This window comes from Mycoplasma sp. 4013 (assembly GCF_054353875.1).
In genome coordinates this window covers 57,672-173,014 of record NZ_JBTHHK010000001.1, presented here as the reverse complement: position 1 = coordinate 173,014, position 115,343 = coordinate 57,672, and the positions used below count along the sequence as shown (strand labels likewise).

General features: G+C 27.0%; 97 protein-coding genes and 1 other RNA gene (2 of these 98 cut by a window edge). 60 read left to right on the top strand and 38 right to left on the bottom strand.

Annotation, left to right across the window (positions count from 1 at the left end):
- The 7 genes from ACXYRO_RS00705 to ACXYRO_RS00675 form a co-directional block, all read right to left on the bottom strand.
- Positions 1-113: the 5' portion of an aromatic motif membrane protein gene (locus ACXYRO_RS00705; protein WP_458614014.1), read on the bottom strand. The gene continues 1,306 nt to the left of window position 1, outside the view; the window shows 113 of its 1,419 coding nt (coding positions 1-113); the start codon lies at positions 111-113; the stop codon falls past the left edge of the window.
- Positions 97-1,092 carry an aromatic motif membrane protein gene (locus ACXYRO_RS00700; protein ID WP_458597707.1) on the bottom strand — a complete coding sequence of 332 codons (996 nt, stop codon included), beginning with the start codon at positions 1,090-1,092 and terminating at the stop codon, positions 97-99. Before ACXYRO_RS00700 ends, ACXYRO_RS00705 begins: the two co-directional genes overlap by 17 nt.
- Complete coding sequence (locus ACXYRO_RS00695) at positions 1,082-2,215, bottom strand: aromatic motif membrane protein (protein WP_458607518.1); 1,134 nt, start codon at positions 2,213-2,215, stop codon at positions 1,082-1,084. The genes ACXYRO_RS00700 and ACXYRO_RS00695 overlap by 11 nt, the downstream gene beginning before the upstream one ends.
- On the bottom strand, positions 2,193-2,903 hold the full coding sequence (locus ACXYRO_RS00690; RefSeq protein WP_458597711.1) for an ABC transporter ATP-binding protein: 711 nt from the start codon (positions 2,901-2,903) through the stop codon (positions 2,193-2,195). The genes ACXYRO_RS00695 and ACXYRO_RS00690 overlap by 23 nt, the downstream gene beginning before the upstream one ends.
- Complete coding sequence (locus ACXYRO_RS00685) at positions 2,903-4,618, bottom strand: ABC-2 transporter permease (protein WP_458614013.1); 1,716 nt, start codon at positions 4,616-4,618, stop codon at positions 2,903-2,905. The genes ACXYRO_RS00690 and ACXYRO_RS00685 overlap by 1 nt, the downstream gene beginning before the upstream one ends.
- Before the next feature lie 290 nt (positions 4,619-4,908).
- Positions 4,909-5,775, bottom strand: a complete 867-nt coding sequence (locus ACXYRO_RS00680) for a hypothetical protein (RefSeq protein WP_458614012.1) — start codon at positions 5,773-5,775, stop codon at positions 4,909-4,911.
- The gene (locus ACXYRO_RS00675) at positions 5,759-6,709 is read right to left on the bottom strand and encodes an RluA family pseudouridine synthase (RefSeq protein ID WP_458614011.1); all 951 of its coding nucleotides are present in this window, start codon (positions 6,707-6,709) and stop codon (positions 5,759-5,761) included. Before ACXYRO_RS00675 ends, ACXYRO_RS00680 begins: the two co-directional genes overlap by 17 nt.
- 63 nt (positions 6,710-6,772) lie before the next feature.
- Here ACXYRO_RS00675 and ffh point away from each other — a divergent pair, with 63 nt between their 5' ends.
- Positions 6,773-8,125 (top strand): signal recognition particle protein, encoded by a 1,353-nt coding sequence (ffh, locus tag ACXYRO_RS00670; protein ID WP_458597719.1) that lies wholly within the window; start codon positions 6,773-6,775, stop codon positions 8,123-8,125.
- A gap of 81 nt (positions 8,126-8,206) precedes the next feature.
- Positions 8,207-8,788, top strand: a complete 582-nt coding sequence (locus tag ACXYRO_RS00665; protein ID WP_458597721.1) for a hypothetical protein — start codon at positions 8,207-8,209, stop codon at positions 8,786-8,788.
- Here the strand turns inward: ACXYRO_RS00665 and ACXYRO_RS00660 are convergent.
- Positions 8,785-9,834 (bottom strand): hypothetical protein, encoded by a 1,050-nt coding sequence (locus ACXYRO_RS00660; RefSeq protein ID WP_458614010.1) that lies wholly within the window; start codon positions 9,832-9,834, stop codon positions 8,785-8,787. The two genes, ACXYRO_RS00665 and ACXYRO_RS00660, sit on opposite strands and share 4 nt — an antisense overlap.
- Positions 9,835-9,995: 161 nt before the next feature.
- Here ACXYRO_RS00660 and ACXYRO_RS00655 point away from each other — a divergent pair, with 161 nt between their 5' ends.
- The 7 genes from ACXYRO_RS00655 to ACXYRO_RS00625 all read left to right on the top strand — a co-directional run bounded on the left by ACXYRO_RS00655 (position 9,996) and on the right by ACXYRO_RS00625 (position 21,431).
- Positions 9,996-11,573 (top strand): ATP-binding cassette domain-containing protein, encoded by a 1,578-nt coding sequence (locus ACXYRO_RS00655; protein ID WP_458614009.1) that lies wholly within the window; start codon positions 9,996-9,998, stop codon positions 11,571-11,573.
- Entirely contained in the window at positions 11,557-12,528 is a 972-nt protein-coding gene (locus ACXYRO_RS00650) for an ABC transporter transmembrane domain-containing protein (protein ID WP_458607510.1), read from the top strand. Before ACXYRO_RS00655 ends, ACXYRO_RS00650 begins: the two co-directional genes overlap by 17 nt.
- A gap of 37 nt (positions 12,529-12,565) precedes the next feature.
- Entirely contained in the window at positions 12,566-13,423 is an 858-nt protein-coding gene (gene whiA / locus ACXYRO_RS00645) for a DNA-binding protein WhiA (protein ID WP_458614008.1), read from the top strand.
- A gap of 299 nt (positions 13,424-13,722) precedes the next feature.
- Entirely contained in the window at positions 13,723-14,349 is a 627-nt protein-coding gene (infC, locus tag ACXYRO_RS00640; protein WP_458614022.1) for a translation initiation factor IF-3, read from the top strand.
- Positions 14,330-14,518 (top strand): 50S ribosomal protein L35, encoded by a 189-nt coding sequence (gene rpmI, locus ACXYRO_RS00635; RefSeq protein ID WP_435129700.1) that lies wholly within the window; start codon positions 14,330-14,332, stop codon positions 14,516-14,518. Before infC ends, rpmI begins: the two co-directional genes overlap by 20 nt.
- Positions 14,519-14,561: 43 nt before the next feature.
- Entirely contained in the window at positions 14,562-14,912 is a 351-nt protein-coding gene (gene rplT / locus ACXYRO_RS00630; protein WP_458607508.1) for a 50S ribosomal protein L20, read from the top strand.
- Between the two features lie 288 nt (positions 14,913-15,200).
- On the top strand, positions 15,201-21,431 hold the full coding sequence (locus tag ACXYRO_RS00625) for a glycoside hydrolase family 20 zincin-like fold domain-containing protein (RefSeq protein WP_458614007.1): 6,231 nt from the start codon (positions 15,201-15,203) through the stop codon (positions 21,429-21,431).
- Positions 21,432-21,550: 119 nt separating this feature from the next.
- Here the strand turns inward: ACXYRO_RS00625 and ACXYRO_RS00620 are convergent, their stop codons facing one another.
- The 5 genes from ACXYRO_RS00620 to ACXYRO_RS00600 form a co-directional block, all read right to left on the bottom strand.
- Entirely contained in the window at positions 21,551-22,498 is a 948-nt protein-coding gene (locus tag ACXYRO_RS00620; protein WP_458597735.1) for an ABC transporter permease, read from the bottom strand.
- A complete protein-coding gene (locus ACXYRO_RS00615; RefSeq protein ID WP_458614006.1) occupies positions 22,498-24,096 on the bottom strand; it encodes an ABC transporter permease in 1,599 nt (532 codons plus the stop codon). The genes ACXYRO_RS00620 and ACXYRO_RS00615 overlap by 1 nt, the downstream gene beginning before the upstream one ends.
- Complete coding sequence (locus ACXYRO_RS00610) at positions 24,089-26,326, bottom strand: ATP-binding cassette domain-containing protein (RefSeq protein ID WP_458614005.1); 2,238 nt, start codon at positions 26,324-26,326, stop codon at positions 24,089-24,091. The genes ACXYRO_RS00615 and ACXYRO_RS00610 overlap by 8 nt, the downstream gene beginning before the upstream one ends.
- Before the next feature lie 64 nt (positions 26,327-26,390).
- Complete coding sequence (locus tag ACXYRO_RS00605; protein ID WP_458614004.1) at positions 26,391-27,671, bottom strand: BMP family ABC transporter substrate-binding protein; 1,281 nt, start codon at positions 27,669-27,671, stop codon at positions 26,391-26,393.
- 155 nt (positions 27,672-27,826) lie between these two features.
- The gene (locus ACXYRO_RS00600; RefSeq protein ID WP_458614003.1) at positions 27,827-28,378 is read right to left on the bottom strand and encodes an inorganic diphosphatase; all 552 of its coding nucleotides are present in this window, start codon (positions 28,376-28,378) and stop codon (positions 27,827-27,829) included.
- Between the two features lie 119 nt (positions 28,379-28,497).
- On the opposite strand from ACXYRO_RS00600, the gene ACXYRO_RS00595 reads away from it, so the two are divergent.
- The 12 genes from ACXYRO_RS00595 (at position 28,498) to gpmI (ending at position 44,822) form a co-directional block, all read left to right on the top strand.
- Positions 28,498-29,742: a hypothetical protein gene (locus tag ACXYRO_RS00595; protein WP_458614002.1), complete on the top strand. Its 1,245-nt coding sequence runs from the start codon at positions 28,498-28,500 to the stop codon at positions 29,740-29,742.
- A gap of 1 nt (position 29,743) precedes the next feature.
- A complete protein-coding gene (locus tag ACXYRO_RS00590; protein WP_458614001.1) occupies positions 29,744-30,892 on the top strand; it encodes a DNA cytosine methyltransferase in 1,149 nt (382 codons plus the stop codon).
- A gap of 394 nt (positions 30,893-31,286) precedes the next feature.
- Positions 31,287-31,631: an HNH endonuclease domain-containing protein gene (locus ACXYRO_RS00585; protein ID WP_458614000.1), complete on the top strand. Its 345-nt coding sequence runs from the start codon at positions 31,287-31,289 to the stop codon at positions 31,629-31,631.
- A gap of 9 nt (positions 31,632-31,640) precedes the next feature.
- Positions 31,641-33,071: a nicotinamide mononucleotide transporter family protein gene (locus tag ACXYRO_RS00580; RefSeq protein WP_458614021.1), complete on the top strand. Its 1,431-nt coding sequence runs from the start codon at positions 31,641-31,643 to the stop codon at positions 33,069-33,071.
- A gap of 161 nt (positions 33,072-33,232) precedes the next feature.
- Positions 33,233-33,409, top strand: coding sequence for a hypothetical protein (locus tag ACXYRO_RS00575; RefSeq protein WP_458613999.1), 177 nt, complete (start codon positions 33,233-33,235; stop codon positions 33,407-33,409).
- Positions 33,410-33,690: 281 nt separating this feature from the next.
- The gene (locus ACXYRO_RS00570; RefSeq protein ID WP_458597751.1) at positions 33,691-34,092 is read left to right on the top strand and encodes a hypothetical protein; all 402 of its coding nucleotides are present in this window, start codon (positions 33,691-33,693) and stop codon (positions 34,090-34,092) included.
- Positions 34,082-35,428, top strand: coding sequence for a site-specific DNA-methyltransferase (locus ACXYRO_RS00565; protein WP_458614020.1), 1,347 nt, complete (start codon positions 34,082-34,084; stop codon positions 35,426-35,428). The genes ACXYRO_RS00570 and ACXYRO_RS00565 overlap by 11 nt, the downstream gene beginning before the upstream one ends.
- Before the next feature lies 1 nt (position 35,429).
- On the top strand, positions 35,430-37,886 hold the full coding sequence (locus tag ACXYRO_RS00560; RefSeq protein ID WP_458613998.1) for a DEAD/DEAH box helicase family protein: 2,457 nt from the start codon (positions 35,430-35,432) through the stop codon (positions 37,884-37,886).
- Complete coding sequence (locus tag ACXYRO_RS00555) at positions 37,873-39,489, top strand: site-specific DNA-methyltransferase (RefSeq protein WP_458613997.1); 1,617 nt, start codon at positions 37,873-37,875, stop codon at positions 39,487-39,489. The genes ACXYRO_RS00560 and ACXYRO_RS00555 overlap by 14 nt, the downstream gene beginning before the upstream one ends.
- Positions 39,490-39,595: 106 nt before the next feature.
- Positions 39,596-40,993, top strand: a complete 1,398-nt coding sequence (locus ACXYRO_RS00550; RefSeq protein ID WP_458613996.1) for a DUF2130 domain-containing protein — start codon at positions 39,596-39,598, stop codon at positions 40,991-40,993.
- Between the two features lies 1 nt (position 40,994).
- Positions 40,995-43,277 (top strand): UU173 family protein, encoded by a 2,283-nt coding sequence (locus ACXYRO_RS00545; protein ID WP_458613995.1) that lies wholly within the window; start codon positions 40,995-40,997, stop codon positions 43,275-43,277.
- 39 nt (positions 43,278-43,316) lie between these two features.
- Positions 43,317-44,822, top strand: a complete 1,506-nt coding sequence (gene gpmI, locus ACXYRO_RS00540) for a 2,3-bisphosphoglycerate-independent phosphoglycerate mutase (RefSeq protein WP_458613994.1) — start codon at positions 43,317-43,319, stop codon at positions 44,820-44,822.
- Between the two features lie 46 nt (positions 44,823-44,868).
- Here the strand turns inward: gpmI and gyrB are convergent, their stop codons facing one another.
- The 5 genes from gyrB to ACXYRO_RS00515 all read right to left on the bottom strand — a co-directional run bounded on the left by gyrB (position 44,869) and on the right by ACXYRO_RS00515 (position 50,517).
- Positions 44,869-46,821, bottom strand: a complete 1,953-nt coding sequence (gyrB, locus tag ACXYRO_RS00535) for a DNA topoisomerase (ATP-hydrolyzing) subunit B (protein WP_458613993.1) — start codon at positions 46,819-46,821, stop codon at positions 44,869-44,871.
- A 78-nt stretch (positions 46,822-46,899) separates the two neighbouring features.
- Entirely contained in the window at positions 46,900-47,499 is a 600-nt protein-coding gene (locus tag ACXYRO_RS00530; protein ID WP_458613992.1) for a thermonuclease family protein, read from the bottom strand.
- A gap of 123 nt (positions 47,500-47,622) precedes the next feature.
- The gene (locus tag ACXYRO_RS00525; RefSeq protein WP_458613991.1) at positions 47,623-48,450 is read right to left on the bottom strand and encodes a deoxyribonuclease IV; all 828 of its coding nucleotides are present in this window, start codon (positions 48,448-48,450) and stop codon (positions 47,623-47,625) included.
- A complete protein-coding gene (locus tag ACXYRO_RS00520; RefSeq protein WP_458613990.1) occupies positions 48,443-49,546 on the bottom strand; it encodes a potassium channel family protein in 1,104 nt (367 codons plus the stop codon). The genes ACXYRO_RS00525 and ACXYRO_RS00520 overlap by 8 nt, the downstream gene beginning before the upstream one ends.
- A complete protein-coding gene (locus ACXYRO_RS00515) occupies positions 49,546-50,517 on the bottom strand; it encodes a LacI family DNA-binding transcriptional regulator (RefSeq protein WP_458598008.1) in 972 nt (323 codons plus the stop codon). The genes ACXYRO_RS00520 and ACXYRO_RS00515 overlap by 1 nt, the downstream gene beginning before the upstream one ends.
- A gap of 178 nt (positions 50,518-50,695) precedes the next feature.
- Between ACXYRO_RS00515 and ACXYRO_RS00510 the strand changes: the two genes are divergently transcribed.
- The 8 genes from ACXYRO_RS00510 (at position 50,696) to ACXYRO_RS00475 (ending at position 56,576) form a co-directional block, all read left to right on the top strand.
- Positions 50,696-51,496, top strand: coding sequence for an energy-coupling factor transporter ATPase (locus ACXYRO_RS00510; protein ID WP_458613989.1), 801 nt, complete (start codon positions 50,696-50,698; stop codon positions 51,494-51,496).
- Positions 51,487-52,398 (top strand): energy-coupling factor transporter ATPase, encoded by a 912-nt coding sequence (locus tag ACXYRO_RS00505; protein WP_458613988.1) that lies wholly within the window; start codon positions 51,487-51,489, stop codon positions 52,396-52,398. Before ACXYRO_RS00510 ends, ACXYRO_RS00505 begins: the two co-directional genes overlap by 10 nt.
- On the top strand, positions 52,398-53,423 hold the full coding sequence (locus ACXYRO_RS00500; RefSeq protein WP_435129613.1) for an energy-coupling factor transporter transmembrane component T family protein: 1,026 nt from the start codon (positions 52,398-52,400) through the stop codon (positions 53,421-53,423). Before ACXYRO_RS00505 ends, ACXYRO_RS00500 begins: the two co-directional genes overlap by 1 nt.
- Positions 53,424-53,567: 144 nt before the next feature.
- Positions 53,568-53,804, top strand: a complete 237-nt coding sequence (gene rpsP, locus ACXYRO_RS00495) for a 30S ribosomal protein S16 (RefSeq protein WP_458613987.1) — start codon at positions 53,568-53,570, stop codon at positions 53,802-53,804.
- 1 nt (position 53,805) lies between these two features.
- Positions 53,806-54,489, top strand: a complete 684-nt coding sequence (gene trmD, locus ACXYRO_RS00490; RefSeq protein WP_458613986.1) for a tRNA (guanosine(37)-N1)-methyltransferase TrmD — start codon at positions 53,806-53,808, stop codon at positions 54,487-54,489.
- Positions 54,479-54,829: a 50S ribosomal protein L19 gene (rplS, locus tag ACXYRO_RS00485; protein WP_458598016.1), complete on the top strand. Its 351-nt coding sequence runs from the start codon at positions 54,479-54,481 to the stop codon at positions 54,827-54,829. Before trmD ends, rplS begins: the two co-directional genes overlap by 11 nt.
- 81 nt (positions 54,830-54,910) lie before the next feature.
- The gene (locus ACXYRO_RS00480; RefSeq protein WP_458613985.1) at positions 54,911-55,723 is read left to right on the top strand and encodes a DUF5378 family protein; all 813 of its coding nucleotides are present in this window, start codon (positions 54,911-54,913) and stop codon (positions 55,721-55,723) included.
- A 61-nt stretch (positions 55,724-55,784) separates the two neighbouring features.
- On the top strand, positions 55,785-56,576 hold the full coding sequence (locus tag ACXYRO_RS00475; RefSeq protein WP_458598019.1) for an alpha/beta fold hydrolase: 792 nt from the start codon (positions 55,785-55,787) through the stop codon (positions 56,574-56,576).
- 38 nt (positions 56,577-56,614) lie between these two features.
- Here ACXYRO_RS00475 and ACXYRO_RS00470 read toward each other — a convergent pair whose 3' ends face one another.
- On the bottom strand, positions 56,615-57,094 hold the full coding sequence (locus ACXYRO_RS00470; protein WP_458598021.1) for an NUDIX hydrolase: 480 nt from the start codon (positions 57,092-57,094) through the stop codon (positions 56,615-56,617).
- A gap of 7 nt (positions 57,095-57,101) precedes the next feature.
- An RNA gene (gene ffs, locus ACXYRO_RS00465) (signal recognition particle sRNA small type) lies at positions 57,102-57,198 on the bottom strand.
- 70 nt (positions 57,199-57,268) lie between these two features.
- Here ffs and ACXYRO_RS00460 point away from each other — a divergent pair.
- Positions 57,269-57,829: a hypothetical protein gene (locus ACXYRO_RS00460; RefSeq protein ID WP_458598023.1), complete on the top strand. Its 561-nt coding sequence runs from the start codon at positions 57,269-57,271 to the stop codon at positions 57,827-57,829.
- A 42-nt stretch (positions 57,830-57,871) separates the two neighbouring features.
- On the opposite strand, the gene ACXYRO_RS00455 is transcribed toward ACXYRO_RS00460, so the two are convergent.
- Both ACXYRO_RS00455 and ACXYRO_RS00450 read right to left on the bottom strand, forming a co-directional pair.
- Positions 57,872-58,636 (bottom strand): hypothetical protein, encoded by a 765-nt coding sequence (locus ACXYRO_RS00455; RefSeq protein WP_458613984.1) that lies wholly within the window; start codon positions 58,634-58,636, stop codon positions 57,872-57,874.
- A 1-nt stretch (position 58,637) separates the two neighbouring features.
- Positions 58,638-59,861: a S8 family serine peptidase gene (locus ACXYRO_RS00450; protein WP_458613983.1), complete on the bottom strand. Its 1,224-nt coding sequence runs from the start codon at positions 59,859-59,861 to the stop codon at positions 58,638-58,640.
- 449 nt (positions 59,862-60,310) lie between these two features.
- On the opposite strand from ACXYRO_RS00450, the gene eno reads away from it, so the two are divergent.
- Complete coding sequence (gene eno, locus ACXYRO_RS00445; RefSeq protein ID WP_458613982.1) at positions 60,311-61,672, top strand: phosphopyruvate hydratase; 1,362 nt, start codon at positions 60,311-60,313, stop codon at positions 61,670-61,672.
- A 119-nt stretch (positions 61,673-61,791) separates the two neighbouring features.
- Positions 61,792-62,280 (top strand): hypothetical protein, encoded by a 489-nt coding sequence (locus ACXYRO_RS00440; RefSeq protein WP_458613981.1) that lies wholly within the window; start codon positions 61,792-61,794, stop codon positions 62,278-62,280.
- A gap of 247 nt (positions 62,281-62,527) precedes the next feature.
- Here the strand turns inward: ACXYRO_RS00440 and ACXYRO_RS00435 are convergent, their stop codons facing one another.
- Together ACXYRO_RS00435 and ACXYRO_RS00430 are read right to left on the bottom strand one after the other, a co-directional pair.
- Positions 62,528-62,962 carry a hypothetical protein gene (locus ACXYRO_RS00435; protein WP_458613980.1) on the bottom strand — a complete coding sequence of 145 codons (435 nt, stop codon included), beginning with the start codon at positions 62,960-62,962 and terminating at the stop codon, positions 62,528-62,530.
- The gene (locus ACXYRO_RS00430; protein WP_458613979.1) at positions 62,938-63,615 is read right to left on the bottom strand and encodes a Fic family protein; all 678 of its coding nucleotides are present in this window, start codon (positions 63,613-63,615) and stop codon (positions 62,938-62,940) included. Before ACXYRO_RS00430 ends, ACXYRO_RS00435 begins: the two co-directional genes overlap by 25 nt.
- A 141-nt stretch (positions 63,616-63,756) precedes the next feature.
- Here ACXYRO_RS00430 and ACXYRO_RS00425 point away from each other — a divergent pair, with 141 nt between their 5' ends.
- Positions 63,757-64,170 carry a hypothetical protein gene (locus ACXYRO_RS00425; RefSeq protein WP_458613978.1) on the top strand — a complete coding sequence of 138 codons (414 nt, stop codon included), beginning with the start codon at positions 63,757-63,759 and terminating at the stop codon, positions 64,168-64,170.
- 103 nt (positions 64,171-64,273) lie between these two features.
- Here ACXYRO_RS00425 and ACXYRO_RS00420 read toward each other — a convergent pair whose 3' ends face one another.
- On the bottom strand, positions 64,274-65,008 hold the full coding sequence (locus ACXYRO_RS00420; RefSeq protein ID WP_458597766.1) for an MAG0110 family membrane protein: 735 nt from the start codon (positions 65,006-65,008) through the stop codon (positions 64,274-64,276).
- A gap of 7 nt (positions 65,009-65,015) precedes the next feature.
- Complete coding sequence (locus ACXYRO_RS00415; RefSeq protein WP_458613977.1) at positions 65,016-65,549, bottom strand: hypothetical protein; 534 nt, start codon at positions 65,547-65,549, stop codon at positions 65,016-65,018.
- A 44-nt stretch (positions 65,550-65,593) separates the two neighbouring features.
- Between ACXYRO_RS00415 and ACXYRO_RS00410 the strand changes: the two genes are divergently transcribed.
- Positions 65,594-66,199 (top strand): ribonuclease HII, encoded by a 606-nt coding sequence (locus ACXYRO_RS00410; protein ID WP_458613976.1) that lies wholly within the window; start codon positions 65,594-65,596, stop codon positions 66,197-66,199.
- On the opposite strand, the gene ftsH is transcribed toward ACXYRO_RS00410, so the two are convergent.
- The 4 genes from ftsH to ACXYRO_RS00390 are packed head-to-tail and all read right to left on the bottom strand — an operon-like array spanning position 66,196 to position 72,041.
- Positions 66,196-68,184, bottom strand: coding sequence for an ATP-dependent zinc metalloprotease FtsH (gene ftsH / locus ACXYRO_RS00405; RefSeq protein WP_458613975.1), 1,989 nt, complete (start codon positions 68,182-68,184; stop codon positions 66,196-66,198). The genes ACXYRO_RS00410 and ftsH overlap by 4 nt on opposite strands.
- A gap of 36 nt (positions 68,185-68,220) precedes the next feature.
- A complete protein-coding gene (gene tilS, locus ACXYRO_RS00400) occupies positions 68,221-69,075 on the bottom strand; it encodes a tRNA lysidine(34) synthetase TilS (protein WP_458613974.1) in 855 nt (284 codons plus the stop codon).
- A gap of 7 nt (positions 69,076-69,082) precedes the next feature.
- Positions 69,083-69,643 (bottom strand): aminoacyl-tRNA hydrolase, encoded by a 561-nt coding sequence (gene pth, locus ACXYRO_RS00395; protein WP_458597775.1) that lies wholly within the window; start codon positions 69,641-69,643, stop codon positions 69,083-69,085.
- A gap of 1 nt (position 69,644) precedes the next feature.
- Positions 69,645-72,041, bottom strand: a complete 2,397-nt coding sequence (locus tag ACXYRO_RS00390) for an ATP-dependent DNA helicase (protein ID WP_458613973.1) — start codon at positions 72,039-72,041, stop codon at positions 69,645-69,647.
- 251 nt (positions 72,042-72,292) lie between these two features.
- On the opposite strand from ACXYRO_RS00390, the gene ACXYRO_RS00385 reads away from it, so the two are divergent.
- From ACXYRO_RS00385 to ACXYRO_RS00335, 11 genes are all read left to right on the top strand, one after another.
- Positions 72,293-73,708 carry a helix-turn-helix domain-containing protein gene (locus ACXYRO_RS00385; protein ID WP_458597779.1) on the top strand — a complete coding sequence of 472 codons (1,416 nt, stop codon included), beginning with the start codon at positions 72,293-72,295 and terminating at the stop codon, positions 73,706-73,708.
- A gap of 135 nt (positions 73,709-73,843) precedes the next feature.
- Positions 73,844-74,962: a DNA polymerase III subunit beta gene (locus tag ACXYRO_RS00380; RefSeq protein WP_458597781.1), complete on the top strand. Its 1,119-nt coding sequence runs from the start codon at positions 73,844-73,846 to the stop codon at positions 74,960-74,962.
- Between the two features lies 1 nt (position 74,963).
- Positions 74,964-75,185: an RNA-binding S4 domain-containing protein gene (locus tag ACXYRO_RS00375; protein WP_458597783.1), complete on the top strand. Its 222-nt coding sequence runs from the start codon at positions 74,964-74,966 to the stop codon at positions 75,183-75,185.
- A 154-nt stretch (positions 75,186-75,339) separates the two neighbouring features.
- The gene (glpO, locus tag ACXYRO_RS00370; protein ID WP_458613972.1) at positions 75,340-76,488 is read left to right on the top strand and encodes a type 2 glycerol-3-phosphate oxidase; all 1,149 of its coding nucleotides are present in this window, start codon (positions 75,340-75,342) and stop codon (positions 76,486-76,488) included.
- Between the two features lie 9 nt (positions 76,489-76,497).
- Positions 76,498-77,889 (top strand): MFS transporter, encoded by a 1,392-nt coding sequence (locus ACXYRO_RS00365; protein ID WP_458613971.1) that lies wholly within the window; start codon positions 76,498-76,500, stop codon positions 77,887-77,889.
- Positions 77,882-78,610 carry a glycerophosphodiester phosphodiesterase family protein gene (locus ACXYRO_RS00360; protein ID WP_458607534.1) on the top strand — a complete coding sequence of 243 codons (729 nt, stop codon included), beginning with the start codon at positions 77,882-77,884 and terminating at the stop codon, positions 78,608-78,610. The genes ACXYRO_RS00365 and ACXYRO_RS00360 overlap by 8 nt, the downstream gene beginning before the upstream one ends.
- Before the next feature lie 10 nt (positions 78,611-78,620).
- On the top strand, positions 78,621-80,138 hold the full coding sequence (gene glpK, locus ACXYRO_RS00355; RefSeq protein WP_458613970.1) for a glycerol kinase GlpK: 1,518 nt from the start codon (positions 78,621-78,623) through the stop codon (positions 80,136-80,138).
- 7 nt (positions 80,139-80,145) lie between these two features.
- Positions 80,146-80,904: an MIP/aquaporin family protein gene (locus ACXYRO_RS00350; protein WP_458613969.1), complete on the top strand. Its 759-nt coding sequence runs from the start codon at positions 80,146-80,148 to the stop codon at positions 80,902-80,904.
- Positions 80,905-80,913: 9 nt separating this feature from the next.
- A complete protein-coding gene (gene dhaK / locus ACXYRO_RS00345) occupies positions 80,914-81,897 on the top strand; it encodes a dihydroxyacetone kinase subunit DhaK (protein WP_458597797.1) in 984 nt (327 codons plus the stop codon).
- The gene (gene dhaL, locus ACXYRO_RS00340) at positions 81,888-82,499 is read left to right on the top strand and encodes a dihydroxyacetone kinase subunit DhaL (protein WP_458613968.1); all 612 of its coding nucleotides are present in this window, start codon (positions 81,888-81,890) and stop codon (positions 82,497-82,499) included. Before dhaK ends, dhaL begins: the two co-directional genes overlap by 10 nt.
- The gene (locus ACXYRO_RS00335) at positions 82,499-82,879 is read left to right on the top strand and encodes a PTS-dependent dihydroxyacetone kinase phosphotransferase subunit DhaM (RefSeq protein ID WP_458613967.1); all 381 of its coding nucleotides are present in this window, start codon (positions 82,499-82,501) and stop codon (positions 82,877-82,879) included. The genes dhaL and ACXYRO_RS00335 overlap by 1 nt, the downstream gene beginning before the upstream one ends.
- A gap of 26 nt (positions 82,880-82,905) precedes the next feature.
- Here ACXYRO_RS00335 and ACXYRO_RS00330 read toward each other — a convergent pair whose 3' ends face one another.
- Positions 82,906-88,674 (bottom strand): coiled-coil domain-containing protein, encoded by a 5,769-nt coding sequence (locus ACXYRO_RS00330; protein WP_458613966.1) that lies wholly within the window; start codon positions 88,672-88,674, stop codon positions 82,906-82,908.
- A 203-nt stretch (positions 88,675-88,877) separates the two neighbouring features.
- Here ACXYRO_RS00330 and upp point away from each other — a divergent pair, with 203 nt between their 5' ends.
- The 8 genes from upp (at position 88,878) to der (ending at position 98,871) form a co-directional block, all read left to right on the top strand.
- Positions 88,878-89,504, top strand: a complete 627-nt coding sequence (upp, locus tag ACXYRO_RS00325) for a uracil phosphoribosyltransferase (protein ID WP_458613965.1) — start codon at positions 88,878-88,880, stop codon at positions 89,502-89,504.
- Between the two features lie 7 nt (positions 89,505-89,511).
- Positions 89,512-91,827, top strand: a complete 2,316-nt coding sequence (locus ACXYRO_RS00320) for a class I tRNA ligase family protein (protein ID WP_458613964.1) — start codon at positions 89,512-89,514, stop codon at positions 91,825-91,827.
- Between the two features lie 8 nt (positions 91,828-91,835).
- The gene (gene lon, locus ACXYRO_RS00315) at positions 91,836-94,526 is read left to right on the top strand and encodes an endopeptidase La (protein ID WP_458613963.1); all 2,691 of its coding nucleotides are present in this window, start codon (positions 91,836-91,838) and stop codon (positions 94,524-94,526) included.
- Positions 94,526-96,016, top strand: coding sequence for an APC family permease (locus tag ACXYRO_RS00310; protein ID WP_458613962.1), 1,491 nt, complete (start codon positions 94,526-94,528; stop codon positions 96,014-96,016). Before lon ends, ACXYRO_RS00310 begins: the two co-directional genes overlap by 1 nt.
- Positions 95,986-96,426, top strand: a complete 441-nt coding sequence (msrB, locus tag ACXYRO_RS00305) for a peptide-methionine (R)-S-oxide reductase MsrB (protein WP_458613961.1) — start codon at positions 95,986-95,988, stop codon at positions 96,424-96,426. Before ACXYRO_RS00310 ends, msrB begins: the two co-directional genes overlap by 31 nt.
- A 64-nt stretch (positions 96,427-96,490) precedes the next feature.
- Complete coding sequence (locus ACXYRO_RS00300) at positions 96,491-96,913, top strand: hypothetical protein (RefSeq protein ID WP_435129568.1); 423 nt, start codon at positions 96,491-96,493, stop codon at positions 96,911-96,913.
- Complete coding sequence (gene cmk, locus ACXYRO_RS00295; protein WP_458597815.1) at positions 96,903-97,571, top strand: (d)CMP kinase; 669 nt, start codon at positions 96,903-96,905, stop codon at positions 97,569-97,571. Before ACXYRO_RS00300 ends, cmk begins: the two co-directional genes overlap by 11 nt.
- A complete protein-coding gene (der, locus tag ACXYRO_RS00290; RefSeq protein WP_458597817.1) occupies positions 97,564-98,871 on the top strand; it encodes a ribosome biogenesis GTPase Der in 1,308 nt (435 codons plus the stop codon). The genes cmk and der overlap by 8 nt, the downstream gene beginning before the upstream one ends.
- Positions 98,872-99,117: 246 nt before the next feature.
- Here der and ACXYRO_RS00285 read toward each other — a convergent pair whose 3' ends face one another.
- The 6 genes from ACXYRO_RS00285 to ACXYRO_RS00260 form a co-directional block, all read right to left on the bottom strand.
- Entirely contained in the window at positions 99,118-100,983 is a 1,866-nt protein-coding gene (locus tag ACXYRO_RS00285) for a GmrSD restriction endonuclease domain-containing protein (protein WP_458597819.1), read from the bottom strand.
- Between the two features lie 88 nt (positions 100,984-101,071).
- Positions 101,072-101,623 (bottom strand): ribosome recycling factor, encoded by a 552-nt coding sequence (frr, locus tag ACXYRO_RS00280; RefSeq protein WP_458607544.1) that lies wholly within the window; start codon positions 101,621-101,623, stop codon positions 101,072-101,074.
- Complete coding sequence (pyrH, locus tag ACXYRO_RS00275) at positions 101,623-102,342, bottom strand: UMP kinase (protein WP_458597822.1); 720 nt, start codon at positions 102,340-102,342, stop codon at positions 101,623-101,625. The genes frr and pyrH overlap by 1 nt, the downstream gene beginning before the upstream one ends.
- 211 nt (positions 102,343-102,553) lie before the next feature.
- On the bottom strand, positions 102,554-102,757 hold the full coding sequence (locus ACXYRO_RS00270) for a hypothetical protein (RefSeq protein ID WP_458613960.1): 204 nt from the start codon (positions 102,755-102,757) through the stop codon (positions 102,554-102,556).
- Position 102,758: 1 nt separating this feature from the next.
- Positions 102,759-103,310, bottom strand: coding sequence for a hypothetical protein (locus tag ACXYRO_RS00265; RefSeq protein WP_458613959.1), 552 nt, complete (start codon positions 103,308-103,310; stop codon positions 102,759-102,761).
- Positions 103,311-103,488: 178 nt separating this feature from the next.
- A complete protein-coding gene (locus ACXYRO_RS00260; protein WP_458613958.1) occupies positions 103,489-105,573 on the bottom strand; it encodes a hypothetical protein in 2,085 nt (694 codons plus the stop codon).
- Between the two features lie 179 nt (positions 105,574-105,752).
- On the opposite strand from ACXYRO_RS00260, the gene ACXYRO_RS00255 reads away from it, so the two are divergent.
- From ACXYRO_RS00255 to asnS, 4 genes are all read left to right on the top strand, one after another.
- On the top strand, positions 105,753-107,168 hold the full coding sequence (locus ACXYRO_RS00255; RefSeq protein WP_458613957.1) for a hypothetical protein: 1,416 nt from the start codon (positions 105,753-105,755) through the stop codon (positions 107,166-107,168).
- A gap of 346 nt (positions 107,169-107,514) precedes the next feature.
- On the top strand, positions 107,515-107,910 hold the full coding sequence (locus ACXYRO_RS00250; RefSeq protein WP_458613956.1) for a hypothetical protein: 396 nt from the start codon (positions 107,515-107,517) through the stop codon (positions 107,908-107,910).
- A gap of 27 nt (positions 107,911-107,937) precedes the next feature.
- Entirely contained in the window at positions 107,938-108,669 is a 732-nt protein-coding gene (locus ACXYRO_RS00245) for a hypothetical protein (protein ID WP_458613955.1), read from the top strand.
- A 102-nt stretch (positions 108,670-108,771) separates the two neighbouring features.
- Positions 108,772-110,124 (top strand): asparagine--tRNA ligase, encoded by a 1,353-nt coding sequence (gene asnS / locus ACXYRO_RS00240; RefSeq protein WP_458613954.1) that lies wholly within the window; start codon positions 108,772-108,774, stop codon positions 110,122-110,124.
- A 26-nt stretch (positions 110,125-110,150) separates the two neighbouring features.
- Here asnS and ACXYRO_RS00235 read toward each other — a convergent pair whose 3' ends face one another.
- The gene (locus tag ACXYRO_RS00235) at positions 110,151-111,884 is read right to left on the bottom strand and encodes a GIY-YIG nuclease family protein (RefSeq protein ID WP_458613953.1); all 1,734 of its coding nucleotides are present in this window, start codon (positions 111,882-111,884) and stop codon (positions 110,151-110,153) included.
- Between the two features lie 241 nt (positions 111,885-112,125).
- On the opposite strand from ACXYRO_RS00235, the gene ACXYRO_RS00230 reads away from it, so the two are divergent.
- The 3 genes from ACXYRO_RS00230 to dnaG all read left to right on the top strand — a co-directional run.
- A complete protein-coding gene (locus ACXYRO_RS00230; RefSeq protein ID WP_458613952.1) occupies positions 112,126-113,607 on the top strand; it encodes an MAG3090 family protein in 1,482 nt (493 codons plus the stop codon).
- Between the two features lie 100 nt (positions 113,608-113,707).
- A complete protein-coding gene (locus ACXYRO_RS00225) occupies positions 113,708-115,075 on the top strand; it encodes a glycine--tRNA ligase (RefSeq protein ID WP_458613951.1) in 1,368 nt (455 codons plus the stop codon).
- Positions 115,076-115,086: 11 nt separating this feature from the next.
- Positions 115,087-115,343: the 5' portion of a DNA primase gene (gene dnaG / locus ACXYRO_RS00220; RefSeq protein ID WP_458613950.1), read on the top strand. Its footprint extends 1,663 nt past the window's final position; 257 of the gene's 1,920 nt are visible here — the first part of the coding sequence; it begins with the start codon at positions 115,087-115,089; the stop codon falls past the right edge of the window.

Sequence of the window (115,343 nt, the reverse complement as noted above, 5' to 3'; positions counted from 1 at the left end):
TTATTTACTAAGAAACTAACTTCATTTTGCTGTGGCTTAGAACAAGAAATAGCAGCAAGCACTGGCATAATAAATAATCCTAAACTTATAGTTTTTCTAACTCATTTTTTCATTCTTTCAAACTCCAAACATAAATGCAGGTTCACCATATTTTTGTTTTTTCACCATTACATCTTCAAATTCTGGATATGCATTAGGATATTGATGTATAAATAATGTGTGAACAACTGATGAAACTAACGGAAGTGAAATGGTATTTGCTTTTGAACTACCAAAATATCAATTCATTGCTTTCATAGATAATTTAGGATTTTCAGTATCTAGATTTTCTATTAAAATTCTGAAAACCATCTTTCCTTTACTAATATAATAGATAACACTATTTCGAAATTCTACGCTTTCAATTCCTTGAATCTTATTATCTAAATAATTGTCATAAAATCTAAATGGTGGATATGAAATTTTTGAATCAATTGATTTTTTGTATTCTGAACTTGCTGTTTTCCCATTTTGCAGTCCATCATAGACATATTCGATAAATTCAAAATCGAATTTGTTTATATTTGTGAAAAAATAATATCAATTTTGGGAGAATATTTCATTTTGTTTTATCGCAAAATCTCTAAAATGAACTCTTATATCAGATAATTGTTTTATTTTATTTACGAGTTGTGATTCTTTTTCAATTATTTGTTTACTGTTTATTTTAGGTGTGAATTTTAGTTCCTTTAAATCTGTTTCGATATCATCTATTTCATCTTCTATATTACTTAACTGTTCTTTATATTTTTGTAATAATTTATTATATTCCTGTGACATAGTCAAAAAAGTCTTTTCAATTTCATCTTTACTTTGCTTTTGGTTATTTATAAATTCAAGTTTTTTAACCTCTGAACCTTTAAACAGATCATTTAAAATATCATTAATAATAGCATCTGTTTTCTTTTGTTTAATGTCATAAGGATTTGAACTTATATCTTCTTCGTTTGATATCAAAGCACTTAGTTTTTCGCCTTGTGAATAATTGGTGCAAGAAACAGATATCAAAGGAACTAAAAATAATGAATTTAAAAATATTTTTTTAACTTTCATCACTGTCTCCCAGACTAAAACGAGAAATATAATTATATTTGTGGTTTAGATTGTATTCATAAATGCTTCGATGTAGCATTTCTGAATAATTTTCTCTTTCGAATAATTTTGCAAAATTTTGGTCTGTAAATTTTGCAAAAACTTCTTTTTTTATTTGTGCATCTGTTTTATTTTCATCTTCATCTATTATCTTTTTTTGGTAATTAAATAAACTATCAAGTGATTTTTTATATGCATCTTTTCAACTTTGGATAAATACATCATAAACTTCATTGAATGTCCCTAAAACTCTTGTGGTTAATATTTCAGGTAATATAAAAATATGCTTTTGCGGTTGGTTATTGACTTGTTTTTTATATACAAAAACAGTCATAATTGAGCCATCGGTAAGTTCTATAAATAATATTTTTGTATCTATATATTTATTTAACTCAGATGCTGCTTCTTTGTATTCATCTGGTATCAAATTAATGAATCTTTGTTCATAAATTTTCTTAATTTTGAATTTATTTATTTTATACAAAAGCGAATCAGTATTTTTTACTTCATCATCTTTGTTTTTAATCATTAACTTTTCAAACAACAAATCCTTTATATTTGTTGTTTGATTATTTAAATAATCACGATCATCTTTGAAATTTTCACCATATGGGTTATAAATAAAAGTGAATTTATTAATATTATTTAAATACCAAAACCAATTTTCATTTAACAATTTTGTTAAAACATTTATACCTTTTTTAGCATATTTACCAGTCAATTCACTTCGATCTTTCGAATTTACATAAATAAATAAAGGTGCATATGTTAAAGCAGATGATATATCTGATAAATAACCATTGTTTATTGAATTTTGTTCATTATAAAATTCGTTTTTAACTTGCTCGCTTGTGCTTTCATCAAAATAGTAACTATTAGCAATTGTTAATAAATCATCATTTTGATGAACTTGCTTTACTAAATAATTTCTGTAATCCACTTTACTTTCTTGTTTATTTGTATACGAGTTTATAAATTCGCTTTTGTTAGAGTTTATACTAACAAAAGCAGATACAAGTGATATCGCTGCTACACCCAAAACACTTGCTGATGTTATTAGACTAATTTTTAATCACTTTTTCATAAAAAACCTCTTCTAAATTATTTTCATTTGATCCAGAATACAAAATTTTGCCTTGATGAATCAGTGTAAATGAATCTACATATTTTTTAATTTCACTCAATATATGCGAACTTATAAAAATAGTTGTTCCGTTTTGGTGCAATTCTTTTAGTATTTTGAATAATTGATATCGTGCTGTTGGGTCTAAATTAGCAGCAGGTTCATCTAAAATTAATAATTCTGGATCATTCAGTAATGCTTGAATTAATAGAACTTTTTTCTTTTGACCTGATGAAAAATAAAAAGGTTTTTTGTTTTTTAGATCTAAAATACCGAAGTTTTCTAGCATCTGATCGATTTTTTGTAACAATTTTTCTTTTTCAGTTGCTTGTTTTAAATTTAACATCCCTAAATACTTTAAATATTCAAATGTAGTAATTTCTTTAGGGAATATAGTGTTTTCAGGAACATATCCTAATCTTTGTCTACTATCTGGTTTTTTAATGCTTATTCCATTTATTAAAACATCTCCTTGATAATTTATATATGATCCAATAATAGTTTTTATTGTTGTTGTTTTCCCTGCTCCGTTTTCTCCTATAAAAGCATGAAAACTTCCGGTTTTTACATCAAAATTTAAATCAAAAATACCAGTATTCTTCTTTTTTGAATAAAATTTACTTAAATTTCTAACTTCTAGAATATTCATTATTTATAATCCTTACGATAATATAATTTGTTATTTACTAATACCAATGCTGCTGATAAAATAATTCAAATCAAAAAGTAAATATTTTTTTCAACTACCTTTATATTTGTTCGACTTAGCTCATAAACATCTTCAACTGGTGTAAATAAATAATTGTTAGATTTGTTTAAATCATAGCGAATAATTATTTTTGAATTGTTTTTATCACCTGATACTTCTTGTTTTGCTACATAATCAGAATATCCACCTATATTGTAGTCAAAACCATCTATATTAATTGTATATGTATCAGGATCATAATTATTATTAATATCATTATGTAAAATTGCATCAAAAAGTTTTGTGTCTAAATAAGAAAAATATCCATAATAAATCAATGCAACTGCTAAATAAATTTTCTTTTCTGTCAAACTCTTTATTAACTTGTTTTTTAAAGAACTTGGATCCAATACAACACTCTGAGTTTGTAATCTTAATAAATGACTATTTTCACTATTTAATGCATCTGAAAGATATTTAAAGTAGATATCCTTGCTTTCAAGTTGCTGTGTATTTTGTGTTTTATTAAGCACTTGTTGATAAAATTTCTGTGCATAATCATCAAATGCCAAATCTGATAAAAGTTCCTTAATATATTTTCACTTTAGTTCACCTACAATATTTTGCGAAGAGTTATAAACAAATTTATCTTCCGGAAATTCAGTCTTAAAAGTATCAGCACCATCTCTTGCATAAATAATATTGGTATTAATTAAATTATTGAATATAGCTTGATTTTTAAGTGCTGTAGGCACCAAAAATGCATTTTTATTTACTATAACAGCAGGTTGAATAATTTGAGAATCAGGATTTTTAACTTCAGATGTGCTTTTTAACTTATCAGTTACACTATATTGTTTTAGATTAGATTTAGGTAAAAGAATATAATTATAGATATAAGAATCCTTGTTTTTATAAAACAAGTATTTGGATAAATTGCTGTCTTGTTCATCTGAAAATGCATTAAAAATATTAGCATTATTAATATTAAATATATCCAGCATTTGATAAGGTGTAATTAAATATGAATATATTTGTCAATCTCTAGCAGATGCTTTTGAAGTAGCAAAAGCTTTATCAAGAAATTCTTTTTGATTTTTATTGAATTCTGAACTCTCATATCCATTAGGAACTATGTAATATTTATCATATCCATTGTTTAAATAGAATTTTTCTGCATTTACTCTATTTCCTGATAAATGATTCTGATATGGTAAATTTAAATAATATGCATAATTATTTGCTGTTGAAGTGCTTTTGGCAGCAATTATGCTTCCACCTATTGCTAGCGGACTAAAAAGCAAAATAGGTAGTGTTATAGCGACTTTTGTGTTGATTTTGTAAGCAATCAAAGATGTGAATGTTCCAAATAAAATGTATGCTAGAAAGAATGTAGCAAGACTTATAAAGATTAAATATCACATAATTACTAATAGTTTTAAACTTGCCAGAATAAATATATTAGAGAACATAATTATAACAGCTCAATATAGTCCAAAAACTATATTAGAAAATGTTTTTGCTCATATAATGCTTTTTCTCGAAATAGATTTTGATAAAGTAAGTAATTCTATCCCTTCTTCTTCTAAATCTTTATATATATTAATAGTTTTTATTGCTGAAAAGAAAACTGTAATTAATAATTCAACAAAGATTACTATATAAAAGGATAACATTTTTTGTTTTGTATTTATATTTAGTTGACTAAATACTATTGAACTTATTATTGAAATTATAATCCATATAATGGGTACTATAATTGTGTTCTTTTTCTTCAAAATTAATTTATGTATAAAAAATACATAATAGAAAAACTTTTTCATTTGTCTCCTTATATTACTTAATAGTAATATATTAATATTATAGTATAGTAATATAAAAAAGCAAATTATTTTTAATTTTATGTTTTTCTTGCTTTTTTACTTTCACACAAGCATAAAAAGCAAGAAAAAAACTACATATAAATTTATGTAGTCTTATTTTTCTTTGTATAAGCAATAATTTTTTGAATTAATTCTTCTTTTTCCATATCAGCATAACCAAAAATATTTAATTTTTCTCCTATTTTATGAAGCTGGCTAAGTGGTAATCTAATAAGCTTTTTATATTCTTCGCTTTCTTGTTGTTTCGGTTCTTGTGGTTGCTGTGTTTGCTGTGGATTTTGATTAGTAAATCCAAAAGGCGAAACAAAGGGATTATTATTTTGGTTTTGACTTACATTTTGCATAAATTCTTTTAATGCCTTAGTTTGTAAGATAATAATAAATGTTTTTCTTATTCGACTTACTTCTCTTTGAACCAAAACAAACAATAACACATAAATAAATAAAATAATTATTGATACAATGAATTTAAATAATATAATAGGGTTTCCTTGTAAACCCTTGTAATTATTTGGAGTAAATAAAAAAATTGCTAATGTTATTATGTTATATAAACTAATTAATCAATTAAATAACAATGCTCCATTAGATAAATAACCATAATTTTTTTCTTTTGTTGACCTTTGAACTGACATTACAAAAAAGATAATAGTTGAAGCAGAAAACACTAATGAAAAAAATGTAGTTGTAATATCTTGTTTATATATAGAAGTAGCAGCACCTTGAATATCTTTTATTTGTTCATTTGGTTCAACAGTTTTATTGATTGTTTGATATAAATCTACATAAGAATTATAATTAAGACCTACAAATATAATTTGTGCTAAATATAAAGCAGTTAATACAGATAAAAGTCCGATAAAACTAAAAACTCAAATATTAAAATAGTTTTTGTATTTATCTCAAAGACTCTGTGTATCAGCAAATTGTTCGTTATAATACTTCTTCATTTTGTCCTTTCTTTGCTTCATATATTTTAATAAATTCATCAAAATCTAAATTAGCTACATCAAATTTTGAGTCTGGTTTGCTATAAAATTCTAGATATTTTTTGGTTATCGGATGCTCAAATTCTAATTTATATGCATGCAGTCTTTGACCCTTATCATCAACTGATTTACCATACAAAGGATCCCCATAAACAGGATTTCCTATATGTTTTAAATGAACCCTGATTTGGTGAGTTCTGCCTGTTTCTAATTCGCATTTAACTAATGTTTTAGGTAAATAATCAATATAAAAACTCTTAATCATTGTAATATGAGTTATAGCAGGTTTGGAATTTATATTTGTAATAGTCATCCTTTGTCTATCGATGTTCGAACGACCTATTGGTAGGTTTAAAAGTAACTTTTTATCTTCTATTATCCCATCGCATATTGCTAAATATTTACGATTTATTTGATGTTTTGCAAACTTCTCGGATAATAACTGGTGTACTAAATTATTTTTAGCAATTATTAATAAACCACTAGTATCCTTATCAATTCGATGCACTATCCCTGGACGCAATAATCCATTTTCATTAGATAAATTGTTTTTAAAATGATACAAAAGTCCGTTTACCAGTGTTCCACTAGTATGTCCAGGTGATGGATGCACCACAAGTCCACTAGGTTTATTAATTACTGATATATATTCATCATCATATATTATATTTAAATCCATTTTTTCAGGTTGAACATGAATTTCTTTATCTAAAACTTTCTGTATTTCTATGTTTTGCCCAACTGAAACAACAAATTTAGGTTTATTTACTAAAATTCCATCTACTCAAACTACTTTTTGTGCAATCAATTCTTTTATATCATTTCGAGAAATATTAGAATTATTTGCTATATATTTATCAATCCTCTCTGTATATTTGACTGTTAAATGTAACATTTTCAAATTATACCAAATTTAAAAAAGTCACACGAAAATATTGTCTTAATGTATAATTGAATTATGTTAGGATTTTTAGAAAAAAGAATGCAAAAGGCACTTGAAAAAGTGCAAAAAAAAGTTACCTTAAACGAAGAAGATATTTTGGTAATCATGCGCGACATCAAAATGGCACTTTTAGAAGCTGATGTTAACTTGCAAGTAGTCAAAGAATTTATTTCTAAGGTTAAAGAAAAAGCTTTAGAAGAAAAAATTGTCGGTAAACTTAACCCATCGCAACACTTCATCAAAATATTGCATAATGAACTTGTTGAAATACTTGGTTCAAAAGTAAAAGAAATTCAAATTAGCAAGCGACCTTATATAATAATGATGTGTGGTTTGCAAGGATCTGGTAAAACAACTGCAACAGCAAAACTCGCTTACTGATTCCGTAAGAAGAAAATGGTGACTAAACCATTAGTTATAGCTGCCGATATTTATCGTCCTGCTGCTGTTGAACAACTTGTGACATTAGCAAAAGGTATTCAAGTAGATTTTTATGAAGAAGGTATAAATAACAGTGTAGATAATATTGTTTCCACAGCAATGGCAGTAGCAAAAGAAAATCAAAATGATTTAATCATCATCGATACCGCAGGTCGTTTATCAATTGATGAAAAATTAATGGATGAATTAAAAAGATTAAAAAAGATTGCAAATCCAGATGAAATATTCTTTGTAACAGATGCTTTAAGTGGACAAGATGTTATTAATGTTGCAAAAACCTTTAATGAGGCATTAAAACTTACTGGGACTATAATTACTAAACTTGATTCTGATGCTCGTGGTGGTGCAGCATTAAGTTTAAGATATATCTTAAACCTACCGATTCGTTTTATCGGAACTGGTGAAAAAACATCTAATTTAGACTTGTTCTATCCTGAACGTATGGCTGATAGAATTTTAGGTATGGGTGATGTTATGTCTTTAATCGAAAAAGCCCAAGATGTAATTGATGAAGATAAAGCAACTAAAATGTTTCATAAAATGATTACAGGTGATTTTGGTTTAGATGATCTTCTTGAGCAAATTAACCAGGTAAAAAACCTCGGTAAATTTTCTAAAATATTAAAAATGCTCCCCGGAAACCTTGCATCCAAAGTAGATGAAAGTCAAATAGAAAAAGCAGAAGAAAAGATGTATGTTTATCAAATTTTGATATCTTCTATGACAAAAAGAGAGCGTCAAAATCCAAAACTTTTAAAACAAGTTTCACGGAAAGAACGTGTATTAAAAGGTAGCGGTCGCTCTCCTCAAGAATTTAACAAACTTATTTCTGACTACGAAGCAATGGTAAAACGTATGACAGAAATGGCAAAATCACTTAAAAACGGAGGAGGATTGGGAGGATTAGGTGGAGGTTTTGGTTTCTAAAAAGTAAGTTCAATGAACTTGCTTTTTGTTTTTTTTGCAAAAAGCATATAATTTTTCAAATAAGTAGTTATGAAGCAAGGAATGAAAAAATTTACTGGTTGATCACAAGGAACCAGAGCAGTAGAAGGTAAAAAAGAAGGTGAAAACTTTCTAAAGAACATTTTAAATATCCTAAATATACAAACTCTGCAACTAACACCTGGAAATAAATTTCACAGTGTTAAAAGCGGATTAGAACCAAACAACTATATGTCTCCTGATTTTGTTATAAATTGTCCTAATACATTTAAAATTAAATTCAAAAACCGACCACAATATTTATTTTTAGAAAGTAAATTCAAACAAATAAATGGTTCTGACTGAGAGAAATTAGAATCTAATTTTGGATATCATCATCACTTTTATAATAACTTATCAGAATTATTCGGTCAAGATATAAGAATTCAAACAATTGTTATATTGGTAGGTTTTTGAAAAATATTACAGAAAAATTATTGAAATTTTATAGATTATTACAAAAGCACATATGGTGAATTTGTCATATTTGATTTTGGTTTCAAAGAAGATATTTATACCTTTGCAAGACTAATGGATATTAAATTAAACAAAGAACAAGAACAAAAAATTGAAGAAGCTTGAATAAAAGTACACAAAATAGATTAATTAAAATTCTTTAAGATTTGATAAATTACACCAGCAGGAATGTGTGATGTTTCATTTGCTTCCCCTATTTGCTTTGTATTAAAATCACCAATAGTTTTTAATGCATATTTTTGTTTAGTTAATTTTCCTAATGTCATTGAAGTTTTCTTTAGTGATGAGTGTCCTTTATCCCCAATTTTATAACCTATATCAACATATCACCTACGATAATATTTATAGCATCCAAATTCATCAAGAACTTTTTTAACATGTCTAAAATCACCTGACCCATTAAGGTAATTTTTCTTATATTCAACATTTTCAATTCATTTATCATAATATTCTTTGGACACTTCTTCTCATTGAGTTTCATATGTTCTAGGTCTGCGATCTTTTTTTAATTCTATTTTTATATTTGAATAAAAGCATCCAGATTTATTTTGTGGAAAATCATATGCACCATAGCATGCAACATTTTCATAACCATTCAATCCCAAATTTACTCTTAAAAATTGAAATAACATCGAACTATCAGGATTTTCTATATATCAATATTTTGGTTTAAAAGTTTTTATCAAATTCACGGAATTGACTGCGCATTTTTCACCTAATCTCTTTATAAAAAGTTGTTTTGGTCCGTTAAGTCTTTTAGTAAAACCAGATTTAAGGTTTTCAAATTCTTCCAAACTTCTTTCGATAAGTTTGGAATTTTTGTCACCTTTTATTTCTTGTTTTCAAAAACAAGTTCCTCCTCCAACCATTGATAAAACCTTACTAAAAGACTGACACAATGTTGAACTAAGAATAATGTCAGGTTTTTGTATAGTGTTTTCTTTAATTAATTTATTAAAATCACTGATTATTGAATCAGAACTTAAATCGATATCTATATAAGTTTGGAAATTATTGTCAGTTTGACCACGAAAACTTTCTTTATGTGTTTTAACAACATCGAAAGTATAAACTTTGTAATATTGATCTAAATTATATTCTTTTATTGCTCTTGATACAGAATTGCAACCACCACCAAATAAATCTCAAATAATTTTCTTATTAAATGATTGCATTTTTCTCCTTAATATTTATTTTATCAAATTCTTTAATTTTGCTTTCGTTAATCTGTATGCTTATGAATATTAATTATTTCAATATTTTGTCCTTTTTTAATACTATTTTTATAAAAATCTAATAATAAGATATGATTATTTAATATATATGAAAGGATTTGATGACAAAAATATTATCTAGGAAATTGTTAATAATACTTATCTTACTATTCACTTTCTTTTCAACTACATCTACTTTTTTATTGGTATATTTTACTACTGAACTGATAAGTCTACTACAAGAACAAAACCAACAATTTTATACAGATTTATATGCAGATATATCTTTAATATCTATATTTTTAATAAGTAGTATTATCAATGTTTTTCTTAGAAATAAGTTAGATAATGATATTTCAAAATTAGTAACGAATAATATTGTAGACAAAATCCTTAGTGTGCCAAATATAGAGCTTTCAAGTTCAAAATCACAAGAAAATATCAATTGAATTAAACATAGAATCCCAGAATTTCGAAGTATTGTTTTAAAAACTTCTTTAGATACAGCAACATCATTCATAGTTAATATTGGAACATTATTTGTATTAATTGTCTTAAGTTATAAACTTGCTCTAATCGGTATAGGTGCACTTATATTACTACTTATTTTCCCTTCCTTTTTGAATCTAATAATTAATAAACATAAGCACACAAATAAACAAAAAGAAGCAAGATTTTTAAACTATCTACAAACTACTTTTAACGGTTTTAGACTTTTTTACTACTTAGGGGATGATAGTCACATCATTAAGTATATAGATGAGATTTTGAAAAAGTGAATTATCAGAATAGATAAAGATCATTCCAAGATTAATATCATTGAAACAATTAACAATGGGTTTACCTTTATTATAGGACTCTTTTTAGTTTTTATTACAGGTTTTTTTATAATAAACCAACATCAACCAGTTGCTATTATTTTTGTACTACCGAGTTTCTTTATCGCTTTTTCATCAAATATTCATAATTTAATTAAATTAAATTCAAAATTAAATGAATATAAAAGTTTTTATAAAAAATTTAATTTTGAATTTAAAGATGTACATCACGATTTTTCTAAAATTACTTTCGGTTCTATAAGTATTAACAACTTAACTTATCAAAATAATAATCACACAATCTTAAATAATATAAATTATGAATTTATCAAAGGTAAATCCTATGCAATAATAGCAAATGATAAAAATACTAGAAACTCATTTATCAACATACTTTTAAAACAAATAAATACATATAATGGACAAATAAGTTTTGATGATAAAAATATAAATAATATAAATACAGCTCAATTTCTTAAAAGTATTAGTTATATAACTTCCCATTATAAGCTTTTTGATGATAGTCTTTATAATAACATTACACTATGAGAAGAAAATCAGGTAACTAAGGTTAAAGTGGTTTTAGATATTGTAGAACTAAAAAACTTAGATATTGATATGCAAATATCAGAGCAATCGCTAAATCGTAGTCAAAAACAGCGAATACACCTTGCTAGAGGACTTTGTGAAGATAATTCTATTATTATCTTAGATGATGCTTTTTCAAATGTTGAAATGAATTATTTAAATAAGATTTTTAGTTATCTTAAAACAAAAAATATTATCATCATCCATTCAACGGGTAGTATCAAAAATCTAAATCACTATGATTTTATTTTAAATCTTGATAATCAAACGGAGGAATATGAAGAAAGTATTTAAGGATATTAAATCAATATTTATATTTTTTACTCTTTTATCTATATTCATATCTTTATTCGCTATTGCTATTACTTTTTTAGAAGGATATGCAATTGATGCTTTATTAAAAAGATTTGAAGTAATTAAAAATCATAAGATATTGAATTTTGTTATTTTATTATCTGTTGTATGCTTAGCTTATTTTATTTCTTTAATCGGTAAATATTACTATCAAAAAATAAACAATAAATTTGTTTTATATATATCCAAATCAATTACCAGCAACCTTTTTTCACAATTTAAAGATGCAAGTATCGAAGTAAAACAAACTTACTGTGTACAAGATATTTTTAAAGAAATAATCGATCAATCAAAAACTATTGATATTCATACTTTTATCCCTTTATCACAATCGATTTCTATTTTATTTACTTATTTAGCTATCATAATATTTTTTGCTATTACAAACTGAATTGCTTTAGTCTTACTCTTGGTAGTTTTAAGTTTTTGCTCGATAATCTATCTTATATTTGCTAAAAAACTTAAAAAAAATTCAAAAGAGAACAATGTCGCTTTTAAGCAACTTATAAATAAATTATCCTACTATATGAAAAGATATCCAGTTCTTTATTTTGCAAATAAAGAACATCTTATCAAGGAATTTATGCAACAAGAAATTTATAAATATTATCAAGCGAACTATAAATATAATTTTATAAATTCTATAAATGATAGTTTTATTAAAATTGTCCTAGAATTTGGTTCTTTCTTAGGTTTGGTGATTCTAGGAACGTTATATTTAAATCAAAATCCACTTACATCGATTGGTTCAATTTATATATTTAAAAAAGTTATTGAATTATCTAAAAATCAATTACCTTTATTAGCAAATAACATAAAAGTCTTAACAACATATAAACACGAATTTACTGTTTATAACTTTCACCACGGAGATTCTAAGAATTTAAGTTTTTAAATCAATAAAAATCAATTTAATTTTGTAAAATTTAATAATGGAACACAAAAAGATAAAAAACTCTTTTTCACGTGAAGTAAAAAAAGAAATAATAAATCTAATTAAAAAAGATAATGAATTTGTTGCTTTTTTAAATGGCTTTATTTTTTCTAATGCGATTATGTCCGAAACCGAATTTGTTTTAAATATAAGAAATGAATATATTTTTGAAAAACTTGTTAAAAAATTTGAAAAAAAAGGTTTGAAATTTACCCCTAAACAAAATAAAATAAAAATTAACAAAAAAGATTTTCAAATAAATTTTGAAAATGAAATGAACCAGCAACCTTCTTTCTTTTTTGCTGGTGTTTTTGTTGGTGGAGGAAGTATTTCAGATAAAAACTCTACTTCATATCACCTAGAATTAAAGACAAATTATTCAGAACATATAAAAACCATAATTGATAAACTTAATAAATACGAATTTGAATTTAACATACTAGAAAGAAATTCAAAATTTATTGCTTATACTAAAAAACTTGATAATTTACTTGATTTTTTATCTGCAATAAGTGCTAAAAAATCTTGATTTTCTTTACAAAACATTAAGATAAATCGCGATATGGAAAATTTTTCAAATCGGCTGAATAATATTGATTTTTCAAATTTAAAGAAAGTTACAGATAGTGCAAAAAAACAATTCGATAACATTTGCTATATATATAATAATAATTTAATGAACCTTTTTGATGAAAATCAACTTATAGCATTTAGAATAAGAATGGAAAATCCATGGATTTCATTAACTGATATAAAAAATACCCTAGAAGAACATCACAATATTTATATATCAAAAAGTGGAATTAGTCATTGATTTAGAAAGTTAGATAAAGTCGCAAAAGAAAGTCAGAAATAAGAGAAAAATATAATAAATTTTTTATATTTTTGTAATTTAGATATATGCTTTTTCGGAAAATTAAGATATTATAAATTTTAATACTTAATACCAGTTAAAAAAATATATTAATTTCTTTTGTTATCACTACACAAAAATACAAATATGATAAAATATAGAAGCAATAAATTTATTTAATTGCAGAAAGTAGATGAAATCTCACCTGATGGTCATAGCCTTGGGTTTAGCTACAATTAAATGTATCAAACTTCTGATACTTTTAAAGTAGGAGAGCGAATCAAACTTTTTTATAAGGAGACATTATCATACACGACAAAAGAAAAAAACCTACTTCAGAACATTATGTTAACAAAGACATTCCATTTCCAAAAGTTTTCTTAATCGGAAGTGGTGGTGAGAAATTAGGTGTTAAATATACTTCTGAAGCTATTGAATTAGCAAGAAACGAGAAAATGGATTTAGTTTTAATCAGTGTGGAACCTAAACCTATCGCTCGAATTTTAGATTACGGAAAATTTAAATATGATCGTAAAAAGAAACAAAAGGTTATTAAAGAAAAACAAACAACCATTCAAAATCGTGAAATCCGTTTGACTCCTATGATTGGTGAAAACGATTTAACTACCAAAGCAAAAAAAGCTCGCGAGTTTCTTTTTAAAGGTGATCGTATTAAGGTTTCTGTAAAACTTAGAGGACGCGAATTAGGTAGAAAAGACTTAGGTGAAAATATATTATGAAAGTTTTTATCTAAGGTCGAAGATATCTCTGATAAGACAACCGAACCAAAACTTGTAAATGAACGTTTCTTAGACATGAATCTCCAACCAAATAAAACAAAAATCGCTAAATACTTAAAAGAACAGAACCTAAATGCTCTGCATCAAGGTTCTATAGAAGGAGAAACAAATGCCAAAGATGAAAACTAAAAGTGCATTAAAAAAACGTATTAAAGTTACCGGAACAGGTAAGGTTATGAGAGAACAAGCCTTCCGTTCACATTTAGCACAAAACAAAACTACCAAACAAAAACGTCAAGCCCGTAAATCAACTCTTATGCACAGAAGCGACCTTAAAAGATTTAAATCATTGATTTAATCTTTCAGCTTGATATTTTATTAACTAAGAAAGGAAAATAAATATGGCAAGAGTTAAAGGTGGAACAGTTACAAGAGCAAGACGTAAAAAATGAATAAAATTAGCTAAAGGTTACTTTGGACATAAATCAATCGGTTATAAAGTCGCAAAACAAGCAGTTATAAAATCTTGAACATATGCATTTAGAGATCGCAAACAAGTAAAGAGAAATTTCCGTAAACTATGAATTGCACGGATTAATGCAGCAACCAGAGCAGAAGGACTTAGTTACTCAAGATTTATTAACGGACTTAAAAAAGCAAATGTTACAATCAACCGTAAGATGCTTTCAGAATTAGCAATCAACGAACCAAAAACTTTTTCTATGCTTGTTAAATTATCTAAGGAAGTTTAGAAAGCACAAAAGAGCAGATGCTCATTTGAGTCAAAATGCAATCTAAAAGCTACACTATAAAAATTAGGTTATTGTGTAGTTTTTTTTGTATAACCACAAATTATTTTTCGATGATAAATTTACAATATTAACTTAACAAAAGCAAAAATAATTTTAAACTTACAAAATCATTAACCCTAAAAACTCATTTAATGTAGGATGTAGGCTTGGTATCTCCCAATATCCTACTTTACTGCTTTAAAAACCGTTTTTTTTTTTTTTTTTTGGTTTTAATTTATAATATATTATATGAAACAATATAAAAAATTAAAACATTTGATTTTAGGTGCATCATCAATTGGTGTTGTTGCTGTTTCAGCAACAACTACTACAGCACAAAATCAAGATACAACTTCTGCAAGACACTATGATATTGCACCAGAAGTTCAATCTATTACTTATTTAAATAAAACATCCTTGATTTCTAGAGATGTTAATTTAGTTTATGAATCTAATATTGATCAAGCAACTAAAAATCGTCTAAAGGCTGCATTAGCATTTAGAAATATTACATCTTCAGAATCAAGAAATATAGTAGAAGGGAAAACTAATATTCTCGTAGGAATACAAGGTGATAGTGACACCTTAGTTGATGATCAAATTAAAAAAATTGATTCATCAAATGATTTTAATGCTTCTAATTTTGCTAAAAACGATTCATATGTAATTAAAACACAAGATAACTATATTGAACTTTTAGCTAAAGATTCTGATGCTGCTTATTTTGGTGCTACTACTTTGTGACATATCTTTCAACAACTTGATGGATATAAAATAGAAGACTTTACCATTAATGACTATGCTGATATTAAAATGCGTGGAATGATGGATTCGTGAAAATTATATTCATATGCTCCAACTCAAAGTAAGCAAGATATTATTAACTTAATGAATTTTGCATCGTTTTATAAACTTAATACCTACATCTGAAACCCAGATCAAAAAATCTTAGGAGAAAATAAATCAAATCGCAATCAAATTGATAGCAAACCTGGTTGAAGTGTGTTATACACAGCAGATGAACTAAAAGATCTCAAAGATATCACCGAAGCATCAAAACAAAGTCACGTTCACTTTGTTTATACATTAGATGCACTAGGTGATTTTAATGCTAAAAATTCTTCACAAACATATACTGATGCTGAATATCAAAAAGATTTAGGATTACTTAAAGAAAAATTATTACAAGTTATCAAAGATGGTGGAGTTCGTCATATCGGAATATTATCACCAGGTGAAGATTCTACAAAAGTATCGCAGTTATTTAATGATTTAGTGACTTGATTAAAACAACTACAAACAACCTATCCAGATTTAAGCACTCAAATTTTATTTGAAGGTAAATATGGTCAAGGTGGTTCTGATTTTACTAATAATAATCACACATCGTTAAATACAGGATATCTACCTTATTATGCTAATTTACCACACGAAGTAATTCCATTTTTAATTAATGATGCATCAAAAAGATATATTGATGCTTTTACAGTTGATAGATATTCATCTGCTTCATATAATATCAAACCTGTGTTTCACAAAACTTTTTCAGTTGATTTAGCAGATAATTCTTGACTACAAAATACCATATTAACTCGTGGAGCAGAAGATTTAATTAAGTTATCTAATAATAACAGTGACAATATCAATCCAGATAAATTTAGTGGATTGGTATTAACTGATGTTAATATCCATCCACAATTTTCTTTGTTTTCATATTATGATTTAGCTAACATCTCTTGAAAAATCTTACCTACACATTCAAATTCACGAAATGAAACAAAGAAAAAGTTATACTACGATTCGTTTAAAGTGGTTGCATCAAATACACTCCTTGATACTCCAGCATCAATTGCTTTGCGACATGTTGCTAAATATTTATCAGTTGAGTATGCTGGACAAATTAATGTGTTTGGTGATGATCCTTTAAAAGAGGCAGCTACTAATTTTTCAAAATTAGATTTATATACAGGTAATCATTCTACACAAGCGAATGCATATTTAGAACAATTAGAAAATATTATTTCTGAAATTCAGTTACTACAAGATAACAAGGATAATTCATTATTTTTAGCAAACATCAAAGATAACTACTTATCTGCAGTTAAAGATATGTTTTCAGCATATAAATATTATGTGCTAGCTTATTTAGAAAACCAAAAAGTTGCTCCAGTTTTAGATCGGGTAGTTAATTTATACAACATCGGTCAAACTTATTTACAAAATTTTGCAACTTACAAATATGGTGATCCAAAATATGGGCAAGTGATTATTAAAAACTTAAATGTGGGTGCAGATGTAATGAAAAATCTGCAATCATATCTACAAGATATAGTTTCAAAATATCTTGATAAAGTTCAACCAGTAGGTGATGATGATAGTGATAACCAACCTAGTGTCATTACTTCAATGTCAGATCCATCTAATGCTTCACTTTCAGATATTTTTATCTTAGGAAATCAAAGACAACTAGTTTATAAAAATAATGGTAGGGGGAGTAATAAAATCAAAACAGGGGATTGATTTGGTGTTTCATTTAAAAAACCAATTCATGCTAAAGATTTACAAGTAAAATTTGGTTCTAATAATAATAATGGCAATGAATACTTTAAATCCTTTAAAGTACAATATCAACTTTATGGACAAAGTGATTGAAACGATTTGCAAAAAGATGCAAATACACAAAATCAGCAATCAAGTGGTTCAACTAGTAACGATTACACATTAAATGCTGGAGCATTAACTACCACTACCGATAATAATAAATGAAATATTAGTGTAAATAAAGATAATATATCTGCAATTAGAATTGTAGATACAGAACCTGCAAACACCCAGAGAAATGCTTGGTTTAGAATTTATGAATTTGTTGTAAATACTGATTCTGCACCTAGAATCGGGAAAATTTCAGATAATTTACAAATTTCAGAAGATAATGAAAATCATAACAGTGCTGATTCACCGAATAAACAAACTTTTAATTCTAATAATATAACCAATGTTCAAAAATCAATCTTTGATTTATCTACTAATATAAATAACTTTGCTAATAACAAATACATCCAATTTAAATTAGCAAATGAATCAGAAGTTACATCGGTAGTCATTGAACAAGGTAATAGTAAATTAAATTCAGGGGTGGTAGAATATTGAGATTCACATGCATCGAGCACTTCTAATAATGATGCTTCTACAACAGGTACTTGAAAATTATTTGGTAACATCCGTAGTGGTGCATATCAAATTATCCGTGGTCAAGCTCATGCTCAATTTTTTAGAATTAGATCAACAGATACATCACTAACAGGAACTTGAAATCTTGTTTCATTACATCTTTTCGGGCCTTCAAATCAGTTTTTATATACTGATAAAGATGATTCAAATAAAACTAATTTATTTACCACGAAGTTAAATAATAATGAATTTAACTTGTTTGTAGCAACCCCTAATTCTACAACTGCATCATCTTCACAAACTCAAACAACACAAATTACTTTAAATGATGACAAATATGTTGGATTAGACTTATTAAGAATGTATGAACTTACTAATATTAAGTTTAACGGAAATGCTACACTAGATAACAAAGTTGTTTTAGAAACATCAAGAAACGGAATTGAATGAACACAATATACAGGAACACTTGATGATAATAATAAGTTTGCTCGTTATATCCGTGTTAAAAGAGCAACAAATCAAACACCTTCTTTTTCAAATTTAGATGTAAGTGTTCAAAAACCTAAATCATTTGGTACATTGCTTGGTTCAAATGTGCAAATTATTAATGGTTGAGGTAATGATACTCGTTATTCAGATTCTGCATTAGACGGGGATTATACTACATCTGATAATTTTAAAGGATGACCAAAAGCAAATGATTATATTTTATATGATTTAGGTAAGCCTACTACACTTCAATCCCTTAAACTTTATGTAGATCCCAACACATCTGATTATCCACGATTCTTTAAGATATATGTTTCAGAAACAAATAGCAACGAAACAAATAACTGAGATGAAATATTTTATTCAGGGAACAAACAAGCTACATCTGATTCCTCTACCACTGTAACAGGCCCAACCACCTTAGCAGAAGTTAAAGATTTTCAATATCTTTTTGATAACACTCTATCAGATCAGAGATTAAATTATATGGTTAAAGTTGATCCTCAACGCAACAACTTTACCTATTTTGAAGCAGATGCTAGCAAGATTGCTGCATTAAATAACAAAAATATTAGATATGTAAAAATTGTATTTACCAAAGATATAAATGACTTATTACAAGGAACATCACATAATAAAAATCGTGGTGTAACAATTAATGAAATTGTAGTAAATGATAAATGAGATAATGTACCACATTCTGATGCAAGATTTTCAGGCACTTATTATGAACCTACTTTAAAGATTAATTCACCTAAATACTTTGTAGATGGTGATTATTATACATACTGAACACCTGCTCAAAATAATGGAAATTTAAAATTCTATATCAATCCACAAACATATAATGATAAAGATGTTAATGTCTTTTCTGATGGTAGCGCACAAGATGCAACATTTAATGCAATCTGATATAATACAACTACCAATAAAGAAGAAATTACTAAATTAGGAACCTTAAACCTTGAAGCACTGAGTTTTTCACTTAAAAACTCAGATAATACTAAAAAACTAGTAGGATTCCAAATTAATTGAACAGATAAAAAACCTTTAATTTATGAAATTTCTCCATCTCCACGAGAAACTCAAGACAGCGGAGATCAAACAAATAAACCAACCTTAGCAACCCTAAAAGAATCTTTAGCAACCGCTCCAACTGGATATAATGATTGAACTCAAGATTCTAAAACTCGTTTTGATAAAATAAAGACATCAATTGATGCGATGGCTGCTGAAAATGTTGCATTAACTGATCGTTCACTTCATCAACTTAAAGTTGCTGTTGATGCTGCTAAAGCAGGAACACCAGCAGTTTCGACAGCGAATGTTGCAACCTTAAATAACATCATCAACAGTGCATATTCTAATCAATCATACATTCAAGATGCCAACTATGCTAAATATCAATTCTTATTAGATCAAGTGAAACAAATGGCTACTAATCCATCAAAATATTCAAATGATGATTTTAATGAATTAAAATCACAGCTGGATGCAGCTAAACAAGGATTAAAATATTCTACATATAACCAACAAGTAGCTGAATTTAATCTCAAAGAACTTGATAATCTGAATGCAAATCACTATGATCCACAAACTTATGCACAACTACAAGAAACTAAAAAAGCACTTGAAGCAAAAATCAAGGATGGAACTGCTACTATCGATGATTTTGTTAAACTTAATGCTCAAGTTGCTACCAAAGTTGAAGAACTAAAACCAAATGATTTAGGAACTACATATACAAAGCTAGCAGATGCAATTACTAAAGCAAAAACATTTATTGCTGAAAACGCTCTAAAATTCCCACAACAATCACAACAATTACAAAAACAAATCGATCAATGACAAGCAACTTTAAACAACAAAGATGCTAAGTTAGAAGATTTACAAAAAGCTTTAGATCGAATGAATCGTGCTAATGAAGATGCACAAACTCAAAAAGATGAATTAGTTGCTTCATTGGATAATTTATTAACAGCACTTGCTAATACTGATGAAATCTATACTGATGATTCATACCAAGCATATCTTGATACAATCAATCAAATTAAAACAATCAATCACGATCCATCGATGTTAACTGCATCAGATATCCAAAAATATGTAAAACAAATTCAAGATGCACAAAGTATGTTAGCAATTTCACCAACCAAACTTGAAACTGCTAAAAAACAAGCTATCAAATTAACTGAAGACCTAGATTCAGAAGTTCAACAAGAATTTAAAGATCAACTTGCAAAAGCAAAAGATACTGCTGCATTAGCTAAAATCATTAATGCAATTAATGATAAAGTGCAACAAAGCAAGAAAAATAAAGAAGTTTTATCTAATAGCATCAAACGTTTATTAGATAAACTAACAAACGAAAAACTCAAAGCAGACTTAGAGCAAGAAGTTAAGGAAGCTAAAACCGAAAATGAATTAGCAAACTTTAAATCAAAGGTATTACAACTATTAAGTCCAAAACCAACCTTACCTACTCAGCCAGATACACCAGAAAATGGTGATAATGATACTCAAAAACCAGAGCAAGGCGGAAGCACTAATAACCCATCAAATACTGATGGTTCAAAACCACAAGAAGGAGGCAATAGTGGATCAACAACCACTCCACCTACTTCTGAAAACAAACCAAAAGACCAAAATCCACAAGATAATAAAAATGCACAAACATCAAAAACTGTTGAAAAATCTACTGGACCAACTGGTGGAGCAATCGCTGGTATTGTAATCGCTGTATTAGCATTTGTTCTCGGTATAGCAACCTTTGGATATACTTGATTTAAAAACAAGAAGAAAAAATCAAATCAATAATTTAAAACATCGCATCTGCGATGCCCAAATGCAATATAAAAAGCTACACTATAAAAATTAAGTTATTGTGTAGCTTTTTAAATTGTGTTTTAGAAGAGCATATGCTCTTTTTGTTTTGTTTATCGTTTTGATTTATCATACGGGATTCCTGCTGCGGCAGGTCCATATGTATTGCGACTTGTAGCAACTAAGACTATTAAAGTTACAATATAAGGTAAGATTTGGAACAAGTCTTTATAACGACGGAATCCTTCCCCGAATGAAATCGCTCCATAAAATGAAATGGAAAGTAGAATTGAGAAGAATAGCGATACTATAATTGAAATTGATACCTTTCATCTTGAAGTTATCATAATTGCTAATGCGATGAAACCAAAACCAGAAACATCCTTAGTCAGTGAAAACTCGGTGAGTCGACTCGATTGAATAAAGATTGAACCAGCAACACCTGAAATTAACCCTACAATCATTAACCCTTGTCATTTCATGCGATTAACATTAATTCCGGCTACATCTGCTGCCTGTGGATTTTCTCCAATCGCTCTAAATCTAAGTCCTCATTTGGTTTTACGCAATGCAAATCAGGCTAAAAATGTGATTACAACGGTTAAAACAACCTTTAGCGAAAGTATATTCCCATACTTGTTTTCATTGGTATCTAATGCAAGTTCAAAACGGTTTTTAAACTCTACATATTGTCCTGCATATACTTTTGAAGCAAGCAGATACACGATTAAAGCACCAATTCCACCAGCAAGTATATTAATTGCAAATCCTACAACGGTTTGGTCTGCTTTTAACTTTATAACAGCAAACCCGAATAGGAACGAGAGCAACAAAGTTGTAATTGAAGAAAGAAATACTAAAGGGATATTAGTTCAAACATTGTTGGTTTTAATTACTTCGGTAAATATTGTGCTATAAACAGCATATACAGAAGCGCCGAACACCATAAATCCATTAATTGCAATGTTAACTATCCCTGCACGTTCAGAGAAAATACCAGAAATTGTTCCTAATAACAAGATACAAAGAAAGAATGCACCATGACTAATAATAATTTCCATTATGCAACCTCCTCTTTGATTTTAAAGGTCTTAAAGTATTTATCTTTTATTTTCTTAATAAATGTTAAAAACAGTTCTTCTTGAAAATGTTTGAAATTATTTTTTAACATTTTTACTTCATTTTTATGTTTTCCAAGTAAGTCTCGATAAATATTTAATCCTGCAACTTCTTTTTGGGCATTATGCTGAAATTTAATTTTCGATAACTCATCATACATCTGCATCAGTTGTTCGTTGCTAAAGTCTTTTGAAGCAATAATCCTTTGGGCTACATTATTTTGGTAGTCTTTTTCGGTTTTAGCAAAAGCTCGTTTGAGTTTTTGACCTTCAAATCATTTGTTTACTAATTTAAAGCGATTCGGAACAAAAACACTAAATTTTTGTTGATAGTATTTTTTAAATTCTTTCCAGTACTCTTTATTCGTAATCAGATAACTTTGTTTAAACAATCACCGAAACGGTTTAAATTTATAAAAGATTAGTGACAGCGAAGCGATGAAGATAATAATTCCATAAATTAGCATAAAGAATTCTTCACGAATTGCTTCGCTTCCTTGTGGAATAGCTTGAAAGAAAGTTTCTGATGTATATAGCAGTGAGTATAAAAATGCAGATAAAATGACTCCTATTGGGGAATTTAAAGCAATCAAGGCGATAGCAATCGAATCAAATCCGATGACTATTGGGGAATTTGATGCTTCTAAGGAATTACGTTGTAAGACTATGTAATAAAATCCCGCAAATCCTATGAATGCTCCCGACAATCCCATCACCATTACAGTCAGCATTTTTTCATTTATACCTACATATTTTGCATTAGTTTTATTTAAACCAACCATTTTGATTTTATAACCAATTGATGTTTTTGCATAAATATATCAGATTAAAACTGCAAAAAAACCTAATAAAACTAGTCCTGCATAAATAAAGTTATATGTAACTGTTTCACTAATAAATATTTGTGTTGTTCCTTGGATTTGATCAAATCAAGGTTCTAAACCAGTTCCAAATGCACCGTTATCCTTTTTAAATAAATATTGTGCTAAGTATGCAATTATTCAGTTAAAAAAGATGGTTGAAATTACTTCATGTACATTTAAATATGCTTTTAAAAGTCCTGATAAAGCACCCATAATAAATGCAACTATAACAAAGATAAATAGCATTATCACAAGGTATGAAACACTTATTTTATTAACGGGTGTTCTTGAAAGAATCAATACAGCAAAAAAGATAATTGCTGGTGTTGTCATCTGGTTTGCAGCACCAATATTGAACAATCCTGACTTAAATCCGATGGAAACACCTATTCCGGCAAAACCGAAGAAAATTAAATAAAGCAATAAATATTTTTGGTTTAATGAATCAAATGCAAAAGTAAATACATATGTTATAAATGTGAAAAGTCCTGTTTGCCGACCATTTTGACCAGATCTCCCTAAAATCATATAGAAGACTGAAGCAATTAGTAAACCAAAAAATATAGCTCATAAGGATGAATAAATTTTTGTTCGAGTGTTCTTCTTTTCTTCAAACATAAAGAATCGTCGAGTTGATTCCATAAATGAAGCAAATTTACTATCTGCATATTTATGCATTTACACCTCCTTCTTTTTTATGTGCCATATATATACCAATTTCTGTTCTGGTTAAATCTTGAGCTTGTTTTACTGCTAATATTTCTCCACTGTTAATTACAGCAATTTTATCAGCAAGGGCAAGCACTTCATCAAGTTCATATGAAATTAATAAGATTGCCTTTCCGTTTTTCTTTTCTAATAAAATTTGCTCATGAATGTTTTTAATAGCTCCAACATCCAAACCTCGGGTAGGTTGCACAATTAAAATAAAATCATGTGGAGTATTCATTTCACGACCAACAATAAATTTTTGTTGGTTTCCACCAGATAATTGTCTTGCTTGTGACAGCCCGCCACGAGTCCCACGCACATCATATTTAGTTGTAATTAAGTTGTTTTCTTTTTTAATCTTTGCATCTCTTAAGATGCCAAATCTCACATATTCACTATCTCATAGACGTCTTAATATTGTATTATTTTTGATGTTATAATCTAAAACAAGTCCGTGTTTATGTCTGTCACTTGGTATAAATGTAACACCTAAACGTGATATGTTTTTTACTCCATAATCAGTAAGTGAAATATTTTCAGTAGTGTCTTTTTTAATCATAAATTTAGCCTGGTTTTGTTTAAATACAAAAAACATATATATAAGCAAACCGATTAAAAAGATACTACTAAAAACGATTACTAAACTTTGAAATACTAATAAAGTTGAACTTCTAATGATTAATGAGAAAACAAAATCAATCAATGCTATTAACGATAATAATCCTATAAGATGAGCACTTAAAAGTTTGTGTTTTTTGTTTTTAAACTTTCCATAAATTGTTGAATATCAAAATGAATGTAAAACAATTAATCCGAATGCAACAAAGCAAATAATCGATATCATTAATAAAACAATTAATGCCACAGTGTTGTATTTAAATAACAATCCTGCAAAAATTAAGGTGAAAAGAAACATTATTATCATACTTGAAAAAGATCAGGTTGCTAGTTTTTGAAATGGTAGTTTCATTTTATTTAACCCATTTAAACGGAATTTATTTATTACATGTTTAATTTGAATTCCAAGTATTAATTTAAAAAATATTCCTAATAATAATACAAACCCAAAAATGAATATGCCACCTAAAATTCTAAATGTAAATTGCTCTGATACTTGCTTTGGTACTGCTATTAATATAATTCCAACTATTAGCATTAATAAACTTAAAACAAACAATCCGATGTTTTTAAATTTATTTGCCTTTGCTATCTCTTTAACACGTTTTTGTGATAACTGAGTTTGTGCTAGTAAAATATCACCTGAAATCGGTTTTTTCATTCCACTAACAACATATTCTAAATCTAATTGTCCGTTTCCTTCAACTCCAGCAATCGCTAGTATTTCACCAGATTTAACATCTAAAGAAACATTTTTAAGGGGCTTATCTCCTTGGGTTGAAACATTTTGAATGCTTAATACAACAGGATTTTTAGTGGTATCAGAATATTCATTTCTGGTGATCTCAACATCTCCTCCCACCATTCTTGAAGCCATTTCTTCTATTGACACATCTTTAACAGTAAAGTCTCCAGTTACTTTTCCTAAACGCAGCACGGTAGCATTATCAGAAACTTCCTTTATTTCACCTAATTTATGTGAAATAAATAGAATTGTCTTTCCTTGACTACGAAATAGTTTAAATGTTTCTAACAACCCTTGAATTTCTTGGTCTGTTAAAACAGCAGTTGGTTCATCAAAAATTAAAATATCTGAATCACGATAAAGCATCTTCATAATTTCAACTTTTTGTTGAGTAGCAACTGTTTCAGTTCCTGTAACTTTGTTTAAATCAAAGTATAAATTAAATGATTCTTGAATGGCTTTTATTTTTTTTATTGCAGGTTTAAAATCAATGATTCGGGTGTGTTTGTTATTATCTTCACTACCTAAAACGATGTTTTCTAGATTTGTATAAACATCTACTAATTTAAAGTGTTGATGCACCATACCGATTCCAAGACGATTTGCTTCATTTGGTCCATCTATTGAAACTTCTTTATCATTAACTTTAATTATTCCTTTATCGGGTTCATAAAGTCCAAATAAAATAGACATTAAAGTACTTTTTCCGGCACCGTTTTCTCCTATTAAGGCATGAATCGTACCTTTTTTAACTTTAAATGAAATATTTTGATTTGCTTTTATTTCACCAAAGGATTTGCAAATATCAATAAATTCTATTGCATGTTTTTCCATTTTACTCCTTTAATGACATAATGATAGAAAACACATCAATTATGATGTGTTTTGATAAAACTAATTATTTGTTTACTTCTTCAACAAGTGCATTTATTAAATTAGCTAATTGATCATCTGTATATGCTGTTCCATCAGTAGTTGCTTTATTTGAATCGATAAATGCTTTTTGATCTGCTGTTAATGAATTAAATTTGGTTTCTGCTGCTGTTATAGCTTCATTCATTTTTTCTCTTTTTGCTGTATCTTTTAATGAAGATGGAGCTAAACCAACTCAACCTTCAACAAAGTCGCCTTTTACACTGTTTTTGTCCCCAAATACAGGTTTTTTAGTGTCACCAAATGCTTTTTCCAAAATTGAATCATAAACAGCCTGAGCCATATTTTTAAGCACTGATGTTAAGAATCTATCAGGTGCAGAAAGTGATTTACCTTGGTCAACATCCACTCCTACAATATATGTGGATTGGTTATTTTGATTAAGTTTATCTAATGTTGCTTTGGTGGCAGGTCCAGCTACTGGGTAAATTAATACTGGGTTAGAAGCTAATGCAGATGTTATAACTGGGTCCATTTGTGGTCCAGGTTGGAACCCTGAATCTAATCTAACTGCTTCATGAGTAACTTTCTTGCTTGGGTTTTCTTTGTTTCATTCTAAAATACCTTTTAGATATCCAGTAATATAATCTGTTACACCATGAAATGCTCCACCACCAAATGATGAAAGTTTTTTATCAGTTTCGTTTTCTGCAACATATTTAGCTAATGCATAACCAGCCATCCATGATGCTTCGTTTACATTAAAGTTAATATTATAAATATCAGGGTAATTAAGTTCAGTTGGATTTAATGCAAAATCCACATTAAATATTTTTACTCCTTTTTGTTTTAATGCAGCATTATTTTGTTGAATAAAGTTTTTAATGTGATCAATATGGGTAAATCCTGAAAGAACTCAAATTTTTGCTCCCGATGATAAAGCAACTCTATATGAATCGTCATATTTACCTTCTCCTGGTTCAACTGATTTTACTTCAAGTTGATTTTTTCCATCTTTTCTTGTTTGATCTAAAATGGTTAATGCCGCTTCTCATTGTGATTGGTTAAATGATTTATCAGTTACATGTCCTGTGTCAGTAATAACATATATTTTAGTTCCTACCATACTATCTGGTAATGTAAATGTGTTATCTTTAGTAATTGTAGCAACACGTTCATTTGGATTAATGTAATTACTTGGATTTGATGTTTGAGTCTTTGTTCCGCATGATGCTGCAATCAATGCAGTTGTAGCAGCAATCGGTGTTCCAAACCCGATTAAAAATTTCTTAAATTTTTTTGTCATATTATTTTAAATCTCCTATTTATATATGTATAAATTTTATAGAATTTTTTAGTTTTTAATTGTATTTAACTATGATATAAACAAATTTCTTGTTTCAAAATTGCAAAATTATGAAAATAAAATCATTTTTATATTAAATAAGCGAATAAACTTATTTATTTATATTTATCAGGATGTTCTTTTTGCATCTTTTTGATAAATTCTTTTTTATCCATTTGTCCATATTTTTGCATTAACTCAATGCATTCTTGGTATTCTGATAATGCTCAATCAACATCTTCAAATCCAGAAATCTCAGTAATATTAGGTCTTTTTCAGTTTTTATATGTTGAAAAGAAGGTTTTTACAGTATCTAAAAAAGGTGCTGGTAAATCTTTTAAGGTTTTAATGTTATCTAAACGATAATCATCAGCATGTACAGCAATTAGTTTTGTATCAGTTTCTCCATCATCAATCATTTTCATCGCTCCAATAATGCGAACTTTCAACGAAACACCAGGAATAAATGTCTCAGGTGAATATAATAATACATCTAATTCATCTCCATCTCAATCTAGTGCATCTGGAACAAATCCATAATTGCATGGATAAACAAAATCACCACGTAAAATTCGATCAACTTCTAGTTGCTTGGTTTTTCGATTATATTCATATTTTATGGGAGAGTTCTTTTGAATCTCTATTTTTACATTAATTATATTTTTCATATTTATATTATATATAAAACCTTTAAATACTTTATATCCTATTTTATCTTTTTAATATATACAAAAATGCATTGAAATGTTTATATAAAAATATAATTTAATCAACTTATTGGAGAATGATGTATCTAAAAAGTGAACAATTAAATATTGATAATTCTGTTTGTATTGATTTGGATCAAATATTAAGTTATGATGAAAAATTTCAACTCCTAAATAATTTGCTAGATAACAAAATAAAGATAGAAAAATGTAATAAAAATGCTAAATTTTTCAAATATTCCAGTTTAAATAACACAGACATTTTTCTTCTTATTGCTAATATAACTTATTTAGGTGGTAATGGACAACATCCTATTTATAAAAAGAGAATTCAACTAAAATCTTGGTATAAAGATGTGATAAATACGAACAAAAATACCTTTATTCTTGGTATATACAAATATAATACAAACATTATGTTCGTTTCCTTTGATACACAAACTTATATAAACAAGAAAATGAATAATTCATCTGCGCATGTATATATAAATGATTTAAGTCAGGGATTAATGTTTGGAATATTTGAAAAATATGATAAAAATAACAATAAAATAACTGTAATCAGAAGTGATAAAATTAATGATTATTTGAACAAGCGAATAAATAATAATCCATCATTAATAAATCAAATAAATTTATTTAATCTTTCTTTAAAATGAAATATACAAATTAAAGGCATTGATGCATATAAACAGATGTTTTGTGCAAAATTTAAAAACACATTTCAAGCAGAATGAAGTGGTTGATATTTAGAATATTTGTTTGAAAAATTCATTAAAGATAATAAGATATATAATATTGTTTATACTAATTCAGAAAACATAAATAAAAAAGAGTTTTTGGATTTTGATTTATATTTAAAAAATGATGATTTTTATGGTGATTTAAAATCAAGCGATGAAAATAACATACAAATTATTGGAAATGATATAGAACACATCAATGATGCTTTAATAAAACACAATAAATTATGATACCTAATTTATGAACATAGTTCATTAAAAGATAAAGATAGTAACACAAATTATCAAACTACTCGGTTTTGAAACAATTTAAAACAACATAGAAATATCAAACAAATTGATGATTTTATCTCCGAACAAAAAGATATTTCTTCATTAAGTTATATCAACAGAATGAAACATTCTATAAAGTTTAAGAAGATGTATATTCTAGAAGTAAATAAGATAAATATCAAATATGTGTTCAACTTATTTAAACAAGGTAAACAACCTGATGGTAGTTTAAGAAAACCTAAATATTCAATCAATAAAAATGCTATAGATAACTTTATTATATATTCATTTGATGTAGAAAGGAAATAAAATGAAATTTATCGATTTATTTGCTGGTATCGGTGGTTTTCATCAAGCGATGAAAATTGTTGATAAGGATGCAATTTGTGTTCTTGCATCTGAAATAGATAAAGAATGTGTTGCTACTTATTATGATAATTACCATCTTGATTCGAATCTAGATGTTGTTAATATAAAAGTGGATTCGATTCCACAACACGATATTTTATTCGCTGGATTTCCTTGTCAGGCTTTCTCAAAAGCAGGTAAACAAGAAGGTTTAAACGATACAAGAGGTACCTTGTTTTTCCAAATTGAAAGAATTTTAAAACATACTAAAACAAAATACATCTTATTAGAAAATGTTCGTAATCTTATTAGTCACAATGGTGGTAGGACATGAAAAATTATTCAAGAAAATCTATATAAATTAGGTTATAGATTAACTAAAAATCCTCTCATACTAAGCCCGCACCAATTTGGCATCCCGCAAATTCGCGAACGTGTCTATATACTAGGTAAATATGACCCAAAAAACAAAGATGTTCCTTTAAATATCTCATTTCATAATTTAATAAAAAAAGATGCAAATTCTGTTAATGATATTTTGGATAAAAATATTGATAATTCAAAATATCATATTAGTGAATATGATGAAGAAGTACTAAATTTTTGAAATGATTTTTATTTAAATATAAATCAAAAAGTTATTGGTTTTCCTGTTTATATTGAATATTTAAATAACAACGATGTCGATCCTTTATTTCCGAAATGAAAACAAGATATTATTAAAAAAAATCAAAAACTATATAATCAAAACAAAACTTTTATCGATAAATGAATATCAAAAGATATTTCACACTTTAGGAAAACTCATCAAAAATTTGAATGACAAGCAGGGGATAAAATCAACAACATCTGAGAAGGAATCATTCAATTTCGTCCTTCTGGTATAAGGGTTAAAAAACCTGATGTATTCCCTGCTTTAGTTGCAATGGTACACATTCCGATAATAGGTAAATACAAAAGAAGACTAACACCAAGAGAATGTGCAAGATTACAAAGTTTTCCAGAAAATTTTAAATTACATCAAAATGATCAAAAAGCATATAAACAACTAGGAAATAGCATAAATGTTACAGTGGTTTCAGAACTTATTAAGAAACTTTTAAAGCTGTAAATAAATGTTAAAAACATAAATTATTTTGAAAATGTATAAGACTTACAAAATCACTATTTTAACACCAAATAGCAATTTATGAAAATATATGAAACGAATTACAAAATTTAGCACTCAAATGCTTGGGTTGCTTTGTTTTTTTTTTTTTTTTGTAAAATAAAAAAGTATAAAAGCTTATTATGCAAAAAAATTTTTAATTATAAATAGGAGGTTTTATGCCTGGAAACAAAGGAAATAACAGACCAGATAACGATCCAAATCGTGCTGGATGACCATCAAAAACCGGAAACCCATCTGGTGGTTCCCGCGGAAACAACAACCCTAAAAAATAAATATTTTAATTTATATAAGCTTTATACATTTTAATATTTAAACATTTTACAAAGGAGATATTATGACAACAAAAGCAGAAAAATTATGAAGATTACAATTTGGTGATAGTAATACAGGAAAAGATTATGCAGGAACTATTGTTCATTTTGATGAACATGGTAAAAAATCAGTCTTTGGATGAAATATCGAACATATTACACCAGAATCATTAGGTGGAACCGATGCATATACAAATCTTACAGTTGCTAATGTGAATAACAACTCATTAAGAGCAGATCGTACTTCATGAAATTTAAACGGAACTAATTTTCAAGTTAAAAAGATTGATGGTTACAGCAGTAGTGGAATTTATGATATTTCAAATCCACATCAACCAAAGCTTCTTACAAAAAGTCACAAATTTTAATAGAGGTTTATAATAACAAGAAGATTAAAATACGAAATCTTATTATTAACTATCATTTCTGCATTATTAATTTTTCTTTCTTTATATGATTTAGATTCACTAATTTGAATTTGAGAAAGGGATATAGATACTTGGAAAAAGGTAGTTAATATTTTTGTTGCTTTTTCTGGGATATTGGGTGTTTTCTCTATTATTTTGTTTGCTAAAAGAAAGAAAATTGCTTATATTTTAGCTATTACTAATGCTATTTTATATCTTTTCTTTTCTTTTACAAACGGATTAGTTATAGATGGATTTATCCAAATTCTTTATATCTTTATTTTGTTTTATATCTATATAAAACAAATACTGATTCATAAGAACAATAAAAGGATTAGGGAACTAAGACTATCATCGTATGCAGCGATATTATTCTTTATAATCTTTGTAGTAATTTCAACATCATTTTACTTTTTAAACCCATACACCAATGATTTTATTAGTAAATTGCTTAGGATAAACTACATCGAATTTAGTTCTAATTTTAAGTATAAAACATCAGCATCTGCAATCCTTGCTATATTTAATGCAATATCTATTATCGCATTGATTATGATGGCGTTTGGATTTCGATCAAATTGAATAATTTGATGTTTTAAAAACATCATCTGCTTTGTTTTCTTCTCTGGTATTGGTTTTTTAAGTTGAACCTTGATATTTATTAACTTTATATATTTATCCATATCTTTATATTTATACTTTATCACATCAAAAGAATCAAGATTATCAATTGCTTTTGTCGGTATGGGTGCAAGTGGAAAATCCAGTATTATCAATAATCTCAGAGAATTTTTAAATCAAAATAACATCCAAATTATTGATGAAAGACTAAAAGATGAAAAGATTTTCATAGATTATATGAATGATATGAAGAAAAATGGATATAGAACTCAAAAAATATTCTTTAAAGATCGATATATACAAATCAAACAGATGCAAAATTTCAATAAATTCTTAATAGATAGACATATGATAGATGATTTCTTGTTCCCGAAATGTTTAATTAAGATAAATTATTTTACTAAATGACAAAAATTTGCTTGAAACTACTTCTATCATCCTTGATATAAGTTTTTGCTTTCTTTGGAACCAAAAATTGATTTAGTCTTTGTAGTTTTAAAAGATATAGACTTTATATGAAAAAATCGCTTATATGCAAGCAAAAACCACCAATTACAAACAGAACGATATCGCAGAACGATTGAATTGAAGAACAAAGAGTTTTTTAAAGTTGTAAATATTGAGTATTTAAATAATAGGCAACTAGGTAAATTACTTTCAAAGAATTTAAAAATTTACTCTAAAGAACATCATACATTTATAAATATTGAAAAAGATATAGCTTCATTAAGAATCAAACAAATAATCGAAGCAAAATTAAAAGAAAATTTTAAATTATAATAAAATTTATTTCATAAGTAAAACCTTTGATTTTCAAAGGTTTGCTTTTCATATTTTATTCATAAATATTTTATATTTTCTTATGAATTTCTTTGTTTTTTTCGTAATGTAGATTTGATTCTTTTGCAAAGAATTTGTTTATTATAAGGAAAGGAGGTATTATGAGAATTGCAGGATATTGAAGAAGATGAGAAAGTCGTTTTATAAACGGTTTACTAGTTACGGTAACCTTTGGAATTATGGGAATAGTTTTTCTAATTAATTTTATACAAGGTAAACAAAATTTAGTGATGAATGCTGTTAATATTACATATAGTCATGGAAGTGGAGAATGTTAAAATTATGACTTTTTAGAGCTATATGAAGAATGCTTATTTTTACATTTATCATAGACTTTTTTACTATTATAATGAAAAGAGGAACATTTCCTGAAAAGTGAGCAGATAACTATATAGTTATTAGAGATTAATTTTCCATATTTAATACCTTTGATTTATTCAACGGTATTTATTTTTATATTTTTCTTTCCTTTTCTCTGTATAAATTTCTTTTTAGTTTAAATATAGTAAAGTCTTTGAAATCATAGTAAAATATTTACATAATATATGTAAGGAGAATCATGACAAAAAACAAAACTAAGTTAACTGCTAAAGAAACTAAATCTTTAGAAATACTAAAAAATCAATATAAACAAATTATCGATGATCTTTCACCGACAGAATTTAATAAAGATCAAAAAGATCTTGCTAAAGAAATCATTGATAATTGCACAAATCCAAATAACATACAATATATTTTTCAATTTATTGCACAGAGGGTAAAAACAGGTTTTACCTTTGATGCAGCACCCGAAAGCAATAGCAAAACTATTGCTATCTTAAGAAAAGATGATAAATTATCTTTTAATTTTGATGATAAACTGCCAAAAGACCAAAACACATTAATCATAGGTGAAAACTATGATGCATTAAAGAATCTAATACTCATAGAGAGAGAGAGAGAGAGCGGGGTTAGATTATAAATATGATGTAATTTATATCGATCCTCCTTACAACACTGAAAGATCTGCATCGGATGGAAATAATGTTGCAGATGATACAGAAAATAAGAAAAACAAAACTTTAATTTACCGTGATAAATATACTAGAAACGGTTGATTAAATATGATGAATGAACGACTTCGTATGGCAAGAGAACTTCTCAAAGATGATGGAGTTATTTTTGTTTCAATCGATGATAACCAACAAGCATATTTGAAAATTTTAATGGATGAAATTTTTGGTGAAAATAATTTTGTAGCAAATTTTATCTGAAGAAACAAAAACACAGGGGGTGGAAGTGACAAGAACAAACTTGAAATTGAGAATGAATATGTTGTTTGTTATGCAAAAAATAATGATAAAGTTGTTTGAAATTTAAAAGAAATAGATACAAAAAAATATAAATTAAAAGATGAATTTTTTGATACAAGAGGAGGTTATTATTTAACCGATTTAGACCGCTCTTGCTCTGAAACATCATTTAAATATAGCGAATCATTGGATTATGAAATTATGGCTCCTGATCAGTCGTTATTTAAAAATCACCGCAATATCAAAGAACCAAGATCGTATGCATATACATGAGGATTGAATTTATTTAATTACGGAAAAGAAAACGGTTTTATTGTAATAAAACAAATTAAAGATAAAAGTGGACAAAATTATTGGAGAGCATACAGAAAATCATACGAAAAAGTACAAATTGACAGAGAAGGATTGAAAATAATCCCGAAAGAGGGAAGAAATTTTACCAATCTTATTATTGACGGTTCTATAACAACTTCTGCAGGAAAAAGATTATTAATTTCTATTTTAGAAAACAAATCATTTTCTTTTCCTAAACCTATACAACTTATCACATATTTAATAAATCAACATCCTAACAAAAACTCACGTGTTTTAGACTTCTACGCTGGTTCCGGAACAACTGGTCATGCTGTATTAGAACTAAATCGTGAAGATGGTGGAAACAGAACATTTACTCTTGTTACAAACAACGAAAACAATATTGGTATTAATATAAACTATCAAAGACTAAGAAGAATCAATACAGATGAAGGTTTAGATAATAATAAATATAATCTTGCTTGATACAAAAAGAACAATCCTTATAACTCTAATTTAAATGTATACTGACTTGATTCACAAGACTATATTAATATAGGTTTAGAATCTAATGAAACAATTGAAGAAATTGAAAATAAATGGGTTAATTTAATTAAAAATTTCGGTGTACAAGAAACTAATTTTGATAAAGATGATTTACTTACTGAACTTTTAACCTTAAAACCTTTAATTAAGGATGGTAAAAATTAGTATGAAACTCATAAAACCACAAGAAAAAGTAGTAAAACAACTTTGTAGAGAAGCGCAAGGTCATCTTAAATCCATAAATATAAATGATGAAAATCCTCAAGGTAAAACAGTATATTTTAAAGCACCTACTGGTTCTGGTAAAACCTTTATGATGTTAAATTTCATTCACCAAATGATTAAATGACATAACAAAACTCTTAAAAAAGACAAAATAATCTTCATTGTTACAACTTTATCAGTTGCCAAACTACCAGAACAACTAGAAAATAATTTTAATGAATATAAAAGGTATTTAAAAGGTTCGGATATTTTAGTCGAACGTATTGAATCTCCTTCAAATAAGAAAAATTATTCTAAAGAAACCAACTATCGGTTTTTTGCTGCTAATAATAAAGTTTTTATAATTGGTTCTTCTTCATATAGCAAAAATACTATTTTAAAAGAACAAAATGCTATCGAAAGTTTAATTAGTCAAATCAAAAAAGAAAAATATAAATTAATCTACATCCGCGATGAAGCACATATTGGTTCTGATGTTGATAAATCTAAAGGAAACGGAAAAACTGAACAAGCAAACTTAGATAAGTTTGAAAATTTAATGCAATCAAATGCTCATTTTACTGTTAAGATGACTGCTACTCCAAAAGATTATAAAAATCTGATTGAACTAACTGAAAAACAATTAATGGAAGCAGATATTAAGTTATTAAAAATACATAGGATTTTTAATAAAGGACTAAATGACATCAAAGATGATATCGATCTAGAAACAATTTTAGATATTGCATGTAAAGAATTTAAACAAATTAAAGCAAGATATAATGATGCAAAAAAAGAGCCAGATTTAGTTGGTATTAATGCTGCGATGCTTATACAGGTTGATAACAGCAGTAATACAGACCTAAATAAAAAAGAAGAATTTAGTAAAAATTTAAATAAAATTAAAGAAATTTTAAATAAATATAATTTAAAATATGTTCAATATTTTGATGATGATATTAATGAAAAACAACTTCGGACTAAAGATGGATATTCACTTAAAGATATTTCTAAAAATTCAGATAATACTGATGTAATTATCTTTAAAATCGGTGGTTCAACTGGTTGAAATATCCCAAGAGCTTGTATGTTGGTACAACTGCGTAATATTTCGTCTAGCACCTTACCAATTCAAACTATTGGAAGAATTAAACGAAATCCTGTACCTAAAAAGAAGCAAAATCTAGATTCGGAAGCACTTAAATACTATATTTATAGTAATGTTGACTATGAAAAAAGAGAAGCAATAAAGTTATATCTTAAAGATGAGTATAATAGCGAGAAATTTGTTATAGGTCAATTGAGAAACTTTGATATTGTTAAACAAAAAAATCAATCAGAATATGAAGCAAAAATCAAAGAAAAAATTGATGAATTTAATAATATTACTATAGATACATTTATAACTATAAAAGAAGAAATTATCAACGAATACAAAAACAAAGGATATATTGTTGCACAAACAGAAAAATATGGAAATAAAGTAATCAACAGTGAAATTATAGAAAATAAAATTGATATGGAACAATATAATCTATTGCAAATTGATAAAAATAGTAATTATTTAACAGATGCTATTATTAAGGAAATTGATGCTTTTTATCAAAAAGTAGATGATTTTTATAAAAACAGCAAAAATGAAAATCAAAACGAAACATCTAATAAATATAAAAAAGCAGTCCAATTTTTTGACAAAACTATATACTGATATATTTTTATCAAAAAGTATTTAAATATACTCATAGAAATTTATAAAGAACTAAATAAGAAAACTGTAGATGAAGGAAAAATTGAATTCTTTTTTCTTGAAGATAAAATACTACCTACGGAAATTGCTGTATTTGTTGATAAGCAAAAAAGCGAATGTACTAATTGTGTTAAAGTATCCGAAAATATGAAATATGCATACACAAATTATGATAAAGAAATAAATATATACCTTGATTCTTATCCGGAAACTGTTTTTGCAAATGAAATTAAAAATTTAATCAATTATAACAATGATATGGATGATAACTTAAAAATATGAACTAAAAACCCAGTATTCGAAGGGATTAACATCGAATACTATGATTCAGAACTTAAAAAAGGTTCAAGTTATCCAGATTTTATATTGAAGTATAAAAATCATTTTGTATATATAGAAGTTAAATCTGAAAACGATATCAATTCTCAAAAGACCGAAGATATTCTTAAATCATATAAAAAATATATAGAAAACTATAAAACAAGCACAAATATAAACTTAACTCTTTTAATAGCAATAATTGATAAAGATAAAAATATTTCATTCTCTGGGGATTCAACATTAGAAAGTGTAAGAATAATTCTTCAAAATCAAAGTGTTAAACTCAAACAGATAATTAAATCAATATCAGAAAATAATCTTGTTTCACAGGAGAATAATGAACAAAACTAGTGTAAAGAAATCTAAATTACAAAAGAATTTAGATGAACTAAAGAAACAAGAAAAAAGCAGAATTGATGAACTTTCTTCAACTGAATTTAACCAAGACCAAAAAGAAATTGCTAAAGAAATTATTGATAATATTACTAATCCAAATAGAGTGCAATATATCTCACAATTTATTATTCAAAGAGTAAAAATGGGTTTTACCTTCGATGCAGCACCTGAGTCAGATAGTAAAACTATTGCTATTTTAAGAAAAGATGATCAATTATCATTTAATTTTGATAATAAACAACCGAAAGATCAAAATACCTTAATCATAGGTGAAAACTATGATGCATTAAAGAATCTCATATTAATTGAAAGACATAGACAAAGAAACGGATTAGATTTTAATTACGATGTTATTTATATCGATCCCCCTTATAATACCGAAAGTTCATTAAAAGATGGAAATAAATTAGCAAATGATAAAGAAAACATTGCAGCAAAATCATTTAGTTACCGTGATAAATTCACACAAAATGGTTGACTAAATATGATGAATGAAAGGTTACAACTAGCAAGAGCGCTGTTAAAGGATAATGGGGTTATTTTTGTTTCAATCGATAACAATGAACAAGCATATTTAAAGGTTTTAATGGATGAAATATTTGGAGAAGGGAATTTTGTTGATTCTTTGGTATGAAAATCTGTAAATAGTGTTCTCAAACAATCAAAACTTATAAGAAATGATCACGAATATATTCTTTTATATGCAAAGAAAATATCCGAGGTTGTATTCTTAAGACAGAAAAATACAATGAATTTTCAAAATCCCGATAATGACCCAAAAGGAAACTGATTCAGTAGCAATGCAGCCAATCCTAATCAAAATAGTAATAAAAATAAATTCCCTATTTCTCTTCCTGGTGGCAAAGAATGCATTAGAAATTGAAAATTTTCATATGATGATTATAAAAATGGTACTGTTTCGTTATATTTTAATGGAAACAATGTTCCAAGATTAAAAATTTATGAATCTGAATACAATATAAATTCAAAAGTTCAATCAAGTATATTTGAGAACCTTGGTTCTTTGACCAGTGCAAAAAGAGAAATAGAATCAATTTTAGATAAAAACTCAAAATTTCAAACACCAAAACCAACTACATTAATTAAACATATTCTAAAATTACTTAACAAAAACTCCCGTGTTTTAGACTTCTATGCCGGTTCTGGAACAACCGGTCATGCTGTTTTAGAACTAAATCGTGAAGATGGTGGAAAGAGAACATTTACTCTTGATACAAATAATGAAAATAATATAGGTATAGATGTAAATTATAAAAGATTAAGAAGAATTAATACAAATACAGATCTAAATGGTAATGAAATTAATTGTAAGTGATATCAAAAAAATAAACCTTATAATTCTAATTTAAATGTCTACTGACTTAACGAAAAAGAAGATTATATCAATATAGGATTAGAATCATCAAACAATGTTAAAGATTTAAAAGAAAAATGACTAAGTCTTATTAGGAACTTTGGTATAGATAATTCTAAATTTGATTATGATGAACTACTAACTGAATTATTAACCTTAAAACCTTATAAAAAGAATGACTAGAATCGGTGTACTAATAATTAAAATACAAGAAAATTTCTTGTATTTTATTTGCTTTTGTTAAACTATATATATAATTATTAAAATAATTATATATTAAGGGGGTGACATGCAAGTTAAATCAAAAAAAATTAATATTAAAATTAAAGATATTCAAAACCTTGAATTCTTCATCGATGATATTAATGTTTCAGATGGAGATTATTTTAATTTAAACGATATTCTGAACCAAGATCTAAAAAAAATTACAGATGAAACAGGTAAAATCAGGGAACAAATTATACAAAATGAAAAAAATCGACTTACTAAAGAAATACAAGAAAATTTAGAAAAAACTTTCACAAGAGAAATAAAGAATTCAAAAGAATACAATGAACTAAAAAATCAAAAAGATAATGAAATTAATAAACTTATAATTGAAAATGTTGAAAAAACACAAAAACTTGAAAACGAACTTAGGGATAATTATTACAAGCAACTCGAGCAAGAAAGAGATAAGTTAAAAGATAAATTTGAAGCAGAAAAGAAAGATTATAAAAATACTATTTTAAATAAAGAAATTGAAAACATAAAACTTAAACTTCAACAACAACATCAAAAACAATTGATGGAATTAGAAAATAAACTTCAAATTTTAAATGTAGAAAAGCAATCACTTCTAGAAAAGAACGAAAAACTACTTGCTGAATTTGAAGACAAAAAACAGTTATCAACTAAACTTCAAACCGAGTTAGAAACCTTACAAAAATATAGATATAATAAATCAACTAAGGAATATGGCGAGGAATTTGAGAATCATATTTTTAATAAACTTGCAGAAGGTTTTGCATTCTCAGAAGATGTTAGTTTTGAAAAAACTACCAAACATATAAACAATAGAAAACCCGATTTTAAAATAGATTTTAAAGATTTAAATATCTTAGATGACGATAAAAATTCATATGGGACTATTATAATTGAAGCAAAAAACAGAATCACTGAACAAGGATCAAAAAGAAACAAAGACTTTATTGAAAAACTCGAACAAGATCGAAAAAACTTTAAGGCTGATTTTGCAATTTTAGTCACTGAATTAGAACCTAATAGCGTTCTTTATATTGAAAAAATTTCAGGTTATAACGAGATATTTATTGTTCGTGATGTTGCTTTAATAAATCTTATTTCATTATTAAAAAACATCTTACAAATAAAATATTCATTAAATGCAGACAAAATAGAATTTAATAGTAAAAAAGTAATACTTGAGAAATTCAACGACTTTGTAGAAAAAAATATATTAAATCATATCGAGAAATCAAACAAAGAAATTGAAGGTATTATTGAAAATGCAGATAAGATGCGAAAACTTTTATCTAGCATAGAAGATAGTGCAAATAATATAGCACATAAACATTTTTCAAAAATGCAGCGTAAGATAAGTGATTTTGGAAAATCAGAATTTATTAAAGAAATTGCTAAACTTGAAAAAGTGGAGCAAAAACTAATCGAGAAAAAGGATTCTGAATAAAATGCAAAAACAACAAAATAAAGTTACATGAAATATTTTTAAACGCGTTTTTGGTAATAATCCTGCATTAATTTGAAATAACGATTCACTTATTAGTGATATTAAACAAGAATATCAAAAGAGATGAAACAGAACTTGAGATAACATCGAAATAACTAACGAAGAAGATGATGAGCAATTTGTTAATTTTGATTATGAATTTTTCGAAAATCACGATATTGATGCATTTCATGAATTAAATTTAGATTCTGTTAGTGATACAGAAACATATATAAAAGTAAATAAAGATAGTTATGATAATTATTTAAAAGATGCATTAAATTGATATTTAAATAAATATAATATTCCAAATTCACAAGTTAAATTTATTTCATCGAAAAGTGACTATCAAACCAAGCATATCGATACATTAAAAGCTATCAAGGATAATGAAATAGATTTAATCTTTAACGGAACATTATATGATGTATCAGGCGATTTCGATTATGTTGCACCTTTCTTTATTTATCATAAATCCTTGAACAAATTAGTTTTATTAAGTTATACAGCAAGATGTAAATATGAAATGTATTACAAACATTTCTATATTTATCAAATTTTTAAGACAAACAACATTAATATTAACGATATGTCAGTTTTAATAATAAATCCCTGAGATAGAATACATCGTAAGGTACAAAAAGGTAAAATAAACTTTTATGAATCTTTTGCTGCTGATGTTACAAAATCTATCCGTAAAATTTCTAAGGATAATCCTAGCACATATCAAAAACAGATGTTTGAAGCATTAGTAAGAACAGGTGATATTAATTTGAAATTAGGCTTTAACCATAATGAAAACAGCCATTTAGAATTTATTAATATTATCAAAAGAAATGGTATTTCATTTTCTCAAAAAACAGCTGACATACTTCATTCAACTGATGAAAAACTTTTTATTATTGAAAATCTTTCAAAAGAAATTACCATTGAATTTCGGTCTTTTAAGATATATAAAAAAATTATTGAAAAAGCATTTAATGAATTTAACAACAAAAGCAACTTTGATGCAATATATAAGTTTTTATCAATTGAAAAAGATAAAAAAATCGAATCTGTAAAAAGTTGATTGAATAACACATTAAACTATCAAACAAATTCACAAAAAATATGAATTGATGAATGAAACTTTATTAATAAAGAACAAAAAATTGCTTTATATAAACTGTTTATAGGTCCAAATTTTGATGAAATTTCTTTTTCTTTCTTTAGCAAAAAAGAAAAAGAAAATTTAGTTGAATTTACAAGAAAAATAGAACTATATAATAAAAACATTAATTTTTTTAACTTAGATGCTTTGACAAAAATTCTCCCCTTACATCAAAAAGATGCTCGGATCTGTTGATATGATTATGAGGGTTTTTCTGACTTATATCCTCCTTTAAATAATATTGCTCCATATAATCAATTAGTAAATCAAGTTTCTGTTATTATAACTAAAAATGGCATCGAAGAAAAAGTTGAAAATATTGTAATAGATACAAAAGATTTAACTATATATAATTTAGTTGATTTAATCGATGTCATTTATTCAAATAAAGCAGATTGATTTGTTGTATATAACAAAAATTATGAAAATGCACGCAATAAGGAGATTAAAGATTTAGTTACTGAAAATTACCTAAACAACAAAGAATTTGAACAATATATTGATCAAAAATATAAAAGCATTCATTATTTTGCTGGTATGGTGGATTGAATTAATAATCACACAATTGATTTAGCTGATTGTTTTAAAAATTCAAAGCAAGAGAAAAAAAATTATGAAAAAATTACTGCTTTTTACGAAGATGGTAATAACATAAAAACAACAAAAGTTGATAAAGATTTTATTAAAGAAAACATAATAACTACTAAAAAACTAATTCATATCAACTTCCTAAAATACTATTTTTCTATTAAGAAAATAGAAAAATACATCACTCATATGAATTTTGATCTGAAAAACAAAATCACACCTTATTCAGAACTTGTAATTCAAAAAGGAACAATGGCAATGGAAGCTGCTATATTAAGATATTTAGGCGCAACCAATGATGCTGTATGACAAAACAATATCGTTCCTAACTTAAAAAAATATTGTGAAAATGATGTTCGTGCAATGATGATGGTGTATGATTTTATAATGTTTTTATTTTCTAAAGCATACGATAATTTATCCGAATTTGAATATCAACTTAAAATGGTTGAAAATATGGAATATACAGTTATAGGTGGAAAATTATCTGTTGCAACAAAAAGATAATTTGTGATACAATATCTATTAAATATATCGAGGTTTAATATGAAAAAAGTTATTTTAATAGTTATAGATGGATTAGGATTACGTAGGGAAAGCCAAGGAAACGGTTTTGCTTTAGCAAATACACCAACCTTTGATAAATTATTTGCTGAATACCCTAATTCATTAATTCAGGCTTCTGGTGAGTTTGTAGGATTACCAAAAGGACAAATGGGTAATTCAGAAGTGGGACATCTAAATATTGGTGCAGGAACAATTGTGTATACAGGATTATCATTAATTAACAAAGCTTTAAAAGATGGAACTTTTAAATCTGCTCCAGCATTTGTAAAAGCATTCGAGGATGTTAAAAAGAATAATTCAACACTTCATCTAATGGGACTTTTATCTCCAGGTGGTGTTCACTCATTAGAAACACATTTATTTGAACTTCTAGATGCAGCATACGAATATGGACTTAAAAAAGTTTCTGTACATGCTTTTGGTGATGGTCGTGATGTTGCCCCTCGTTCAATCAAAGCATCAATGCAAAAACTACAAGATATCTGTGATAAATATAATTACAACATCGCAACCGTTTCTGGTCGCTTTTATGCAATGGACCGTGATAAAATGTTTGATCGTGTTGAAAAAGCATACGCAACTTTATTAGGTAATTCGCAAAATAAATATCAAAATGCTCTTGATTATGTTGATTCGCAATATGCTAATGATATTTCAGATGAGTTTTTTATACCTGCACAAAAAGCAAACTTGTCAGCAGATTCATTTATAAAAGATGGTGATTCGATTATTTTCTTTAACTTCCGTCCTGATCGAGCTAGACAACTAACTCATTTATTAATTGGTTCGCCTTTATACGAAAATAAACCGTCACAACCTGTTAAAATTAACCAATTTGTTTCAATGATGAAATATGAAGGAATTCAAACAAATATTGCATTTGATGAAATGGAAATTAATATGCCTATTGGTAGGGTTTTGGAAGAAGCAGGTGTAAGTCAATTACGTGTTGCTGAAACACAAAAATATGCACATGTGACTTACTTTATGGATGGCGGAAAAGACATTGTGTTTAAAAACTCAAAAAGAATTATGGTTGATTCATTGAAGGTAGAATCATATGCTGATGCACCACATATGTCTGCTGAAGGTATTACCGATGAGTTATTAAAAAATGCTTTAGATTTTGATGTTACTATTATGAACTTTGCTAACCCTGATATGGTAGGACATACCGGAAATCTTAAATCTACTATTGAAGCAGTAAGTTTTTTAGATACACAAATTAAAAGAATTATTGATTGAGCACAAAGCAACAATATCACTGTATTTATAACAGCTGATCACGGAAATGCAGAAATAACTGAAGATGAAAGCGGAAAACCAGCAACCAAACATACAAGTAATCCTGTTATGCTTATTTGCACCGATAAATCAGTAAAATTAAAAGATGGATGTCTAGCTAATATTTCACCAACTTTATTAGATTATCTAAATATCCCAAAACCAAAACAAATGGATGAAGAATCGTTATTGATTAAATAACCATATGCTAATGTAATTTATAAAAGTACCTAATTAATAGGTACTTTTATAAATCAATATTTTTAACATATTTTGCATTATTTTCTATAAATTGTTTACGTGGTAAAACATTTTCACCCATAAGAATTTCAAAAATACGGTCTGCTCTTACTGCATCTTCAATTTGAACTTGTAACATTTTGCGGTTTTTCGGGTTCATTGTTGTGTCTCAAAGTTGAATAGGGTCCATTTCCCCAAGTCCTTTGTAGCGTTGAATTGTTATTTTTTGACTCTGATTAAATTTAGCAATAATTTCTTCTTTTTGTTGGTCATTAAAAGCATATTCTACCGTTCTTCCTTGTGAAATCTTATATAAAGGAGGTTGCGCGATGTAGATAAATCCATATTCTATTAAAGGTTTAAAATAACGATAGAAGAATGTTAATAATAAAGTTCTAATGTGTGCACCATCAACATCAGCATCTGTCATTATAACTATTTTATGGTATCTTAATTTATTAATGTTAAAGGTTTCACCCAATCCTGTTCCTAATGCTGTAATAAGCGACATTATTTCTTCGTTTCCAAACACTCTTTCTTGTCTGGTTTTTTCTACATTTAGGATTTTCCCGCGAAGTGGTAATATAGCTTGGATATGACGATCACGACCCATCTTAGCTGACCCACCAGCTGAATTTCCTTCGACTATAAATAACTCTGAAATTTCTGCATTTTTTGATGAACAATCTGATAACTTACCTGGTAAACCTCCGCTTTCAAAAACATTCTTTCTACGAGCATTATCTCTTGCTGCATTCGATGCAAGACGTCCTCTACGTGCAGCTATAGCAATTTCTACTATCTTTTTAGCTAAATCGGGATGTTCATTTAAAAAGCGTTCAAAAGCTTCTGAATAAATCTCATTTACTGCTCTACGAGCATCTTTAGAACCTAATTTCGCCTTTGTTTGTCCTTCGAACTGTGGATCAGGGTGTTTTATTGAAATAATCGCTGTCATTCCTTCAATTAAGTCATCACGGGTAAAACGCTCTGATTCATTTTTAAAAATACCTTTTTCTTGAGCATATGAATTGACTAAACGCATTATTGAATCATAAAAACCAGATATATGTGTCCCACCTTCAATTGTTAGAATATTATTTGTATATGAAATTATATTAGAACGATATAAGTCAAAAAGGTATTGCACAGCTACTTCTACGCCTATAATAACTTCGTTTTGAGTATGTTCATCAATATATTTATATTCTCCTGAAGCATAAATAACATCATTATTCACAGGTTTATAACCTTCATCTACTTCTTTAACATAATCAATTATCCCATTTTCATATCGAAATTCTTGATAAGAATCGTCTCTTTCATCTTTAACTGTAACAAGTAAACCCTTATTAAGGTGAGCTATTTGTTTAATATGATCTATTATTATATCTTTATCAAAACTCAACTTCTCCATTATTCTAAAATCAGGATGAAATTGAATTTTGGTCCCTGTCTCGTTTGGATCGCAATCAGCAATTACACTTGTGGGTGTTAAAGTTTGCCCACCATTATGAAATTCAGCAAAATAAACTTTCCCATTACGTTTAACTCATGCTTTCATCGAATCACTTAAAGCATTAACAACTGAAGCCCCAACACCATGTAAACCCCCACTAACTTTATATGCATTTGATTCAAATTTACCACCAGCATTAAGTTTGGTTAAAACTACTTCTAATGCACTTATACCAAATTTTGGATGAGCATCAGTAGGAATGCCGCGACCATCATCTTCTACTATTATATTTTCTTCTTTTGTTATTGTTATATGAATATTTTTTGCATATCCTGCCATTGCTTCATCAACAGAGTTATCTACAATTTCTCAAACCATATGATGGAGTCCTGATTTAGATGTGCTTCCAATATACATCCCTGGCCGCTTACGAACATGTTCTAAACCTTCTAAGTGTTTAATATTTGCTGCACTATAATCTTGTGTATTCTTTGCTGACATATTTTTACTCCTAAAGCATAAATATTTTTTAAATTATACCATTTTTGTTATAAATCCCTTGTTTTTATATAGAAAAACCTATGGTTTCGAGAAAATAGTATATAAATTTTCTTTTCAAAAGCCTTTTAAATTACTTTTTGATATCTCTTGTTTTTTAAGTAATTTTACATACATTTGCTTCATTTCTTCATTATATGTATAGTAAGGTGCTTTAGGATTTTTATCTTGAATATAATGAACTCTAGCAAGTCCTTTTTCTACTAATTTAGCATTAATCGAATTATAAAAATCATCTTTTGTTGATAAATATAAAACAGCAACTACCCTTTTATATTTATCAACTTGAATTTGCTGCATATATATTCTTTTATTTTCAATTAATTCTGATGTATATTGCTTTGCTTTCTTTGCATAATCATTTTCATATTTTTGTAGCTTTTCTTTTTTAAAATCTTTTTGAGTCTCAGGTGTATCAATTCCATAGAGCCGTATATGATATTGTTTATTAGATAAATCAGTTGCTATGATTGTATCACCATCAATAACCTTTTGAACCTTTATAGTAATATATTTATGGTTATTTTGTTTATTATGTTGATATAAAAATAAACCACTTGCAAATGCAGGAACAACCAACACACTTAAAAGAATTCATATTCATTTTTTAATTTTTTTCATATTCGCTCCATTTAAATTATTAATGATTTTTAAACACGAACTAAAAAAAGAACAAAAAGCGAACTTATAATCTTTTGTTGTTACCAGAAAGTAAAAAAAATGCAGTTTACACTGCAAATCTCTTTATTTACTTAATAATAATTCTATTTCATCTTTGTAAATTGGTCCATCATCTGCTCATGGAGTTTCTAGTATAATAGGAATATTATCAAAATCAGGATCATGAACAAATTTTTTGAGTGTCTCGGTTCCTATTGTTCCTTTTCCGATGTTTGCGTGGCGGTCTTTACGAGAGAAAATTTCGTGCTTTGAATCATTTAAATGTATTACTTTGGTTCTTTCAAGCAGATTTCATCTTTTTAGCTCATTTTTAAAATTTTCATAATCTTGCAAATCATATCCAGAATCCCACATATGACACGTATCTAAACAAACTTGTACTCGTTCTGAATCAACTCAATCTAAAATAAAACGAATTTGCTCAAAATTTGTACCAATTTCTGTTCCTTTTCCTGCCATTGTTTCAATGCAAATTACTACATCTTTTGTATTTTCAAGTATATATTTAAGTGAATCAACAAGTTGATCAAGTGCTTCTTGTGGTTCAAATTCTGTATATGATCCTGGGTGCAAGACTAATCATTTTAATCCTAAATAATTCATTCTTTTAATTTCTGCTATTAAAAAATCATTTGAAAAAGCATGTTTTGATGGACTTGCTGGATTAATAACATATGGTGCATGAACTATAATATCTTCTTTTGGAATCACATTAGCTCAATTTTCTTCATATTCTTGTAATTTATATTTTTCTACATCTACTCTCTTGGTAGTTTGTGGTGCTCCAAGATAAACCATCATTGTATTTGCACCGTTTTCTTGTGATTCTTTTACTGCCCCAGGTAAATAATGTGGAGCTTTAAAAGAAATGTGAGATCCTAATTTAATCATTGCTTACCTCGTTTTCCGAAGCATTTTGATTTGTTTCATCAATCACTTCAGTGTCCTTTTTTTTGTTCTTTTTATGTATATGTGCTTGCATTTCTGTTAAGAATGCTCCTGCTATAACCCCGGATGGGATAGCTATAATCGCTAAAGCAATCAATGCATTGACTGAAACTATAATTTTTGTAATTGGTGCATGTGGTAGTAAGTCACCATAACCTATTGTAGTTAATGTGATAGTTGAAAAATACAAAGCATCCACAAAATTCTTTACATAACCACTAGATAAATCTTGATAACTTTGATAATTATTTTCAAAATTTGCTAGGTTTGTCTGTAAATTAGGATGTTGTTGTAAGAATTTTTTTGTCTCTATTTCATTTAAATTTTTATAATTTAAAAATTCTTGTCACTGCTTAAAGTCAATTTTTTGACTTTCTAATCAGTTTTTTTGCTCATTTTCTAAATATACTGTTTCATTATTTCATATCAATATCGCAAAAACAATTATCACTAAAATTACTAATAACAAAACATATGAGAGCACCTTTTTTTGTTTAGCAAAAACATCGATGATAATCTTAAACGGTGCAAAAAATGCCAACACTATAAACAAACGAATAAATCTAAAAATATTTAAGATTCTAAAGAAATTTATTGCTTTAGATAAAGCAGGTGAAATATGATTACTAAAATCCTCAATCACATGTAAAGACGTTAAAATACACAATAAAATAACAATCCCTGTCCCAGAAAAAATAAATTTTACTGTACTTTTTCACAACTGAATATCTTTATTTAAATTATTATAAATCCGATATGTAACTAAGTGTGCAACAAAATCAAAGATAAAAAATGTAAAGGTAATAAGCTGTAATGTAGCAACAGCAGGTCCTCAATAAGGTTTAATCGCTTCGGTTGGTGAAACCAAAGAAAAAACTGAAATTAGAGAAGCAAAAATTACTAAACCTACATAACCTAAGCGAACAAAACGAATGCGTTTAAGTTGATTACCTAAAACATCATCTAATTTTTTCGTTGACCAAACAATTGATGTGAAGATTGTTATAAAATTATCATAATGTTTTTTAAATTTTGACATTATCTTCTTGGTTCTAAAATTTCAATAGGAATTATTTTAGAAATAAATTCATGTGTTTCTTTATAAACTGTAATCATATCATCAATTTTAAAACCGATATTAGGATAATCAATGAATATTTTTGCTGAATAATTCTTCATATTATCATAAATTGATTGATAACCTATATCTGTAAATGTGTATTCACGCACCCCTAATGTAACAGTTAAAGTTACATAAACTTCGTGTGTTGAACATATAATATTTTTAATATTGTTCTTTTTAAGGTAATTATTCAAACGAATAATTTCATCAATTTCTTTTTTGGTACTTAGATGAAAATCATGAATTTCTCAACCATTTTCCGAACAAGCTCTTTCGTATCCTTGAATTCTTTCAGCAATTTGCGAATCACTAAGGCGATCATCTTTAACAAAAATTGCTTTTCGATCCTTAGGGTGTGTACTTAACATTACTTTGTTAGTTAAATCATAAAAGCCTTTGGTCACATCAGGTTTGATTCAATTTATCCCCCGAACTTGATGTCCGTAAACTATAAATGTTGTATCATCTGTTTTACGAATAAAGTCAAATAATTCTTTATCATATTGTGGAATAAATACAACAATTGATCCGGGTTTTCAAGATAATGCATATCTTATTGAATCAATATATTCAGATGTTGAACTGCCTGAATAAGTTGTATTTACTCTTCTTCCTGTTTTTGCACAAGAAATGGTAATTCCACTTACAATAGATGCATATAAATTTTGCGCTCAAATTGGCATAATAATAAATACCGAATTATCACGACCTCTGATTAAACGGGCTCCTTGATTGGGATAATACTCATTTGCTTTTACTACGGCTTGAATTCTTTCTTTTGTTTTTTTAGACACGTATCCGTTGTTATAAAACCTTGAAATAGTTGAAATAGAAACTTTAGATTGTGCTGCTATGTCTTTATATGATAATTGTTTTTTGATATTCATAATTTAGATTATACCATAAATGTCTAAATGTGGAAATTTTCCACAAGTTCTTTTTGTAGGTCGCTAAGTATTTTTAAAATACAAATTAATAAAACAAAATTAAAATATTTATAATTTATTATAAAACATAAAAATAAAAATAATTCTTTAAATCCTGCTTTTTTATTAAAATATATATATGATAAAAGTTAATAACATCGTTTTTAGTTATAAACCTGGAATCTTGCAACCTGCATTGAAAAATGTTTCTTTTCACATCAGAAAAGGTGAATATATAGCTGTTTTAGGTCATAACGGGAGTGGAAAAAGCACCCTTTCTAAAATTTTGGTCGGTTTGCTTAAGCCGCAACAAGGTTCAGTTTATATTGATGGTATTGAATATCATCGTACTACACTAGTTCAGGTTCGCAAAAAAATAGGTATTATTTTTCAAAACCCTGATAACCAGTTTATCGGTTCTTCTGTTGAAGATGATATTGCTTTTGGACTTGAAAATCGATGTGTTAATCCAAAATTAATGAAAGATATTATCTTAAAATGTGCTACACGTGTTGGGATGCAAAATCATCTTGAAAGAGAACCTGAAAACCTTTCTGGTGGGCAAAAACAACGTGTTGCAATCGCCTCGGTTTTAGCATTAGATCCAGATGTTATGATTTTTGATGAAGTTACTTCGATGCTTGATCCAAAGGGCCGTCATGATGTTTTAAATTTAATTAAAGAAATTCGCGATTCAAGGCAGAAAACTTTAATTTCTATCACACATAATATGGATGAAGCAATTTTAGCTGATAAATGTTTAGTTTTTTCAAATGGTGAATTAGTAGCATTTGGCTCACCACAAGAAATACTAAATAATAAAGACATAATTGATTTAGCGAAAATTGATTCTCCTTTTATTTATAAACTTAGCGAACTTATTAAAGGAATTAATCCAACCTATAACGAACAGGAGTTAATAGACAATATATGCAAGTAAAAACAAACAAAATTACACATATTTTTAATAAAAGAACTCCTTGAGAATTTACTGCTCTCACTGATGTTTCCTTAGATGTTGCTGATGGTGAATACTTAGGTATTATCGGGTCAACTGGCTCAGGTAAAACTACTTTAATTGAACATCTAAATGGCTTACTTAAACCTTCTTTTGGAACAGTAGAATGAACTTTTTCAACTGATATATATAATAAAAAGTTAAAAAACTACCATACAGAAAAATTTCATATCATAAACGATTCACAAAAACGAAGAAAAATTAAAAACCTAAAAGAAATACGTAAGAAAATCGGGATAGTTTTTCAGTTTGCTGAATACCAACTTTTCAAAAATACTATAAAAGATGACATCGCTTTTGGTCCTATTGCATATGGTGTACCGAAAGAAGAAGCATATCAAAGAGCTAGAAAATGTTTGGAAATGGTAGGATTGGGTTCAGAATATTTGTCTCGCAGTCCTTTTGAGTTGTCGGGTGGACAAAAACGACGCGTTGCTATTGCTGGTATCTTAGCAATGAACCCTGATTTTATGGTTTTTGATGAACCTACTGCTGGATTGGATCCTGTGGGTGTGGTAGAAATCTTGGATATTTTAACCAAACTCAACCAAAGCGGTAAAACCATTATAAATGTTACACATGATTTAGACCGTGTCCTAGAAAGAGCAAGTAAAGTTGTTGTTTTAAAAGACGGAAAACTTGTGCGACAAGGACAACCTTATGAAGTTTTAAATGATATTCTTTTTCTAAAAGAAAACAATTTACAGCCTCCCAAATTACTCGAATTTGTCTTTAAATTAAGACAAAACGGATTAGATGTACCTAAGGTAAAATCATTAAAAGAACTTGCTGATTTTATCAATTTATCAAGAGAGGATAAATAATGAAAAGTATTTTTGGTCGTTATATCCCTGGTAATGGTTTTCTTTATAATTTCGATCCTCGTATAAAGGTTTTTTTAACTGTTTTATATATTATAATGGTATTTATTGCTAGTTCATTTATTGATTTATTTGTTATTTTACTTCCTTTGGTAATTATTTATCTAGCATCTACTAAAAAAATTAGACCTTTATTTAAGTTACTTAAACTACCTATTTTTATTTCAGTTGTTATTTTCTTAGTTAATTTATATATCATAAATTCTGAATCAGTCTATAATGATCACTATCACAATGAACTTTTTTGAAGTTTTTATACATCTAAATCAGATTTTACCACCCCGATCAGTTGACAGCAATATTATTTAGGAACTAACTTTGATTATTCAACACTTGTAAAAACATTTGGACAAAATGCGAAAATCCAATATGGTGTTTCTTTAAATTCTATCAACAGAACTTTAGCATTGTTTTTAAGAATTTACATAATGGTTTTAATTACATCTTTGCTTACCAACACAACACGGCCTATTTTATTAAATAAAGCAATCGAAGATTTAATTTATCCTTTAAAATTCTTATTTATTCCAACACATATTATCGCTACAATTATCTCGATCGCTTTGCGTTTTATCCCAACATTAGTAGATGAATCGCAAAGAATTATAAAAGCTCAATCTTCACGTGGAGTGGATTTTAAAAATGGTAATTTAAAAGAAAAAATAACCGCATTTACTACCTTAATTATCCCTTTATTTGTTTCATCTTTTCAAAAAGCGGATGATTTAGCAAACTCAATGGAAACTCGTGGTTATGATCCATATGAAAAACGGACAAAATATCGACAAATTAAACCTACTTGAATCGATATATTAGTTTTATTAGCATTTATTGCATTAGCTATAATAATAATTTTTAACTATATTTATTTTAAAAATTATGATTTTAAATTTGGTGCTAACAATACCTTCTCAATAGGTCAGTATATACTTCCAAAATGATATCTTGATTTACGGGTAGTAGGTTAATATATTAACAAAATTCATTTAAGTCTTTTATATAGTCTTAAATGAATTTTTAAATTAAATTTGATTATAAAAATTTTTTTATTATAATTTATACAACATTTTAGAGTGTCAAGTAAAATTACTTGACAGCAAAGGAGGATATTAATGGTAAAAATAAGACTTAAACGTATGGGATGTAAATTCAAACCAGTATATAAAATTGTTGCTGCTGATGCAAGAGCTCCACGTGATGGAAGATTTATTGAAGCATTAGGACACTACAATCCATCGACTAAGGAATTTGTTTTAAACAAAGAGGCTACAGTTAAATGATTAAATCAAGGTGCAAAACCTACTGACACAGTTGCGAACCTACTTAAAGCTCACAAAGTATCAAAATAAAATGAAAATCAATTTTTTAACCTTGTTTCCAAATTATTTCACACCTTTTTATCAAGAAAGCATTATTCATAAAGCTATTCAGAATAATATTATTGAAATTAATGTTATTGATTTTAGAAATTTCAGTAAAGACAAACACCGTAAAGTAGACGATGAAATTTATGGGGGTGGACACGGTCTTTTGCTTCAAGTTGAACCAATTGATTTAGCATTAGATTCATTAAAGAATCGTGGTGGTTATAAAATCTTAGTTTCACCACAGGGTAAAACTTTTAACCAACAAATTGCAAATGAATTATCTAAAAAGGATCAAATTACATTAATAGCAGGTAGATACGAAGGTTTTGATGAAAGGGTTGTTGAACTAGTTGACTTAGAATTATCAATAGGTGATTATGTTTTGACAGGCGGAGAACTCCCAGCAATGGTTATTGCTGATAGTATAATTAGATTGCTACCTAGTGTTATAAAAGCAGAATCACATATTAATGACTCTTTTCAAGGACAAGGTTTATTAGATTACCCACAATATACCAGGCCAAGAGAATATAAGGGTATGAAAGTCCCTGAAGTCTTGTTTAATGGTAATCATAAAGAAATTGATAAATGAAAACGGGATGCACAATATACAAAAACATTAAAAAATCGTCCCGATATCATTGAAAGGATTCAAAATGAGAAATAAATTATTAGAAATTGTAGAACAAAGTCAGTTGCGTAATGATTTACCAAACTTTCAAACAGGCGATAATGTTCGTGTTTCAGTTCGTATCCGCGAAGGTGAAAAAGAACGTATCCAAGTTTTTGAAGGTTTAGTAATTTCTAAAAAAGAATCAGGAACTAGAGAATCATTTACTGTTAGAAAAATTTCTTATGGAATTGGTGTTGAAAGAACATTCCCTGTACACTCACCTTTAATCGCACACATCGAAGTAGTACGTTCAAACAAAGTTCGTAGAAAAAGATTATTCTACATGCGTGATCGTAAAGGTAAAAGTGCTCGTCTTAAAGAAATTAAAAGATAATATATCCTATCCTCATTTAAACCACGCTGTGGTTTTTTTGTCTTTTTCGTGAAACTTATATAATTTATTAGTTGGGAATAAATGAAAAATGGATTTTTAATACTTATTTTGTTTTTGTCTTTTGTTTTCGCTTTTTTACCTTGGTATATAAACAAAAAGACAAAAAACAAACTTAGAAAAAGATGGATAAAAATTAGCATCGGAATTACATTATTAATATACTTTGCTGCAGCAAGATGATTTAGAGATATTGCTTTAATTTCTGAAATTACATCAGCACCTAGCAATGATTTTTATCGAAGCACTGTTTTGTCAAAATCACTTTTACTCGATATATGTCCGATGTTATATTTAATAATTAGCATCCTGTTGATAAGTGAAAAAAATCATAAAATCATTTCGTATATTGCTCCGACAGCAGCTCTTTGTGGATTTTTAACAGTTATTTTTGTTCCTTATACCGAACCACAGGCATCAATAAATTTATGATATATTTTTATCGGTACATCATTAAACAAACTTTATTTTATGTTGCACTTTATTATATATGTTATAGGAGCATATTATTATATATCCTATCACGATAATAAATACAAAGATATAATTTACACAAATATATTCTTCCTTATTCAACTTGTATACACTACTATAATGATTTTTGCACTCAATATAACACACAATGCTTCTGGTTTAGTAAACTTAGATTGACAATATGGAGGAGAATTTTACACAATTGCTTCTATTGTGCCTATTCCGATTCCTTATATTGCAATAGTATTTCACATAAGCATTATTTTCTTAATTTCTTCTTTAGTGTTTTTTAAGGTTTTTCTTTATAGAAAATGACAAAAATTTCTACAAAGAAAACAAGAAATTTTACTTCAAAAAATATAAAATACATAAATTTTAGATGTTATAATTTTATCTATTAATAAATAGATAAAAGAAAGGTTATATGAACTTAAAATACGATTATCCTTATGTTTTTAAAGATAACAACCAGCCTAAAAACCCAATTATTTTTGTACATGGATTTAACTCAAGAGCAGAAATTCATAATGTTTTTATGGATAAATGAACCTTAAGCGATTATTATGCAATTTCTTTTCCAGGAAACAACTTATTAGAAGCAAAAAATAATGATGAAATTAGCGTTAACGGTTTTTCTGATTTATTAATTAAATTTATCAAACAAAATAATTTAAAAGATGTAGTTTTAATTGGCCATTCAATGGGAGGTGGAACTATTTCGCTTGCTTATAAAAAAGCACCTGAACTATTTTCAAAAATGATTTATGTTGCTCCGATGAATAAATCATCATTAGTTAAAAAACAAGACTATTTAGATACATATTTTCCTAAAACTTTTGATGATTATAAAGTTTTCTTAAAAGCACTCTATTTTGATCCAACTAATCTATTTGAAAATAAAGATTTTATGGAAAATGAAAGAAACAACTTTAATCCTTGACTTTATAACAATCCTACAATTTTAAAACTCGGACACAGTTTGCCAGATATAAATTTGATGAATCAAATTGAAGCAGGATTAAATAAAATTAATGTTCCTACCTTATTAATGTTGGGTGAAAAAGATGCTGTTATTGATAGAGAAAACTGCATCAAATATTTTAAGGAAAATGTTAAAGATATCCAAATTGAAGTTTTTAATAAAGTTGGTCATATGCTATATTTTGAAAGCTTTGATAAATACTTTAAAATTATAAGTGATTTTTACAAGAAATAACCAAAAGCACTGTATACAGTGCTTTTTATATTAAACTATTATTGCCTGATAGTAATTATTTTGATATCTTGTGGTAAATTATCTAGTTGATCTACCAAAAATCTGGGAAAGAAATTAATGTCTTTAAGTTTGTCAATATCTATTCATTTAAAAGCAAAAACATTTCCGTTTTCTTCAAATGTAAATTCTGGTTTTGATATCTTTTCAAATGAAACAGGTATTGCTGAAACAATTATAGATAATTCATGGTAACGTTTTAAATTAAAACTATTTACATAAAACGACTCAATCAAAAAATGCTTATGTATATTCACAACATTTATATTCAATTCTTCTTTGATTTCACGTAAAACCGCTTCATCAATACTTTCGTGCATAGCAACTTTCCCACCTGGTAAATATCAATAACCATTCCACGGATCACTTGCTATTAAAATTTGATTCTCTTTACGAATAATCACCCCAACACGATATTTAAAACGATCACCGTTTTCTAATTCAAAAAATACATCTGACATAACTTTCCTTATCAAAAAAACCACCTGACACAACACTTCCTCATATGGCTGCTGTATTTCTACCCTGACCAAGTTAGTGGGTTATTGTTCTGATGGCTAATATATTATATATAATTTATACAAAAATCAAAGGAAGGAATAGTATGTTTTAAAAGTTTAAAGTAGGACGCTGGGGTGGTACCACCCCGGCGTCCTACTTTATATTTAACAAAATGATTACATATTGATGATATCCAATCGGATGTTAAAGGAATAATTGATAAAGATATAAAAATCCATTCATATGCTTTAGTAAAACAAGAAGAAAAAGTTTTATCTCTTAGTGTGGGAACAGGTGAATTAAGTCCCAAAAGCATTACAAACAATCAACAAATCTTAGACAAAGAATATGATACCTTAGATAAGGTTACTAAAAAGTTTAATTCTTTTTATGATTACTTTTTTAAAGCAACAACAACAAAAGAACAAGGACTTGAATTGATTAGTATTTTAAAAGATAATGTAAACACTTTCAGAAAAGATCAAAATGTTATGAATGCAATTCAATGAAGTTCTGATAGTGCAAAAAAAGAAAAATTAAATAAAGTGATTAAGAAATTATTTGCAAATCTTAAGTTGAAAAATCATATTCTTTATTCGGAAATAGAAGAAAAACCTCAACTAAAAGAAAAAGTAATAGATTATTTTTTCTTTTCTCTTTCAAACTACGATTCTTTCAAAAATCAATCGTCTTAAACAAAGAGAACACCTTTTACAGATGTTCTCTTTGTGTATCTATTATTCATCTTTATATAAATTTTTCAAATACTCATAAAATTGTTTTGTTTGATCATTGTTTAATTCTGGATTGATAGTTATTGTCTTTGTTTTATCAAGGTATTTTATATCCATTTTTAATTCCGACATCATATTATAAAGTGGTATATCATAATTTACTCCTAAACCACTTGTATCTACAACATTAAAGTGTAAATTTATTTGATTTTTGTTTTTATCATCGACGACAAGACTTATTTCATCAATAGCAGGACTCCGTGTTCAACCTTCATACATCAATAAATTTTTGGTTTTGAAAAATTTATCAATATCTTCATTATTTAAATAAATTTCTTTGAATTTTTCTCTATTTTTTTGTTGAAACTGTTGTTGTGTTAATGTATTTAAGTCTATTTTCAAGTTTGTTTGTAAGTGATTTCTTCAGCCAAATGCCCTTACTGTCTCTAGACTAAATTTGTTTAGAAATTTTTCGTCTAACTCTTGCTCTGAGGTAATTAATTCATATTTATGATCAAAGATATATTTAAACTTTCCTTTATTTTCTGTATTACCTGATCAAAAGTAAGTAAAATAAGGATCATAAATTGTTTGGATATTATTATCTTTATTATATTTAGAAATAAGAGATTTAAATTTTGTTATATCTGATATCTCATAATCTTTTATTTCTTTTTTATTAGAGTCAAGAGATGAGGAAGTACAAGAAGCAGTTAATAAACCTAAACTAAACGAAAAAGGAAAAAATCATTTCTTTAGTTTTTTCATACTATCTTTCTTGAACTGTATATGTCATTGCTAAACTATCATTAATCGAATTATCAAACAGTGCATCAGAATATTTTTTCACTTTTAGTCTATATATCCCAGATTCTGGTGTTATATATTCTAAAATCTCATCATTAGAATTAATCGATGTGATGCTTTTTACAACAGTTCACTTCCCAAAACTATCCTTTTTTTCTCCAAATTGATTAAGTTGTTTTCTTTCATATAAATATCCAGGAGCAACTACATTAGGTTTTGCAAGTGAATTATAATTGTCTGGAAGAAGATAATTTGAGTATGGTGCTATTGAGTCTTTTGGATCTTTTGATCAATGGTAATAATCTAATGCTCCTACAACTAAGTTATTAAATGAAAGAGATTTTCAATTTATTCATTCATTTTCTATTCCGTTTTTATTGTTTCCATTACCTGAGGCAAAAATATTTACAACACCATATTTTCTTGATATATAATCTAGAAAAAGATTGATTTCACTATAATCCTTTCTTTTATTGTTCGGCCCTGCTCCGTAACTATGATTTATAACCCTTACTCTTTTATTTTTAACCATTCATTCGATTGCTTTTTGTCATTCTGAATCATAAAAGTATGTAGAATAGAAAACTTTTGAATATCTATCATAACCATGTGTACCTGCAACTATATTTGCTACCTCGTTTGGGTGATGTGATAATTTTGAGTTTGAAATGTTATTTCACTCTATACCATATCTTAGAAAACCATCAAGCTTTCTTTCATCTAACATTCCGTTAACTTCTATAACTCCTACATTACCAATATTATTGTAGTATCGATTATCCTCTTTGTCTCTTTGCTTTTTAAAATCAACAAATTCTACATTTTTTGATATATCTGGATATTTATTTACTAAATAATATACATCTTCTTCATTTGTTTTATTAGTGTCGGATAATTTTTTGTTTTGAATTTCGTTAGGAAATACAATTCCTTTAAAAATTTCTTTTTTGTCTATTATATTTTTAATAAAGTTTTCTCTTTGATTTTCATTATCAAAATAAAATCAAACAATAGGCATCATTGAACTTATTTGATGTTTTTTAAATAAAACACCAGAATTTTGTATTTTATTAATAAATTCTTGGTTTTTTTGTTCTACTCAACTTTCTTCGTGAATAGAATTTTTTTCTTCATAATTTAATAGTAATTTTAATTCGTAATCGTTATTTATAGGTACATTTCTCACAGAATTAAACAGTTGTCCGTTTTTATTTATGCGAATCTCTAATTTTTTGTTTTGATATTCTAAATATCAAGGTTTTTCTTCTTTTTTTGATATGCTTGTAACTGTTAAGGTAGCTATACCTATAACTGATGTAATAAAAACACCGCTAAATAAAAATATTTTTTTTATGTTTAATTTTCATATATCTCCTTTTATAATTTTGTAAGAATCAAATTACTTATTTAATTTCTTACAAAATTATTTTACATAAAAAGAAATATTAATACCAGAAATTTTTATTAAAAACATATTTTCTTTTTGATATCTGCAAAATTTGTGAAAACACACAATCCTTGCTTCCTACATATTTTATTATTTATTAAAAAAATATGTTATATAATTTTTTAAATATTTAATATTTATAAAATATGAAATAACATAATTTATATAACATTTTAGAGGAGACATAAATGTCAGCAATTAAAAAAATACATGCACGTGAAGTGTTGGATTCTCGAGGAAATCCTACTGTTCAAGTAGAAGTTACAACTGAATTAGGTGGATTTGGTTCAGCAATGGTTCCTTCGGGAGCTTCAACTGGTTCAAGAGAAGCTTTAGAACTAAGAGATAAAGGTTCTAAGTATGAAAAAAATTGATTCGGTGGAAAAGGAGTTATGTTAGCTGTTGATCATGTTAACCAAATTATTGCTCCTGCTATTGAAGGTATTGAAGTTACTGAGCAACGTTTAATTGATCAAAGAATGATAATTTTAGATGGAACACCAACTAAGTCTAAATTAGGCGCCAATGCAATTTTAGGTGTTTCATTAGCTGTTGCTCGTGCAGCTGCAGATGAATTACAATTACCACTTTATAAATACCTAGGAGGTTTTAACGCACATCAATTACCACTTCCTATGTTAAATGTTATCAATGGTGGTGAACATGCTTCTAACACCCTTGATTTCCAAGAATTTATGATTATGCCAGTAGGTGCTAAATCTTTACGTCAAGCACTACAAATGGCAAACTTTGTTTTCCATAACTTAGCTAAATTGCTTAAGAAAAACGGACACGGTGTTCAAGTAGGTGATGAAGGTGGATTTGCTCCAAACTTTAAATCACACGAGGAAGCTTTAGATTTTTTAGTTGAAGCTATTAAACTTGCTGGATATCAACCAGCTACATCTGGAGAAAATGCTGTTGCAATCGCAATGGATTGTGCTTCATCAGAATTATACAAAGATGGTGTATATACTTTCGGAAAACTTAAAGAAGCAATCGAATCTAAAAAACCTGGTTTTGAACACTTAAATGATGTTAAATTAACTTATACAACTGATGAAATGATTAAATACCTTGAATCTCTTGTTTCAAAATACCCTATTATTTCTATAGAAGATGGATTAGCAGAAAGCGATTGAGCAGGATTTAAAAAACTTACTGCTGAAATAGGAAATAAGGTTCAAATTGTAGGTGATGATTTAACTGTTACAAATACTGAAATTCTTAAACGTGCTATTGAAGAAAAGTCAATGAACTCTATTTTAATTAAAGTAAACCAAATTGGTTCATTAACAGAAACTTTTGATGCTATCCAAATGGCTCAAAAAGCAAATATGACTGCTGTTGTATCTCACCGTTCAGGGGAAACCGAAGATAGCACTATTGCAGATATAGCGGTTGCTATGAATACAGGACAAATTAAAACCGGATCAATGTCTAGAACAGACAGAATTGCTAAATATAATCGATTATTAGCAATCGAAGAAGAACTAGGAAATACAGCAACTTTTAAAGGTATTAATTCTTTTTATAATATTAAAAAATAATTTATTTTATGAAAGATAAAAAAATATTTTTATAAAATGAATGCTTATTTTAAACAAAGAAAGAAAATTTCTTTGTTTTTTTTTTTTTTTTTTGTATTCTAAATAAAGAAAGGATTATAATGCTTAAAGCTTTGCAAAAACTCAATTTATCTGCTGCTATTTTATCAGTTATTACTATAACTTTATGAATATTAACAACTATTTTATATCCTATCAAACAAGTTATTGATAGTAGAACATACAATGCATTATTCATAAATATGTTTAATGTTATTCCCGTTTATGCTTCTATAACTGTAATAAATGTAGTTATTTATTTAGTAATATTCATCTTAATTATAATAATTTTTATATTATCATTTAGTCAGGAAGCTTCTGAAATCGGAAATATAAAAGTTATGATATTTGTTAACCTTGGATTAATAATTTTTTCACAATTTTTTGCTCGAATCCCAATCATTTCTTTATCTGCTATGTTTATTCATATTGCTATTACAGTAATGTTATTTATATCATCAATAGAATTAGAAGATATAATTAAGCAACAGACATTCAAAAAGACAACAACAAAGATGCATTTCAAAAAGTTTTGGCATAGTAGAAATTAATTTTGCTCAATTTTAGTATTTATGCATTTTTGCTTTAATATAATCAAAACAAAGTATTTCTTGATAAATTGCTTTGTTTTGATTATATTTAATATTTATACACAAGATATTAGATATTTGGTTTAGTTATAATATCAATGACTATCCTAGAATAATATTAAGTTTGAAAAAATACATATAATACAAACAATTAAAGTCTATATAGAATAGTAAAAGACCAAATAAAACAACACAAAATTGTGTTGTTTTATTTGGTTAAAAAATTAAAGTCATAATACTCATACTTATAAAAAGAATCAAATTCTTTTTTGTTAGAGAAATTCTTATTAAAATTAAGTTGGTATAATGGTGATTTATAGTTATTTAAACATATTTGATTATATAAAATAAAACTCTTATAATTACTCAATTTATAATTTTGGACTTTTTTATATAAATCAAAATGATTTTTATAAATTATTCTAATGTTATTTAGATTTAAAAGTTTTACTGATTCTTTATACATCTTCACCCATTTTAAAATTAAATTAACATTCATTTTAAAGTCGGGTTTAGTATATATCATTTCTTCCTTTAAAAGTTCAGAAACAAACCGATAATTATAATTATTTTTATCTTTTACTTCATAAAAATATATATATTTAACTACTAAATCTTCTATAATATCTTGTCTTTTAAACATATATTACCTTTAGTTTTTAAAACAAGTCGTTTTAGCGGTTTAATATCACCTCTAATATCATACTCACTTAATGCTTGATAATATTCTTGTTTATAATCTGGATCTATATATAAAATATCCAAATTATGTTGAAGTTGCATCAAGAATAATATCGCTCTTCCTGTCCTTCCGTTTCCATCACTAAAAGGATGTATTTTTTCAAAATTACAATGATATTCTAAAATATTTTCTAATTTTTCGGTTGTTGTTTTTATTTTATTTTTAAATTTAGCATTTAAGTTTTGTAATTTATATTCTACAACTGAATAATCACAAGGTCTAACATACGAACCACTAATTGCAACATTATGTCTTCTAAATAATCCTTTATTTTCTATAATATTATTCATTATAATACTATGAATTAGTTTTATTGTTTCGTTATCTATTTTTAAATTATTATAATTATCCAAAATATATAAAATTACTTTTTTAAAATTTAGTAACTCATACACTTCTCTTAGTTTTTTAGTACTGTATTCGTTAAAATTTATTTGTTTTTGTGATAATAATTCCTTTGTTTGTTGATATGTAAATGTATTATTCTCTATCGCGCAAGAACTATGAGTTAATTTTAAAGCGAGTATTTCAATTTCTTTTTTATTTTTTTTCATCTTTATTTAATTATATATAAAAATATTTAATAATAAAGCAGTAAAATAGCACGTCGGGGTGGTGCTCCCGAGCGTCATTCTTTAATATTTTGCTTCAGTTTTTTTTTTTTTTTGTATTATTATCTTATAAAGAAAGGAAAAATGAAAAAAATATCTAAAACTTATAATTTATCATTAACATCTACGATATTAAGTTATGTTATCATCTTATTTATAACACTTGTTTTTGTCTTTTACTTAGCAATGATATTTGGTGGTTTTCCATATGTATATATTGTGTTTTTAGCTTTTGTTATTTTATCTATATTAACTTATATACCAGTCCTTGTTTTAAATACAATAATATTTGGTTACCAAATTAATAACAACAACAAAGAAAAACAAGATATAACTTATTATTCTATATCTATATTTGTTCTTACTTTACTTGTTCCGGTTTTATTTGGTTTATTTATTATCCCTGTAGCAATATTAAATACTATGTTATCTGCTAAGATTAATGAAACTAACAATTTAAGTAAGAAATCAAAACCATTTGAACAAAAAGCAATATAAAACATCACAATGTGATGTCCCAAAATGCAATCTAAAAGCTACACTATAAAAATTAAGTTATTGTGTAGTTTTTTAGATTGCGTTTTGAAATAAGTATAACCACTTATTTTTTACTTGCTCCCATTATTAACATTAATAATTGTAATAATATCGATGCTGCATTAACAAATAATCTTATACCAACACTTAATGCATATTTAAATTGAAAATTAGAATCTGTATAGACCACATAATTTAATTCTTTACGTACTTGATATATATCAGCTGCTGTCATCGCTGCAATCAATACAATAGCAACTGCTGAATAATATCAAGTAATACCAAAAACAAATATTGATATAAAAAACATTACAATTAAAGCAATTGATAATACACCTATGAAAGCATATAAGAATTTTATTTTAATTACTTCAAAATAACCTATTAATCCAAAAACTCCAATAATTAAAATTGGTAATAAACTTATTCCTAGAAATCTAACTGTATCTAATTTATAAACTTGTAAAAAGAAAAATAAAATTCCCGTAAATATTAGTATCCAAGTCCCTAACTGAAACAAATAATAAAAATAAATAAATTTACTTTTAATTTTATATAAAAAACCTGATACAAGCGATAAAACAAACAATGCTGCTAAACCTACTCATAACATTATAAGTGCTATTTGGGGGTTATTATTTCTTCTTAAAAAATATTGAATCACTAACGAAATTGTTATAACAAAAGCAAAAGAAAAACCTAATACCGCTAAGGAAATTCCTCATAATTTTGCTTTCTTTTTTCTTTCAATATTTATATCTATTTCGATTCCTGATGCATTTAAATTTATATCGTTCATATTACCCTTACCTTTCTTCTTCATTAATATTTTCAGCTGTTAATTTTAATTCATATGGACATGTTAATAATTTTTGATCCTTGCTAAATTGCACATATTGTGATTGTTGTGAGTTGTATCTACGATTATATTCACTTCCGTCTAAAAATTTCACTTTTAACAGCGGAACATTTAGAATATCACGTTCTTCTTTGGGTTTGGATAGAATAACCACAGGATATAGTTCTAACTCATAACCTGTTAATATATTTTTCTTTATCATCTTTATTTCTTCTTCTCAAAAGAAATTAAGAATATTTTGATAATTATGTTTTAATATATCATTCTTTTCTTGATCAGTTAATTTTTGATATTCTACAATATCTTTATTAAATAAATCATTAAAGTATTTATAAAACTCTTCTTCTTTAAACAAGTCCTTTTGTACTTTTTTATACTCACTTAAAAATAAATCGAATAATCTTAAGTCTTCAGAAAAACCAAAAATATAATGAGATGTTCGACCACATTTGTTACATTTTGCAGTTACATATGATGCCATTTTTTCTCCTTTTGTAATTATATAATAAATTATAAAATATTGTTATGTTAAACTTTGAAATAGAACATCTTGGTGAATATGATTATATTGCTGGTTGCGATGAAGTCGGTCGAGGTTGTATCGCCGGACCTTTAGTTGTTGCTTGTGTGATGCTTCCAAAAAATTATCTTAATAAAGATATAAAAGATTCTAAACAAATTGCACCAAACAAAAGAATTCAACTATCTAATCTTATTAAAGATATTGCTATAGAATATAAAATAAAATTTTATGATGTTTTTGATATAAATAACTCAAATCCAAAAGCAATATCAAAACTCGGAATGAAACAATGTATTGAATCATTTAAAAAAACACCCCAGATAACGATTACAGATTATGAAAAAATTGATCTTGATATTAGACAAATAAACTTGGTTAAAGGTGATAATAAAGCTCTCTGTGTCGCTGCTGCATCCATACTAGCAAAAGTTGCAAGAGATAAATATATGATGAATTTACATAAAAAACATCCTGAGTATCATTTTGATAAAAACAAAGGATATCCTACTAAAGAACATTTGCAAGCCTTGAAATTATTTGGTATATTAAAAGATTATCACCGAATTAAATATAAACCTGTTTTAAATTTAATACAAAAAAAGAACTAATCTTGTTCTTTTTCTTGCTCTGTTGAGAAGATTAAATCATCAACACTTTGATCACTTGAATCACTTTCTGATGAATTATTATGTTCAGGTGGTAATTCAAGATGTTCAGCTATATAAGATATTTCTTCAGCAATAATTGTTTCCTTTTGAAGCAATAATGTTTTGATTAATTCTAATAATTTTGTATTTTCTGAAATTGTTTGATATGCACGACGTTGTGCTTCTAAAATAATCTTTCTTATTTCTAAATCAATTTCATGACTTACTTGATTAGATAAAGATGAATTTGTAGCAAGGGTTTTTCCTAAAAACGGACTTCCATTTTCTTCATGATATTTTATCGGACCTAAATCACTCATTCCAAATTCTGTTACCATACGACGAGCAATGTTTGTCGCTTTATCTATATCATCAGAAGCACCTGTTGAAATATTATTTTTTCCATAAATAAATTCTTCTGCTGCTCTACCACCCATAAATGAAGCAATAGATGCTAAAAGTTCTTCTTTAGTATAATTATATTTTTCATTTTCAGGCATCATTAAATTATAACCACCTGCTTGCCCACGTGGGATAATGGTAATTTTTTGAACTTTATTACCTCCTGGAATTCTTATCCCTACAACAGCATGCCCTGCTTCGTGATAGGCAACTGCTGTAAGTTCTTCTTTAGTAATTGTTCTTGATTTTTTAGCAGGTCCTGCCATAACACGATCAATTGCTTCATCTATAATTTCTAAAGTTATTAAATCTGATTTTTCTCTTATAGATAATAAGACTGCCTCATTAACAACATTTTCCAATTGAGCACCCGAAAATCCCGGAGTTCTTCTTGCGATGTTTGAAAACAATACATTTGATGCAAATCTCTTTCCTTTTGCATGAAGTTTTAGAATTTCTTCTCTTTCTTTTATATCAGGTAATCCAACTGTTATAACACGGTCAAAACGACCAGGTCTAGTTAAAGCAGGATCTAGAACATCAGTCCTATTTGTTGCAGCAACAAATAAAAGTCCTGAGTTTTCTTTTATCCCATCCATTTCAACAAGTAATTGGTTTAATGTTTGCTCTCTTTCATCGTGGCCACCACCTATACCTGATCCACGTGTTCTACCGATTGCATCTAATTCATCTATAAATATAATTGCTGGTGCGTTTTTTCTTGCTTCTGCTATAACTTGTCTTACCCTTTTTGCACCCATACCAACAAATAACTCAACAAAATTAGAAGCAGAAACAAAGAAGAACGGAACATTTGCCTCACCTGCTGTAGCTTTTGCTAATAGAGTTTTTCCGGTTCCGGGAGGGCCACCTAATAATATACCATGAGGCATTCTCGCACCAGAATCTTGATATTTTTTGGGATTTTTTAGATAATCAACTATTTCAGAAATTTCTTCTATTGGTTCTTTGTTTCCTGCTATATCACTAAATTTTTTATCAGATTTGATTATTTGAGCCGGATTTTTTTCTCCAAATGCTCCACCTTGACCTGACATCATTTTTGCTTGAGCTCGATATACAAAATATATTATTCCAATCAATAACAATGTTGGAATCAAACTAATAAATAAATTTAAAGCAACATTTGGTTTTGGTGCCTGCACTCCCACTATCCCTTTTGATGTGTCACCAAAAAATGCATCTGATAATTTAATATTAGAGTTTATATCTTTTAAAATTGATTCAAATAAGTTATAACTTCCATAGATAACATAATTACTTTGTATAATAGAACCATCAACCTCTTTTTGATTAAAAGTTGCAGATATTGTATTAGAAAAACTATCAACTCTCATTTGTGTAAAATAAGTTGAGTGGTTTTTATCAGAAGCAGCTGCAACTACTTTTTGAGCTAATTGAGTTAAACTTATTGTTTCTTCTTTAGAACCTAAAAAACTTGTTATTAGAAAATAAAGAATGATTGCGATTATTATAATACTTATAATCGTTCAAAATACTGATTTTCTGTTTTTTGAAAACATTTTTCTCCTTTATATTAAATTATAAATTGTTTTTCTTTATTCTTTTGCAATTATTTTTCCTTTTTTCTTCCGTAGTTTGTTTTTATCATTTAATTTAAATTCACTTGTTCTGTTATTTGAGAGTATAAATTTTTCAATCGCTTGTATCTTTTTGGATGATAATTCAATATTATCAAAATTTAAATGTATAAATTTATATATTAATTCTTGTTTGTTTAAAAAAAAACGAAATATTTCCTGAGCAAAATTTGATTCTAATCATATTTTATATTCTTTTTCAGTTATTTGATTATTTTTGTGTATTTTTCTGTTTTTTAAATAAATATTAATTAATATTAGTATTTTTTGAAATTTGGACAATAATTTATTTTTATTTCTTTGAATATTTCTTAAATATTTATTCTGATTATTTGTATAATCAATATGAAAAGGTATATTATATTTTTTACATTTTTTTAGTATAGTTTCCTTAAAATAACGAAACAGAAATGGTCTATATATATTCATATTAAATAAATAACTTTTTTTTCTTATCCCTAATAAAGAAAATGTTCTGTTACTTGCTAATTGCATTTGTGCTGTTTCTAAATAATCATCTAAATTATGTGCAATATAAAGTATATTACGATTATATTTATAATAAATTTCTTTAAAAAAAATAAATCTTTTTTCTCTTGCTCAATCTTGAAAATTCCCTGAGATATAATCACTTTTATTTAAAACTAGTTTTTCTAATTTAATTTTGTTTTTATTACAAAAATCTGTAACTATTTGCTCATCTAAATAACTATCTTCCCTTTGATTATAATTAATATGCGCAACAACAACATCTAAATATTTATACTTATTTAACATATACATACTATCAGGTCCACCACTAACGGCTAACAAAATTTTTTTATATTCCATTGTTCTTTTGGTTAAACTTATTCATTACTGTTTTTATATCATTAAACGCATATGAGATTGCTGCTTGTGCTGAAATATTTAAAATAGGTTTTAATATTTCAAATTCTTCTTTTGTAAATTTTCCTAGTACAAAATCCTTTAATTCTCCTTGAAAAGGGGTTTTTATTCCTATACGAAGTCTTTTAAATTCCTGAGTCCCTAATTGGTCAATTATATTTTTAACACCATTATGACTTCCTCCAGAACCACCTATTTTAATAGTTGCTCTTCCTAGTTCATAATCTTTTTCATCGTGAATTACCATTACGTCCTCTGGTGATATTTTAAAAAAACTACACATTGAAGAAACAAAGCTACCTGATAAATTCATAAAGGTTTTTGGTTTTGCAATAATTAAATCATCGATTTTTACAAAATCACCATTAAATTTTGTTTTATTTAATGATATATTCAATTTATTACAAATTTCATCTATTACTAAAAAACCTGCATTATGTCTTGTATATTTATATTCAATCCCTGGGTTTCCTAAACCTACTATTAATTTCATATTAATCCTTTAATAAAATCTGCATATTTGTATATATTTCTTTTTCTTTTGTAAATTGCGGAACTAAAAGTTGTGAATATAAAAATTCAGTTGGAGAAAATATTCATATTTCATTTATTGCACGTGAAACCGCTGTATAAACAAGTTTTCTGTTTAACATATGTTTAAAATTATTATTTATTATAAACATTACTGCTTTTGTTTCACTTCCTTGAAATTTATGAACTGTTATAGCATAAGCTAAATTAATTTCAGCATTAAATTCTTCTTTATTATAAATAATTTTTATATTTTTATTTCCTTGTTTAAAAGTCACTGTTATTTGACTCTTACCATCAATTATCTTTTCATCAGTTATATATCCTATATCACCATTTGAAATATTTTTATCATACTTATTAACTAATTGAATTACTTTATCACCTATTTTATAAATAACTTTATTATCATTAAAATTAGTTCAATGAATAATTCTTCCTTTTGGATTATAAAGTTTTTGTATCAAATTATTTATTTTGTTTATCCCATATAAGCCTTTATACATAGGACACAATATTATAGAATCATTAATACCATATTTATTTAGAATTCCTTTATATATATTAACTATATCTTTTTCGAAGTTTTTATAAATAACAAAATTAACTTTTTCTTTCTTTATCGAATATCCCATTCAATCATTTCAGTTATTTTCAAATGTTAGAATCTTATTAAATATATTTGTTTCAGAAGGTAAATAATCTGTTGATACAACCTTTTCATAGAGTTGTTCATTTATATAATTTCTTTTAAATAACTCTTTAATATATTCTTTTATATTTTTTATATACCTGATATCTTTATAATTACCAAGAAAATTTATAAAATCGACATATGATTTAATTTCTAACGAATCACTTCTATAAAATTTTTCTAATACTGTTGTTTTTATTTTTTTACTATTTATTAAATCATTTAATATATAACCAGGCCCTATTGCAGGAAGTTGATCCTTATCGCCTAACAATACTATTTTTTCCAAATTTGGACAATTATTAAGTAGTTTATAAAACAAATTTATATTAACCATACTAAACTCATCAATTATTATAACTTTTGCTTTTTCTGCATCTTCGTTTTCTAAAACTTCTTCTTTATCATCTTTTATTTTTAAAAAACTATGAATAGTTCTTGCATAAAAATGTCCTTTAGATGATAAATTTGAAGCCGCTCTACCTGTTGGTGCTAAAATAAAAAAATTAGATTCAATTTTATAATCGTTTTGTTTTAAGGTATTATAAAAATGTTTTATCAAACTACTTTTACCTGTTCCGGGGTTTCCCGAAATAATTGAAACATTATGATTTATAAAAGCAAAGTATGCGTCTCTTTGTTCGTTTGATAAATAATTTAATTTATCTTCAGATTCTTTTGTTAGTATCAAAGGTTCTTTTTTATCTATTTTAACTAATTTATCAACTATAAATTCTTCTTTTTTTTGCATTTCGACACGACAATACATAAAATGATCATTAATTAAATATTTTAATTTTGTAAGTTCTTTTAACCTGTTTTTTACCTTTTCTTGGTAATCTGGTAATTTTTCTAAGGACATCATAGTCAGTGTTTTATCAACAATTTCTTTTGAATTTATATAAGTCGAATTATTGTCTTCTAAATCTATAAATGCTGTATGAATAAAAGCATCTAATCTTTCTTCGCACAACTGATTTCAACCAAGCAAAATCGCAAAACGATCTATGTCATATAAATTGTACGAATCTTCAAGGTAAAGTTTATACGGATTAAGTAATTTATATTTTTTTATAAAATCCTCTAAATCTGTTTGATATTTAATTTTTAGAAAAGTATATAAATTTACTAAATCATTACCATAAAAAAATTCAATATTTTTTCTATATTCTTCTGAATCGACAGATGCGGCATTTAACACTTTTTTTACTGAATCACTATTATGTTTATAATATTTAACAGAATTTTCTATTTGAACATCTGAAAGAACACTTTTTAAAATTTTGCTATTCTTTTCTGGATCTTCTAAATAGTCAAAAAACTTCCTTCCAAATTGTTCAAATATTTTTTTTGCTGTTATTTTTCCTACTTTAGGTATCTTTTCTATATGTTGTTTTAATTCAACATCTATATCAACATACTCAATAACAGGTATATATGATGTAAGTTTTATTCCTTGTCTATTATCTTTGTAATTTGATATTTCATAAGTTATTTCATATTTTTTATATAACTCAGGAACATTTTTTCTTGCATAAATTGCTTTTTTTTGTTTTTTTTCTGTTGATTCAAAAATCATAAAAGCTCATCCTTGACTAAAACCGCCAGAAATTATTTTTACAAACTTCCCTGTTTCTTTATAAATTGAATCATTTTTTTCTTTCATATATTATTAAATTATACTTTTTTATTTTATATTTAAATGGTTTTAAAGATTAATTATTAATAGACTTATCAACATAATATATTCGATTTTTTATTAAGTTATTAACAATTTAAAAAAATGTTGTTAATAAGTATTAATATATCTATATTTTAACAGTAAAAGTTGTGAATAACTTTTATATTTGCTTGGTATTTTATCATTATTTTTAATTATTCTTGTAAGTGTATATTATTTACTTTATAATTTAAATTATGAATGATGAAGTTGTTAAAAACATAAACAATTATGAAGATGTTAAACTCGATTCATTGACTGAACAACTTAAAAGTTATTTAAGGAACGAAATAACAGACAATGTTATTTGAAAGTCTTTCTTTTTTAAGATGAAAATCATTGATTTTAGTAGAAACATATTAGTTATATATATACCACTAGAACAAGAGCAATCACTTTTAGGATTAAATGGTTTTTATAAAGAAATTTTTGATAAAGCAATAAAGGAAATATTTGGAACACAAGTTTTTTATAAATTAACAATAAAAAACAAAACAGAATATCAAAAAGAAACAGAAGAAGAACAAAGAAAAATCAATTCTAAAGTTATCACAAAAGAAGAAAAGAAAAAATTATCAAACAACTTTGTTCGAAATCAAACATTTGATAATTATTTAAAAGATGGTTTTAATGAAGAAGTTGTTGAAATTTGTCAAAATTTAATTAACAATCCTTTTGGTTTGAATACTTTATATATTTTTGGTAGTTCTGGTATAGGAAAAACCCACCTTTTACATGCGATAGGAAACGAATTTGTTAAAGCAAGTAAAAAAGGTTATTATATTTCTCCAAACTCTTTCACAAGACAAATTTCTTCTTTATTAATGTCAAATGAATCTTTAAAGATTTCTAACTTAATTAAGTTTTTTACAGAATTAGATTTAGTTGTTTTTGATGATTTTCAACTTTTTGGTGATGGACAAAAAAAACAAACTAAAAATTTCATATACGAAATTATAGATGGAAGAATCCAAAGCAATAAACTTACAGTAGTTGCTGCTGAACTTAATATACACGACTTAGAAAATAAATTTGATGACAGACTTATAACAAGATTGGAATCTGGTTTAATTACTAAAATTAAAAATCCAAACGAAAAAGAAATGTATAACTTATTGGGTTTTGTTCTTAATTTAGAAGGTTTTGATTTTCATATATTAGATGAAAATTCAAAACAATTTATAGTTAAAAATCACTTTAGTTCAATTCGTGCTTTATTGGGTGCAGCTAAACGTGTTTCTTTTTCTCGAAACAAACTTATTAATACAAATTATGTTTATGATGTTATTCAAAAAATTTTCGCTGATGTTGTTAGACAACAAGTAGAAATTAATTCAGAAAGTATTATTAAGGCTGTTGCTAAATATTATCGAATATCTGAAAAAGATATATATGGTTCATCTAGAAAAAAAGAAATAGTTGTTGCAAGACATATAGCTATCATATTAGTGAATAGTTTTCTTTCTCTTTCATCCACAGAAATAGGAAAGATATTCAACAAAGATCACACAACCATATTAAATGCTATTAAAAAAATTAACAATGACGGATATGACAAATCAATTCAAAAAACTATCGAACAACTTTCTCGGGAAATCCGTGGTTTAAAATAAACATTTATACATAAATAAATAAGTTGTTAATAGTTCAAAAAGTTAAATTTTTAAGGTTTTTATAGCTTATTTTATGCTTTTTAGTTTTTAAAGCACTTATTCACAAGAAATTATATAAATAATAAGAGGGAATTTATGAAATTTACAATATCAAAAAATGTTATTGATAATAATATAGATTTTTTATGTTCTTATAACGATAATAATGATGCTTTTGTTCCGTATCGTGGTATTTATTTTAAAATAGATGCAGATAAACTTGTTTTGATTTCAGCAAAAAATAACTTAGCAGCTAGAATTATAATTAATGTAGATGAAAAAGATTTATCAGTAGATGAAGCAGGAATATTTTTAATTAGTTCAAACATATTAAGAACCATAATTAAAAAAATGGATAATAGAATAACATTTGAAAGTTATGGACAAAATATAAAAATTTATGACAAAACAACTAAATATACATTAACACAATTAAATTCTGATTCATATCCTTTTATCAATTTCGATTTAAAGAAAAATCAATTTACTATAAAATCAAAAATTTTAGAAGAAGCAATTAATAATGTTTCAATATCTACTTCACAAGGAACAAACGAAAGATTAACTGCTCTTTTATATAAATGTATAAATATAAAAAATACTGATATAAATAAACTACGTTTGACAGCTACAGATAGTTTTAGATTATCAAGTTTATTAATAAATATAAACAAAGAAATAAATATAAATGTTATTATTGAGGCAAAAAATTTAAAAAAACTTATTTTCAAAGATATGCCAGAGGAAATTGTAGTGTTTTTTGATGAAGAAAAAATTGGTATATCTGCTGATAACTTAGTTATTTTTACTAATTTAACAAAACTAAATTATCTTGATATAAATAATTTTATAACACCTGTTTTTTCTAAAACATTAAGTATAGAAAAAGAAGAATTTTTAAAATTAATAAATAAGGTTGTTTTTTATAACTCTGATAAAGTACGTAGATTATCATTTTTTATAAATCAAGAAGAATTAAAACTAAGTTTTGAAGTCCCTGAACTTGGTATATCTCAAGCATCAACAAAAAATATTACTTATAATGGAAAACCTTTAGAAATGGATATAGATTTTCAATTTATTAAAGATGCTGTTTCTGTATTACCAAACGGAAAAATATACTTAAAAATAAACGAGACAAATGATCGTATTTTTGTTCTTTCAGATGAAAACAAAAATCATATACAACTAATTACTCCTATAAGAAGGTATTAATATGAATATAAAAATAAAAGGTGAGTTTATCAAACTGGGACAATTTCTAAAAAAAATAGAAGAAATAGACTCGGGTGGACAAGCAAAATTATATTTACAAGAAAATAACATAAAAATAAACGGAAAAACCCCAGAAGGAAGAAGTTCAAAAATATATATAAATGATATTGTTTGAGTAAATAATGATGTATACAAAATAACAAGTATTGATTCAGAAATATAAAATCTAAGATAATTCTTAGATTTTATTTAAAAATTCATATTTATGGCAAAAATACGGAAATAATTTCTTTTAAAAACAAAATAATTCAGTTTTTATTATTAATTAATAAAGATAATAAATAATTTTTCTATAATTAATATTATAGGAGGATATTATGAAATATGACGTTGTTATTATTGGTGGTGGTATTATCGGTGCTTCGATAGCATATGAACTATCACAATATAAATTAAAAATTTTGCTTTTAGAAAAAAATCCAGTTTTTGCTGATGAAACATCTAGAGGTAATTCAGGAGCAATCCACGGAGGTTTTGATCCAGAACCAGGTAAAGTAGAAGCAAAATTAAATGTTTTAGGTAATCAATTATGAAGAGAAAAAATATTTAAATATTTAGATTTTCCTAGAGCACAAGTTGATTCGTTAATTTTAGCCTTTAACGAAGAAGAAATGGAACATGTACATATGCTTTATGAACGTGGAATTATAAATAAAGTTCCAGCAGAATTTATGAAAGTTCTTACAAAAGAAGAAGTTCTTAAAAAAGAACCTAATGTAAACCCAGAAGTTTGTGGAGCTCTTTTATGTACAAGTTCATGAGCAATAGATCCTGTTCGTGCAACATATGCATTTTTAGGTGCAGCAGAAAACAACGGTGTTGAATTAAGAAATAATGCAGCAGTTAAGGACATCGAGTTTGATGAAACAGACTTTAAAATTCATATAAATAAAAAAGAAGTAATAACTGCTTCTGTTGTAATTAATGCTGCCGGGCACTATGCAGATGTTTTAGCCGAAAAAGCAGGTTATGGTGATTTTAAACAAACAACCAGACGTGGTGAGTATAGAATTCTTGCACGTTCTGAAGGTGGTGTGGTTAATTCTATATGCTTTAAAGTTCCTACAATTCACGGAAAAGGCGTTATCGTTGCACCTATGCTAGATGGGCATGTAATGGTTGGACCTACAGCAGAAGAGGGTGTTCCAAAAGATCAAACTCGGGTTGTAACAAAAGAAAAATTTGATTATATCGGTCAAATAGGAACACAAATTATTCCTTCACTTCGTTTAGATCGTACTATTATGACACTTGCCGGATCGCGTCCAATTGACATAGAAACAAATGATTTTGTTATAAGACCAGCAAAGAAAAATGCAAGATTTATAAATGCAGCAGGAATGCAATCACCAGCTATTGCTTCTACTCCAGCTATTGCACAAGAAATAGCAAAATTAGTAGAAAAAGCAGGATTGGAATTAGAAAAAAAAGAACATTTCAATCCTAAATACAAAGTTAGATTTTAAAAGGAAGATATGATTAGTAAATTTAAAGGACTTACATACAAACAAATCATTGCTTTAGTTATTTTAGCAGCTTGTGATGTGTTTGTAATTGCAGCTCCATATTATATTAAAAATATAATACCTAATTTACACACATATTTAAATATACGTGAAGATCAAGTTGCTTCCCTTACATCGATAATAGGATGAGTTACCTTAGTTACTCAATTACCGGGGGGGGTCCTTGCCAACAAATTTAGTTCCAGATGATTGTTGTTTATAGCAGTATTTTCAACAGGAATAATAACTTTTTGGTTTGGTGGGGTGATTTGAAACTCAAGTACATATTCAAAAGAAAGTGTGTTTATTCAATATTCAATTATATTTGGATTATGAGGTGTTTCATCAACATTAGTATTCTGAACACCCTTATGAAAACTTGTTTCCCAACAAACAACTAAGGAAAATCAAGGTTTAGCATACGGGATACAAGGAACAGCAAACGGTTTAATAGGTTTATTATTTGTGTTCTTTATAGGAATTATGATTACTACATACTGGGCACCAAAGGATGTTAGTTCACATGTACCGTTTTCAACTTATGCATTATTAATAGCATCATTTTTAGTGGTTACATCAGTGCTTGTATTAGTTTTAGTTCCTGAAAAACCAATGCAAAAGAATAAAGATAAACTTTCTTGAGCAAAGGTTAAAAAGAACATTTTAGAGGTTTATAAAGCCTTAAAAAACTGAAAATTATGAGCTTTATCATTATTTGTAATGGGTATGTATACTTTCCAAAGTGTCTTTGCTTACTATTTGTTACAATTGATTCAAAATTCATATTCAGCACCCGTAATACTTGTGACGGTGTTAGGTGGATTAAGAACATATGGACTTAGAACCATTGTATCAACATTTATAGGTCGTTGAGCAGACAAATTCAGAAGTTATATATTATTCTTATTAATTACAACAGGAATAGGTATTATTGTTTTAGGAATTATTATTCTACTGGGATTTGCACCTAAATCAGCCTCTGTTGCTGTGATAGTGATAAGTAGTATTTTATACTTATTAGCAGGAATTTTATCTTGAGCTATGGTTACATTAAGATATACACAAGTTGGTGAAATACATATTGAAAAGAATTCTTATGCTTCATCGATTGGGATTTTATCATTCATTGGATTTTCAACAGATGCTTGATTATATAATGTAACAGCTGCAGTGGGTAAAAGATATACAGAAAATAATTCGACAAATACATCTCAAACAGGATATCAAATTATTCTTGTGATTACACTTGCAATAGCGATTATCGGACTAATTGCAGGTGTTATAGTTCATATCGCTAACAGTAAAGAACTAAAGAAACTCGGAAAAACAAATTATAGATGGAGAACTTTAGAAAATGCTTAGTAAACAATTAATTTTAGGACACAGAGGTTATTCGGGTATTGCACCTGAAAACACAAAGTTGTCATTTGAAATGGCATATCAATTTAATTTTGATGGAGTTGAACTTGATGTTCATTTAACAAAAGATAAAGAACTTGTTATCATCCATGATGAAACAACAAATCGAACATCATTGACATCGAAAGAAATTGAATTTACAACATTAGCAGATCTTCGTAAAGATGATCATTCAAAATTCTTTAAATTTAAAACTCAACCACAAACAATTTTAACCTTAGAAGAATTTTTAGATGCATATATAGACAAATTTAAAGTAATTAATGTGGAAATTAAAACCGATCAAAAAGAGTATAAAGGGATTGAAGAAAAATTACATAAATTATCCGAAAAATATGGTGATAAATACTTTGAAAAAATAGTATTTTCATCATTTAATTTCCAAACCTTAAGAAATATGCACAAAATTTCTTCAAAATACCGTTTAGGATTTCTTTTTTGAACACAAACACAATTTAATTCTATTTCTGTTACAGAGATTAAAGAAATTTGCGAATTCTTAAATCCTTGATGGGTTTTATATGATAAAGATAAAGAAAAATATAAAAAAATCAACTTACCTTTGATGTTATGAACATTAAAAGACAAGAAGAAATTTGATGAATATGCTAATGATTCATTGGTTTATGCTCAAATAAGTAACTATAAATTCGAAAAGAAATAATAGAGGTTGTATGACAGATAAATATATTATTACACTTGATTCAGGTACCACATCATGTCGCACATTAGTAGTCGACCATGATGGGAATATAAAAGCAAGTGCTCAAAGTGAATTTACTCAATATTTTCCTAAATCAGGTTGAGTAGAACACGATCCACTTGAAATATGAAATACACAACTTTCAACTATGCAAAGTGCTAAACATGCAGCAAAAATTAAATCTCATGATATTGCAGCATTAGGAATTACAAACCAACGTGAAACAGTGGTTTTATGAGATAAAGAAACAGGATTACCTGTATATAATGCAATTGTTTGACAAGATCGCAGAACAGCTGAATTTTGTGACACCTTAATAAAAGATGGTAAAGAAGAAATGTTTCGTTCTAAAACAGGATTAATTATTAATCCATATTTTTCAGGAACAAAAATTCGTTGAATCTTAAAAAATATTAAAGAAGCTCAAGAAAAACTTGCACAAGGAAAATTGCTTGCAGGAACAATTGATACATGACTAATATGAAAATTAACAAATGGAAAAGTACATGCAACTGATGTATCTAACGCTTCTAGAACATTGTTATTCAACATTCATACACTTGATTGAGATCAAGAAATTTTAGATTTATTAGAAATACCAAAATCAATTCTTCCTAAAGTGAAATCATCATCAGGACACTTTGGGGTGGTAAGTCCACACCATTGATCAAATAAAGCATTAGGGCAAGTTCCTATTACAGGCGTTGCTGGTGACCAACAATCAGCATTATTTGGACAATTATGTACTGAAGTTGGTATGGTTAAAAATACTTATGGTACAGGATGTTTTACACTTGTAAATACCGGTAATGAGGCAGTTGATTCAAAAAACAAACTTCTTACTACTATTGCTTGAAAACTAGGTGATCAAAAAGTTGTTTATGCCCTTGAAGGTTCGGTTTTTGTTGCCGGTGCAGCGATTCAATGACTTCGTGATTCGGTTGGATTGTTATATAACGCAGCAGAATCAGACTTTTTTGCTTCATTAGTAAACGATGATCAAAGAGTTTATGTGGTTCCATCATTTACTGGTTTAGGAGCACCATATTGAGATTCATATTCTCGTGGAGCAATTTTTGGTTTAGAACGTGGAAGCAAACGTGAACATATTATTAAGGCAACCTTAGATTCTATTGCTTATCAATCAAATGATTTGATTTCGGCGATGCAAAAAGATTTAGGTAAACCAATTGTGGCTTTAAAAGTTGATGGAGGTGCATCTAATTCTAACTACTTGATGCAGTTTCAAGCTTCAATTTCAAATTTAAAAGTTGAAAGACCTAAAAATATTGAAACAACTGCCTTAGGTGCTTCATATTTAGCTGGTTTAGCGGTAGGTTACTGGAAAGATTTAGAAGAAATTAAACAAATAAATCAAATTGACCGTGTATTTACACCATCATTTAGTCAAGAAAAGATTAATCACTTGCTTAAAGGTTGACAAACAGCGGTTAAAAAGACATTAAATTGAACTAAAGATATAGAATAGGAGAAATATGGATTATCATTTTTGATTAACGGTATTATCAGAATTTTTAGGTACAATGGTGCTTATTATTTTAGGTAATGGTGTTAATTACTCTGTGTCTGGTAGAAAAATGTTTGCAAATCAACCAGGAAAATGAACAGTAATCATTTTTGGTTGAGGTATAGCAGTTATGGCGGGTGTTTTAGTCTCAAGATCTCTTGGTGGTTTCGGACATTTAAATCCTGCTGTAAGTATTTATGGTGCGATAAGCAATAAAGATGCAACCTTATTGATATATATACCGTTTCAATTATTAGGTGCGATGGTAGGGCAAATAGTTTTAGATTTTATAAATTGAAAACACATTCAAGAAACAGAATTATCCGCTATACGAAGTTCACATTGCACCGGACCAGCATATGATAACAAAAAAGACAAAGCATTAATTTTTAACTTTTCTTATGAATTAGTAGGAACATTAATGTTGGTTGGAGTTATTTTAGCATTTAATCGTGGTGCAGCAGCAAAAGATGTTGCTAGTTTAGGTCCTTTACCTGTAACTTGATTAGTTGTAGGTATCGGTGCTTCTATCGGTGCTTCAACAGGATATGCTATTAATCCGGCACGTGATTTTGGACCAAGAATAATTTATTGATTCTTAGAATCGATAATTCTTAAAAAACGTAAAAGTGAACATATAGGAGCAAACTGAAAATATTCATGATTACCTGTAGTAGCACCATCATTAGCAGGAGCAATAATTGGACTGTTTGCGTTAATTCATTAGAAAGTTATTATGAAGAAAATATTAAATAACCCACAAAACATAGTTGATGAAATGTTAGAGGGTTTTGTAAAAGTTAACAAAAATGTTAAAAGAGTTACTGGATTTAATGTTATTTATAATCCAAACTTTGATAAAAACAAAGTTGCTTTAATTTCTGGGGGTGGTTCAGGACACGAACCAGCACATGCCGGATATGTAGGACAAGGAATGCTTGCAGCAGCGGTTGCTGGTGAAGTATTTACATCACCTACACCTGATCAAGTTGAATCAGCAATCAACCAAATAGACTCACAAGTAGGAACATTACTGATTATCAAAAACTACACAGGTGATAAATTAAACTTTGAAATAACTAAACAACTTGCACAAGCAAATGGAAAAAATGTTGAAAGTGTTTTAGTTGACGATGATGTTGCTGTTGAAAATTCAACTTGAACTATTGGTCGTCGCGGAATTGCTGGAACAGTTTTTGTACATAAAATAGCAGGTGCAGCAGCAGAAAAAGGATTAAATTTATCAGAAGTAAAAAGAATTGCAGAAAAAGTAATTAAAAATGTAAGAACATTTGGAATTTCACTAAATTCAATTTTTATCCCCACCACAGGTAAAGAATCGTTTTCTTTAAAAGAAGACGAAATAGAATTTGGATTAGGGATTCATGGAGAACCTGGAGTAAAAAGAGAAAGAATTAAATCATCAAAAGAAATAGTTAAAGAAATGTTAGATTTAATATTAAATGATTTAGATTATAGCAATTCTGATGTAGCTTTAATGGTAAATGGACTTGGTGGAACACCAGAAATGGAATTATATATTGCTGCTAATGATATTCATAATTATCTACAAACAAAGAATATAAATATTTATAGCAGTCATTTAGGTAATTTTATGACTTCCTTAGAGATGCAAGGATTTTCTATTTCACTACTTAAATTAGATTCTGAACTAAAAGAAATGCTTGATGCACCAACCGAGGTAAGAAATTGGAAGTAAAATATCAGAACTTAGTTGATGCAATGCATCAGATAAATATAGATTTGCAAGATAATCAAGATTATTTATCTTCGCTAGATCAAGCGATAGGTGATGGTGATCATGGATTTAATATGGTGCGGGGTTTTGTTAAAGTTGCTGAAATTAGACCTAATAACCTTGATTTGAGTGGTTATTTAAATCAAGTTGGTAGAACTTTGATGTCAGTTGTTGGAGGTGCTTCTGGACCTTTGTATGGTATGGCATTTTTACAAAGTGGAAACGCACTTAAAGGAAGTGAGAAGTTTGACTTTGTTGAATTTAAAACCTTAATTAAAACCTTTGCAGCTTCACTTGAAAAACTTGGACGAGTTATACTAAATGAAAAAACAATGTATGATGTCTGAAAACCACTTGCAAGTTATTTAGAAAATAAAAATAACTTGCAGCAAGAAGAAAAAGATAACTTAACAGAGTTTGTCAAATCGCTTTCAGATAAAACTAAACAAATGCAAGCAAACAAAGGAAGAGCATCATATTTAAAAGAAAGATCGATTAGAACTGTTGATCCAGGATCTTATTCAAGTTATTTAATACTTAAAAACCTAATTAAGGTGCTTTAATGAAATTGTTTATTATTGTTAGTCATTATTTAAAACTCGCACAGACTATTAAAGAATACTTGTTAAAAATGCTACCTATAAAAAATGAAAATGTAAAAATAGAAGCAATAGGTGGGATTAATGAAGAATTAGGTACAGATCCTTTTAAAATTTTAGAAGTAATCGAATCTAATCCTGATATAAGTGAAATATTTATCTTCCCTGATTTAGGTTCTGCTGTATTATCAACTGAATCAATGATACCTATGATAGAGGATAAAAAAGTATTTATCAGTAAGGGAGCAATTGTTGAAAACACATTTGCTGCATATGTTTTAGCCAATGCAGGTGCAGACTTTGAATCTGTTTGTCAAGCAAGTTTAGCACCTTTACAAAAATAAAACCAAGTTTATAAAACTTGGTTTTATTAATTATCAAATGGTTTAAAAAACCAAGGAAGTGGGTACATATTTGGATTTATTGCATTCATTTTCATCATATATGAAGCAAGAGATCTAGTGTTGTTTAATATTAATGGATTTTGTCCATCTCAGTTGATCCCAAAATAATTATAAAAGTTTTTACTATAGGTTCAACTTTGTAAAAATCTTAAAGGAGCACCAGAATTTATAGTAGAAATATAATTATTATCAGCACCCATAACACCTGTACCAGAATTACCGGCATTAAAATATGCAGGTGTATATCCATCTTGTCGGTTAAATCCGACATTTTGATCACTAAAGATAGCGCGATTTAATAAATATCCATTTTCTTTTGCATAAGGATAACCATTCATTACAAACTGAGCCCGAACTGAGGAGAAGAATTCTAGATTTTGACCATTGGTATTAAGTTTTAATGGAGGTAATTTATATCAGTTTTCAAACCAAGCTGCTCGAACATATAGTCCACTGTTATAGGCTTGTTCGATTACAGGTTTAATATCAACGATAGCAACTGTCATATCAGCAAATGCAGGATTTTGTCCATTTAAATCAAGTTGTTTTAATCCTGTTCAAACTATAGCAGCTTTAATGTTTTTTGGTGTATAAACATCGTTTTGACCAGCATCAACATTGTTTGAATAGTTATCTAAAGCGATATTCATATATCTACCTACTTCAAAACGATTAGGTAAATTGTTTCCTTGCAGCGAATCTATATCGAATTTATTACCACCTTCAACATGGTTGTTAGTAATAATGTAAAATAAACCACTGTTTGGATCATCATTTACTTTTGCTAGCATTGTAGCAGTTCCGCGAGAATAACCAAACGTTCTAGATTTTGCATTATTAACTAAATCTATATTTACATCATTTTCTTTTCAACTACGATGTAAGAATTCGTTATCTTGCAAATACCCATCATGTAGTTTAAAATCAACATTTTGGTTTGGATTATATCAACTTAAATCGTATGCTTTCGGATCACTTATGAATGTTATCGGTTCGTTTTCTTGGTTGTAATCTAATTTTGTATAATCAAAAATATTTGTTTTTACACCAAAATTTTCTTCAACATTGTTTTCATATTCAATATGTATTGCAGCAGCATTTGATGCAAGCAGAAATGCCTTGTTTGGATCAAATTCATCAAACTTATCACTGTTATAAAATTTCGCATCACCGATTCCATATAAGTATCTTAATAAGTTACCAACAACTAATTTATACTTTGCATCAGTTAACTCGAAAACAAAATTAATATCACCTGAGTCATTTAATGTAGTGGTCAATGAAAAAGGTATATGAGGAAGTTCTTTTGAAACTTTTTCATAAAAAACATTCGATGTATGTGAATTTATAGTGATGGTTTTTTGGGTTTTTAATTTATCGTAATCTATTTCAAAATCATATCCACCTTTATTTTGGTGATCTCTATCAGAAATTCTTGATTTTCTTTTTGCGTTTTGAACTAAAACATTTCCAAAAAGATGTAAATATATTTTTCGATGGTTTGAATTATTGGATTCAAAAGTTTTAGCAAGATATTTAGATTTTAAAGTTCAATGAGCAGCATTATTTTCCTTGTCAAAAGTTCATAATGCATCTTTATAATATAATTCAATTTCCCTACTTCTAAAAATTGAATTTTTCTTGTATACAGTTGTTAAAGGTTTTTCTTTTGAAATATCTAAATCAACTTTAACTTCATTATTAGAGTTTCCTAATAAATATCATGTTCTACCGAAAATAGTTCTTCCTGGTTTCTCGTATTTTAAGGTTATATAGATATTATCGCCCGCATGAACAAGTTTATCAAGTTTAATATAATCTTTTGCAACCGTATAATCATTGTATGTTAGCGCTCTTGGATTTATGGTAATAAATTGATTAAAATTGCTTGCAGAAAGATTTTTAGCAACAAAGTTGCTTGATAAAGTTAAATCGGATTTTTTAATATTATTTAATATAACTTCAGGATATAATTTATCTTTATAATCGTTTTTTAAATTAACCAATGTGATAGAGTGATTAATATGATATCTTTTGTTTGTGTTTGTTTTATCTATAAATCCTAATTTAAATATCATCTTTCCGTATTCAGGATTTTGAACATCGTAGAAATAAATAAAATATTTTTTATTTATTTCATTCAAATTTAAATTATTTGAAACATCTGTTGATAAAGATATATCATCGTGATTGTATTCGTTTTTGTTGACATTTTCTTTTTTGAAATTATCACTTTCATCTTTAAATTCTTCGTTTTTTTCAACAGATACAGCCGTAGTGTTTTTAAAAGTAAGTAAGTAATTAAGCATTATCTGTGCATTTTGTCTCACTATATCAGTTGGATCTAAAACACTGTATTTAACTTCGCTGTGTCCTGTAAATTCAGCAAGGACTTTGCGATATTCAAAGTTTTTACTATTAATTTTATTAATGGTATCTTTATCTTTTTGATCAATTTCGTTATTTTCTCTTCGTGAAGGTGTTGGTTTAAAGTCATCATCAGTAAATTTGTTATTATTTTTAGGTTTAATATCGCGATATTGAATAGGTTTTCAATATTTGATATCTAGCGTTAAATTATCATAATCACTTTGATTTAATTTGATTTCATTACCATTTCCATCTTTAATTGAAAAAGTAATTAAAGCATTATTGGTAAAATGCTTACCTGCCGATTCGATAGTGGATGATTTAGCATATATCTGATATTCACCTATTTTAGGAAGTATATAGACATCATTAAATGTATCTTCAGGGTTCCTTTGGATAATTGAATAATTATTATGTGTGTTATTTAGGTTTTTGATTTTTATAAGGTTAAAGAGTTTTGAACCAGATTTATCCTTAAAAATTTCAAAAATCTTATCAAGTGCTTTTTGCTGTTTTTGTGTTAAATTATTAATTCTATCAAAATTTTGTGTTGTAAAACGAAGCGAGATTTCTTTTTTTAATTGTCCTTTTGTAACAATGAAATTAAATATAGCAGATGATTTAGTTGGATCTCCTGGATCGATTTCAAAAAGATGATTATTGGTGGTTTTTAAATCAACAGTAGTATCAGAAGATATATTATAATTAACTCAAGGATTGTTTTCTTTAAACCACATTAAAACAATGTTTTTTATTTGCATTGCTGAAAGTTTATTTGAATGATCTGCTGCATCATCAAGTAAAGGAAAATTTTTCTCGTTGTTTTTTGTTGTTGGTTCAACAAAAAAATCTTTATTATTAAATTGACTCTTTATTTTTTCATAAAAAGGTTCAATGTTATGTTTTCAAAATCATCATCTAAATAAACCTGCTTTTGTAAAAGCATTGTGGTATTCTTTGTATTGTCCATTGCTTCCTGTTTCGTTGTAATATTTTGTGTTACCTAAATAAATAGGGTTAACATAAAGATTTACAGGTTTATAATAATCGCTTTGTTTGAAAGCATTATTTAAGAAAATAGAAGCATCAAAAGTTTGATTATCTTCAGGTAAAAAATCTATTGAGTTTAAACTTGATACATTTAATGTTTTAATTATATGATTATTAAATAGTAGTTCTATATTCAAATTTAATTTATTATTTAAATCAAAGAAAGTAGTTGAATTTTCTTTGATTTTAAATTTAAAGTAGTTGTTAATATATGTTTGTTTGATAGATAAGTTATCTTTAAGAATTTGTAATGTAATATCACTTTTTTTATAAAGACCTAAATTAAAATAATTAATATTATAGATTTCATCGAGATTTTTAATCGATGATTCATTAATAATGTTATTTACATCTTTTTCAGTATTATTAATGCTTAATTCACTTGTTACATCACCGCTTCAGACATTATTTTTAGCAGATGCATGATATGTTAAAATCAAAGTATTTTTATTATCATCTTTTAAATTTATATCAGTTAATTTATAGTTAAATTGATTACTTTTTGGCTCTTGTAACCATAATTTTGTATTTTTAAGATTAAAAGAAAGAGAAGTTAAATAACGATTTAAATCATATTTTGAGAGTCGATCATCAAGTTTTACATTAAGTTGTTTTTGTGCTTGTTTCTGATAATCATTGTTATTTTGATTATCTTTTTTATCTAATAATGAATCGAGTTTTTGCTTTCATAGAGCTAAGTTATTAATAAGTGTTTCCCTTAGATTCAAGATATGATTTAGATCGAATGTTTTAAGTTTTAAATCAGAAGAAAAAAACCTTAAAACAGCAGCAGAAAGTGAATTTAATTGATTTAAATCATCTTGACTGATATTGGATTTATCTAACTGTAATTGAGTGCTATAAGTTATGTTCAACTTGTTAAAAATATCTATAAACGAACTTAATTGATTGGTCTTTTGATTAATATCAGCAGCTATTTTTTGTGTTGATATATATTCATCAAGTTGCTTTTTTAAATCATCTGAAAAATTATTATTATCTTTGATTTTGTTAAACTCAGATAAAGCATTTTGGTAAACTTGATTACCGTTTATATTGTTTAAAAAAGAAGAAATTAAACTTATATATGTATTTAGTTTTTCTAGATAATTGTTATCTGTGACTATATTTTCAATGTTTTTTAATAATTTTGAATTAGAAGCATCATCAAATGAATTTTTTGAAATTTGTTCATCTAATTTAGTTTTATTATCGCTGTTTATATAGTTAATATCATTATCTGTTTTTAATTGATTATATTTATCTAAAAGTATATTTAATTTTTCTTTTTCTTTGTTTAATTTATTTGCTCTACTTAAAAGTGTATTAATTTCATTGGAAATTAATACATTATCAATAGCATTAATAAATTGTGATTTAGTATCGTTTGTTAAAAGATTGAATGAAGTTATTTGATTTTTTGCTTGATTTTTAAGATTGTTTAGTTGAGTATTTGATTTATTTTTGTTTTTTAAACTATCAATTTCAGCATTTATTTGCTCTAAAATACTTTGATATTGTATAGTCAATTTGTTAATATCATCAAACTTTTTTGTTGATATATTTAATGTGTTAAATTGTTCAAAATATTGCTTGAGTTCTGGAACATTTTGATGAGAATTTTTGATATTGGAAATTTCATCAAAAACAAATTTATTTGACTGTAAAATAGTCAAAAAAGAATTAAAACCGTTAATTCCATTTTGTTTTAGTAAAATTTGTAAAAATTTATCATTTGATAAATCATAATATGAAGAAAATTTACTTATTTCTTGTAAAAAAGTGTCATATTTTGCTTTAAATTTTACATAATTATCAATGGTAGAACTAATTTGAGCATCTTCATTAATAATTTTGTCCTTATATTCATCTATGTTTTTTGAATTCACACTTTTCAATTGATTAAGCAACTGGTTAATTGATTCATCTACATTTATATTTGAATTGATTAACGTAAAATATTTGGAAATATTTGCATCTGATAAATATGTTTTTAACTGTGAAACCTTTAAAAAAGCATTTTTTCAGTCCGTTAAATAATTTTTAAAAGATGTTAAAAACTTATTGAAATCTTTTTCTTTTACATCCTTTATAATCTTTCTTAAATCAGGTTTATAAGCGTTTGTTTGTGTTGGTAAACCTTTTCATTCTATAGTTTGTTCTATTTTAATAACAGACTGATTTTGATATTTCTTTTGTGATTCCAATGTTAAATTATTATGAGTTAAACCCACTCCTAAACCTACTGCTGTTGCTAAAACAGCAGAAGATGCTAATGTAGCAGCAGTTATAATTATTTTTGTTTTCTTTTTCATAATTACCTATATTTATATATTTATATTTTAGATTATTTAAAAATATAATGAAATTTCTTATAAAGTTCGCATTTAGTCCTTTTTTTGGTTCTCTTTCGATAAAAATAAATAATAAAAATGCAACTGCATTTATAAATAATTAGAAAAATATAAAAAAGTATATAATATAAAAATATTTATATAATGTGAAATTAGGAGAAATGATGCTTAAAATTTTAGAACACCCACTTATTAAAATAAAACTTACTAAATTACGTGATAAAAATACATCACACAAAGAATTTAGAAGTAATTTAAATGAAATAGGTTCGCTAATGGTTTATGAAATTATGCGAAATTATAAAACAAAACCTAAACAAATTACAACTGCTTTAGGACAGGACTTTGTTGGTGATACATTTTCAAATGAAATAGTTTTGATACCCATTTTACGTGCTGGATTAGGTATGACAGAAGGTTTACTTAATTTAATTCCACAAGCAAGAGTAGGACACATTGGAATGTATCGAGATGAAGAAACCTTACAACCAAACGAATACTTTTTTAAGATGCCTAATGTTCCAAAAGATAGTTTAATTATAGTAGTTGATCCGATGCTTGCTACAGGAAATTCAGCAGTAGATGCGATTAGACGGATTTATCAAGAGGGTTATACAAATGTACAGTTAGTGTGCCTAGTTGGAGTTAAAGAGGGTGTTAATAATGTTTTAAGTCATTTTGGAGAAGACTTTCATATATATTTATCTGCACTTGATGCTAGGTTGAATAATAAAGGTTATATCGAACCTGGTTTAGGTGATGCAGGGGATAGAATTTTTGGAACAAAATAGGAGCAGAATGTCTTATAAATTTGAAGAAATAGAAAAAAAATGACAAAAATATTGACTTGATTCTAAAAATTTTGAACCTTCAAATAATTTTACATTACAAAAGAAATACATAGTTAGTATGTTTCCGTATCCTAGTGGGAAAATCCATATGGGACATGTTAAAAATTATGCTATAAGTGACGCGATGGCACGTTTTTATCGTCGTCAAGGGTTCAATGTATTTCATCCATTTGGGTGAGATGCGTTTGGTTTACCTGCTGAAAATGCAGCAATAAAAAATAATATTCATCCTAAAAAATGAACTTATGAAAATATTAAAAATATGGATGCTGAGTTAAAAAGACTTGGTTTATCTTTTGCCTGAGATCAAGAATGTATTACAGCAGATGCAACATATACAAAATGGGAACAATTTTTATTTATTCAACTTTGAAATAAAGGTTTGATTTATAAAAAGAAGAGTTTGCTTAATTGATGCGAAAATGATAATACAGTTTTAGCAAATGAACAAGTAGTTGATAATAAATGTTGACGTTGCAATGAAAATGTTGTGCAAAAAGAAATGGATACATATTATTTAAAAATAACTGAGTATGCTGATGAACTTTTAAATGATTTGAAAACATTAGAAAATCATTGACCCCAACAAGTTTTGACAATGCAAAAAAATTGAATTGGTAGAGAAGAAGTATATAAAATTATCTTAGAATCTGCAAATAAAGATTTTGAAATAGTTGTTTTTGAAAAAGATTATCAAAATATTGTAAATGCAGACTTTTTGGCTATAAATTTTAAACACCCACTTGTGAAAAAACTAAAAAATCAGGGATTTTTGAACGAAAAAAAACAAAAAATACTTGACGAAATAAATAATTGTGTGATTAACAAAATTTTTGGTAAGAAATTGTCAATAAAAACACCATTTCAAGTTATTAATCCAGTTACTCATGATTTTTTAGATGTTTATATAACAGATTTCGCAAGTTTTTCTGCAAAAGAAGCACAATTTGCTTCAAGTAAGAATGAAAGTCATTTATCATTTATGAATGCAAATAGCATAAGTGTAAAAAACAAAATTAAAAATTATGTTGTTTTAGAAAAAGAACTAAAAAAGGTAGTTCAATATAATCTTAGAGATTGAGGAATTTCGAGGCAAAGATATTGAGGAACACCAATTCCTTTAATTCATTGTCAAATGTGTGGAACTATACCGGTTCCTGAATTAGATTTACCTATATTATTACCCGAAAAAGTTGAATTCACCGGAAAAGGAAATCCTATTTTAACAAACAATGAATGAGTAAAGACTAAATGCTATCGTTGTGGTATGGGTGCAAAACGAGAAACAGATACACTTGATACATTTTTTGAATCAAGTTGATATTGAATGAGATATACAACACCGCAAAAACAAAGAAATAACAACTTATTTATCAAAGAAAATCTAAATTACTGAAATCAAGTAGATGAATATATTGGTGGTATAGAACACGCGATTTTACACCTTTTATATGCTAGATTTTTTTCTAAAGCACTCGCTGACCTTGGTTTAATAAATTATCGCGAACCATTTTTAAATCTTTTAACACAAGGAATGGTGTTAAAAGATGGTGCAAAAATGTCAAAATCAAAAGGTAATGTAGTGGAACCGAAAGAAATGATAGAAAAATATGGTGCTGATGCAACCAGATTGTTTGTTTTTTTTGCTGCTCCACCAGCAAAAGAATTAGATTGAAGTGATGCAGGACTAAATGGATGTTTTAAGTTTTTGAATCGACTAAGTGATAGGATTAATGAATTGCCTGAAAATACAACCTTAGATGAAATAAATATAGAAAAGTTATCTTCACAAGAAAAGAATGCAAGAAGAAAACTTTATCAAGGGATGCAAAAATATTTAGATGTCTTTAACAAAAGAGAAAATGAATATGCATTTAATACTGTTATTGCATGAGTAATGGAAACATTTAATGAGTACGATACGATTAAAGATGTTGCTTTATTAAAAGAGATGTATTATGTCGTTTTGAATATTTTAGAACCTTTTGCTCCACACCTTGCTTGAGAATATTCAGAAAAATATTTTAATTTAAGAAACTTAGATGATTTTAGTATAGATGAATCAGCATTAATTGTGAACGAATTAAGTTATGGTATAACAGTAAATGGTAAAGTCCGCGGGGAAATATTGGTTGATATAAATTCAAGCGAATCAGAAGTTATAGAAAAAGCACAAAAAGAAGTTACAAAATGATTAGAAGGAAAACAAATTATTAAAAAAATATTTATACCTAAGAAATTAATTAATTTTGTCATAAAATAAGGAGAATAATGAAAAATAAAAACATATACCCATTATTAGTTGTTGATACAAACTGAATGTCTTTTCCAAAAGGTATTCATCAAATAGAAACAGATGCATTTAATTTGTATTCATCTGGCGCTTTAGTTATTCCTAAAACAAATATAGAACATAAATTTGTTATTTCGTTTACAAATAATGAGCATGAATTAGAAAGTAAAGCAGTATTTGTTAAATTCTTAAAGGCAGAACCACTTGAACCTCCTGTAAAAGATTCAGAACGAGATCAAAAATGTATGTTGACATATGAAGTTTTAGGTTTTTTTAACATAAAAGAATATGGTTTCGCAGAAACAGATGAAGATGGTTATGTTTTGTTAGAAACTTATCAACCTGTTAAAGAAGGAGATGGAGATAAACTATATGAAGAACAATTAGTCAGAGTTTGTTCGGGTGAAGTAAAGTTTGTTCCTGAAGAACCTAATTCTGATGAAACAAATGAAGTTTATAAATTTGACTTATTACCACAAAATCATGATTTAGATGCAATGCTTTCTGCTTTAAAAGGGATAAGGGATACTGAAAAAATCCCTGGTATAAAAGAAACACAATCAGTTAATATTATTTTTCAATATAATCCGATAACAAAAAAACCATATACAACCGATGACCTTTCTGCACTTATTAATTCATATTATCCGAACTTTGAATTAAAAACAAGAGAAGAAAAAATTAAGTTTTTATTTACTTTTTTATCATTTTTATCACCCGAAATAAATGAAAAGTTTGCTGCATTTTATAAATTTAACATTATTTCTTTAATGAAATTAATTGCATCCGCAACAGGTATGATGAGTCAAAATGTTGATATAGAATCACAAATGACTCAAAAGATGACAGATAAAATGGCAAGTCAACATAAAGAATATGTACTTCGTGAAAAATTAAAATATATACAAGATGAATTAGAAGGAATGAATGTTGATCCAAGCGATGATGATGATTATGCAAAAGAGTTAAAAGATAAAAATAAATCTTTCCGTTACCCTGAATCAGTAAAGAAAATTATTGCTGAAGAAACAAAGAGAGCGAACGAAATGATGGCTACATCACCAGAAGCAAATATTTCAAAAACTTATGTCAATCATCTCAAAAGACTACCATGAAGACTTACACAAAAAGAGTTATTAGATTTAGATCATGCTAAAAAAACTCTTTCTAAGTATCATTATGGACTTGAAGAAGTTAAGCAACGTGTTTTAGAATATATCGCTGTTATTATTAATACAGAAAGAAATAAAAAGAAAAAAGAAAATAAATTACCTTATGATGAAAATTATGAGATTGATATGAATTTGTTTAAGGATTCTAATAAACAAAATGATAAAACATTTAATAATGTCCCTATTATTTGTTTAGTTGGGCCACCTGGGACAGGAAAAACATCGCTTTCTAAAGCAATTGCAGAATCATTATCCAGAAAGTTTGTAAAAATTTCTCTTGGAGGAGTGCATGATGAAAGCGAAATCCGTGGACACAGAAGAACCTATGTAGGAGCAATGCCGGGAAAGATTATCAAAGCTATTTCACAATGTTCTGTTTCTAATCCAGTTATCTTATTAGATGAAATTGATAAAATGGCTTCAACAAATAAAGGGGATCCGGCATCTGCGATGTTAGAAGTTTTAGATCCAGAACAAAATACAAAGTTTCAAGATCACTACTTAGAACATGAATACGATTTATCTAAAGCAATTTTTATTGCGACTGCTAATTATTATGAAAACATTCCTCATGCTTTAATAGACCGTGTTGAAGTTATCGAATTATCTGCTTACACATTAACTGAAAAATTAAAAATTGCACAGCAACACTTGATGCCAAAAGTAACAGAACAAGTTGGGGCAAGTAGCGACTTTATGCAGATTTCTGAAGACACAATGAAATACATTATTCAAAACTATACCAAAGAAGCCGGAGTTCGTGGATTAAAACGTGTCTTAGATAAATTAGCACGCAAATTCGTGCTTAAAAAACTCGAATTACCAAAACTAAAAAATAAACAATTCGAGGTAAAAATAAATGATTTAAAAGAACTTTTAGGACCCGAAAAATTTAAAGATAATGAAAATGATGGATACAAAACCCCTGGTGTAGTTAATGGTTTAGCATATACATCAGTTGGTGGATCAACCTTGCAAATTGAAGTTAATACTTATCCAGGAAAAGGAGAAATTAAATTAACAGGTTCATTAAAAGATGTTATGAAAGAATCTGCTAATATATCACTTTCATATGTGCGTGCAAATGCTGCTAGATATGGTATTACAGACTTTAATTTTGATGAAACAACAATTCATATTCATGTGCCTGAAGGAGCAGTACCAAAAGATGGCCCAAGTGCAGGAGTGACATTTACCACTGCATTAATATCAGCATTATCACAACGAATTGTATCATCTGAAATAGGTATGACAGGTGAAATAACTCTTAGAGGTAATGTTTTAGATATCGGTGGCCTAAAAGAAAAATCATTTGCTGCCGCTTCTAAAAACTTAAAATATGTTTTTATACCTACAGGAAATGTAAAAAACTTAATTGATGTTCCTATGGAAATTAAAGAAAAGTTAACTTATATTCCTGTATCTAATTATGAAGAAATATATGAAGTAGTTTTTGAGAAGAAGAAACCCAAAAAACAATTAGAGTTTAAGCAATAGTGAAAAAACATTTTAGTGAAAAATCATTTACTTTTTTCACTATCAACTTTATTGTTGGTTTAGGTTTCCTTACAACTTTTTCAGAAATACTAAATATAGGATTTTACGGATATTTAGTTATCGTTCTTTGTTTGCTTACAATGATAGGAACTGCATTAGTATTTGCTCGTTTAGGGAATGCTTTTAAAGAACATTATGGTGGTTCATATGCTTATGCAAGACACCTTGATTCAACCTTGTTTGAAGAACAGTCAAATGTTGAAAACAAATGATATAAATTTAAAAAAGGTTTTGTAAAGAACTTTTGTTATTTCATTGGTTGAAATCAATTCTTACAATCACCTGTTTTATCATCTGTGTCACCTTTGTTTTTAGCGCAAACTTTTGAATTAGTAATACCTAAAACTATTTCAAATTATATAACTATAATATGGATTATAAGGGTCATTGCATTTATCTTCTTTGGTGCATTAATATTGATATCAACCAAAGGATTATCACTTAATACAAAAGTTGTATTTTTAACATCTGCTGTAAAATGAGCATTTTTGTTGATAGGTTTTGTAAACTTAGTATATCTTTCGGTTATAAAACCAGGTGGATATACAGTTGTTTATGAAACAACAAAAAAAGCAACATCTACAATGATTTTTGGAAGTATTTTAGTTTTTATTTTTGCTTTTGCAGGAATTGAAGATATGGCTTCTATGGCAAAAGACGCAGAATTTAAAAATTTTAAAAGAATTTTATTTGTTTCCCTAGGAATTGTAGCAGTTGTTTACTTAGCATTTTATAGTGTTTATTTAGCAATAAAGTTTGATTCAAATAACAATGAATTTTCACAAATTTATTATCTTGTAATGAATATTACAGGAACGATTGTGTTTATTATTGGATTTATATTTAATGATATAGGGTATAAAATTACACAAACGGTATCTACAGCAAGAAAGTTAATTCCGCTTGCATTAGATAATCATATTAATCCAAAATATGCAGATCATAATAAACACGGTGAATACCGTAATGCAATCATTTTAACAGCAGTTATTACATTTATAGCAATGCTTGTTTTATGATTAGTACCAACCCTTTTAAGCAAAACAAAAGATAATGATAACCCGTTCTTTACAGCTGTTATAAAAGTAAATAGTTTAGCACTGTTAATTGAAGATACTTTAACAGCTGTTGTAGCATTAATTTTAGAAAAAAAGAAACAAATATCTAAAATCCCATGATGAGAAAAAACAATATATATAGTTAATATTTTATGAATTTCAACTTTAATTTTATTTTTCTTAGTACCAAACATATTAGGTAACAACTGAGATGAGACCAACACCTTTGTTGTAGTTGTATATCTATCATTTGTTTTGATAGGATTTATAATAAAATGAATGTGAATTTATAAACAAAAGAAACCGAACAACTTAAAAAAAATAATTTTTTGAAAGGAAATATGGAACAAAAGAAAAAAGAACAACGTTTAAAAGAACTTACAGAATTACAATATAAAGTAACTCAAGAAGGATATACAGAACATCCATATTCAAATGAATATGATGAACATTTTGAAGAAGGAATTTATGTGGATATCGTTGATGGAACACCACTTTTTAAATCACAAGATAAATTTAATTCAGGATGTGGGTGACCAGCATTTAGTAAACCGATAGATGAATATGTTGTAACAGAACATAGCGATTATTCACATAATATGATTCGAACTGAGGTAAAAAGTAAAAATGCCAATTCACACTTAGGACATGTATTTAATGATGGTCCAAGAAAATTAGGTGGACTTCGGTACTGCATTAATTCTGCATCATTGCGTTTTATTCCCGTAGATAAATTAAAAGATGAAGGTTATGAAGAATACCTTGAATTATTTAAAAAATAACTGTAAAGCACTATAATGTGCTTTTTGTTATTTCAAAATATAAAAAATAAAGTAAAATAACTATATGAATTTTAATGGTTCAAAAGTAGATGATTCAAACGAAGATAAGGATGTTTTAGATAACCTAATTCTGCTATCTCAATCAGGAAATGATGAACTAAAAAAAGAGCAAAAATGATTCAAAAAGAACATTAATTCAGCTTATAAATATCAGCAAAATGTTAGTATCGAATCCAAATTAATAGAAAAACAAGAAGTTTTTGATTTCGATTTTAATTATTTGTATAAAGAATTATTACAAGGTTATATAGACTTAAAAATTAAATTCGATAAACAAAACGACTCATATGTAGATGATATAGAATTTATTGAAAAAGATAAAGCACAATATTTAATTGATACATTAGCTTCAGAAGAACACAATATATCAAATACTACAAAAGTAAGAATAAAGAAAAAGAAACTTGGAGGTAGTGATGAAAGTTAATATTGCAATAGATGGGCCATCTGGAGTAGGTAAATCCACAGTAAGTAAGCAAATAGCAAGCAGATATGGTTTCACTTTTATAAATAGTGGTAGTGTATATCGGGCAATCGCAAAAAACACCATTGATAATGGTGTTGATTCTCGTGATCAAGAAAATGTTATTAAGACATTACAAAAAGGTATGATTAAACTGCTAGAAAATGACAGAATTGAATTAAAAGGAATTGATGTATCAAAAGCTATAAGGGCCGATTATATCTCACAAATAACTCCGTCTGTAGCTAAAATTCCTGCAGTGCGAGAGTTCGTGGTTGATTATATTCAACAACTTACTAAAAAACGTAAAGGATATATTATCGATGGGAGGGATACAACTTTTAAAATTATGCCCTATGCTGAAGTAAAAATCTTTTTATGAGCAGAAGAAGAAGAAAGAGCAAAGCGTAGAATGAAGCAAAATCAGGAATTAGGTTATAATACAGGTTTTGCAGAAGTGCTTTATGAAGTAAAAAAACGAGACGAACAAGATATGAATCGTGAAGTTGATCCGTTACATAAAACTGAAGATGCAGTATTTATTGATTGTACTAATTTAGAGATAGAAGAAGTGATAGCAAAGATTATGGATTTGGTTAAAGAAAGGTCAAAAGATGCATAATACAGTTGCAATTATTGGAAAACCTAATGTAGGAAAAAGCACCTTATTTAATCGTATTATAGGTAAAAAGATATCAATTGTTTATGACCAACCAGGTGTTACAAGAGATAGATTGTATGAAAAAATTACTTGATCAGGTCATGAAATCAAATTAATTGATACCGGCGGAATTGAAATTGAAAATAAACCTTTTCAAGAACAAATCCAGATTCAAGCAAAAATAGCGATTGAAGAAGCAGATGTTATTGTTTTTATTTTTGATGGAACAAACGAAATAAGTAATGATGATTTATTCATAATGAATATTTTAAGAAAAAGTAATAAACCTATTATTGCTGTAGCAAACAAACTAGAAAACAACCAGCAATTCGATTATGGATGATATGCTTTAGGAGTTGAACATATTTATCCTGTTTCTGCATTACATGGTGAAGGTGTTGGTGAAGTTTTAGATAAGTGTTTAGAATATCTTGATTTCAGCGATGAAGACCAAAATGATTATTTTAATTTAGCGATTATCGGAAAACCTAATGCTGGTAAAAGTTCGCTACTTAATAATTTAACTAAAGAGTATCGTTCAATTGTTTCAGAAATTGCAGGAACCACACGAGATAGTGTTAAATCAACTGTTGAAATAGACCATAAACTATATAATGTGATTGATACAGCAGGAATAACAAAAAAATCAAAATTAATTGAAAGTGTTGATCATTATGCTTTAATGCGAGCAATGAATTCGCTATCAGAAGCTGATTTGTCTTTGATAGTAATCGATGCGACACAACAAGAAGTATCACATTTTGATTCTAGAATTATAGGATATGCATTAGAGAATGAAAAACCAATAATTGTGGTAATAAATAAATGAGATTTAGTTGAAAAACAAACAAATACAATGGCTGATTATGAAAAGAAAATGAGAAATAAATTTCATTTTGTTCCATGAGTTCCTTTTGTATTTATTTCAGCAAAATTTAATCAAAGAATTAATAAGTTGATAGTAACTTTATCAGAAGTTCGTGAAAATATGGAAAGAGATATAAAACCGTCGTTGCTTTCTAATTTAGTGCTTGAAACACAACTTATTCAACCAGCACAACCGTTTAATGGTGGAAGATTAAATATTTATTATGTTCGTAAAGAATTATCAAAAATACCTACTTTTACATTCTTTGTAAATAATAAAAAATTCTTACACTTTTCATATCAAAGGTTTTTAGAAAATCAATTGAGAGCTACCTTTAATTTCAAAGGTTGTCCAATTAAGATGTATTTTAAGAATAAGAATGGGTTGGAGTAAAATTGGTTGATAAAAACTAGAGTTAGTTAACATTTTCTTTAAGAAAAATAATTAAAATAAAGTAGAAGGTTATAGTGGCATTGATTAGAACCTAAATTTTTGCTGTTTTTAACCTAGCAAAAAAAACGGCATATTTTTAAAATAAGACGCCGAGTGGTCCCTTAGGCGTCCTACTTATGAATAGTATAAGGATTTTATTTATTAATGTGGTATTAAAGAAAGAAAATTTACATAATACTTTAAAATCTAAATATTCTCATATCATTTTTTAATTTTTTTCGCCATTAATTTTCTTCTTTCAGGCAAAAATTTATCTTTATAATCTTTATATGTTCAGTTTATTATATCTTTTGGAATACAGTTTTCATCGAGATTTTCATCCAATTCTTCTAAGGAAATCTTTCTACCAAGGAAAAGAGAATTATTTGTTTTTATATCTTGAATTATTTCTTTAAAATATACATTAGGTGCTTTGTCTTTGATCTTAATATTTATATTCTTTTCTAAATATACTAAGTTAGCAGAATGGTTGTATCATTTTTTCTCAGATAAAAATGAATATTCATTAAATTCATTAGAAGAATTAATTAAATATTGTTTGGGAAAAATATGGTGTTTGTCACTGATTAAATTTTTTAACATATCCTCTTGTGTTAATCAAGGAGTAAGAAATCCTTTATTGCCATTAGCAACTGAGGCGGCATAATAACATTTTAGAAAAGGATTTTCTTGTATACTTGTATCTAAGAGTTCAGGAAGTCTTAGTTCTCAAAAATCAGTTGTCAATTCTGTTTGATCTATTTTTCTTAATATCACTTCGATTCCTAATTCTTTTATATTTCTTAAATCATTAATAACTTGATCAACATAACTATCTTTATATCTTTTTGTTAATAAAGACATTATATACCATTTAACAGTGTATTTTTTAACTTCTTCCATACCAAGACGAGAAAGTTTTCTAAGCTTTAAAAAGACTATATAAGCAATATTTATTACAACAGAATTTTTATTGATTTTTATATTTTTAAATCCTATATTTTTGATTGCTTGTGTAAAAGTATTGAAATTATATTTGTCTATAAAACTCGAAATTCCATTAATAATTTTTTCAAAATTACTTTGTATATTTTCTGGAATATATTCTCTTTTTTCGAAATCCCTACCAGATAATAATTCAACAAGATCGCTCATTTTTGCTCTATCAAAAATATGAGAAAATGAAACAAATAATATATCATTCACTGATGGTTTATAAATATAATCATTATTATTTATATTACTAAGTCAAGTAATTTTCTGACCCATTTCAGTTTTAAAAAAATCTGGATCAATTTTTTCAATCTCTCTGTAAATATTATTATCGGTTTTTAGGATTTCAGAAAAATAATTCATAACTCTAATTATATTTGTTCCGTAATTTTTATTTGCAGAAATTTTACTTATTGAATAATCCAAAAGCTTTAAAGGTGTCCCTTTGGAATTTATCCTTATAAAAATTTCTGTAAGCGTTTCCAGATCAACATATTCTTTTATTTCAATTACCCCAATATTAGTTGATCATATTTTATGTTTTAAATTATCTATTTTGCTATCGATATCTTCCATAGTTATTTCTGGATTATCATTAATATATTTTTGACAAACTTTATAATGAGAATGACCTTTAAATATATCTGAAATATCAGATATTCATTTTTTACTATTTTTTGTATATGCATTTTGTATTTTAAAAATCTCTTCATTTTTCTTAGGGAAGGGGTTAAAAGAAACAATTATTCTTCTTTTTTTATAATTTTCATCCAAGACTTCTAAACCATTAATTATTGCATTTAGAGCAGTTAACCTTTGTTGACCATCAATCAAAACAGTTTCAAAATCATCATTTGAAACATAACTCTTCCGTTTTATATCATTATTACGAGGTCTGTTTGTTATTATATAACCTATTGGGAAACCATGATATAAGGAATCGAACAAATCACTTACTTGTTTGTCTTTTCAAACATAAGGTCTTTGCATTTCGGGAATTATAAGTTTATCCTGAGAAAGTTCATAAATAATATCTTTAATTGTTCTTTGTTTTAGTTCATATTTAGTATTATTTTCCATAATCTTCCTTGTATAAATGTGAATATTTCCTTTATTATATACAAAAAAAAAAAAAAAAACAAACCACAAATTTTTGCACCGGAGCTTGTTATTTGTTTAGTAGTTCGTTTTCTTTTTCTTTGGTTAATTGAACGACTTTTTCAATTAATAAATCTACTTCTTTTTGAACAGCATCTAAGTATTTCTTTTCTTCATCCTCAGAAAGTTCTTCATTTGCTTTAATCATCTTATTTATTTCTTGACGAGCATTACGGATTCCTATTTTAGTTGCTTCAGTTAGTTTTGCTAAGTTCTTGATCATCTCTTTACGACGTTGAGTTGTTAAAGATGGAAATGTAAGTCTAATTTGATTACCTTCATCAACGGGGGGAATCCCAAGATTTGCTTTATCTAAAGCTTTAGCAATTTCTTTTACTGATGCCATATCATAAGGCTTAACTAAAAGTTGTTGTGGTTCAGGAACTGAGATGTTTGCTAATTCATCAAGTGGAGTGGGAACATCATAATAGTTTACCCGAATCCCTTTAATAAGTTGTGGATTGGCTCTACCAGTAGAAATTTTTGACATCTCAAATTTAAAATGACTAATTGCTTTTTCAGATTTTTCTTGTAGTTCTAATAAATAAGTTTCTATATCCATTATTTAATTACCTCTGTGTGTGTTATTTGTCCTTTTAAAACTTTTAATATTGAATCTTCTTCGAGTAAGTTAAATATAATTAAATTAATATTGTTATCACGAGCCATACTAGTGGCAGTTAAATCCATAACTTGTAATTTTTTTTCAAGTATTTCATTATATGTAATTTTATCATATCTTTTTGCATTCGGATTTGTTTTAGGATCACTATCATAAATCCCATCGGTTCCATTTTTACCCATTAAAATAACTTCTGCACCAATTTCAGATGCATATAATGTAGATGCAGTATCAGTGGTGAAATAAGGGCGACCAGTTCCACCGACAAAGATTACAACCTCTCCATCTTCAAGGTATTTCATTGTTTTTTCATTTACATAGTTTTCCGCAACACGAGCATCAATGTTCAATGAACTTTGCACCCTTGCTTTAAGTCCCACAAGCTCAAAACCACTACGAAGCGCTAAACCATTCATTATGGTAGCGAGCATCCCGATGTAATCGGCACGATTACGAGGAATACCATTTTTTTCAGCAGATGCACCTCTTCAGAAATTACCACCACCAATAACAATAGACACTTGTACACCTTGCTTTACAATTTCTTTTAATTGTATGGCAATTTTCTTAACAAGTTCGTTATCAATTGCTAGGTGTTTTTCTTTGTTAGCAAAACCTTCACCAGAAAGTTTTATTAAGATTCGTTTATATTTAATCATTTTTCCTCTAATATAATTTATTTATCATATTATAAACAAATTTTATGAATTGTTATATTTAAATATAAAAGGACATTTAAAAATGTCCTTTTATTAATTCTTGTTATCATTTTTTATTAAAATTTTAAGGTATTTATAAAAGTTATTTGTATTTTTATGACAAGTGAATTCAACTTTTTATATTACGACTTTTTGTGTTTATATAATAAACTTATACATCAGCTTTATCAGTTGTTATAATTGAAGGTAAATATTTATAAAGATTCAAAATTTCTTGTTTTGTAGCTTTTTTAATCGTTACTGATTTGCTTTTGTCAATATATTTTATGTTCATTAACAATTTTGGGTCTCTATTTTTATAATCCAAAGGAAGGTTTTCACCTAATAAATAAAAATCAACAACAAAAAATGTCAAATTATTTTTCACCTTTACTTTTATAGTCAGGAACTAATACCAAATTTGGAATTTTATCATCGTTTACTCAAACCTCATACATTAATAAATTTTTCGTTTTAAAGAATTCAACAATATCTTGGTTATTTAAATAAATTTCTTTAAACTTTTCTAGATTAATTTCCTTTAATTTTTCTTCTGTTAAATTATTTATATCAAAAACTACCTTGTCTTTGAACAAATTATAGTATTTCTTGACAAAAGACAAATTAAACTTATCTAAAAACCGTTTATTTAATTCTTCAACTGAATTAATATATGAATATTTATTTTTTAATAAATATTCAAATTTACCAGCATCTTCTTTATTGTTTTTCCACATATAATAAAAATAATTATCGTTAATATCTTTAATCATATTGTCTTTTTTATAAGACAGTATATATGAATAAAAATTGCCTATATCATCTTTATTATATTTATTAGAGTCTTTTTGTGAATATGAGCAAGAAGTAACAAGTAAAGAGAAAGAAGCAGAAGAAATAGATAATATTTTTTTAATCTTATTTTTCAATATAATATCTCCTTATCATAAAATTTTGTAAGAAATTAATTACCTATATGATTTCTTACATTTTTATTTTATAAGAAAAGAAGAAAGTAATCTAGAAAAAGATATAAAAAATCATTTAAACTTTTTATATCTGCAAATTTTATGGAAAAGAAATATGCACTTATACTTACTATACAAATTACACCAGCACCTTTTTAATAATTTCTTTAGCCTTTACTTTATTATTCTTAGCTAGTTCTTTTTTATACTCACTATAATTAATTCTATTTATCTTTTCTAAATTATTTTTAGCATAAATAGTATTTAAATAAGTAAATAAATAATTATATGATGCAACATTAAATGCTATATTAGCATCTACATCATACCCCAGCAAGAATCCATCAAGTAATGTATCTTTTGCTTCACCATTACTTAACACAGTATACCACCCCAGCACTTCGTTATTAAGTTTTTCATTAGCATCCTTATAGCTAAACTCGAAATTACTATTTTTACCATAAGGTAACATATCCACTAAAATTTGTTTTAGATCCTTTGTTTGCGGGAACACACTTTCAATCCCTAAAAAGTTATTAATATCTAAAATCGCTATTAATGCTGCAGTATATGTATTTAACTTTATTTTAAAATCATTAAATATCTTTTTTTGTTCAACATATCTAGCATCATTATTTTTATTAAGTTCTTCAATTTTTTCGATCTTAGATGCTTGTTGATCACCGTTTTTCTTATAATCCATTAATTTTAGAGCATCATTTAATTTTTTCAACACTTGCTTATATTCTATTAAACTAATATAATATTTTCTTTGATTCTCATCGACGGCCATAAATTTACCACCAGAATCAGTTATCGCATCGAACATCGAAATTGGAGCATAAGAAATTGTATTAGCATCTTGTTGTTGTTTTTGTTTTTCATTTGGATCTTTAAGATCATTTAATAACGGATCATTATGTGCTTTTAATGCTAGATCATAACTTGTTAAATTAACCTTTGGATCATACACCCCGTTTAAATTAAAAGTTCATGGTAAAAAACTATATTTAAACGCATCGGATTCTTTTGGATTCACAGCTCATTTTTTTAATTGTTGTTTTTGTTCATTGCTATATTTTCTTGTAGCATAAGCATTATCAATATAATTAATATTATAATTATAATTTTCGATCGGATGTTGCACAAACCCCTTATATGTATATAAAGAATCAGTAGTTAATATAGGAGAATATGAAATATTTTGATTAAAATTTCTACTTTCTTTATAATCAGTAAACTTATATGAATATCAGGTTCGAATCATTTGCGCATAATAATTATTAGCCATTAAGTTTGCTAAACTCGGATCAGCAGGATTCGACTCACGTTTACCTTCAATTTGATTAACAAAATTAGTTGGTAAAAACGATAACATTTTCTTTACATCATTAAGTACCGTATCAGCAATCTTAACCCCACTTTCATCGTTAGGTACACTCGCAAAATATCTAAGATATTTATTTTGATATTGATTCTTACTTTCATTTGCTAAGGTATTTAGATCATTATCAGTTAATTTATTTAACTTATTTTTATCAAAATAAATATTATCATAACCATTTATCACATTATTTTCATTATGTTTTAAATACGCTAAAACTTCATTATAAAAATTTTCTTTTGTTTGTTCATCGATATTTATTTTATCATTTACCACATCGTTAATTAGTTGATATAAATCCCCGTTATAATTCTTCATCGATACTTCTATATCAACATCAGGATTCGGCTTAATAAAACCAAACTCGGCCTTAGCTCAATCATTAAATTTTTGCTTCTTTGCTTTTCATAAACTTTGATCGACTCCACCATTAATTTTTGCATCAAATGCATCGTTGATCTTACCAAAATCCCCGATGTTCATATAAGGTCTAGTAATATGTAATCTTCAATTTCTTACATCATCAGCATCATAGTTTTTAATGCTATAACCAGGGATTTTAAACCAATAATCCCAATCTTTTAAGAACGGATTATTATCTTTTCGTCCATTATATTTATAATAATTATCATTAATCTTATTTTCTTTTACAAACAACTCGATTGCTTTATCCCTTAATTCTTGTGGAGAAGGTTCGTGTTTCTTATTCTTATCTGATGTTACAGAATCACTTCCACCAGATCTATTTGTATTAGCAAATGTAGTTGTTCCACAACTTACTGCGATAGTAGAAGTTGTTAAACTTGATAATATCAATAAACTTTTTAATTTTTTCTTCATATAACCCCTATATAGACAAATTATAATGAATTATTTTATATAAGGAATTTATATCATAAAGAAATACCGAATCAATAATACATATACAACATACATATCATAAAAGTGAAATAAATTCAACAAATAAACCATTTATGTTGGATTCTTTGATAGAATTATTTATATAAGAAAGGAATAAAATGAAGAATATTATTTTTAAAATAGCTGATGTCACTTCTGGGTTGAGCGGGTTAACTGGTATTAACAACAATGATGTAAAATTAGAAACAAGTTTTCCGAAAATTCAGGAACACCCTGATAAGGATTTAAATATAGAATATATAGAAAAATTATCTAAAGATATTTTTAAAAATAAAGAAAATATACTAGATAAAATATCGGAAGGAATTATTAAAAAGAATAAAAGTATTAATAAACCAATTAGCGAAATTTCCTTAGATGATTATAAAGAAATAATGAATAATTTTTTGGATATTTATAAAACAAATAATCTGATTACAAAAGACCAACAAGAAAATATAAATAACTATCTTAACGAGACAGGATATAAAAAATTTAAGAACGAATTAACAAAGTCCTTAAATACTTTTAAATCTGGTGTACATACAGTTAAAAAAGAAGTAGCAAAGTTAAATAATAATGAATCTACAATACAAAGAACCGTTCTAGATGCGAATAATGGTTATGTAATAAACATAGATAGTAATGAAATGAATTCAAAAAATCTAACAAAACAATTTTTTGAATTTGAATCCAAATCACAAGATATAAAACAACTTTATATAGATATAAATGATAATATACTTTGGTATAACAATATAATAAAAAGATTACTAAATGCACAAATAGCGATGTCTGCTGTATCTATATTTAGCTTTTTTGCAGGTATTTTTAGCTTTGGATTAGGTTTTTTTGGTACTGCATTATCAGCAGGTGCATCCATTGGATTAAGTGTTGCAATTAGTATATTAGAATCCAGAAGGGATAAATATATAAAGAATCATAAATTATTATCAGAAATATTTCAGTTTCCTAAAAAAAGTTCGAAAGATGAAGCATTATCAGGTTACTCATATGGTAAAAATGTTATTTCTGGGTGAACTTGAAATGTTTTTTCTGCAGTAAAGAATTATAAAGGTAAATTTTGAGCAATTGAAAAAGTACCATATAAAACATTTTTCAAAAAAGCTTTTTTACATACAACAGGATTTGTTCTTGATTCAATTGATATCTATTTAACAAAAAGAGAAATCGATAGTATGGAAGAGAAAAATAAAAAGATAAATAACTTTTTATCAGAATTAGAGAATCAGTTACAAACAATAGCGATAAATTTAGAAAATATTAAAAGAGTTGAATGAGTAGTAGTAAAAGAAACACCAATTGATAAACCTTATAATCAAGGCGGTAAAGGAGGAAAGAATTTAGTTTTTAAAAATCTTAAAACATCTGAAGTATTAACCTTAGAACAAATGTTAGCAAAACCTGATTGAATGCTTTATGCATGAGGGATGCAAAAGATATATAATAAAAAATTAAATGAATGATATATAAGAAAATTACCTAATAAAACAAAAACAGATAATTTAGGATAAAATGTTTGAATATGTTTTTATTTTGTTGATAATAAATGCTTGTTTTGCGGTTATTTTCTATCCTGTTTTTATAATTGCATATACAAAAAGATATCAAAGTTTCTTTTTTATAGCAAAAGATACATACAGCAGAGATATAAGTCAAAAAACAAAAGAGTATCATATAAACTTTGTAAAGGGATGATATGAGTTTAGAAAGTATCTTATATCTTATAATAAGGAAATTTTTTATTGAGTAATAGCAATAATTTTTCGTTTTGTTACACATATTATTTTAACAATAACATTCATCCTACTAGACAAGTATTTTAATACAAAAACAGCACCAGAAATGATAATAATTTTTATGGTAAACTTTATTACATATATCATTACTGATATTTTTACATTTCATTATTACTTTCAGTGCTTTCATATAGGGAGAAAAGTCAGAAAACACTTTGATGAAAAAGTCAAAAGTAGCAAAATAATCGATTGTGAATATATGCTTGATAATACTATTTACTTTAACAACGGGCTTACCACAAATAATTATATATATTTTAGAACAAACTTTTTTGATGTCAGGGTAAGGGTACTGACAACACAAAGAGTTAAAGAAATATTTAAAGAAAGTGCATATGATGTTTTTGCTTTTTTTATTTTTGATATGCACAAATCATGAAAAGATGAGCATAGTGAATATTATCAAGGTTTGTATTTTGATTATGTTAATTTTTTTAACGAAGAACAAAGTGATTAATATACATTTGATATTTAAGGAAGCTTTATGTCACTATTTTTATTTATATTAATGTGTTTAGGGGTGATTATATCAACAAACATCTTAGTGCTTTCTTTCATTATATTATTTAATACAAACTCATTCACTAATTTCATTATTTATAAGTGTCAAAAACTTGTTAGTATAACAGAAGCAAGGCAAACAAATGTACTATTTAAAAAAGGAGGTCAATTATATTTAAAAGAAAACAAATTTATATTTAAGAATATGATTATGTCCTTTTTTATTATACTCTTATTATTTTTTATAAACGAATTAATTGTAAATTTGGATGCATACAATAAACTTGCGTCTCAAATAAAATTAGGTTATTTTAAGGAATGAAGATATGTAGATATTTTCTATGCCTTTGCATTGGTTATAGAATCAGTTTTTATAGTTTTATATTATAAAAAATATAAATATTTATATAATAAATTAACTAAGATATTTGATTATTTTGAATATTCAGAAGAACAATATTATCTAAATAATGAACAAGACGCTAAGTATGATGATAATAAATTTTTATGTCATATTTATTATAAGAGTAATAAGATATTTTATATGAATTATAAGGTTATTGATACAGTTATAATAAGAAAAAGTAATAAATTAGCTATTTATTATTTCTTAATTTTTGGTTATCATTTTAAACAAATAAATTATGGTAATATGATTTATAAGGATTTATATCAAGCATTTTTATATTATAAAAATAACAATAAAATAAGGTAATTAAAAAATAAAATGAAATATTTAATTTAGAAGATATAGAGAAATTAACAACTTTTAACACAGCAAAGAAGCAAATTTAGTATAATATAATAAAGGAGAAAAATGCATACAATAAAAAGTATTTTATTAAAACCTATTTTTTATAACAACTGAGATATTCAAATTCAAGGGTGAGTTACATCTAATCGTGGAAATAAAAAGATTCGCTTCTTAGAAATAAATGATGGGTCAACCATAAAAAACTTGCAGGTAGTGTTCAAAGGTGATTTTGATTTCGAAGTTCTTGATATTTTAAAACCCGGATCTGCACTTTCTTTACAAGGGATTTTGAGAACTACACCAGATGCACCACAACCTATTGAAATGACTGCTACCAAGTTAATTGAATATAAAAAAGTAGATGAAGATTACCCGATTCAAGCACAAGAAATGAAACTTGAAACATTACGGGAAATTCCACACCTGCGTCACCGTACAAATGTTTTAAAAGCAGTGATGTTAATTCGTTCAACCTTGGCACAAGAAATCCATAAGTATTTTATGTTTAAAGGATTTCATTATGTCACTACACCTATTATTACTTCTAATGACGGAGAAGGTGCAGGGGAAATGTTTAATGTCTCTGATTCGAATGTGGATGATCCGTTTTTTGGTAAAGGGAACAAATCAACCTTAGGAGTAACAGGTCAGCTTCATGGAGAAAGTTATGCAAATGTATTTAAAAATATTTATACATTTGGACCAACATTTAGAGCGGAACGATCGAATACTAAACGACATTTAGCGGAATTTTGAATGATTGAACCCGAGATGGCTTTTTATGATTTGCATCAAACTATTTTATTATCAGAGGATTTATTAAAGGTTGTTTTAAGAAATACCATGGCTAAACATCCTTTTGAAATGGAGTTTTTAGATAAACTAAGTGATGGAAACTTATTAAATAAAATCCACAATTTTTTAGATTCAGAATTAAAAATTGTGGATTATCAAGATGCATTAAAAGAACTTGAAAAAGTAAAAGATATATTTGAAGAAAAAGATATCCATTTTGGACTAGATTTGGCAAGCGAACATGAAAAATACTTAACTGATGTTGTATATAAATCTCCAGTTGCTGTTATTAATTTTCCTAAATCATTTAAAGCATTTTATATGTATCAAAATGATGATGGTAAAACAGTTGCGGCTTTTGATTTATTAGTTCCCGAAATAGGGGAATTAATCGGTGGAAGTCAAAGAGAAACAGATTATTTTAAAATCGTAAAACGAGTAAATGAACTCGGTATTGATCAAGCCGACTTACAATGATATCTTGATTTAAGACGTTTTGGTCATCTTAAATCATCTGGATTCGGGATTGGATTCGAAAGACTTGTGATGTTTATAACAGGAATGGAAAATATCCGTGATAGCATTCCGTTTCCAAGAACTACAGGAAATATTAGGATGTAAAATAGTGTTTATCTTTTGGATAAATACTATTTTTTGTGAAAATAATTATAAACAGATTGGGCTCTACTTGTTCCGATGACTTCTGTAAGATTTTCAAGCGATTGTTCTTTTATAGATGCATAAGTTCCAAATTTAGCAATTAATGCAGTGATAGTTTTTTTACCTATATTAGGGATGTTTAATGATCCTTTCAGTGTGTTTTTTGAATCGGCAAGTTGATGATAATATCTTTTCACATTTTTGTCTACATGTTCTTGTAAAGCAGAGAAATATAAAAAACTTTCATCAGATAATTGAATAGTTTTACCTAAATCATTAATAAGTTTTTGTGTCTTGTGATTATCGTTTTTTACCAAACCAAAAACAAGATTATTAAGATTGAAGTTTTTTAACGCTTCCTTAATCTCGTTTATTTGAGCAATGCCGCCATCAGCAATAAAAACATCATTTGCATTTATTTTATTTTTATGCTTTTGTAAAAAAGAAACAGCATTATAGTAAGTAAATTGTACATCTGAATGCTTATCAATTTTTTGATTGAATTCTGATAATTTATTAAAAGTTGTTAAGTTTTTTATTTGACCCGTGATATCAAAACATAAAGAAGAACCAGCAACATCCTTTTGATAATTCTCAAAAGAATTATCAAAAATAATAAATTTATCTATTTCGGATAAATTTAATTCCTGTTTTAGTTTAATTCATAAAGCTACATTATCTTTAATTATATGTTTTCGTGCATATTCCTTTGCCTGGATTTGAGCATTTGATTTAAGGTTTTCTAATATACTTTTATAAATCCCTTTTTGTGGATATAAGATTCTTTTAGTAAGGTTGTCATCAAAAATAAGGTTTTCAGATTTATAAACAAAATCTAGCAAGATTTTGCTTTTTATATCTGGTCGTTTTTTATAGTAATCATTGATAAATTTTTCGATAAATTCAGTTAGTAAACCTTGAAATTTGCGATTTATGTTTTCAATATAAGTGGTAGAACCGTGTTGGTAAGATCGGATTGAAATAAAAATGTTTTGATTTACTTTTTCAAAAGCAAAAAAATCAAGTGATTGTGTGTTACTAATTTGCAGAATTTGTGTTTGTAATAATGATTTAATAAACACAGAAGCATTTTTATAAACTTGTGCAAATTCAAATTCTAATTTGCTGCTGTATTCTGCTTCCTTTTGTGAAATTAATTTAATAAATTCAGGCGATTTATTTTTGAAAATATTTTTAATTTCTTCAAGGGTATTTAATCAATACGATTCATCTTTATTGGTAATTTTAAGTCCCTTATTATATAAAAACTGATTACACAAAACATCGTAAAAAGCTGAAAATTGTGATGTAGGTGTAAGCGGGCCAAAATAATATTTTAAATTTTTTTTATTCAGATTATCACTAATATCTATATGTAAACCATTTTTATCAATTACAAATAAAAAATAGGGATATGTATTCTTGTTTGTAAGTTTTATATTATAACGAGGTTGAAATTGTTTTATAAATTTTAACTCTGTTAAAAATGAATCGCGCTCAGATTTACATATATAGAAATCAAAATCATTTATTTGATCAACCATCACAGGAGTTAATCAAGAATTATTATGTCCTTCAAAATATTGTTTAAGTCTTTTTCTTAGATTTTTAGCTTTTCCGACATAAATAATTTCGTTGTTCTTGTTTTTTCATAAGTAAACTCCACATTCATCCGGTACAATTTGATTAATTTTCTCTAAAATATGTTCTTTATTATTCATTTTGCCTCGTTTATTTTCTTTTTTGCCTATACCATAGGAAAAAAAGAAAAAAATTACTTTTTCTTTGCTTATTTTAGGAAAAAAAGATGAATTTTTACTTTTTTTCCTATTTTTTAGGAATAAAAATATGCATTTAGCAATATCTGCTGTGGTAATAATATTATATAATATTAACAATTATTTCTAATATTCTTATTTGTAAGCAAAAAGTGAGGAAAATTAAAAAAATTAAAGGAAGAATATGAAACGTCTATTATGTTTATATAAACCAGCATTAAACAAAAACTATCCATGAGTGCTTAAGCATCCAAAAGTAAAAGATGCATTAGCACAGTTTAAAACTCGTAAGGATGCGATGAACTGATTTTTATCACTGGGATATGATTGTGCTACCTGATTTCAAACAGATCAAAAAGTATTTGGAGGAATTTTCATTTCAGAATGAAAAGAAGGTGTTGATTTTTATGAAATCAATGTTGATAAATTTGATGGTAATGTAGTTGAAAGTGATGTATTATCTGAATTCTTTATTGATTCAAAAACAGGAGCAAGAAAATCTGATGAGGCTCGTGATTACCTTGAAAGACTTAATGATTTTAAAGTGCTTAGAAAGCACGAAACATACTTCCCTGTTGATGATGAATTTATTATAGAAAGAAAAAAATCTGCTAAAGATTTAGAAATCGAAAAACTACAAAGACTAAACGAAGAACTTCAAAAACAAGGACAAGCAGCACCAGTAATTGTCCAAGAAGTGAAGCAAACTGAGCCAGAAGTTCAAGTTGTTGAAAAAATTGTTGAAGTGGTAAAGGAAGTAGTTAAAGAAGTACCGGTTGAAATTATAAAAGAGGTCGAAGTCGTTAAAGAGGTACCAGTTGAAATCATTAAAGAAGTTGAGGTTATCAAAGAAGTACCATTAGAAGTTGTTAAGGAAGTGGAAGTTACTAAAGAAGTTCCGGTCGAAGTTGAAGTTATCAAAGAGATAAAAGTACCAGTTGAAAAAGTAGTCGAAGTTATTAAAGAGGTGGTAAAAGAAGTACCTGTGGAAGTAGTAAAGGAAGTTTCTACGGGTTCAAAAGAACCTATTAGATTCGAATTTATTGAAAATCTACAACCTACTAAACAACTTGAGGCTCTAGCTGTTTATGCACAAAGAATTTCTAAGGTTGCTGAATTTTTCAAAGAAGAAAAAACAACATCTGAGCAAGATTTAACAAGAATCAAGGAACAACTGAAAAATGTTTTAGTAGTTACTAAAAAACTTTCTAATAAATTTACTGATGATAAAAAAGCACAAAAATTATTCGAATTAGTCGCCGCTTCATTGGCAACATCTGTAAAATCATTATCTGAAAAAATTGTTGGTAAACCTGAAATCGAATTCAATCCAGAAACAGCCGTATATTATCGAAAAGAATGTGGTAGAAATGTATTATTAGTACACTGATTATCATATCTTGTGTTCGAAGGATTACATTTAGCATTTGTTCCACAACAAGCATATCACTATCCTATTATCGCAGCTGAAGTTAAACCACAAACTAATGTTGTAGTATTTTCAGATGTAGCAAAAGCACAACCAAAAGAAGAAAGCGAAGTTGTAGTAACTGAAGAACGTATTCCATATATGTTCTGAACAGTATTATTTGCTTCTTTAGCACTTGCAATACTATTTGTTCTTGTGATTTTATTATGAGTAGGTGTAATTCCACCGCTTAACTAAATTTAAAAGTCTTTTGACTTTTTTATTTTGCATTTTTGTAGAAAGTTATAAAATAGCAAATTTTTATATTTAAAAAATATAAAAATAGTATAATAATAAAATGTTTAATAAAAATAATAAAGAATTTATGCAAGTTTTAGTTAACCATCTTAAAAGCACTGGGTTTATTTTTCAAGGCAGTGAAATTTACGGAGGTCTTTCAAATACTTGAGATTATGGTCCGTTAGGTTCTTTATTAAAAGATAACATCAAACAAATATGAAAAACAGAATTTATTTTAAAAGAAACTAATAATTTTTTAATCGATTCAAAAGTTTTAATGAACCCAAAAGTTTGAGAAACAAGTGGACATGTCGGGAATTTTAATGATCCACTAATTGAAAACAAAGTGAACGGAAAAAGATACCGTGCTGACAAATTAATCAATGAAATTAATTCCAACATTATCCCTGAACAACTTAGCAATGATCAAATGCGAGAATATTTAAATCAAAATTTACCTGAATATGATGGATGCAAAGCACAATGAAGCGAAATTAAGCAATTTAATTTAATGTTTGAAACTGCCCAAGGAGTAATTGAAGGAAATAAATCAAAAATTTATTTACGTCCAGAAACAGCACAAGGAATTTTTATAAACTTTAAAAATGTGCAAAGAACAACTCGTGCTAAATTACCTTTCGGAATCGGACAAGTAGGAAAAAGTTTTCGCAATGAAGTTACTCCAGGAAATTTCATTTTTAGAACTCGTGAATTTGAGCAAATGGAATTAGAATTTTTTAGTTATCCTGAGCACGCGCCAAAATGGTTTGATTATTATATTAAAAAAAGTATTCAATTAATTGAAAAACTTGGCATAACAAAAGAAAATGTTAGGATTCGAGAACATACCCCAGAAGAATTAGCACATTATTCTGATGCAACAACTGATATAGAATTTTTATTCCCGTTTGGTTGAGGTGAGCTTTTAGGAGTAGCGAATCGAACTGATTTTGATTTAAGAGCACATATGCAAGCAAGTGGAGAAAGTTTAGAATATTTAGATCCAGAAACAAATACTAAATTAATTCCTTATGTGATTGAACCAAGTATTGGTTTAGATCGTTTAATGCTTGCTATACTTGTAAATTGTTATGATGTTGAGAAAGCGACAGAAAGTGATGAAAGAATAGTTTTAAGATTTCCAAAAGAAATTGCACCTTATAAAGTTGCTGTACTTCCGTTAGTTAAAAAACTTTCTGAAAAAGCATTAAAAATTTATCACCAATTAATTGATTTAGGAATCTCGACAAGTTATGATGAAAGTGGCTCAATCGGAAAACGTTATCGTCGCAATGATGCAATTGGGACATATTGATGTTTAACAGTTGATCATCAAAGTTTAGAAGATGCAACTGTTACATTAAGAAATCGCGATACAATGGAGCAATTTCGCATTTTGATTGAGCAAATTAATGAATATATTTAGTTTGGAGGGTAATGACACAAGCAATTTCATATGAATTGATTAAGGAAATAACTTCTTCAAACAATATAGTGGATATCATTTCTGAAGATGTCCAATTAAATAAAAAAGGTAATAATTATGTAGGACTATGTCCATTTCATAATGATAGCAATCCCAGTTTCTCTGTGTCAGCAATAAAACAAATATATAAATGTTTTTCTTGCGGAGAAAGTGGTAACATAGTTACTTATTTAACAAAAAAAAGACAAATGAGTTATACTGATGCAAT